This window comes from Cupriavidus sp. 05N39, from assembly GCF_056397325.1.
In genome coordinates this window covers 1-114019 of record NZ_JBFTNE010000014.1, presented here as the reverse complement: position 1 = coordinate 114019, position 114019 = coordinate 1, and the positions used below count along the sequence as shown (strand labels likewise).

The 114019-nt window shown below is 66.4% G+C and carries 100 protein-coding genes and 1 pseudogene (1 of these 101 cut by a window edge); 42 read left to right on the top strand and 59 right to left on the bottom strand.

Translation table 11 applies throughout. The features are described 5' to 3' along the window. From AC1DN0_RS09700 to AC1DN0_RS09690, 3 genes are all read right to left on the bottom strand, one after another. A protein-coding gene (locus AC1DN0_RS09700) for a T6SS immunity protein Tli4 family protein (RefSeq protein ID WP_441629751.1) crosses the window boundary here: on the bottom strand, positions 1-586 show its 5' portion. The gene continues 479 nt to the left of window position 1, outside the view; only the first 586 of its 1065 coding nucleotides appear in the window; it begins with the start codon at positions 584-586; its stop codon lies off the left edge, out of view. Beyond that, positions 583-2139: an esterase/lipase family protein gene (locus AC1DN0_RS09695; protein ID WP_477145680.1), complete on the bottom strand. Its 1557-nt coding sequence runs from the start codon at positions 2137-2139 to the stop codon at positions 583-585. The genes AC1DN0_RS09700 and AC1DN0_RS09695 overlap by 4 nt, the downstream gene beginning before the upstream one ends. A gap of 65 nt (positions 2140-2204) precedes the next feature. Further along, positions 2205-4676, bottom strand: a complete 2472-nt coding sequence (locus AC1DN0_RS09690) for a type VI secretion system Vgr family protein (protein WP_477145679.1) — start codon at positions 4674-4676, stop codon at positions 2205-2207. A 373-nt stretch (positions 4677-5049) separates the two neighbouring features. Here AC1DN0_RS09690 and AC1DN0_RS09685 point away from each other — a divergent pair, with 373 nt between their 5' ends. After that, positions 5050-5832 (top strand): DUF3592 domain-containing protein, encoded by a 783-nt coding sequence (locus AC1DN0_RS09685; RefSeq protein WP_441629748.1) that lies wholly within the window; start codon positions 5050-5052, stop codon positions 5830-5832. A 117-nt stretch (positions 5833-5949) separates the two neighbouring features. Here AC1DN0_RS09685 and AC1DN0_RS09680 read toward each other — a convergent pair whose 3' ends face one another. Then, positions 5950-7587, bottom strand: coding sequence for an acyl-CoA synthetase (locus AC1DN0_RS09680; RefSeq protein WP_441629747.1), 1638 nt, complete (start codon positions 7585-7587; stop codon positions 5950-5952). Between the two features lie 159 nt (positions 7588-7746). On the opposite strand from AC1DN0_RS09680, the gene AC1DN0_RS09675 reads away from it, so the two are divergent. From AC1DN0_RS09675 to AC1DN0_RS09665, 3 genes are all read left to right on the top strand, one after another. Continuing rightward, positions 7747-8511: a Crp/Fnr family transcriptional regulator gene (locus AC1DN0_RS09675; protein ID WP_441629746.1), complete on the top strand. Its 765-nt coding sequence runs from the start codon at positions 7747-7749 to the stop codon at positions 8509-8511. Between the two features lie 133 nt (positions 8512-8644). After that, a complete protein-coding gene (locus AC1DN0_RS09670; RefSeq protein WP_477145678.1) occupies positions 8645-9292 on the top strand; it encodes an AraC family transcriptional regulator in 648 nt (215 codons plus the stop codon). A 314-nt stretch (positions 9293-9606) separates the two neighbouring features. Beyond that, on the top strand, positions 9607-9852 hold the full coding sequence (locus AC1DN0_RS09665; protein ID WP_035871606.1) for a hypothetical protein: 246 nt from the start codon (positions 9607-9609) through the stop codon (positions 9850-9852). A gap of 199 nt (positions 9853-10051) precedes the next feature. Here AC1DN0_RS09665 and dmpG read toward each other — a convergent pair whose 3' ends face one another. From dmpG to AC1DN0_RS09630, 7 genes are read right to left on the bottom strand one after another with little or no spacing between them, the layout of a single operon-like run. Beyond that, a complete protein-coding gene (dmpG, locus tag AC1DN0_RS09660) occupies positions 10052-11116 on the bottom strand; it encodes a 4-hydroxy-2-oxovalerate aldolase (protein WP_441629744.1) in 1065 nt (354 codons plus the stop codon). Positions 11117-11143: 27 nt separating this feature from the next. After that, positions 11144-12094, bottom strand: a complete 951-nt coding sequence (locus AC1DN0_RS09655) for an acetaldehyde dehydrogenase (acetylating) (RefSeq protein WP_477145677.1) — start codon at positions 12092-12094, stop codon at positions 11144-11146. 26 nt (positions 12095-12120) lie between these two features. After that, on the bottom strand, positions 12121-13098 hold the full coding sequence (locus tag AC1DN0_RS09650) for a Bug family tripartite tricarboxylate transporter substrate binding protein (protein ID WP_441629742.1): 978 nt from the start codon (positions 13096-13098) through the stop codon (positions 12121-12123). Positions 13099-13149: 51 nt separating this feature from the next. After that, complete coding sequence (gene mhpD, locus AC1DN0_RS09645) at positions 13150-13941, bottom strand: 2-keto-4-pentenoate hydratase (protein WP_441629741.1); 792 nt, start codon at positions 13939-13941, stop codon at positions 13150-13152. Positions 13942-13958: 17 nt separating this feature from the next. Continuing rightward, a complete protein-coding gene (locus AC1DN0_RS09640) occupies positions 13959-14909 on the bottom strand; it encodes a 3-carboxyethylcatechol 2,3-dioxygenase (RefSeq protein ID WP_441629740.1) in 951 nt (316 codons plus the stop codon). 1 nt (position 14910) lies between these two features. Then, on the bottom strand, positions 14911-16776 hold the full coding sequence (locus tag AC1DN0_RS09635; RefSeq protein ID WP_441629739.1) for a bifunctional 3-(3-hydroxy-phenyl)propionate/3-hydroxycinnamic acid hydroxylase: 1866 nt from the start codon (positions 16774-16776) through the stop codon (positions 14911-14913). 35 nt (positions 16777-16811) lie between these two features. Further along, positions 16812-17747: an alpha/beta fold hydrolase gene (locus tag AC1DN0_RS09630; RefSeq protein WP_441629738.1), complete on the bottom strand. Its 936-nt coding sequence runs from the start codon at positions 17745-17747 to the stop codon at positions 16812-16814. A 133-nt stretch (positions 17748-17880) separates the two neighbouring features. Here AC1DN0_RS09630 and AC1DN0_RS09625 point away from each other — a divergent pair, with 133 nt between their 5' ends. After that, on the top strand, positions 17881-18702 hold the full coding sequence (locus tag AC1DN0_RS09625; protein ID WP_441629737.1) for a DNA-binding transcriptional regulator: 822 nt from the start codon (positions 17881-17883) through the stop codon (positions 18700-18702). A 7-nt stretch (positions 18703-18709) separates the two neighbouring features. On the opposite strand, the gene AC1DN0_RS09620 is transcribed toward AC1DN0_RS09625, so the two are convergent. From AC1DN0_RS09620 to AC1DN0_RS09585, 8 genes are all read right to left on the bottom strand, one after another. Then, a complete protein-coding gene (locus tag AC1DN0_RS09620) occupies positions 18710-19717 on the bottom strand; it encodes a Bug family tripartite tricarboxylate transporter substrate binding protein (RefSeq protein ID WP_441629736.1) in 1008 nt (335 codons plus the stop codon). Between the two features lie 265 nt (positions 19718-19982). Further along, positions 19983-20786 carry a 4-hydroxy-2-oxoheptanedioate aldolase gene (hpaI, locus tag AC1DN0_RS09615; RefSeq protein ID WP_441629735.1) on the bottom strand — a complete coding sequence of 268 codons (804 nt, stop codon included), beginning with the start codon at positions 20784-20786 and terminating at the stop codon, positions 19983-19985. A 13-nt stretch (positions 20787-20799) separates the two neighbouring features. Beyond that, on the bottom strand, positions 20800-21603 hold the full coding sequence (gene hpaH / locus AC1DN0_RS09610; RefSeq protein ID WP_441629734.1) for a 2-oxo-hept-4-ene-1,7-dioate hydratase: 804 nt from the start codon (positions 21601-21603) through the stop codon (positions 20800-20802). A gap of 45 nt (positions 21604-21648) precedes the next feature. Next, positions 21649-22038, bottom strand: coding sequence for a 5-carboxymethyl-2-hydroxymuconate Delta-isomerase (locus tag AC1DN0_RS09605; protein WP_441629733.1), 390 nt, complete (start codon positions 22036-22038; stop codon positions 21649-21651). 53 nt (positions 22039-22091) lie between these two features. Further along, complete coding sequence (gene hpaD, locus AC1DN0_RS09600; RefSeq protein ID WP_441629732.1) at positions 22092-22940, bottom strand: 3,4-dihydroxyphenylacetate 2,3-dioxygenase; 849 nt, start codon at positions 22938-22940, stop codon at positions 22092-22094. Positions 22941-23001: 61 nt separating this feature from the next. Continuing rightward, on the bottom strand, positions 23002-24462 hold the full coding sequence (gene hpaE, locus AC1DN0_RS09595; RefSeq protein WP_441629731.1) for a 5-carboxymethyl-2-hydroxymuconate semialdehyde dehydrogenase: 1461 nt from the start codon (positions 24460-24462) through the stop codon (positions 23002-23004). 28 nt (positions 24463-24490) lie between these two features. Further along, entirely contained in the window at positions 24491-25255 is a 765-nt protein-coding gene (locus AC1DN0_RS09590; protein ID WP_441629730.1) for a fumarylacetoacetate hydrolase family protein, read from the bottom strand. Next, entirely contained in the window at positions 25252-25917 is a 666-nt protein-coding gene (locus tag AC1DN0_RS09585) for a fumarylacetoacetate hydrolase family protein (RefSeq protein WP_441629785.1), read from the bottom strand. The genes AC1DN0_RS09590 and AC1DN0_RS09585 overlap by 4 nt, the downstream gene beginning before the upstream one ends. A gap of 447 nt (positions 25918-26364) precedes the next feature. Here AC1DN0_RS09585 and AC1DN0_RS09580 point away from each other — a divergent pair, with 447 nt between their 5' ends. The 10 genes from AC1DN0_RS09580 to AC1DN0_RS09535 all read left to right on the top strand — a co-directional run bounded on the left by AC1DN0_RS09580 (position 26365) and on the right by AC1DN0_RS09535 (position 39523). Next, the gene (locus AC1DN0_RS09580) at positions 26365-27429 is read left to right on the top strand and encodes a substrate-binding domain-containing protein (RefSeq protein WP_441629729.1); all 1065 of its coding nucleotides are present in this window, start codon (positions 26365-26367) and stop codon (positions 27427-27429) included. 53 nt (positions 27430-27482) lie between these two features. After that, positions 27483-28505 carry an ABC transporter substrate-binding protein gene (locus tag AC1DN0_RS09575; protein ID WP_441629728.1) on the top strand — a complete coding sequence of 341 codons (1023 nt, stop codon included), beginning with the start codon at positions 27483-27485 and terminating at the stop codon, positions 28503-28505. Between the two features lie 486 nt (positions 28506-28991). Beyond that, the gene (locus AC1DN0_RS09570; RefSeq protein WP_441628840.1) at positions 28992-29810 is read left to right on the top strand and encodes an ABC transporter permease; all 819 of its coding nucleotides are present in this window, start codon (positions 28992-28994) and stop codon (positions 29808-29810) included. Between the two features lie 8 nt (positions 29811-29818). After that, positions 29819-30703, top strand: coding sequence for an ABC transporter permease (locus AC1DN0_RS09565; RefSeq protein ID WP_441628838.1), 885 nt, complete (start codon positions 29819-29821; stop codon positions 30701-30703). Further along, positions 30696-31763 (top strand): ABC transporter ATP-binding protein, encoded by a 1068-nt coding sequence (locus tag AC1DN0_RS09560; protein WP_441628836.1) that lies wholly within the window; start codon positions 30696-30698, stop codon positions 31761-31763. Before AC1DN0_RS09565 ends, AC1DN0_RS09560 begins: the two co-directional genes overlap by 8 nt. Beyond that, on the top strand, positions 31760-32650 hold the full coding sequence (locus AC1DN0_RS09555) for a phosphodiesterase (protein ID WP_441628834.1): 891 nt from the start codon (positions 31760-31762) through the stop codon (positions 32648-32650). The genes AC1DN0_RS09560 and AC1DN0_RS09555 overlap by 4 nt, the downstream gene beginning before the upstream one ends. Before the next feature lie 401 nt (positions 32651-33051). Further along, complete coding sequence (locus AC1DN0_RS09550) at positions 33052-33717, top strand: response regulator transcription factor (protein WP_441628832.1); 666 nt, start codon at positions 33052-33054, stop codon at positions 33715-33717. A 3-nt stretch (positions 33718-33720) separates the two neighbouring features. After that, positions 33721-35544 (top strand): ATP-binding response regulator, encoded by a 1824-nt coding sequence (locus tag AC1DN0_RS09545; protein WP_441628830.1) that lies wholly within the window; start codon positions 33721-33723, stop codon positions 35542-35544. Positions 35545-35744: 200 nt separating this feature from the next. After that, the gene (locus AC1DN0_RS09540; RefSeq protein WP_441628828.1) at positions 35745-37196 is read left to right on the top strand and encodes an aldehyde dehydrogenase family protein; all 1452 of its coding nucleotides are present in this window, start codon (positions 35745-35747) and stop codon (positions 37194-37196) included. A gap of 140 nt (positions 37197-37336) precedes the next feature. Then, positions 37337-39523, top strand: a complete 2187-nt coding sequence (locus AC1DN0_RS09535) for a phosphocholine-specific phospholipase C (protein ID WP_477111218.1) — start codon at positions 37337-37339, stop codon at positions 39521-39523. 51 nt (positions 39524-39574) lie between these two features. On the opposite strand, the gene AC1DN0_RS09530 is transcribed toward AC1DN0_RS09535, so the two are convergent. Next, entirely contained in the window at positions 39575-40207 is a 633-nt protein-coding gene (locus AC1DN0_RS09530; protein ID WP_441628824.1) for a CDP-alcohol phosphatidyltransferase family protein, read from the bottom strand. A gap of 76 nt (positions 40208-40283) precedes the next feature. Next, the gene (locus tag AC1DN0_RS09525) at positions 40284-40907 is read right to left on the bottom strand and encodes an HAD family hydrolase (RefSeq protein ID WP_441628822.1); all 624 of its coding nucleotides are present in this window, start codon (positions 40905-40907) and stop codon (positions 40284-40286) included. Positions 40908-41114: 207 nt separating this feature from the next. Here AC1DN0_RS09525 and AC1DN0_RS09520 point away from each other — a divergent pair, with 207 nt between their 5' ends. Continuing rightward, a complete protein-coding gene (locus tag AC1DN0_RS09520; RefSeq protein ID WP_441628820.1) occupies positions 41115-43169 on the top strand; it encodes an ExeM/NucH family extracellular endonuclease in 2055 nt (684 codons plus the stop codon). Here the strand turns inward: AC1DN0_RS09520 and AC1DN0_RS09515 are convergent. Then, the gene (locus AC1DN0_RS09515) at positions 43161-43631 is read right to left on the bottom strand and encodes a DUF2127 domain-containing protein (protein ID WP_477145676.1); all 471 of its coding nucleotides are present in this window, start codon (positions 43629-43631) and stop codon (positions 43161-43163) included. The two genes, AC1DN0_RS09520 and AC1DN0_RS09515, sit on opposite strands and share 9 nt — an antisense overlap. A 153-nt stretch (positions 43632-43784) precedes the next feature. On the opposite strand from AC1DN0_RS09515, the gene AC1DN0_RS09510 reads away from it, so the two are divergent. Together AC1DN0_RS09510 and AC1DN0_RS09505 are read left to right on the top strand one after the other, a co-directional pair. After that, on the top strand, positions 43785-43997 hold the full coding sequence (locus AC1DN0_RS09510; RefSeq protein WP_441628816.1) for a DUF3820 family protein: 213 nt from the start codon (positions 43785-43787) through the stop codon (positions 43995-43997). 414 nt (positions 43998-44411) lie between these two features. Then, entirely contained in the window at positions 44412-45122 is a 711-nt protein-coding gene (locus AC1DN0_RS09505) for a GntR family transcriptional regulator (RefSeq protein ID WP_441628848.1), read from the top strand. On the opposite strand, the gene AC1DN0_RS09500 is transcribed toward AC1DN0_RS09505, so the two are convergent. The 3 genes from AC1DN0_RS09500 to AC1DN0_RS09490 form a co-directional block, all read right to left on the bottom strand. After that, positions 45119-46378, bottom strand: a complete 1260-nt coding sequence (locus tag AC1DN0_RS09500) for an MFS transporter (RefSeq protein ID WP_441628846.1) — start codon at positions 46376-46378, stop codon at positions 45119-45121. The genes AC1DN0_RS09505 and AC1DN0_RS09500 overlap by 4 nt on opposite strands. A 74-nt stretch (positions 46379-46452) precedes the next feature. Beyond that, positions 46453-47151, bottom strand: a complete 699-nt coding sequence (locus AC1DN0_RS09495; protein WP_441628814.1) for a hypothetical protein — start codon at positions 47149-47151, stop codon at positions 46453-46455. A gap of 153 nt (positions 47152-47304) precedes the next feature. After that, on the bottom strand, positions 47305-48216 hold the full coding sequence (locus AC1DN0_RS09490; protein ID WP_035859863.1) for a LysR family transcriptional regulator: 912 nt from the start codon (positions 48214-48216) through the stop codon (positions 47305-47307). A 474-nt stretch (positions 48217-48690) separates the two neighbouring features. Here AC1DN0_RS09490 and AC1DN0_RS09485 point away from each other — a divergent pair, with 474 nt between their 5' ends. The 4 genes from AC1DN0_RS09485 (at position 48691) to AC1DN0_RS09470 (ending at position 52529) form a co-directional block, all read left to right on the top strand. Beyond that, complete coding sequence (locus tag AC1DN0_RS09485; RefSeq protein ID WP_477145675.1) at positions 48691-49425, top strand: hypothetical protein; 735 nt, start codon at positions 48691-48693, stop codon at positions 49423-49425. Continuing rightward, complete coding sequence (locus tag AC1DN0_RS09480) at positions 49422-50573, top strand: hypothetical protein (RefSeq protein WP_441628810.1); 1152 nt, start codon at positions 49422-49424, stop codon at positions 50571-50573. Before AC1DN0_RS09485 ends, AC1DN0_RS09480 begins: the two co-directional genes overlap by 4 nt. A gap of 81 nt (positions 50574-50654) precedes the next feature. Then, on the top strand, positions 50655-51494 hold the full coding sequence (locus AC1DN0_RS09475; protein ID WP_441628808.1) for an AraC family transcriptional regulator: 840 nt from the start codon (positions 50655-50657) through the stop codon (positions 51492-51494). Between the two features lie 123 nt (positions 51495-51617). Beyond that, positions 51618-52529: an alpha/beta hydrolase gene (locus AC1DN0_RS09470; protein WP_441628806.1), complete on the top strand. Its 912-nt coding sequence runs from the start codon at positions 51618-51620 to the stop codon at positions 52527-52529. A 52-nt stretch (positions 52530-52581) separates the two neighbouring features. On the opposite strand, the gene AC1DN0_RS09465 is transcribed toward AC1DN0_RS09470, so the two are convergent. The 7 genes from AC1DN0_RS09465 to AC1DN0_RS09435 form a co-directional block, all read right to left on the bottom strand. Beyond that, the gene (locus tag AC1DN0_RS09465; protein WP_441628804.1) at positions 52582-53448 is read right to left on the bottom strand and encodes an NAD-dependent protein deacetylase; all 867 of its coding nucleotides are present in this window, start codon (positions 53446-53448) and stop codon (positions 52582-52584) included. Positions 53449-53507: 59 nt separating this feature from the next. Beyond that, positions 53508-53771 carry an oxidoreductase-like domain-containing protein gene (locus AC1DN0_RS09460; protein WP_441628802.1) on the bottom strand — a complete coding sequence of 88 codons (264 nt, stop codon included), beginning with the start codon at positions 53769-53771 and terminating at the stop codon, positions 53508-53510. Positions 53772-53848: 77 nt separating this feature from the next. Further along, the gene (locus AC1DN0_RS09455; protein ID WP_441628800.1) at positions 53849-54409 is read right to left on the bottom strand and encodes an SRPBCC family protein; all 561 of its coding nucleotides are present in this window, start codon (positions 54407-54409) and stop codon (positions 53849-53851) included. A gap of 173 nt (positions 54410-54582) precedes the next feature. Beyond that, positions 54583-56106 (bottom strand): efflux transporter outer membrane subunit, encoded by a 1524-nt coding sequence (locus AC1DN0_RS09450; RefSeq protein ID WP_441628798.1) that lies wholly within the window; start codon positions 56104-56106, stop codon positions 54583-54585. A gap of 35 nt (positions 56107-56141) precedes the next feature. Then, a complete protein-coding gene (locus AC1DN0_RS09445; RefSeq protein WP_477103511.1) occupies positions 56142-59333 on the bottom strand; it encodes an efflux RND transporter permease subunit in 3192 nt (1063 codons plus the stop codon). Between the two features lie 222 nt (positions 59334-59555). Next, positions 59556-60863 (bottom strand): efflux RND transporter periplasmic adaptor subunit, encoded by a 1308-nt coding sequence (locus AC1DN0_RS09440; RefSeq protein ID WP_477145674.1) that lies wholly within the window; start codon positions 60861-60863, stop codon positions 59556-59558. A 139-nt stretch (positions 60864-61002) separates the two neighbouring features. Next, positions 61003-61926 carry an alpha/beta hydrolase gene (locus AC1DN0_RS09435; RefSeq protein WP_441628792.1) on the bottom strand — a complete coding sequence of 308 codons (924 nt, stop codon included), beginning with the start codon at positions 61924-61926 and terminating at the stop codon, positions 61003-61005. Between the two features lie 340 nt (positions 61927-62266). Here AC1DN0_RS09435 and AC1DN0_RS09430 point away from each other — a divergent pair, with 340 nt between their 5' ends. Further along, positions 62267-63223: a LysR family transcriptional regulator gene (locus tag AC1DN0_RS09430; protein ID WP_441628790.1), complete on the top strand. Its 957-nt coding sequence runs from the start codon at positions 62267-62269 to the stop codon at positions 63221-63223. Positions 63224-63235: 12 nt separating this feature from the next. On the opposite strand, the gene AC1DN0_RS09425 is transcribed toward AC1DN0_RS09430, so the two are convergent. Then, positions 63236-63700 carry a RidA family protein gene (locus AC1DN0_RS09425; protein ID WP_477145673.1) on the bottom strand — a complete coding sequence of 155 codons (465 nt, stop codon included), beginning with the start codon at positions 63698-63700 and terminating at the stop codon, positions 63236-63238. A 117-nt stretch (positions 63701-63817) separates the two neighbouring features. Here AC1DN0_RS09425 and AC1DN0_RS09420 point away from each other — a divergent pair, with 117 nt between their 5' ends. Both AC1DN0_RS09420 and AC1DN0_RS09415 read left to right on the top strand, forming a co-directional pair. Next, complete coding sequence (locus tag AC1DN0_RS09420) at positions 63818-64477, top strand: helix-turn-helix transcriptional regulator (protein ID WP_441628786.1); 660 nt, start codon at positions 63818-63820, stop codon at positions 64475-64477. A 59-nt stretch (positions 64478-64536) separates the two neighbouring features. Then, complete coding sequence (locus AC1DN0_RS09415; protein ID WP_441628784.1) at positions 64537-65358, top strand: alpha/beta hydrolase; 822 nt, start codon at positions 64537-64539, stop codon at positions 65356-65358. Between the two features lie 145 nt (positions 65359-65503). Here the strand turns inward: AC1DN0_RS09415 and AC1DN0_RS09410 are convergent, their stop codons facing one another. Genes AC1DN0_RS09410 through AC1DN0_RS09400 form a run of 3 tightly spaced genes read right to left on the bottom strand, consistent with a single transcriptional unit; the run spans position 65504 to position 70418 of the window. Beyond that, positions 65504-66475, bottom strand: a complete 972-nt coding sequence (locus AC1DN0_RS09410) for a Bug family tripartite tricarboxylate transporter substrate binding protein (protein ID WP_441628782.1) — start codon at positions 66473-66475, stop codon at positions 65504-65506. Between the two features lie 53 nt (positions 66476-66528). After that, on the bottom strand, positions 66529-66765 hold the full coding sequence (locus AC1DN0_RS09405) for a pyroglutamyl-peptidase I family protein (protein WP_441628780.1): 237 nt from the start codon (positions 66763-66765) through the stop codon (positions 66529-66531). An 11-nt stretch (positions 66766-66776) separates the two neighbouring features. Next, positions 66777-70418: a hydantoinase B/oxoprolinase family protein gene (locus AC1DN0_RS09400; RefSeq protein ID WP_477111216.1), complete on the bottom strand. Its 3642-nt coding sequence runs from the start codon at positions 70416-70418 to the stop codon at positions 66777-66779. A gap of 755 nt (positions 70419-71173) precedes the next feature. On the opposite strand from AC1DN0_RS09400, the gene pstS reads away from it, so the two are divergent. Next, entirely contained in the window at positions 71174-72205 is a 1032-nt protein-coding gene (gene pstS / locus AC1DN0_RS09395; RefSeq protein WP_441628776.1) for a phosphate ABC transporter substrate-binding protein PstS, read from the top strand. 39 nt (positions 72206-72244) lie between these two features. Here the strand turns inward: pstS and AC1DN0_RS09390 are convergent, their stop codons facing one another. The 3 genes and pseudogenes from AC1DN0_RS09390 to AC1DN0_RS09380 form a co-directional block, all read right to left on the bottom strand. Then, on the bottom strand, positions 72245-72499 hold the full coding sequence (locus AC1DN0_RS09390; RefSeq protein WP_441628774.1) for a hypothetical protein: 255 nt from the start codon (positions 72497-72499) through the stop codon (positions 72245-72247). A gap of 111 nt (positions 72500-72610) precedes the next feature. Next, positions 72611-72898 carry a XapX domain-containing protein gene (locus AC1DN0_RS09385; protein ID WP_477144139.1) on the bottom strand — a complete coding sequence of 96 codons (288 nt, stop codon included), beginning with the start codon at positions 72896-72898 and terminating at the stop codon, positions 72611-72613. A 333-nt stretch (positions 72899-73231) separates the two neighbouring features. Continuing rightward, positions 73232-73321, bottom strand: a pseudogene (locus AC1DN0_RS09380) (hydrolase); the annotation flags it as partial. Positions 73322-73658: 337 nt separating this feature from the next. On the opposite strand from AC1DN0_RS09380, the gene AC1DN0_RS09375 reads away from it, so the two are divergent. Next, a complete protein-coding gene (locus tag AC1DN0_RS09375) occupies positions 73659-74201 on the top strand; it encodes a DUF2726 domain-containing protein (RefSeq protein WP_441628770.1) in 543 nt (180 codons plus the stop codon). A gap of 253 nt (positions 74202-74454) precedes the next feature. Beyond that, positions 74455-75210: an NYN domain-containing protein gene (locus tag AC1DN0_RS09370; RefSeq protein WP_441628768.1), complete on the top strand. Its 756-nt coding sequence runs from the start codon at positions 74455-74457 to the stop codon at positions 75208-75210. Positions 75211-75342: 132 nt separating this feature from the next. Here AC1DN0_RS09370 and AC1DN0_RS09365 read toward each other — a convergent pair whose 3' ends face one another. The 3 genes from AC1DN0_RS09365 to AC1DN0_RS09355 form a co-directional block, all read right to left on the bottom strand. Continuing rightward, positions 75343-76041, bottom strand: coding sequence for a hypothetical protein (locus AC1DN0_RS09365; protein ID WP_441628766.1), 699 nt, complete (start codon positions 76039-76041; stop codon positions 75343-75345). Between the two features lie 3 nt (positions 76042-76044). Continuing rightward, a complete protein-coding gene (locus tag AC1DN0_RS09360) occupies positions 76045-77112 on the bottom strand; it encodes a S1C family serine protease (protein ID WP_441628764.1) in 1068 nt (355 codons plus the stop codon). Between the two features lie 461 nt (positions 77113-77573). After that, positions 77574-78491, bottom strand: coding sequence for a LysR family transcriptional regulator (locus AC1DN0_RS09355; protein WP_441628762.1), 918 nt, complete (start codon positions 78489-78491; stop codon positions 77574-77576). Between the two features lie 198 nt (positions 78492-78689). Here AC1DN0_RS09355 and AC1DN0_RS09350 point away from each other — a divergent pair, with 198 nt between their 5' ends. The 3 genes from AC1DN0_RS09350 to AC1DN0_RS09340 all read left to right on the top strand — a co-directional run bounded on the left by AC1DN0_RS09350 (position 78690) and on the right by AC1DN0_RS09340 (position 80139). After that, positions 78690-79454 carry an SDR family oxidoreductase gene (locus tag AC1DN0_RS09350; RefSeq protein WP_477145672.1) on the top strand — a complete coding sequence of 255 codons (765 nt, stop codon included), beginning with the start codon at positions 78690-78692 and terminating at the stop codon, positions 79452-79454. A 71-nt stretch (positions 79455-79525) separates the two neighbouring features. Beyond that, positions 79526-79762 (top strand): type II toxin-antitoxin system Phd/YefM family antitoxin, encoded by a 237-nt coding sequence (locus tag AC1DN0_RS09345; protein ID WP_441628760.1) that lies wholly within the window; start codon positions 79526-79528, stop codon positions 79760-79762. Continuing rightward, positions 79762-80139, top strand: a complete 378-nt coding sequence (locus AC1DN0_RS09340; RefSeq protein ID WP_441628758.1) for a type II toxin-antitoxin system VapC family toxin — start codon at positions 79762-79764, stop codon at positions 80137-80139. The genes AC1DN0_RS09345 and AC1DN0_RS09340 overlap by 1 nt, the downstream gene beginning before the upstream one ends. Before the next feature lie 73 nt (positions 80140-80212). On the opposite strand, the gene AC1DN0_RS09335 is transcribed toward AC1DN0_RS09340, so the two are convergent. Both AC1DN0_RS09335 and AC1DN0_RS09330 read right to left on the bottom strand, forming a co-directional pair. Then, positions 80213-80503: a hypothetical protein gene (locus AC1DN0_RS09335; RefSeq protein WP_441628756.1), complete on the bottom strand. Its 291-nt coding sequence runs from the start codon at positions 80501-80503 to the stop codon at positions 80213-80215. A gap of 456 nt (positions 80504-80959) precedes the next feature. After that, entirely contained in the window at positions 80960-81202 is a 243-nt protein-coding gene (locus AC1DN0_RS09330) for a hypothetical protein (RefSeq protein ID WP_441628754.1), read from the bottom strand. Between the two features lie 191 nt (positions 81203-81393). On the opposite strand from AC1DN0_RS09330, the gene AC1DN0_RS09325 reads away from it, so the two are divergent. Further along, on the top strand, positions 81394-82032 hold the full coding sequence (locus AC1DN0_RS09325; protein WP_441628752.1) for a LysE family translocator: 639 nt from the start codon (positions 81394-81396) through the stop codon (positions 82030-82032). Positions 82033-82045: 13 nt separating this feature from the next. On the opposite strand, the gene AC1DN0_RS09320 is transcribed toward AC1DN0_RS09325, so the two are convergent. From AC1DN0_RS09320 to AC1DN0_RS09305, 4 genes are all read right to left on the bottom strand, one after another. Continuing rightward, positions 82046-82960, bottom strand: coding sequence for a glutaminase (locus AC1DN0_RS09320; RefSeq protein ID WP_035859907.1), 915 nt, complete (start codon positions 82958-82960; stop codon positions 82046-82048). Between the two features lie 107 nt (positions 82961-83067). After that, a complete protein-coding gene (locus AC1DN0_RS09315) occupies positions 83068-84225 on the bottom strand; it encodes an MFS transporter (RefSeq protein WP_477145671.1) in 1158 nt (385 codons plus the stop codon). 294 nt (positions 84226-84519) lie between these two features. Continuing rightward, positions 84520-85212 (bottom strand): LrgB family protein, encoded by a 693-nt coding sequence (locus AC1DN0_RS09310; RefSeq protein WP_441628747.1) that lies wholly within the window; start codon positions 85210-85212, stop codon positions 84520-84522. Next, on the bottom strand, positions 85205-85690 hold the full coding sequence (locus tag AC1DN0_RS09305) for a CidA/LrgA family protein (protein WP_441628745.1): 486 nt from the start codon (positions 85688-85690) through the stop codon (positions 85205-85207). Before AC1DN0_RS09305 ends, AC1DN0_RS09310 begins: the two co-directional genes overlap by 8 nt. A 148-nt stretch (positions 85691-85838) precedes the next feature. On the opposite strand from AC1DN0_RS09305, the gene AC1DN0_RS09300 reads away from it, so the two are divergent. After that, on the top strand, positions 85839-86732 hold the full coding sequence (locus tag AC1DN0_RS09300) for a LysR family transcriptional regulator (RefSeq protein WP_441628743.1): 894 nt from the start codon (positions 85839-85841) through the stop codon (positions 86730-86732). Positions 86733-86910: 178 nt separating this feature from the next. Here the strand turns inward: AC1DN0_RS09300 and AC1DN0_RS09295 are convergent, their stop codons facing one another. Then, entirely contained in the window at positions 86911-87783 is an 873-nt protein-coding gene (locus AC1DN0_RS09295) for a LysR family transcriptional regulator (protein ID WP_276289875.1), read from the bottom strand. Positions 87784-87976: 193 nt separating this feature from the next. Between AC1DN0_RS09295 and AC1DN0_RS09290 the strand changes: the two genes are divergently transcribed. Further along, a complete protein-coding gene (locus tag AC1DN0_RS09290) occupies positions 87977-88963 on the top strand; it encodes a zinc-binding dehydrogenase (RefSeq protein ID WP_477145670.1) in 987 nt (328 codons plus the stop codon). Between the two features lie 26 nt (positions 88964-88989). Further along, positions 88990-89487 (top strand): YybH family protein, encoded by a 498-nt coding sequence (locus AC1DN0_RS09285; protein WP_477145669.1) that lies wholly within the window; start codon positions 88990-88992, stop codon positions 89485-89487. 145 nt (positions 89488-89632) lie between these two features. On the opposite strand, the gene AC1DN0_RS09280 is transcribed toward AC1DN0_RS09285, so the two are convergent. Next, positions 89633-90886 carry a M20/M25/M40 family metallo-hydrolase gene (locus AC1DN0_RS09280; RefSeq protein ID WP_477103499.1) on the bottom strand — a complete coding sequence of 418 codons (1254 nt, stop codon included), beginning with the start codon at positions 90884-90886 and terminating at the stop codon, positions 89633-89635. Positions 90887-91001: 115 nt separating this feature from the next. Then, positions 91002-92261 (bottom strand): glutamate carboxypeptidase, encoded by a 1260-nt coding sequence (locus AC1DN0_RS09275; protein ID WP_441628735.1) that lies wholly within the window; start codon positions 92259-92261, stop codon positions 91002-91004. A 250-nt stretch (positions 92262-92511) separates the two neighbouring features. On the opposite strand from AC1DN0_RS09275, the gene AC1DN0_RS09270 reads away from it, so the two are divergent. After that, positions 92512-93522 carry a GlxA family transcriptional regulator gene (locus AC1DN0_RS09270; RefSeq protein ID WP_441628844.1) on the top strand — a complete coding sequence of 337 codons (1011 nt, stop codon included), beginning with the start codon at positions 92512-92514 and terminating at the stop codon, positions 93520-93522. A 78-nt stretch (positions 93523-93600) separates the two neighbouring features. On the opposite strand, the gene AC1DN0_RS09265 is transcribed toward AC1DN0_RS09270, so the two are convergent. Both AC1DN0_RS09265 and AC1DN0_RS09260 read right to left on the bottom strand, forming a co-directional pair. Further along, positions 93601-94332 carry a BON domain-containing protein gene (locus AC1DN0_RS09265; RefSeq protein ID WP_441628733.1) on the bottom strand — a complete coding sequence of 244 codons (732 nt, stop codon included), beginning with the start codon at positions 94330-94332 and terminating at the stop codon, positions 93601-93603. 188 nt (positions 94333-94520) lie between these two features. Continuing rightward, entirely contained in the window at positions 94521-94946 is a 426-nt protein-coding gene (locus tag AC1DN0_RS09260) for an OsmC family protein (RefSeq protein WP_441628731.1), read from the bottom strand. A gap of 426 nt (positions 94947-95372) precedes the next feature. Between AC1DN0_RS09260 and AC1DN0_RS09255 the strand changes: the two genes are divergently transcribed. From AC1DN0_RS09255 to AC1DN0_RS09240, 4 genes are all read left to right on the top strand, one after another. Continuing rightward, the gene (locus tag AC1DN0_RS09255) at positions 95373-96458 is read left to right on the top strand and encodes a calcium:cation antiporter (RefSeq protein WP_441628729.1); all 1086 of its coding nucleotides are present in this window, start codon (positions 95373-95375) and stop codon (positions 96456-96458) included. Positions 96459-96582: 124 nt separating this feature from the next. Further along, positions 96583-97506 carry a LysR family transcriptional regulator gene (locus AC1DN0_RS09250; protein ID WP_441628727.1) on the top strand — a complete coding sequence of 308 codons (924 nt, stop codon included), beginning with the start codon at positions 96583-96585 and terminating at the stop codon, positions 97504-97506. Between the two features lie 384 nt (positions 97507-97890). Further along, the gene (locus AC1DN0_RS09245; RefSeq protein WP_276286500.1) at positions 97891-98964 is read left to right on the top strand and encodes a porin; all 1074 of its coding nucleotides are present in this window, start codon (positions 97891-97893) and stop codon (positions 98962-98964) included. A gap of 207 nt (positions 98965-99171) precedes the next feature. Further along, a complete protein-coding gene (locus tag AC1DN0_RS09240; RefSeq protein ID WP_441628724.1) occupies positions 99172-99813 on the top strand; it encodes a uracil-DNA glycosylase family protein in 642 nt (213 codons plus the stop codon). A 214-nt stretch (positions 99814-100027) separates the two neighbouring features. Here AC1DN0_RS09240 and AC1DN0_RS09235 read toward each other — a convergent pair whose 3' ends face one another. The 4 genes from AC1DN0_RS09235 to wrbA all read right to left on the bottom strand — a co-directional run bounded on the left by AC1DN0_RS09235 (position 100028) and on the right by wrbA (position 110791). Then, entirely contained in the window at positions 100028-100543 is a 516-nt protein-coding gene (locus tag AC1DN0_RS09235; protein ID WP_045240143.1) for a phasin family protein, read from the bottom strand. A 162-nt stretch (positions 100544-100705) separates the two neighbouring features. Next, positions 100706-109249, bottom strand: a complete 8544-nt coding sequence (locus AC1DN0_RS09230; RefSeq protein ID WP_477145668.1) for a GH36-type glycosyl hydrolase domain-containing protein — start codon at positions 109247-109249, stop codon at positions 100706-100708. 132 nt (positions 109250-109381) lie between these two features. After that, on the bottom strand, positions 109382-109537 hold the full coding sequence (locus tag AC1DN0_RS09225) for a DUF3309 family protein (protein WP_441628720.1): 156 nt from the start codon (positions 109535-109537) through the stop codon (positions 109382-109384). A gap of 633 nt (positions 109538-110170) precedes the next feature. Next, complete coding sequence (gene wrbA / locus AC1DN0_RS09220) at positions 110171-110791, bottom strand: NAD(P)H:quinone oxidoreductase (protein ID WP_441628718.1); 621 nt, start codon at positions 110789-110791, stop codon at positions 110171-110173. A gap of 265 nt (positions 110792-111056) precedes the next feature. Here wrbA and AC1DN0_RS09215 point away from each other — a divergent pair, with 265 nt between their 5' ends. Continuing rightward, positions 111057-111317 carry a UBP-type zinc finger domain-containing protein gene (locus AC1DN0_RS09215; RefSeq protein WP_441628716.1) on the top strand — a complete coding sequence of 87 codons (261 nt, stop codon included), beginning with the start codon at positions 111057-111059 and terminating at the stop codon, positions 111315-111317. A 106-nt stretch (positions 111318-111423) separates the two neighbouring features. Further along, positions 111424-111957 carry a DsbA family protein gene (locus AC1DN0_RS09210; protein ID WP_477145667.1) on the top strand — a complete coding sequence of 178 codons (534 nt, stop codon included), beginning with the start codon at positions 111424-111426 and terminating at the stop codon, positions 111955-111957. Here the strand turns inward: AC1DN0_RS09210 and AC1DN0_RS09205 are convergent. Together AC1DN0_RS09205 and AC1DN0_RS09200 are read right to left on the bottom strand one after the other, a co-directional pair. Continuing rightward, positions 111954-112652 (bottom strand): GntR family transcriptional regulator, encoded by a 699-nt coding sequence (locus AC1DN0_RS09205; protein WP_477145683.1) that lies wholly within the window; start codon positions 112650-112652, stop codon positions 111954-111956. The genes AC1DN0_RS09210 and AC1DN0_RS09205 overlap by 4 nt on opposite strands. A gap of 57 nt (positions 112653-112709) precedes the next feature. Further along, positions 112710-113708, bottom strand: coding sequence for a 2Fe-2S iron-sulfur cluster-binding protein (locus AC1DN0_RS09200; RefSeq protein ID WP_441628712.1), 999 nt, complete (start codon positions 113706-113708; stop codon positions 112710-112712). Positions 113709-114019 lie beyond the last annotated feature (311 nt).

Below are 114019 nucleotides of genomic sequence, written 5' to 3'. Positions count from 1 at the left end.
CGGACGGAATCTCACTTTCCGGACGGCCACGCACACGTTTCAGCAGGTCGAATACGCGGGCGCGCAGTTCCGGAACGATGTTCTTGGGAGTGATTAGCTCGACAAGCGAGTCGTTGGTTTGATCCGGGTTGGTGTAATCCCACCCCTCCGTTCTCATCTTGATCTGAAAGCCCCGGTCCCACTTGTAAGCTTCGATGACCCGGCTGGCTGGATGAGCAAGAACATCGCCCCGATGAATGAAATATCTTGTAGCTGCACCCGACACCTCACCGCTTGCATACAGGAACGGGTAAGCATCGGCACTCCTGGTACCTTTCAACTCCGCTTCGCGTGAGGTGACCTCCCGCTGAAACTGATCCTCCGGCATTGCCATCGCCTCAAGAGGAATCTGGTCCACCGTGAGGTTTCCAAACACAAACACATCAGCCGGCATGTCAATCAGGTAGCGTCCCACGCAGCGCGGACCGAGATTGGCTGTTAGTTCGTTCATGGTTTTTCTCTCCTCTTGCGTCAATGGCTTGGGCGGATTGCAGGCTGTCAGACATAGCGCGAAACATGCGATGGCCACCACGGTTGCTTTCTTCATGACTTGTAGGCCATCGAGGTCTTCGCAACGCCACAGGCAATCTTGGTGATCGCCCAAAGGGCAAAAAGCTGTTGGGACCTGTTCTTGTATGCACCTTCGTGATCGACGCCCGGATATGGCACACAAGCCTTGACTCTTCGGCCTGGGGCGGCGCCGGATCGGATTGGTACCGTGCCATCTCCGTTCTCGCCGGCCCCCTTCAAAATGAAGCTTGTCGCCAACGGTCTGCCGCCAGTGTGCTGGTGCACTGTCTGTTCGCCCTTCCCCGGATCGTGCAAGACCTGTCCGGCCGCGAGATCGTCAACTTTGGGATACGCATCGAACAGCCGGAGAGCACTGGAGATTCTCCGCTCCCAGACCACGTCGCCCCATGTCTTATGACCTGAATCGTCTCCATAGAATGCGTAAGTGGTTGCGTGGTRCTTCCCACTGATCTCCGCTTGGAATACTTTGACTTGACGCTCAATAAGATCCACAAATCCGATCCAGTCCCGATCAATCGTCGCCTTCTTCGGATCCAGCGGATTGATCAGCTTGTCATCGCAAAGGCCCCACCACTTGCCGCGGACGGTATAGATCTCCTTGTACGGGTCTGCCTTGGGCAAGCCGACAGTACTCTTTCCGTCCTTGAGCTTGAGCCAACCCATCCCGTACTCCGGGCTGGGCAACAACTGCAGGGGCCCGGGTGATTGCGCGAACACAGCAGTCATCTCCGCGGCGTTGGCGCCCAAGACGATCCCTTCCGGCATCTCCGTGCCGGCCTTCACCCGTTTATAGGCTGTAGCCGAACCCGTGGCGGGCATTACGCCGTGCACGATCCCCAGCACGTTCTTGTTGCCACCCATCAGTTCGGAGTAGTAGCGAGATACCAGGCCGCCCATCGAATGCGTCACGATGATCACGTAGTCGCACATATAGCCCTTGCTCCGGTAGTACGCCATGAACTCCTGGATCTTCCCGTCCAATCGCTTTGCAGACTCTGCATTCGATTGGAGCCAGTTGTAACCTACGGCATGCAAGGGGAGCTGGTATTTATAGGAGAGTGCCACCTCATTGTGGGTTAGCAACTCGACGCCAGGTGCATTGGCCACAAGGGTCTTCATCAGGCGCGCGCGCTCGCCCGTCTTGCACTGATCGGCGTCGTTGAGCGCATTCTCGAGCCAGGGTAGAAACGTGCCATAGCTCATGAAGCCGACCTCACCCCACCCGCGGCGCTTCAGTTCGGCATCGTTCTGGCGCGTGCCTTGCGGGATGGCTCCATCGGCATAGACCTGGGTTTTTTTGGGATCAAGGATCCGCTTTCGTGTATCCGGACCTCTGTTCGCCCACGCCTTCGAGACACTCCCCTTCCCGTTTACGAGCCACACGTGTTTTCCGTCATCACCCATCAAGTTCGTGCCCATCACACCTGGCACAAAGATCACGGGTATGATCCTGTCGGGCACCATGTGACATACGGCAATGCTGTCGTCGGACGGCGACATGACGGACGAGTAGTGCACCGAGCCATCATCGGCTATGGAGGGTGGGATAACGCGTTCAACGGTGGCCATACGAAGTTGCTCCGGTTTGCTTCTGCGTGATTGTGGTTGTGAGGTGCACTGCGCGCCAACGCGACTCATTCCGGATCGATGCGCAGGCGCAGTCCATCCACGAAAAGACTCTTCTGCAGCCCCGTCTTTCCTTCGGCATCGGTGGTGCCACGGATCACACTGCCGTCTTCGCGAATGATGGAGAACGTGCGATTGCTGACGGGYTGACCATCGAAGGGCCATCTGAGCATGTATTGCTCATCAAAATTGGCGTGCTTCCACGTATTCATCGATTCGGCGAGCGAAGCCGGCCCCTGACGGCTGTACGCGGCCGCCTTGATGGTCCGGTCACCGCGCGTGCCGTCCTCAATGCCCGTCGACGACAGGCGAAGATAGGAGCCACCGCACTTGAGCAGCAGCTCCTCCCTGGCCTCGATCACGACGCACCCGTTTGCACTGCTGATCGTCATGTTCTTGTCCGACAGCAGGCGCATCTCATCGCTCTGCGCCTGAATCTCGACCTTGCCCTTAGCAGCAAACAGCTTGATGCCGAGTTTCTGCGCGAACACGGACACCAGTTCGCCCGCCGCAACCGTAAAGCGCTTGAGTACGCTGATGTCGGCATGACCGCCAGCGGTGGCGATCAGGTTTTGAGCGGCCGTCAGTTGCAAGTCGGCACCCGAGGCCAGCGCCAAGCCCGCCGGTGCGCTGACAAGTATCCCGGCCTTCTTCAGCGCCGTCAGCGTATCGTTGAGCAAGGCTTTCTGCCGGTTGTAGTCCGCGGCCACCGCTTGTGCCGCGTTGGCGGCCGAAGCCAATGCTTCGCTCTGCTGAAGGGCTTGCTGCAGCAGGCTCTGCGCTGCCTCCATATCGAGTTGCTGACCGCCGGCGTTCGGCTGGTCATCCGCCGAAACGAACAGCCCCTTGCCGCCGCGAATCGCGCCCCAGCCAGAAGTACGCAGCTCGAACCCTTCGCCGCGCTTCTTGCGTTCGCCGTTGACCATATGCCCCAGGGTCAACTGGCTCTTGCCCGAATGCTCGGTGGAAAGCTGTACGTGTTCCTCGTCCTCCCAGTCTTCCAGTTCGACCTTGTTGCCGCTCTGCGTATGGATGACATTGCGCGACTGCAAGCGGTCCTGGTTGGTGATCAGGTCGACATGCTGGCTGTTGTGATGGAAATGCGCGATATACGGCTTGTTCGGATTGCCGTCGTGGAACGCAATCGCCGCCTCGGTCCCATCCAGCGCCGGGAAGTGAAAGCCCGTCCGGTGAGCCCCGGCAAATGGCTTGGCCGAACGCAGCGGTACGCTCTCGCCGCCTTTTGGCCATTCATCGAAATCCAGGTCGAAGCGGACCGTGTAGTGGCCCACCTGCGTCAGGTAGGCGTACTTGTACTGGCCCGGCGAGGTGATGCGCGCGCTCAGCGTGCCGTGGATCCGCGCCCATTTTTCTTCATGCAGCGGCAGCCGGAAATGCCGGTCGGACGGGATCGCCTTGTAGGTGTTACGGTAGGCCTGGTCGCGCGCGCCGCTGTGCCTGACCTCGATGATCACCTGCCCGTTGGGCGCATCCGGCAGGACCTCGTCCATGCGCAGGATGCGCCCCGAGTGTAGAGCCCGCACATTGCTCGCGCCCTCGTAGACCACCTGCCAGGCGATTGCTGCCTCGTGGCGCAACTGGGCCTCCCATTTGGCGCCGTCCTTGTCCAGGTGATGGCTCCCAAAGACATAGGACTCGCCATAGGTCGTCTTGCCCTTGCGGGCGATGTTCGCCTCGGCATGGATACGCTCCCAGGACTGCTCGGGGTTGTAGTCCGCGACGCGGACCGATTCCGGCACCGTCTGCGCGCGGGTCTTGAGATCGGTCACAGCCTCGGCGCCAGACTCCAGCCCCGCGGTTTCGCGGAAAGGCACCCGCAACTCCGGCAGATAAATGTAGTGGTCGATGTCGTCGCCAAATACCACCATCTCGCCGAACTTTCCCAGGGCGAAGYAGCTGTAGAGCCCTTCCTGCTCCATCAACAGGCGGATGTAGGCCCAGTCGGACATCTGGTACTGGAGGCGGAACTTGTGCTGCGGATACTTGCGGCGCGTCTTGAAGGAAAACTGATGACCTTTCAGGTCATGTCGCCGCAGGATTGCCTCAATGATCTGCGGGGCGGTCTGGTGTTGATAGACGCGGCTCGCGCGGGTGAGTTTCAGCCGTGCGACGAGCGGCTCGACCACGATCTCGTAGCTGCTGAAGTCATGAGTCTGCTTGGTCTGGCTGAAGCGCATGATGCAGCCTGCAAACTTGCGCGGCTCCGTCCCGTCTCCGGGATCGATCAGGAACGTCGCGTCCTTGCCGAGATAGTCGGCCCGCTCAAGCGGCAAGGGGTGCGTCAGCTGGATGGTGACGGTATAGGGCTCGCCCATGCGCTCCACCGCTTCGAATGACACCACCGACAGCTCGGCGGCGCTGGCCGTGCCGGGCACCTCGAGGAAGTAAGCCTGGCACCCGGTCAATCCCTTGAACGGCGCACTGCCGTATGTCCTCCGTTGTTCATCCGGATCCGTCATGGTTTCCGCTCCGTTGTCGGCGTGATCGATGCTGACGCAGGACTTTAAACGTCTTTTTATATGCCATAAATACCTTATATTCCGTTTTTGAAATTTAACATTTATTTAACATGAATTCGTACTGGTCCTATATCCATCACATGGACCTCCATGCTATTAATTTCGGCGAACTACCTTACTGATCGCTAACGAAAAAATTGGAAAATTCTTGAAATCAGTTGTGTGATTCCGCGCAGCGCCAAGCAATCGCGGGCAGGGCCTTCCAGTACTCAGCCGAGGCCGACTAGAAAGGAATGCGGGCGACAATGGACATATTCACATTCGGCGCGTTTGTGCTACGGCGACGGGATATTTGCAGCGATCGGAAAATAGGATGCCAACCGATGAATCAGAAGACCTGCGCCTGATGAGGCCACCCAGTCTTATCGGACAAGTGAGGCGCACCCATAAAATGAACCCAATGAAAAACCTGAGTATCATCAAGTACACCTTCGCCGTCATAGGTATCGCGTTGCTGCTTGGTGCAGTCGCCATCGGTCAGCACACGCGTTCATTCCTGTCGAACGCGGTGCGTGCGGACGGCACCGTCGTTGCCCTCGATGCACTGCACGACCGCGGTTCGACGACCTACAGACCAATCATTCGTTTCCAGACGCCAAGCGGGACCGTCGAATTCCGTTCCTCGAGTGGCAGCAACCCACCTGGCTACACAGTCGGCGATACGATCCCGGTACTGTATTCGCCGGCAAAGCCGAATGAAGCGACGCCCGACGAATTCTTCCCCCTTTGGGGGGCGGCAACGATAGTCGGTGGCATCGGCCTCGTGTTCTTCGCCATTGGCGCCACGATGGTCGTGCTGGCACGGCGCTCATCGCGTCGAGAAGCCTACTTGCGCAGCCGGGGCGTACCGGTCCAAGCACGCATCCAGGGCATCGAAGAGAACGAAAGCATGCAAGTCAATGGACGCACGCCCTACCGGATCACGGCACAATGGCTGGACCCGGCGACATCGCGAATCCACATCTTCTACAGCGGCAACATCTGGTTCGATCCGACCGACTATGTGACGGGTGAGCACATCACCGTCCTTTTAGATCGGAATAATCCGAAGCACTATCACGTCGACATTTCGTTCCTGCCGCAACTGGCAACCTGACACGCAAGCCAGGTAGCTGAACCACCCCTCTCCCCCGGCGGGGAAAGGAACTGACAGCCATCGTCATTGCCGACTGCTTTGACATGCCGTCGGCTTCTGTCGAGGCACGTTGCGCCCCTAAACATCGATCGCCGTATCCGACTTCACCTTCTTGCGCAACTCGAACTTCTGGATCTTGCCCGTCGATGTCTTAGGCAACGGCCCGAAGTACACCGCCTTGGGCACCTTGAAGCCCGCCAGCAGGGTGCGGCAATGGGCGATCAGTTCCTCGGCCGTTGCGCTGGCGCCATCCTTCAGCTCCACGAACGCGCAGGGCGTCTCGCCCCATTTCACATCCGGCTGGGCCACCACCGCCACGGCCAGCACGGCGGGATGGCGATAGATCGCGTCTTCCACTTCCACGCTGGAGATATTCTCGCCACCGGAGATGATGATGTCCTTGCTGCGGTCCTTGATCTTGACGTAGCCGTCTGGCGTGCACACGCCCAGGTCGCCGGTATGGAACCAGCCGCCGGCAAATGCCTCGCGCGTGGCCTTCTCGTTCTTGAGGTAGCCCTTCATGCAGATGTTGCCGCGGAACATGATCTCGCCGATTTCCTCGCCGTCCGAGGCCACCGGTTGCATGGTGTCCGGGTCCAGCACGGCCACCTCCGTCTGCAGGTGGTAGCGCACGCCCTGCCTTGCCTTCTTGGTGGCGCGGTCCTCTTGCGACAGCCCGGCCCAATCGTCCTGCTCGGCGCACACCGCGGCCGGGCCGTAGGTCTCGGTCAGGCCATAGACATGGGTCAGCTCGAAGCCCATTTCCTCCATCTGCGCCAGCACCGCGGCCGGCGGCGGCGCACCCGCCACCATGCCGCGCACCGGGCCGCGCAGCCCTTCGCGCCAGGCCGGCGGCGCGTTGACCAGCGCGGTATGCACGATGGGCGCGGCGCAGTAGTGAGTCACGCCTTCGTCGCGCATCAGGTCGAATACCAGCTTGGGCTCGAACTTGCGCAGGCACACATTGACCCCGGCGCGCGCCGCGATGGTCCACGGGAAGCACCAGCCGTTGCAGTGGAACATCGGCAGCGTCCAGAGGTACACCGCGTGCTTGGGCAGGTCCCACTCAAGGATGTTGGAGATGGCGTTGATGGCCGCGCCACGATGGTGGTAGACCACGCCCTTGGGGTCCCCGGTGGTGCCCGAGGTGTAGTTGAGTGCGATCGCATCCCACTCGTCGGCGGGCATTTGCCAGGCGAATGCGGGATCGCCGGAGGCCAGCAGGCTTTCGTAGTCGGTCTCGCCGAAGGGCTGCGCGTCCTGCGGGCCCAGTGCGTCCACCACGGCGACTACCTTCAGCCCCGGGATCTCGTTGGCGATCTGCCGCGCCAGGTCGGCAAACTCGGTGTCGGCCAGCAGCACCCTGGCCTCGCCATGGCGCAACATGAAAATCAGGTTGGCAGCATCCAGCCGGATATTCAGCGCATTGAGCACCGCCCCGGCCATCGGCACCCCGAAATGCGCCTCCACCATGGCGGGCGTGTTGGGCAGCAGGGCTGCTACGGTATCGCCCTTGCCCACGCCCAGGTTCGCCAGCGCGCTGGCCAGGCGCCGCGCGCGTGCATAGGTCTCGCGCCAGTTCTGGCGCACCGGGCCGTGCACGATGGCCAGGCGATCGCCATAGACCTCGGCGGCGCGCGCCAGGTAGTCGATCGGTGTCAGGGGAACGTGGTTGGCCGGGTTCTTGCCCAGGCCGGTATCGAAATCGCTTGGCATTGCTGTAGTCTCCGCATGCGCCGGCAGGGCCGGTTCCTTTCCACAGGATGAACCAAGCGCGGCCGGTCGCTGTTACTTTTCGCTGTGCAAGGCTATCATCGCACACGACGAAGCTCTGTCGTCCGGATGACAATGCCCGCGCCGGGCCAAGCCGAAATCATGTCCAGCCCGCCATCAGCCACACCCCAAGCGCTCACGCCCCCCTCTGCAGCCGCCACACAGCCGCCAGCATCCTCGCCGTGCACCGGGCATGCCGCCCTGCTCTCGGAACATGAATGGTTCGCCGCGCTCGCGCCCGGCCATCAGGCACTGGCGGCGCGGCAACTGGTCGTGCAGGACTTTGCCGCGGGCGCCTTCGTGGCGCATCGCGGCGAGCCTTCGCGCTACTGGATCGGGGTGGAGCGTGGCCTGATCAAGCTCGCGGTCTACACGCCGGACGGGCGCGGCTGCACCTTCTCGGGCGTGCCGGCGGGCGGCTGGTGCGAAGAAGGCAGCGTGATCAAGCGCGAAGCACGGAGATACGATGTGATCGCCATCCGCGACTCGCGCGTGGCGCTGGTGCCGGACACCGTATTCCACACCTTGCTGGCCGAGAGCCTGCCTTTTGCCAGCTTCGTGGTGCGCCAGCTCAATGAACGCATGGGCCAGTTCATCGCCACCGTGCAAAACGAGCGCCTGCTGAGCGTCGATGCGCGCGTGGCGCAAGCGGTGGCCCAGTTGTTCCATCCCGCGCTGTATCCGCGTACCAGCGAGGTGCTGGAGCTATCCCAGGAGGAGATTGGCCTGCTGACCGGACTTTCCCGCCAGCGGGTCAACCAGGCGCTGCGGCGGCTGGCGTCGGAGGGCATGGTGGACCTGTCGTACCAGAGCATCCGGGTGACGGATCTTGAGCGCCTGCGTCACTTTGGCTTGTCCGAACTGTAGCCAATGTAGCCAACGCGGCCGATGAAACCTTCCTTCGCCATCCCGGAAGCCACTGGCCTTGCGAACCCGTACAATGCGAGTTCGGCTTCGCGCCCCGCGCGTCGCCTGCCAGCCGGACCCTCCTGAACTTCGCATGGCCCTCGTCAGCAGAACCGATCTGCGCCTGTCCCGCTTGCGCTTTCCCTTCGCGGTGCGCGTCGACGCCCTGCGAGGCAGCGCGCGCCTGCGCGACGCCAACGCGCRGCGCGAGGTGTGGCCGGGGAATCCGTTCGTGGTCCCTGCCTTTTCATATTTCGATTGCGATTTGCTGCCGGCGCCCGGGCGCAGCGCGGTGATCACGCTGCGCGCGGTGCCGGACGACGCCTGTCCGCGCATGACGCTGGCCGCCACGCCGGGCGGCACATACCCCAGCCAGAAATACTGGTCGCGCGCCCTCGCCGGCGAGATGTTCGAACACCCCCGGCTGGCCTGGAATGCGGCACTGGTGGCCGAGCGCTGGCAGGCCACGCCGCGCCTGGTACGCGCACGCCTGTTCGCGGAAGGCGAATCGCTGCGCACCCTGCTGCGCGAGCAGCGGGTAGCGCATACGATCCACCTGCTTGCGATGGACAAGGACGCACCCCCCGAGTGGCTGGCCAGGCAAGTGGGACTGGCGGGCGTCGCTGCGTTAAGGGCCGCCTGCGCCAACACGCTAGGCCCCTCTGCCCTGAGCTTGCTGGCGGACAGAAACAGCCAGGCTGCCCCCGCCGGACTGCGTCCGGCATTCACGCTGGCGGCCTGAAGCACCGCGTCCGGCTTCACTGCATTGCGGCCTTCACGGCGCTTGTAAAAAACCTGCGGCGTTTGTAAAAAGCACTGGCCTGCCTGCGGTCCATAGTGCCCGGCATGTGCGGGGCCGTGAACATCGTGCCCTTGCCCGACTAGTGGCGGCAAAAGAAAAGCAAGGCCAGGGAGACGCGCAAACCGTTGCCAGCCGGTCCAATGCGGGGCGCACGCGATCTCGGGTGACCGGCAGGTGGCATGGATACCCGCAGCGTGGCACGCGCCTTGCACCCCTCCATTAACGCGGCATTCCGCCGCGCCATGGAGAGCACAATGGGACAGCAACAGCAACCCGGCCAAGGCCAGCAAGACCAAAGCAAGCAACAGCAGCAATCCGGTCAGCAAGGCGGCCAGTCCGGCAGCCAGGACCAGAAGGGCGGCCAGCAACAGCAGCAGGACCGTGGCCAAGGCCAGCAAGGCGGCCAGCACGACAAGCAAGGACAACAGGGCCAAAAGGCCGACCAGGCTGGGCAGCAAAACCAGCAAGGCCAGAAAAGCGGCCAGCAAGGCCAGCGTTAATCACTTTGCCGGCATAACGAATTGGCTTGCGGCGGCAATCAAGGCCGCCGCCCGGCGCCGCCTCCGCGTGCTTGCGTGGAGGCGGCTTTTTGTTTGAGCTGGATTGAGGAATGGCCGGGCGACGCCATGGATCATGCTGACGCCTTACCTGCGGCGGCGGTTTACCTTGCTGCCGCAAACCGGCGCCGGATGGCCCTTGTCAGGCGGCATCCCGGGCAACGGCCTTCGCACCTTTTTCCTCGCTGGCCTTGCGCGCCTCCAGCAAATCCAGCGCCACGTCGACGATCATGTCTTCCTGCCCGCCCACCATGCGCCGGCGCCCGAGTTCRACCAGCACGTCGACCGTCTTCAAGCCATATTTGCTCGCCGCGGCCTCGCTGTGGCGCAGGAAACTGGAATACACGCCCGCATATCCCAGCGCCAGCGTTTCGCGGTCGACCCGCACCGGCCGGTCCTGCAGCGGACGCACGATGTCGTCGGCGGCATCCATCAGCTTGTAGAGGTCGCAGCCGTGGTTCCATCCCATGCGCTCCGCCGCCGCGATAAAGACTTCCAGCGGCGCATTGCCGGCGCCGGCCCCCATGCCGGCAAGGCTGGCGTCGACGCGGTCGCAGCCCTCCTCCACCGCCACGATGCTGTTGGCCACGCCCAGGCTCAGGTTGTGGTGGGCGTGCATGCCGGTCCGGGTTTCCGGCTTCAGCACGTCCTTGAAGGCGCGGAAGCGGTCGCGGACATCGTTCATGGTCAGCGCGCCGCCCGAGTCCACCACGTAGCAGCAGGTGGCGCCGTAGCTCTCCATCAGCTTTGCCTGCGCCGCGAGGTGCTGGGGCGTGGTCATGTGGCTCATCATCAGGAAGCCGACCGCCTCCATGCCCAGGTGGCGGGCGTACTCGATATGCTGCCGCGAGACGTCCGCCTCGGTGCAATGCGTGGCCACGCGGACGATGCGCGCGCCGGCGCCATAGGCGGCCTTGAGATCATGGACGGTGCCGATGCCGGGCAGCAGCAAGGTGGCGACCTTGGCATGGCTGACCACGCTGGCCACCGCTTCGATCCATTCCAGGTCCGTATGGGCGCCGAAGCCATAGTTGAAGCTGGACCCCTGCAGGCCATCGCCATGCGCCACTTCGATGGAGTCGACCCTGGCCTCATCGAGGGCCCTGGCGATCCGGACGGCTTGTTCGATGCTGTACTGGTGACGGACGGCGTGGCTGCCGTCGCGCAGCGTCACGTCGGAGATATAGAGTTTCTTCTGGTCTTGCATGACAGTCTTTCCTGATGAGCGGCCGCGTCAGGCGGCAGCGCGTTGGGCAAGCATGGCGCCGGCCATGCGCCTGGCGATGGTCAGCGCGGCGCTGGTCATGATGTCGAGGTTCCCGGCATAGGCGGGAAGATAGTGGGCAGCGCCCTCCACCTCCAGGAACACCGAAGTCTTGAGCCCGCTCACCCGCCCCACGCCCGGCACCACCAGCGGCGCATTGGCCGGGATCGTCTCGAACTGCACCTTCTGCTTGAGGCGGTACCCCGGCACATACTGCTGCACCTCGGCGGCCATGGCTTCGATCGACGCGGCGACCGCATCCTGCTCCGCCATCTCGCTCAGGCAGTAAACCGTGTCGCGCATGATGAGCGGCGRCTCGGCGGGATTGAGCACGATGATGGCCTTGCCCTTCCAGGCCCCGCCGATCGCTTCGATCGCCTTCGAGGTGGTCTCGGTGAATTCGTCGATATTGGCGCGCGTGCCGGGGCCCGCGCTCTTGCTGGAAATGCTCGCGACGATCTCGGCGTACAGCACGGGCGCCACGCGGGAGACAGCGGCCACCATGGGAATGGTGGCCTGTCCGCCGCAGGTGACCATGTTGACGTTGTGTGCGTCGAGATGGGCGTCGCCGTTGACCACCGGGATGCAGTACGGGCCGATGGCCGCCGGCGTCAGGTCGATCATGCGCAGCGACGGGCGCAGGCCGCGCAGGAACGCATCGTTCTTCACGTGCGCGCCGGCGCTGGTGGCATCGAACACGATGTCGATGTCGCCGAACACGGGCATGCGCGTCAATCCTTCCACGCCCTCGTGGGTGGTCGCCACGCCGAGGCGCGCGGCGCGTGCCAGGCCGTCCGATGCCGGGTCGATGCCGACCATCGCGCCCATCTCGATCTGCTCGCCGTGGCGCATGATCTTGATCATCAGGTCCGTGCCGATATTGCCGGAACCGATGATGGCTGCTTTCAGCTTGCGGGTCATGTCGTTCTCCTGTTGCTTGTTTCGCGTCATTCCACGCTGGCGCCGCTGGCCTTGACCAGCGGGGCCCAGCGCGTGCTTTCGCTGTTGAGGAAGGCGCCGAACTGTTGCGGCGTCATGGGCAGCGCTTCCAGGCCCTGGTCGGCAAACCGCCTGGTCACCTCGGGTGCCTTGAGCGCCTTGACCGCCGCCTCATTGAGACGCGCGACGATGGCATCAGGCGTGCCGGTCTTGACCACCATGCCGAACCAGACGCCGGCATCCAGCCCGCCAATGCCGAGCTCGGAGAGCGTGCGCACGTCCGGCAGCGAAGGCGAGCGGCGAGGCGCCGCGATGGCCAGCGGCTTGACCTTGCCGCCCTTGATCAGCGGCGAGGTGGTGATCACCGGGTCGAACATCATGTCGACCTGCCCCGCCATCACATCCTGCAAGGCCGGGGCCGAGCCCTTGTAGGCCACGTGGGTCATATGGCCGCCGGACTTGTCGGCGAACAGGCCGCCCAGCAGGTGCCCGATCGAGCCGATGCCCTGCGAGGCATAGTTCACGCCGTCTGGCTTGCTCCTGGATAGCGCCACCAGTTCCTTGACGGAATTGACCGGGCTGCCCTGCGGCACCACCAGCACGAGCGGCGACGAAGCCAGTGCCGTCACCGGCTTGAAATCCTTGAGCGGGTCGTACGAGAAATTGCGGTACAGACCAGGATTGATCGCGAACATTTCGGTGGCGGCCACAAACAGGGTGTAGCCATCCGCATCGGCACGCTTGACCGATTGCGCGGCGATCTGGCCGCCACCGCCGGGCCGGTTCTCGACCACGACCGGCTTGCCGAGACCGGTTTGCATCTGCTGCGCCATCTGGCGCGCAATCATGTCGGTCACGCCGCCGGCGGGGAACGGCACGACGATGGTCAGCGGCCGGCTGGGAAAGGTGTCGGCCATGGCGGGGGCGTTGGCGGCCAGGCCGACGGTCGCGAGCAGTGCTGCCAGGATGGGTTTTGCGTATTTCATGTTGTCTCCTTGTGTATTTCTAATGGGGTAAATCGCTTGATACGCGGCGCGCTAGCCCTGTGCGAACCGTGCCCGCACACTGCCGATGCCGCTAATGCGGGCCTCGAAGCACTGCCCCGGTCCGGCGGCGGCCATCGGGCCGAGCGCACCGGTCAGGATCAGGTCGCCGGCGCGCAGCGGGTCGCCCAGCGAGGCCAGCTTCCGGGCCAGCCAGACCGCGGCGTTGAGCGGATGGCCAAGGCAATCCGCACCCGAACCCATGGAGACGCGCTCGTCGTCCCGCAGCATTTCCATCTTCACGGTCTTCAGGTCCAGGCCGGCCAGCGGCACGGGCACAGCGCCGAGCACCACCAGGCCGCTGGAGGCGTTGTCGGCCACGGTATCCACGTACGAGATATCCCAGTCGCGGATACGGCTGCCGACCACTTCAATCGCGGGCAGCACGTAGGCGATGGCGTTGATCAGGTCCACCAGCGTGGCGTCCTCCTCCGGCACATCGCGGCAGAGCACCAGCGCGACCTCGGCTTCCGCCTTCGGCTGCAGGGTGCGCGCTACCGGAATCGGCTCGTCGTCGCCGAAGACCATGTCGGCGAACAACGTACCGAAGTCGGGCTGGTCCACGCCAAGCTGGCGCTGCACCGCTGGCGAAGTCAGGCCGATCTTGCGGCCCACCACGCGGCGGCCCTGAGCCCGCCACGCGTCGACGTTGGCGCGCTGGATGGCATAGGCCATCGCGGCATCGCCGGGCGGGATTTCGCCGCGCAGCGGTTCGACCGGCGTGCGCGTCTGCTCTGCCTCGCGCAGCCGCTTGGCAAGCGCGAGCGTCATTTCCTGGTTTGACATGGTTGATCCTGGTTGGGTTATGCGTGCCCGGTGGCAGGCCGTGCCTGCATCACGCCGAAGCCTGCGATCCATTCGTCGATGGGCCGGTAGTACTCGACCGATGCCTGGTAAGGCCCGGCGGCGGCCAGCGCGCCAAATGCGGCGATCCAGGTGCGGATCTCGTGCGCCGACTTGCCGGCGTCGCGCGTGATGTCGTCGTTGCGCATCGCATCCACCCCGCCCAGGTTGCCGCTGGCGAGCAGTTCCAGGAAAGCCCTGTCCCATGCCGGATTGAGCGGATGCAGGGGGCTGTCGCCCTTGGTGAAGGCTTGCGCGGCGGCCACGGTACGCGCCTGGCGGGCAGCACGCGACTCGGGCGACGGGTTGCGCCCCGCAATCAGGCGCTCGGCGACCTCCGCGTTGGCCGAAGCGATTTCCGGCACGGGCGGCTCATGTGAAATGCCGCCCGACCCCACCACCAGCACGCGCTTGCCCAGGCCTTGCAGGAAGCCACCGATGGCCTCGCCCAGCAGCCGCGCACGGCGGCACGTCGCCATGGGCGGCGCCACCGAGTTGATGAAGACGGGAATCACCGGGCACTGGCCGAGCCCGCCCAGCAGCACTTCCAGCGCCTGCGCGCAGCCGTGGTCCACCTGCATGCGGTACGACACGGCCACGTCCACGTCGCTGGCCAGCACGGCCTGCGCCATCGCAATGGCAGTGCCGCGCGGCACATCGAGCGGGCCGGCGAGACTCTTGAAGTCGCCGATGGCGCTGGCTTCGACGCCGATACAGAACTGCGGCATCACGTCATAAAAGAATCCATTGAAATGATCCGGAGCGAAGACCACCACCAGTTCCGGCGCAAAGGCCTGTACCCGGGCACGCGCCGCGGCCTGCACGCGCTCCACTTCGGCCACGATCTCCGGTGCGGGATCGTAATAGCCGTGCAGCGGCGTATGGGACAGGCATTCGAGATGCATCGGCATGTCAGGCTCCCCGCGCAAAGGCGATCGCGCGGCCGGGCACCGGCGCCGCGTCCGGCTGGGCAGGCAGTACGCCCGAGGCAGCAGATGCCGCCGGCGACACGTCGGCCAGGGCAAGCTTCCCGGCCAGCGCCTGGATGGCCTCCGACACCTGCTGCGGCGAGCACATGCCGGCCACGAAGCGGTCGGGACGCAGCAGCACCACGGAGTCCGGCACCTTGCCGAACCATTCCTTGAGGCGCCCGGCGGCATCGCCGATGGCAATCACGCCGTCCGGCACATCGTCGCGATAGGCGAGCTGCGTATCGGGCTTGGCCATCACGAAACAGGCGCCCAGCTTTTCCCAGACGGCACGCGCTTGCGGCGTCAGGCCGAAGGTCGGGTCGGCACCCCAGGCAACGATGGCAAAGCGATTGCCGATCACGTCGTCGAGGCGCACCGTATGGCCTGCCTCGGTCCGCACCATCGGCTGGATGAACATGCGCCCGACCGGCGACCCGCCGGCCGGATCGCGGCCGTGGACAAGCCTTCCCACCAGCGAATCCCGTTTCTCGCTCATCAGCCCCAGCATGCGTCCCAGCGGCGAGTTGCCGGAGCGCTCCAGCAAGCGCGCGAGGAAGCCGTCGTCCCGCTGGCGCCCGGGCAACAGCACCACCCCGGATTCGTAGCGCGGCATGGGCTTGAAGCGCATCTCCACGAAGTACTGCTTTACCGGGGGAAACACGTTCAGCACCCGCGTCAGGCCGTCGCGCACCGACGCACCGAAGCGGCTGGCGGGCGCGAAGATGTCGCCCGCCACCTCCGACAGGTGGATCATCGAGCGCGCATGGGCGCGGCGTTCCACGCCATAGGTGTCGAGCAGGCGGTCCTGCGCCACGCCCTTGACCACCATCGCCAGCTTCCAGCCCAGGTTGCTCGCATCGCGGATGCCGCTGTTGTAGCCCTGCCCCTGCCAGACCGGCATGATGTGCGCGGCGTCGCCCGCCAGCAGCACGCGGTGGACGCGGAACGTGCGCGCCAGCCGCGCGTTGTGCGTATAGACGCGCTTGCGGATGTAGTCGACCTTGTCCGGCTCGGCCACCACCTTGCGGATCAGCGCGGCGAGGTTTTCCGGCCGGGACAATTCCTCTTCCGTCTCGCCGGGCATGACCATGAATTCGAAGCGGCGGATCCCGTGCGGCAGCGCGGCCGAGACATAGGGGCGGGTCGCGTCGCAATGCATGTAGATATGCGGCGTGCCGATCGGGTCGTTGCGCACGTCGACCACAATCCACTGGTTTGGCTTGGTGCGCCCTTCGAACGGCACATCGAGCGTGCGCCGCACGATGCTGTTGCCGCCATCGCAGCCCACCATATAGGCAGCGCGGATCGAAGTGACCCGCCCCTGCGCGTCTTCCGCGCTGAGGGTCACGCCAAGTTCGTCCTGTGTGAAGGCCGCGATGCCGTGGCCCAGCAGGACCCTCACATGCGCAAAGCGCTGCAGGCCGTCATACAGGACGCGGTCGGCCAGCGGCTGGATGAAGGCGTTGCGGCGGGACCAGCCAAACTCGTCGGTGCGCGGCTCGATCGATGCAAAGCAGCGGCCGGTATGCGTGACGAAGCGCATCCAGTGGTGCGGCGTGGTATGCGGCAGCAGCGCATCGGCCAGGCCGACCGACTGGAACACGCGCAGTGCCTCGTCGTCGAGCCCGATGGCGCGGGGGTAATCGATGATCTGGTCCAGCTTCTCGACCAGCACGACGCGCACGCCCTGCAGGCCAAGTATGTTGGCGATCATCAGGCCAACCGGCCCGGCGCCGATGATGGCGACGTCGGTGGCAAGATCCTGCGGACGAGCGTCTCCGCCCGCCATCTCGATGGCGTTGTTCATGTCTCCTCTCCTGCTGTTTCGCGGATCTGGCGGGCTTAAACCGCAGTCGCTTCCGGCACGGCGTTGCCGAGCAGGAAGTTCAGGTGAATGCGGTTGAAGGTGGCGGCATCCTCGAACTGCGGCCAGTGGCCACAGCCATCCATCACCGTGAACAGCGCGCCGGGAATCATGGTGGCGATGCGGCGGCCTTCCGAGACATCGGCGGTGGGGTCATCCGAGGTCCACAGCACCAGCGTCGGGGCCTTGATGCGGCCATAGTGCTCGGCGCGCAGGATGTTGCGCTGGCGCGTTTCCATGTCCTGCAGCACCATGTTGCCGCGCTGGGCCTCGACCATGCCCGCTTGCGCGTAGATGGCCTGGCGCGTGGCGATCAGGTCGTCGAAGGCCTTGGCCTTGTCGGCCATCAGCCATTCCACGCGGGCCTTGATGAAGTCCCAGCCCGGTTCTTCCACGGCGCGCATCGACAGCGTCTTGAGGCGCTCCATCACCACCGGGTCCGCCTGCGATCCGCCGGCCGTGTTCAGTACCAGCCGCTCCACCCGCTCGGGATGGTCGATGGCCAGTCGCGAGGCCACCCAGCCGCCCAGCGACTCACCGCTGAACGAGGCGCGCTCGATGCCCAGGGAATCCATCACGCGGATCACATGGTCGACGTAATCGGGAATCTCGCGCCCGCCTGCCGGCTTGTCGGTCCAGCCGTGGCCGATCATGTCGATGGCCCATACGTCGAAATGCTCGGCATGCGATTGCAGGTTGCGTACATAAGCCTCGGCGTGGCCGCCGACACCATGCAGCAGAATCAGTGCTGGCTTGTCGCTGCTGCCGGCATGCAGGTAACGGGTGCGGATGCCTTTGGCATCGAGCCAGCCCTGGCTGAAGGAAACGCCGCGCAACTCACCCCAGATGCTCTGGAACGGCTGGCTGGCCTGGCTGGACTGGACGGGCTTGAGGCTGGTGGCGGCGCTGGGCATCGTGTCTCCTTCGTTCGTGAATGTCTAAGTAGTACAGCGGAGTGTAGAGACCCGATTGCATCCCGACAAAAAAACGAACAGAATGTGCAAGGAGTGCACAACGTTGATTTAAAAGGGTTTTTTAGGGTAATTTATGCCGCATAGCCGAACCTCCCCGTATGCCAGCGTGCGCGGGCTTAGCCGTGGACTGGACGTGCTGAAGGCGCTGAACCGGATGGAAAGCGGGCGCGGGACCGCCCTGCAACTGAGCGAACTGACCGGGCTGCACCGCACCACGGTCAGGCGCCTGCTGGAGACGCTGATCGCGGAAGGCTACGTGCGCCGCAGCGAGTCGGACGACAGCTATCGCCTGACGCTGCAGGTACGGGCCCTGAGTGAAGGCTTCAATGACGACGAGTGGATCTCCACCATCGCCGCGCCGCTGATGGGAGAACTTTTGCAGCGCGTGCTGTGGCCGTCCGACCTGACCACGCCCGACGGCGACGCCATGATCATTCGCGAAACCACCCATCGCTTCAGCCCGCTGTCCTTTCACCGTGCGATGGTGGGACGGCGCCTGCCGATGCTCTCGACGGCAGCCGGGCGGGCCTATTTTGCGTATTGCGGCGACGCCGAACGGGACGATATCCTCAACCTGCTCCGTTCGGGGGCGGGGGGCGAAGAACAAGCGGCGCTGGCCAATAACGCAGCCTATGTCCGCAAGCTGGTGGAGCGCGTGCGCGCGGATGGCTTTGGCTCCAATCGCGGCGACTGGCTCGAGCAGCGCAAGATCGGCGCCGTCGCCGTGCCGATCCGGTATCAGGACCGCGTGCGCGGCAGCCTGAACGTGGTGTATCTCGCGCGCGCCCTGAGCGAGGAAGAAGCGATCAAGCGGTTCGTTGCGCCGCTGCAGGACATCGCAAATCGTGTCCAGGAAGGCATGGCCGCGCCCGTGCCAGCACGGCAGACCACCTAGGCGCGGCTCAGTCCAGCGCGATCTTGTGCGCGCGGATCAAGGCTCCCCACTTCACGCGCTCACGCTCCACGAACTCGGCAAATCCTGCCCGCGTGTCGCCCATGGGTTCAAGGCCAAGCTCCTGCATCTGCCTGACCACAGCCGGATCCTTCAGCGCGGCCGTGATCGCCGCGTTGAGTTTGTCGACTGAAGCGGCCGGCGTGCCGGCCGGCACTACCACGCCCTGCCAGGCAAAGGCCGTGAACCCCGGCAAGCCGGCTTGCGCAAAGGTCGGAACATCCGGCAGTACCGCCGATCGTTGTTCAGCGGGCAGCGCAATCGCTCGCAGGCGGCCGGCGCGGATCAGCGGCACCGCTGCCGACAGGTCAGCCATCATGAAATCGACCTGTCCGCCCGCCACGTCTTGCAGCGCCGGCAGGGTGCCCTTGTAGGGCGCATGCACCGCGCTGGCCTGCACGCGGTCCAGCATCAGTTCGGCACTCAGATGATGCGGGCTGCCGGCGCCCACCGAGGCATAGGTCGCCTTGCCCTGCCCGGCCTTTATCCAGGCGATGAACTCGGGCAGCGTATTCATCGGCAGAGCCGGGTTGGTCACCAGCACCACCGGCAGCTTCACCAGCGAGGTGACCAGCGTGAAGTCCCTGCCGACGTCGTAAGGCAGCTTACGGTACAGCGCGGGATTGAGCACCAGCATGCCCTGYCCGGCGGTCAGCAGCGTGGCGCCGTCGGCGCGGGCCTTGGCCACGTCCTGCGCGGCCAGGATGGTGGCGCCACCGGGCTTGTTGTCGACCACGATGTTCCGGTGCATGACCGGCGCGATCGTCTGCGCGACGATGCGCGTGGCGAGGTCACTGCCGCCGCCCGCGGTAGAGGGCACCACCCAGCGTGCGGGGGGATCGGCGGCCAGGGCCTGGGTAACGCCGCAGAGCGATGCCGTCAGCAGGACCGCAGCACGGAATGTTTGCCGCGCGATAGAGAGCGAGCGCGCGCATGGCGGGCAGGCTGATGTTTGCATATTGTGACTCCTCGCTTCCTCTCTTGTTTTTCGTGCTGCCAGGATGGGACCTGCCTCGGATACGCTGATCTGCTCCTCTCTCCCGCTTGCGGAAAAAGGGGGCGGGGGAAAGGGCCGGCGCTGGTTACGCCTTCGTGCCGGAAAAAACCATTGGCTCCGCTTCCAGTGGTTCCTGGCCAAACCGCGCCAACCCTCTCCCCATGAGGGGAGAAGGAGTAACAGCCGTCGTCATTGCAGACGGTTTTGGCGCACCGGCCGGCTCCGGCTAGTACGTCTTGTCCCCGCCGGCCCCGGCACCGCCCCGCCCCTTGAACTGCGCAGCCAGGCTTTCCGCCGCACGGGCCAGCATCGTGGCATCCACGCCAACCGCGGTAAACGTCGTCCCGAGGGCCATGTACTTGCGGGACTGCGCCACATCGGCGCTGAGAATGCCCGCCCCCTTGCCGGCGCGGCGGATGCGCGCGATAGCGCCGGCGATGGCGCTCTGTACCTCTGCATGGCCCGGATTGCCAAGGTGCCCCATATCGGCAGCCAGGTCCGCCGGGCCGATGAATACGCCGTCCACGCCTTCGGTGGCCGCGATCTCGTCCAGATGTTCAAGCCCGGCGCGCGTCTCTACCTGCACCAGCACGCACATCTCGCTGTTGGCGCGGCCCAGGTAGCCATCGACGCGGTTCCAGCGCGAGGCGCGCGCCATCGCGCTGCCCACGCCGCGCACGCCTTCCGGCGGATAGCGCGTCGCCGCTACGGCGGCGGCGGCCTCGACGGCGTCCTGCACCATGGGCACCAGCAGCGTCTGCACACCAAGGTCGAGCAGTTGCTTGATCTGCACGGTGTCGTTCCAGGACGCGCGCACCACCGGTTGCACCGGATAGGCGGCCAGCGCCTGCAACTGCGCCAGGATGGACGGCACCGTGTTGGGCGCGTGCTCGCCGTCGATCAGCAGCCAGTCGAAGCCGGCGCCGGCGAGCACCTCGGCCGCGTACGGGCTGGCCAGCCCGAGCCAGAGCCCGACCTGCTGCTCGCCCGCGGCGAGCGCGCGCTTGAAGGTATTGAGGGGAAATTCCATGATGGCCTCGGATTCATGCGAAATGGCAAGCCACGGCGCCCAGCGCGCCGTAATCCACCTGGAATGTATCACCCGGGCTGGCGGCCACCGGCCGGGTGAAGGAGCCGCCAAGGATCACCTCGCCCGCTTCCAGGCTCACGCCGAACGGATGCAGCTTGTTCGCCAGCCAGGCCACGCCGTTTGCCGGATGGTTGAGCACGCCGGCGGCCACGCCGGTTTCCTCGATCACGCCATTGCGCGACATGATGGCCGAGACCCAGCGCAGGTCCACATCGAAGGGCCTCACCGGCCGGCCGCCCATGACCACGCCGGCATTGGCGGCATTGTCGGCGATGGTGTCGAACACCTTGCGCGGGCGCTTGCTGTCGGGGTCGATCGAATGGCTGCGCGCATCGATGATCTCCAGCGCGGGGATCACGTAGGCGGTGGCGTCGTAGACGTCGAACAGCGTGCAGTGCGGCCCCTTGAGCGGCTTGCCAAGCACGAAGGCCAGTTCCACCTCCACGCGCGGCACGATGAACCGGCCGGGGGGAATCGTTGCGCCGTCCTGGAAGAACATGTCGTCGAGCAAAGTGCCGTAGTCGGGCTCGTCGATTTGCGAGGACAGTTGCATGGCGCGCGAGGTCAGGCCGATCTTGTGGCCCTTGACGGTGCGGCCCCCGGCCAGCTTGTGCGCGATCCATTCCCGCTGGATGGCGTAGGCGTCTTCGATGGTGATGTCGGGATGGTCCAGCGAGATCTGCCGGATCTGCTTGCACGATTGTTCCGCATCGTGCAGGCGATGGGCAAGCTGGCGAATCAGCTCAGGGCTGAGCATGGGGTCTCCGTGGGTAGCGTTGAGATTGAGTGGGCGTGGCGCCGGTCAGGCTTTCTTGAAGCGGGCATGGACGTTGTTGTGCTTGTAGCTGCCGCCCTCGTTGAACTCAACCAGCTCCATCGACAGCGCCAGGTAGCGCCGCGCGTACAGCTCGGCAAAGTGCGCCTTGACGGCCTCGAACAGCGCGTCGCAAGCCGTCTTCTTTACCGCCTCGGCGCGCCCGGCGCCGATCTTCAGCGTGATATGGACGAAGGCATAGTCCTCCTCGCCGTCCGCCATGCGGTAGTCGGTCAGTGCCAGCGCGCGCGAGCGGATGCCGCCGGTGGGAAACACCCCGTCCTGCGCGATCAGCACGTCGTTGATGGTCTTGAGCAGGGCCGGCACGCGCGCCTCGGCCCGGATGTTATCGGTGTACTCGACGATGATGTGGGGCATTGGCGGCCTCGTTGGTGAGTCGTGATCCAGTGATCCAGCGATCCAGTGATCCGTCAGCGCACCGGGAAGACCGCATTGATCTGGCCCGTGCCGGAACTGGTGAAATAGTCTGTGACGATATCGACAGGCTGGTCGTACTTGTCCCAGCCCAGCAAGCCAAGCAGCATGGCCGTATCGTGCATGCCGCCCTCGCCGATGCAGTGCTCGTTGTACTCGGGCAGCATGCGGCAGAAGGTGGCCCAGTCGCCCTGCTTCCACAGTTCCACCACGCGCAGGTCCACCTGTTTGAAGAACTCGCGGCTGATCTGGTGGATGCTTTCCTCGGGGCTGTTGTTGTCGTTGAAACGGTGCGACAGCGAGCCGCTGGCGAGAAAGGCCACATTGGCGTCGCTGGCCTCGATGGACTCGCGCAGCGCGGCGCCGAAGCGGCGGCTCTCGTCGAGCTGGTGCCAGGCGCACCAGGCCGCGACCGACACCACCTTGAAGTGGCGGTCGGCGTTCATGTAGCGCATCGGCACCAGCGTGCCGTATTCCAGTTCCAGGCTGGCGATCTCATGGGCGCGCGTCATCACGCCACGTTCAGTCGCGGTGCTGGCGATCAGGCGGCCCAGTTCGGGGTTGCCGTCGTAGGCATAGGCCATGTCCTTGATGAAGTGCGGCAGCTCGTTGCTGGTGTAGATGCCTTCGAAATGCGCGTTGCAGTTGACGTGGTAGCCGGCGTTGACCAGCCAGTGCACATCGGCCACTACGATGGTGTCGACCCCAAGCTCGCGGCAGCGCCGGCCGATCTCGCGGTGGCCGGCGATTGCCGCTTCGCGGCAACCGTGGTGCTTGCCGGGTAGCTCCGACAGGTACATCGACGGTACGTGCGTGATCTTGGCGGCGAGTGAAAGCTTGCCCATTGCGGTGTCTCCTGTTTTGTCATGGCGCCGGTTCGCAGCCCACCCGGCGCGCCGGGTGCTCTCAAACGCCCCAGCGCGGAATGTGATGCCCGCCCATCGAGATACAAACGTTCTTCACCTCCGCAAACACCTCGAAGCTGAACTCGCCCCCTTCGCGCCCGGTGCCGGACGCCTTGGTGCCACCAAAAGGCTGCCGCAGGTCCCGCACGTTCTGGCTGTTGACGAACACCATGCCAGCCTCGATGCCGCGCGCCAGCCGGTGCACCTTGCCCACGTCCTGCGTCCAGATATACGAGGCCAGGCCGTAGGCGGTGTCATTGGCCATGGCCAGGCCGTCATCCTCGCCCTTGAAGGGGATCAGGCAGGCCACCGGGCCAAAGATTTCCTCCTGCGCCACGCGCATGTGGTTTTCCACATTCGCCAGCACGGTAGGCTGCACGAAGTTGCCGTTGCGCAGGTGCGCCGGCAGATCGGACGGACGTTCCGCGCCGCCGGCCAGGATGGTGGCGCCCTCCTGCTCGCCCAGGCGGATATAGCCCGTGACCTTCTCCCAGTGCTGCTGGGTGATCATGGCGCCCACATGCGTCTGCTCGCTGGTCGGGTCCCCCACGCGCAAACGCCTGGCGCGCTCGGCGAACTTGCGCGCGAAGTCGTCATAGACGGTGTCCTGCACGAAGATGCGCGAGCCGGCGGTGCAGCGCTCGCCGTTGATCGAGAAGATGGTGAATAGCGCGGCATCCAGCGCGCGCTCCAGGTCGGCGTCGTCGAACACCAGCACCGGCGACTTCCCGCCCAGCTCCATCGAGAACTTCTTCAGGCCGGCGCGTTCGATGATGCGCTTGCCGGTGGCGGTGCCGCCGGTGAACGACACCGCGCGTACATCCGGATGGCGCACCAGCGCGTCGCCCGCGCTGGCGCCGTAGCCCTGCACCACGTTGAGCACACCGGCCGGGACGCCGGCTTCCAGCGCCAGCATGCCGAGCTGGTCCGCCGTCAGCGGCGACAGCTCCGACATCTTCAGCACCGCGGTATTGCCCAGCGCCAGACACGGCGCGACCTTCCAGGTGGCGGTCATGAAGGGCACGTTCCACGGCGAGATCAGCGCGCACACACCCACCGGCTGGTAGAGCGTGTAGTTCAGCATCTGATCGTCGACCGGATAGGTGCGGCCGTTCATCTGCACGCACACCTCGGCGAAGAAATTGAAGTTCTCGGCGGCCCGCGGAATCAGCTGCTTGCCGGTCTGCGCGATCGGCAGGCCGGTGTCCTGGGTTTCCAGCGCGGCCAGGTGCGGCACGTGCTCGGTAATCAGGTCCGCCAGCCTGCGCATGATGCGCGCGCGCTCCTTGGCGGGCGTATTGGCCCACTTCGGAAAAGCCGCCTTGGCCGCCGCCACCGCGGCGTTGACCTCGGCCTCGCCGCCCGCGGCCACGGTGGCGATCTCCTCGCCGGTGGCGGGGTTCCAGGTCACGAAGGTGTCCTTGCTGTCGACCTGCTTGCCGTTGATCCAGTGCTTGATCATGTCTTCCTCCTTGTTGGCGCGTGGCGTATCAGCGCACGCTGCCGTATCCGGTGGCGCAGGCGATGGTGTTGACCAGCCGCCCCACGCCTTCGATTTCCGTGACGATTTCATCGCCCGGCTGTGTATCGGCCAGCCCTTCCGGGGTGCCGGTGAGGATCACGTCGCCCGCCTCCAGCGTCATGAAACTGCTGAAGTATTCGATGAGCCACGGAATGCCGAAGATCATGTCGCGCGTGTTGCCCTGCTGGGTCAGCTTGCCGTTGACGGTGGTGCGCAACGCCAGGTTCATCGGGTCCGGCACGTCGTCGCGATCGACCAGCCAGGGTCCGAGCGGGGTGCAGGTGTCGCGGTTCTTCACCCGCAGGTTGGGGCGGTAGTAGTTTTCCAGGTAGTCGCGGATGGCGTAGTCATTCGCCACTGTGTAGCCGCGCACGTAGTCGTAGGCTTGCGCCGCCTTGACGCCGCGTGCGGTGCTGCCGATCACCACCGCCAGCTCGCACTCGTAGTGCATGTACTTCACGCCTTCGGGCCGGATGGTGTGGGCGCGGTGGCCGATGAACGCGCCCGGCCCCTTGAGGAAGACCAGCGGTTCTTCCGGCGCCTTGAAGGCGAGTTCGCGTGCATGGTCGGCATAGTTCAGGCCGAGCGCGAACGTGGTGCGCGGCGCCAGCGGAGGCAGCCACGTCACCGCGTCCTCGCTGACCACACGGCCATCGTCGAGGCGCAGTGCGCCCTCGCCCACCGGTTGCGCGCTATGGATCAGGCCATCGAAGGCCACGCGTGCGGTTCTCATGCGGTCTCCCCAATGGCTGCCACGACCCTGTGCCGCAGGCACCCTACGCCTTCGATCTCGATCTCCACGGTGTCGCCGGCACGCGCCAGCGGCGCGCCTTCCGGCACGCCCGCCAGCAGCACATCGCCGGCTTCGAGCGACATGAAGGCGGTGACATCGGCCAGCAATTGCGCCACCGGGCGCAGCAGGTTGCCGGTGTGATTGCGCTGGCGTTCCTCGCCGTTGATGCGCACTACCATCATGAGCGTATCGGGGTTCCCCGCTTGCTCGCGCGCGGTCACCCACGGGCCGATCGGGCAATAGCCGTCGCGGCACTTGTGGCGCACCGCCGGGCGGTAGTAGCTGGCATGCGGCACGCTGACGTCCGACACCACCGTGTAGCCGGCGATATAGTCCGCGGCCCGCGCCGCATCGACGCGCGTGGCGCGGCAGCCGATCACGATGCCCAGCGCGGCGCCGATCTCCAGCGTGTCCTGCCCCGGCGGCAGCGCTACGTCGCTGCCGTGGGCGGCCAGTGTATTGGCGGGCTTGATGTAGAGGATGGGTCCGGCCGGAGGCGCCTGGTACGGCGCAGCGTTGACGCTGTCGCCCAGGGCCGCGAGCGCGCCCTTGAAATTCAGCAGCGTGCCGTAGACCGTGCCGGTGATGGCGGGCTGCCACATGAACTCGTCTTCACGCAGGGCGCGCGCCCCGTCCCACGGCAGCAAGGTGGCTTCGTCCACCGGCATTGCCCGCACCGGCCGGCCGCCGGCAGCGATTCTGGCTTGTCGCATCGTGCTCCTGTCTGGTTGCGCCCGCTCTGCGCCCGGCCATTGCATTGCCCGGCTTGCGGATCGTCGTGGCGGATCGCCCGTTGGCGCCGCCTGTACTTAACATGTTAATAAGATTGCGCGGGAGTTTCAAGTGCTTTGTGCCGTCCGGCTTCTCGCACATTCTGCGGCCGCTGGCAGGTTTCGCCCTGTACCGGGTCAGGCCTTGCTGCAGCGCAAATTTACTAATGCGCCGCAGCAGCAAAAGAGCTTGCTACCCGATTTTTTTGCAGCTTGAATGAAAACGTTTTCATTTCTGCCGCCATGCCTTCTTCGCTAACCGAGACCGGAACGACACACGTGAAGCGCAACCAGGACCGATCGCCCACCCTGCCCGACGCCGCCACCCTGGCTGACGTGGCGCAGACGGCCGGCGTCTCGCTGGCCACCGCGTCCCGCGCGTTCAACAGCCCGGCGCTGGTGCGCGAAGGCACGGTGCAGCGCGTGCTGGACGCAGCGCGGAAACTCAGCTTCCGCCCCAACCTGCTTGGCAGCAAACTGCGCGCGCAGCAAAGCCGCATGATTGGCGTGATGCTGCCGACACTGGAGAACGCCGTGTTCGCCGAATGCTGGCGCGGTATCGAAGACGCAGCGCTGGCCGCCGGCTACTCGCTGATGCTGGTGACCAGCGCCTACGACCCGGCGCGCGAGCGCGAACGCATCGAATACCTGCTGCGCCACCGCGTGGACGGCATGGTGCTGACCGTGGCCGATGCCGCCCGCAGCGCCGTGCTCGACCAGCTCGACGCGGAAGGTGTGCCCTACGTGCTGACCTACAACCAGGCTGCCGCCCGCAGCCAGCGCCATTCCGTCTCGGTAGACAACCGCGCCAGCGCCCGCGAAGGCGTGGAAGCGCTGATCGCCGCCGGGCACCGCCGCATCCGCGTGGTATCCGGCGCCTTCATCGCATCCGACCGTGCCCGCCAGCGCTTCGACGGCTACCGCGACGCCATGCGGGCGCACGGCCTGGAACCCGCGCCACCGGCATGCCTGCCCACCCACACGGCCAGCAACGCCGAACAGATCCGCGCGCTGGCCGTGGGGCCGGACGCGCCGACCGCCTTCTTCTGCACCAATGACCTGCTCGCGATCGGCGTGATCTCGGACCTGAAACGGCTCGGCCTGCGCGTGCCGCGCGACATCTCCGTGCTCGGCTACGACGGCATTGCGCTCGGCGCGCTGGTGGAGCCGGCACTGGCATCGGTGGTCCAACCCAATACCGAAATCGGCGAGCGCGCCGTCGCGCGTCTGCTTGCGCGCTTCGCGCCGTCCGGCACCGGCAAGCAGGACGGCGCCAGGCCCGGACGCATCACCCTGTTGCCACACACCCTGCGCCTGGGCGGCACCGTCGCCGCGCCGGCATGAACCGTCTTCCACCCGCTTTTCCCAGCCCCAGTCCGCTACTCAAGGAGTTCACCATGCAAGCAAGCCGTACCTGGCCCAAGCCGCTACGCTGGATCGCCATCGCACTCGGCGCCGCCGCCTTCAGCCAGGGCGTGGCAGCGCAAACCGCGATCTGCTACAACTGCCCGCCCGAATGGGCCGACTGGGCCTCGCAGATCCGCGCCATCAAGGAAAAGACCGGCGTCACGGTGCCGCACGACAACAAGAACTCCGGCCAGTCGCTCGCGCAACTCGTCGCGGAGAAAGGCAGCCCGGTCGCCGACGTGGTCTATTACGGCGTGACCTTTGGCATCCAGGCCAAGAAAGACGGCGTCACCGCCGCCTACAAGCCGGCCCACTGGAACGACATCCCCGACGGCCTGAAAGACCCGCAAGGCAACTGGTTCGCCATCCACTCGGGCACGCTCGGCTTCATGGTCAACGTCGACGCCCTGCGCGGCAAGCCCGTGCCGCAATCCTGGGCCGACCTGCTCAAACCCGAATACAAAGGCCTGATCGGCTACCTCGACCCCGCCAGCGCCTTCGTCGGCTACGTCGGCGCCGTCGCCATCAACCAGGCCCTGGGCGGCTCGATGGACAACTTCGGCCCCGCCTTCAAATACTTCCGCGACCTGCAGAAGAACCAGCCCATCGTGCCCAAGCAGACCGCCTATGCCCGCGTGCTCTCCGGCGAGATCCCGATCCTGCTCGATTACGACTTCAATGCCTATCGCGCACGCTACAAGGACAAATCCAACGTGGCCTTCGTGATCCCCAAGGAAGGCACGGTAGTGGTGCCCTACGTGATGAGCCTGGTGAACAAGGCCCCGCACGAAGCCGAAGGCAAGAAGGTGCTTGATTTCGTCCTGTCCGATGCCGGACAGGCGCTATGGGCCAACGCCTATCTGCGGCCGGTGCGCAGCGCCGCGATACCCAGCGAAGTGCAAGCCAGGTTCCTGCCCGCGGCGGACTATGCGCGCGCCAAGCCCGTGGATTTCGGCAAGATGGCGGAAGCGCAGAAAGGGTTTAGCGACCAGTATTTGAAGGAGGTCCGATGAGCGGATGGCTGCTCGCGCGATGGCCCTACGATGCTTGATGAGGCAGGCTGAGTTGGTTGCATCGCCATCGCTTTGCCTGCGCCCGCCCTCTCCCGCAAGCGGGAGAGGGGAGCAAGTCGATTCAAACCTCGCAGGGTGTAGCCGTGTGGAGCGCCCCCAAGGGCGGTCCACACCTCAACGCGATGCGAAGCGAGCCGTCAAGGTGTACCAGGCCGTATGGGGCGCCTCGGGATCCGGCGAAAAGAGCGGAAAAGAGGGACCCATGTTTGAGTATCGCCTTAAGGCGATGCGAGTTTGGGCCCCGGCCGCTCTTTTCGTCGGATCCCGAGGGGGTGTCGCCCCATCCGGCGCGCCTTCTTTGCCTACTTTCTTGGCAAGACAAGAAAGTAGGTCGCCCCCCGCAGGGGGGTGAAACCGCCTTTGACTTTAAGGTTTTAAGCCTTGGAAGTTGAAGTTGATTTTCAAACCCCGGGAGCATCCCCAACCATGCCCAAACAAAGCCCCCCCCTCCTCCTCTTCGCCCTCCCGGCCCTAATCCTCTTCACCGCCTTCTTCTGCCTCCCAATGGCAAAACTCCTGGCCATCAGCATCACCGGAGAAAAAGGCGCAAGCGTCTACTGGACCGTAATCTCAAGCCAACGCTATCTTCACAGCCTGATGGTAACGGTACTGCTCTCGGCAACCGTAACCCTGGCAACCCTGATCATCGCCGGCATCACCGGCACCTTCCTCCAACGCAACGCCGTCCCCGGCAAAGCGCTGCTGGTAGCCATGCTGACCTTCCCGCTAGCCTTCCCCGGCGTAGTCATCGGCTTCATGGTCATCATGCTGGGCGGCCGCAACGGCCTGCTGGCCATGGCAGGCGACTGGCTAGCCGGCGACCGCTGGACCTTCGCCTACGGCCTCACCGGCCTGTTCGTCGGCTACCTGTACTTCTCCATCCCCCGCGTCATCCTGACCGTGATGGCCGCGGTAGCCAAGCTCGACGCCTCCCTGGAAGAAGCCGCGCGCTCGCTCGGCGCAGGCCGCTGGCGCGTGGTGCGCGACGTCATGCTGCCCGCCCTGATGCCCGCCATGATCTCCAGCGGCGCGATCTGCTTCGCCACAAGCATGGGCGCTTTCGGCACCGCCTTCACGCTGGCGACGCAGCTCGATGTACTGCCGCTCACCATCTACAACGAGTTCACCAACTACGCCAACTTCGGCATGGCCGCAGCCCTGTCCGTACTGCTCGGCACGGTCACCTGGGCCTTGCTGGCGCTGGCGCGCTGGTTCTCGGGCGACGCCGTCGCCGCCACCGCATGAGGATTGCCATGACTACGACTTCCCGCCGCGGCAACGCTTACTGGCTGCAACTCGCGCTCACGCTCCTGGTTTGCCTCTTCATGGTGGTCCCGGTGGTGATGTCGGTGCTGGCCGGCCTGACCAACAATATCTTCATTGGCATAGCCAGCGGCCTGACCACGCGCTGGCTGGCGGAGGTATGGTCGCTCTACCGCAATACCATCTTCCTGTCGCTGGGCATCGCACTGGCCTGCCTTGCCTGCACGCTGGTGCTGGGCGTGCCGGCGGCCTACTACATGGCGCTGCGGCGCGGCCGCATCACGCGCCTGATCGAAGAGCTGCTGATGCTGCCGGTGGCAGTGCCGGGCCTGGCTACCGCCCTCGGCCTGATCCTGCTCTATGGCGGCTGGCAGGCGTTCCGCACCAGCTGGGTATTCATCCTGGTGGGCCACGTCCTGTTCACGCTGCCGTTCATGGTGCGCTCGGTGCTGGCCATCATGTCGGCCATCGATATCCGCACGCTGGAAGACGCCGCCGCCAGCCTGGGCGCGAGCCGGCTGCAGCGCTTCTTTACGGTGGTGCTGCCCAACTGCCGCCAGGGCATCCTGGCCGGAGCGCTGATGGTGGTAACGCTCTCGGTGGGTGAGTTCAACCTGACCTGGATGCTGCATACGCCCACCACGCAGACATTGCCCGTGGGTCTGGCCGATAGCTATGCATCGATGCGGCTGGAGATCGGCTCGGCCTACACCATCGTGTTCTTCTTCATGATCATTCCGCTGCTGGTGCTGATGCAGGGCCTCTCCGCGCTCGGCGCGCGCGCCCGCAAGCACCAGCCGCTTGCCGACAGCGGCGGCGCCGGGGCGATCTCCGGCACCGATCCGCTTTCCCCATCCGAGGCCCGCCATGCATGAACCGACCCCCATCACCCTGCGCCACTGCGGCAAGACCTTCGCCGACGGTACGCTGGCGCTGCAACCCCTCGACCTCGACATCGGCGCCGGCGAAACCGCGGTCCTGCTTGGTCCTTCCGGCTGCGGCAAGACCACCACGCTGCGCATCATCGCCGGGCTGGAATTCCCCGATCCCGGCGGCGTGGTCATGTTTGGCGATAGCGATGTGACGCCCCTGCCGATCGAGCAGCGCGGCGTGGGCATGGTGTTCCAGAGCTATGCGCTGTTTCCCAACATGACCGTGGCGGAGAACATTGCCTATGGCCTGCGCGTGCGCCGGACCGATCCCGCCGCGCGCCGCCGCCGGGTGGACGAGATGCTGTCCATGATGCAGCTCGGGCCCTTCGCCGAGCGCCGCATCGACCAGCTCTCCGGCGGCCAGCGCCAGCGCGTGGCGCTGGCCCGCGCCATCGCGGTACAGCCGCGCGTGCTGCTGCTCGACGAACCGCTGACCGCGCTGGATGCCAAGCTGCGCGATGCGCTGCGCGCCGACATCAACCAGTTGCTGCGCAGCCTGCATATCACCGCCGTCTATGTCACCCACGACCAGGCCGAGGCGATGGCGCTTGGCGACCGCATCATCGTGATGGACCGCGGCCGCATTGCCCAGACCGGCACGCCGCAGCAGATCTACCGGGCGCCGGCCAATGCCTTCGTGGCGGATTTCATCGGCACCATGAACCGCTTGCCGGCGGTGCCGGAAGCCGGTGCCTGGCGTGTGCCGGGTGGTCTGGTGCCGCGCCAGGACAACGCAGCGGGCGCCGCGCAGCCGGCCCGCGCCGAACTCTTGTTCCGCCCCGAGGACGTGGCGCTGGCCCGGGCCGAGGAGGCGCACCTGGGCGGCTCGGTCGTCACCGCGCTGTTCCTGGGCAACTACACGCGCTTGCTGGTCGACGTTGGCGCACCGGCGCCGCTGGTCGTCGACACCACCCGGCGCGATGCCTGGCATGCGGGCGACCGCGTCGGCCTGCGCCTTGATACCGGCCACCTGATCACGCTTTCCGAAGCGCTCGCAGCATGAACTCCCTGACCAGCACTCCGGGCAATCCGGGCAACCCCGGCGATCCGGCCGGCACCTACCTGCTCGCCCACATCACCGACCTGCACATCAAGGCCGGCGGCAAGCTGTCCTACCGCATGGTGGACACCGCCGGCGCGCTGCAGCGCTGCATCGACACGTTGCTGGACGCGCCACAGCGGCCGGATTCGGTCGTCATCACCGGGGATCTCGTCGACTTCGGCACCGAGGCGGAATACCGCTTCCTGCGTGGCATCCTGCAAGGCCTGCCGATGCCGGTACGGCTGCTGCCGGGCAACCATGACCACCGGGCTACCTTGCGCCGTGTCTTCGCGGATCACGATTACCTGTTCGCCGCCGGCGATGGCGATGCGCCCATCCACTACAGCGTGGAAGCCGGCCCGTTGCGCCTGGTTGCCTTCGACTGCACGGTGCCGGGCAAGCCTGGCGGCCGGGTCGATCCCGCCGCGCTGCCATGGCTCGAAGCCACGCTGGCGGCCGAGCCGGACCGGCCCACGCTGTTGATGCTCCATCATCCGCCCTTCCACACCGGCATCGGCCACATGGATCAGCAGGGCCTGGCCGGCGCCGGACTGCTGGAGGCGGTGGTGCGCCGGCATCCGCAGGTGGAGCGTGTGCTGTGCGGCCATTTGCACCGGCACATCACGTGCCGCTTCGGCGGCACGGTGGCCATGACGGCGCCGGGGCCCGCGCATCAGGTCACGCTGGACCTCGACCCGCAGGCCGCTTCGCGCTTTCGCATGGAGCCGCCCGGCTACCTGCTGCACTGGTGGCATTCCTTGCATGGGCTGGTGAGCCATGCGGCGGTCATCGGCGCATTCGGTGCCGACCACCCCTTCTTCGATGCCGCCGGCAAACTGATCGACTGAGCGGCGGCCGGACAAAAAAAACCCACAGCCGGGTGGATGTGGGTAATAAAGTGGTATGGGCAAGTCGCGGAAATCGCCCACGTCCGTATGGTGACACCCCGCGGCCGCGAGTGAAATAATCTTTCCGGACTAGAAGGCCGCCATGCGTCGCGCAGGCAGTCCCCAGTGTGCCTTCCGGCCACATCCCGGAAACCGCGTGGGCGCGCACGGCGCGGCACGGCCGCCCCGGAACACAAGCCGGGCTCTGCATTGCGTATCCCCTCTTTAGTGGRGAAATGGACAACACTGCAATAATCTAGTCCAATTCGCCCTTGACGATCGCTTTGAACCGGCGCTCCTTTCGCATTACCGTGGTTCCAGCGGCCGCTGCCGGCGCGCCGGCCGCCGTCCAACTTCCTACCATGCTCAACGCCCACCTGCTGCTGATCGACGACCACACACTGTTCCGCACCGGCCTGCGCTTGGTGCTGGCTGACAGCCCAAGCGTGGCAAGCATCATCGAGGCGGGTTCCGTCATGGGCGCGGTGGAGACGCATCGCGGCGCCACCGTGGATATCATCCTGCTCGACATCCAGATGCCCGGCCTCAACGGCATCGAAGGCGTCAAGGTGTTGCGCCGCCATTTTCCCGTTGCGCGCATCCTGATCGTTTCCGGCACCTCCGGGCTGGAGACCATCCCGGCCGAGGTACGCAAGGAGATTGCCGGCTTCCTGCCGAAATCCGCGGACAGCGTCCAGATCGAGATAGCCATCGCCGCCTGCCAGCAGGGCGACACCTACTTCATTCCGGACCCGACCGGCGAGAGCCACGACAATCCGGACGGCACGCCAAACGGCACGGCCAACGGCATCGCATACCAGTCCAGCTCGCTCACGCCGCGCCAGCTTGAAGTGCTGGAGCAACTCAGCCAGGGCCGCTCGAACAAGATCATTGCCCACCATCTGGGCCTCTCCGAGAACACCGTCCGGGTTCACGTGGCGGCCATTCTCGATCACCTCGGCGTAGTCAGCCGGGTGGAGGCGGTGCTCGAGGCGCAGCGCCGCGGCCTGGTGCAGACAGGCAGGTAGGTCATGGCCTTGCTCATCCCCCGCTTCGACGAACCGCGCCTGCTGGCCGCGGAAATGGAACTGATCGACCAGAGCTTCGGCATCGCCATGTTGGGCTGTGCGCTGGCGGCCTTCATCCTGGCCCTCGGGCTGGCGCTGGGCGGCGGGCATCCCGGCGCCTTCCCGTGGGCCCTCGCCATGGGCCTGGCCTGCGCCGCCGGGCACTTTGGGCGGCGCAGGCTGCCCGAGCGCACGAGCCAAGCCAAAGCGGGTCTTTACGCCCGTGCCATGACGGCCTTGCTGACACTGATCGGCGCGCTCTGGGGGCTGGCGGCATGGCTATACATGGATGTGAAGTCGCCCGCGACGGTGATCTGCATCCTGTCGCTGATCGCCGGCATGAGCGCGGCCGCGCTGGCGGTGTTCTCCGCCTGCCTGCCGGTCGCCGTGGGCTTCTTCGTGCCGGCCATCGTGCCGGTCTGGGCGGTCTTCATCGCCACCGGCGATGCCGCCTATCTGGCCATGTTCCTCGGCACGCCGCTCTATCTCGTTGTGCTCATGATCTTCGCGCGCAACTACGCGCGCGTGGCGCGCCACGGCATCGCGCTGCGCTTTGCCAACGTGGAACTGATCTCGCAATTGCGCGAGCAGACCGCCCGCGCGGAAAACGCACAGCGCGAGGCAGAGGAAGCCAACCGCGCCAAATCCGTATTCCTGGCCTCGGCCAGCCATGACCTGCGCCAACCGCTGCACGCGCTCGGCCTGTTCGTGGTCACGCTGGGCCGGTCCGATCTCACCGACAAGCAGCGCCAGTTGCTTACGCACATCGAGGCCGCCTCCTGTGCCGCGCGCGAGATGCTCAACACGCTGCTGGATTTTTCCAAGGTGGACGCCGGCGTGATCACCGCCCGGCCGCGCGCGTTCCTCCTGCAGCCGTTGCTGTACAAGCTGGAGAACGAGTTTGCGCCGCAGGCCGACGGGCGCGGCCTGTTCTACCGCACCCGGGATACCACCGCCACCGTGTTTGCAGATCCGACGCTGGTCGAGCTGATCCTGCGCAACCTGATCGCCAACGCCATCCGCTACACCAGCCAGGGCGGCGTGCTGGTGGCATGCCGCCGCCGGGGCAAGAGCATGGTGCTCGAGGTCTGGGACACCGGCGCCGGCATCCCCGCGTCCCAGCATCGCGCCATCTTCAAGGAGTTCCACCAGTTGGGCAACCCGGAGCGTGACCAGCGCAAAGGCCTGGGGCTCGGCCTGGCCATCGTGGAAGGACTGGCCCGCACCATGTCTACCCGGATCCTGCTGAATTCGCGGCCCGGCCGCGGCTCGGTGTTCCGCTTCGCCCTGCCCGTGACCGAAGACCGTGCCGAGACACCCGCCGCCAGCTTGCACCAAAGGCCCGGTCTGCGCGGGCTGCGCGTGCTGGTGATCGACGACGACCAGGAGATCCGCATCGCCATGAGGGCGCTGCTGGAGAGTTGGCAAGCCGTTTGCCTGGCGCTGGAATCCGAGGAAGAAGCGCTGGCGGCGCTTGACACCTTCAGACCCGACCTGTTGCTGGCGGACTACCGCCTGCGCGGCGAGCGCACTGGCCAGGAAGCGATGATGGCGATCCGCGAGCGGCTGGGCCACGCCCTGCCCACCGTCATCATTACCGGCGATACCGCCCCGGATCGCCTGCGCAGCGTGCATGCCGGCGGCGCCGCACTGCTGCACAAGCCCGTAGTGGCGCAACAGTTGCATACCGCCATGACCGCCCTGCTGCGCGATGCGGGCTGGCGCCAGGATATCCCCCGCTCCGCCGCCGGCAATGGCGCGGACCGCATGGCGCGTGCCGGGCGCTGAGGGGCCTGAGCGGCTCGCCAGCGCCCCTCGCCCCCTCATTCATGCGATTTTCGTATTAATTGATCCGTCCTATTAATTGGACTTAGAGCCAGTGCCCACCCAAACTGCATCGTGACAGTCGGCACGGGCGCCATCAGCAAGCCGCATCGCTTTCTCGCCAACGTGCCGCCAGGTTTCACCGATCCTAGCGAGGAGCCACCATGAGCACGCAGCCCGAACTGCCAAGACACGACTTGCTGATCGACGGCAAGCGCCTGCCACCCGGCACCGGAGAGTATTCCACCGATATCAACCCTGCCACGGAGCAGCCGATCGCCCTGGTCGCCCAGGGCAGCGCCGCCGACGTGGACTTGGCGGTGACCGCCGCGCGCGCCGCGCTCAAGGTCTGGAACGGCCTGCGCGCAGCCGAGCGCGGCCGCATCCTGTACCGCTTTGCCGAACTACTCGAAGCCCATCAGGAGGAACTGATCGCGCTCGAGAGCCTGGATGCCGGCAAACCGCTGGCCGCCGTGCGGCGCCAGGACATGCCGGCGGTGATCGATACCGTGCGCTACTACGCCGGCTGGGCCGACAAGATCAACGGCCAGGTGGTACCGACCCGCCCCGGCGCGCTGACCTACACCGTGCGCGAGCCGGTCGGCGTGGTCGCCGCCATCGTGCCGTGGAACTTCCCGCTGATGATCGGCATGTGGAAAATCGCGCCGGCGCTGGCCTGCGGCTGCACCCTCATTGTCAAACCCGCCGAGATCACGCCGCTGACCGCGCTGCGCGTCGGCGAACTGGCGCTGGAAGCCGGCCTGCCGCCCGGCGTGCTCAATATCGTCACCGGCAAGGGCAGCGTGGTAGGCAATGCGCTGGTGGCGCATCCCGGCATCGACAAGGTGACCTTCACCGGCTCGCCCGGCGTGGGGCGCGGCATCATGCAGGGCGCCGCCGCCAACTTCAAGCGCGTCACGCTGGAACTGGGCGGCAAGTCCGCCAACCTGATCTTTGCCGATGCCAACGTGGACGCCGCCGTGCGCGCGGCCGCCTCCGGCATCTTCTTCAATGCCGGCCAGGTGTGCTCGGCCGGCTCGCGCATCCTGGCGCAGCGCGAGGTCTACGACGAGGTGGTGGAGAAGCTCGCCGCCCGCGCCGCCTCGATCCGCGTGGGCGATCCGGCCGCGCCGGAGACCACCATGGGACCGCTGGTCTCATCCGCGCAGATGAAGACCGTGCTGGACTACGTGGAGATCGGCAAGCGCGAGGGTGCCATCGCGGTGACTGGCGGCGAGCGCGTGGGCGGCAAAGGCTATTTCGTGCAGCCCACCGTGTTCGCCAACGTCGAGCACGAAATGCGCGTCTCGCAGGAGGAGATCTTCGGCCCGGTCGCCAGCGTGATCCGCTTCGAGGACGAAGCCGACGCCGTGCGCATCGCCAATGGCACCGCATTCAGCCTGGCAGCGGGCGTGTGGAGCGCCGACATCGGCCGGGTGCACCAGGTAGCCGCAGACCTGAAGGCCGGCACCGTGTGGATCAACACCTATGGCCCCACCGACGTACGGCTGCCCTGGGGCGGCGCCGGCGACTCCGGACTGGGCCGTGAACACGGAGACGCCGCCATCGACAACTTCACCGAGCCCAAGGCGATCTGGTTGTCGCTGCGGCAGTAGGCGAACGAGGGGAGGCACGGCGGCGCCTCCCCGCCCGACGCCAGGAGGGTTAAGATCGCGGATGCGCCGGCATTGCCGGATTTGCCGGTGTTGTTCTTGGCATTGCGCGCCACACGATCCGTTCATTACGTCCCTCCTCCATGCCTGACAGACGCAAGTTCCTGCGCGCGGCGGCCGGCACCGTTGCCGGTGCGGGCGCGCTTTCCCTCTTGCCGCCCGCCGTCCGCAAGGCGCTCGCCATTCCCGCCAACCATCGCACCGGCAGCCTGCGCGACGTCGAGCACATCGTGGTGCTGATGCAGGAAGACCGGGCCTTCGACCATTACTTCGGGGCAATGCGGGGCGTGCGTGGCTTTGCCGACCGCTTCCCGATACCGGTGGCCGACGGCCCGGGCCTCGCCGGCAAGACTGTCTGGTACCAGCGCGACGTGAGCGACCCGGCCGCACCCGCAACGCTCGCGCCGTTCCATCTCGATACGGAGCACGTGTTCGAACTCATGCGCGTCACCGGCACGCCGCACACCTGGTCGAATACGCAGGACGCCTGGGGCCAAGGCTGCATGCAGCAATGGCCCACCTTCAAGAAGCGTCACGCCATGGGCTACTTCAAGGAGGGCGACGTGCCCTTCCAGTACGCGCTGGCCAATGCCTTTACGGTGGCGGATGCCTACCACGCATCGTTTCTCGGCGGCACCAATACCAACCGCTGCTTCCTGTGGAGCGGCACCAACGACCCGCTGGGCAAGGGCAACGGCCCGGCCATCGGCAACGCCTACAACAAGCTCGGCGGCGGCAAGCCCGATGGCGGCTATGCCTGGACCACCTATCCCGAAAGGCTCGAAGCCGCCGGCGTCAGCTGGCAGATCTACCAGGACATGGCCGACAACTACGCGCTCAATGCCACCGTCGGGTTCAAGACCTACCGGGATGCCTATCGCGGCGTGCCGGGTGCGCAGGCCGCGCTCAGGGACAAGGCACTGGGCACGCGCAACCTGGACCTGCTGCGCCAGGACGTGCTGGAAGGCCGCCTGCCGCAAGTGTCGTGGATCTGCCCCACGCGGCAGGGCTCCGAGCATCCCTCCCCGTCCAGCCCGGCGCAGGGCGCGGCCTATGTGTCCGCCGTGCTCGACGCGCTGACGGCCGACCCGGCGGTCTGGAGCAAGACCGTGCTGCTGCTGATGTACGACGAGAACGATGGCTTCTTCGACCATATGCCGCCGCCGGCGGTGCCGTCGTACCTCGCGTGGCACGCGGACCCGGCACAGGCCACGCTGGCCGGCGCCTCCACCGCCGACACCCGCGGCGAATACCACGAGCTGATCACCGGCGTGGAAGCCGACGACCTGCCGCGCTACCTGCATCGCCCGTACGGCCTCGGCATGCGCGTGCCGATGATCGCCATCTCGCCGTGGAGCAAGGGCGGCTGGGTCAACTCCGAGGTGTTCGACCACACATCGGTGATTCGTTTCATCGAAGCCCGCTTCGGCGTGCACGAGCCCAATATCACGCCGTGGCGCCGCGCGGTCTGCGGGGATCTCACCTCGCTGTTCGATTTCGCCGCGCCGGACCAATCCGACGCCGTGGCGTCGCTGCCAGCCACCGCGCCACGCGCGGCGCGAGCGCGGGCGCTGAAGGGCACGCGCATACCGGTCATCCCCGCGCTACCCGAGTTGCCCGTGCAAGCCGGCGGCACGCGCCCCTCGCGGGCGCTCCCCTATGCGCTGCACGCGCAGGCCCTGGCAGATGCCGGCAGTGCCGCGCTGCACCTGAGCTTTACCAATAGCGGCCGGGCCGGGGCCGTGTTTCATGTCTACGACCGGCTGCACCTGGAGCGCCTGCCGCGCCGCTATACGGTCGAAGCCGGCAAGCGCCTGGCGGGCAACTGGGACACGCGCGCCGACGGCGGCCGCTATGACCTGTGGGTGCTCGGCCCCAACGGCTGGCACCGGCATTTCACCGGGACCGCGGGCGCAGTGCCCGCACCGGAGATCGGGATCGTCTACGACATCTCCGCGCAAAGCCTGCGCATCACCTTGCGCAACGATGCGGACCAGCCCTGCACGTTCATGCTGGCTGCCAACGCCTACGTTAGCGGCGCGGCCCGCAGCACTACCGTGGCAGCCCGCACCAGAAGCACCCTGGCATGGCCAGTGGACGCATCGGGCGGCTGGTACGACTTCACCGTGACCGTAGCCGCCCTGCCCGGCTACGCGCGGCGCTGTGCCGGGCGCATGGAAACCGGCGCGCCCTCGGTGAGCGACCCCGCCATGAGTGGCCGTGCCATCGGGGAGCAATGGCAGCCGGCGGGATCCTCGGCGCCTGCGTGAAGCGCTTTCCCCAGTCTTGCAAATTCGTGCCGGCCAAACTCCGTGCAGCCCCTAGATCTTCGGGATGCGCAAGGTCTTGCTGATCATCAGCGAGCCAGACAGCACGAACAGCAGCGCGAGCGGATGCAGGTCCGCCGGCCCGATGGCCCACACGCCGCCGTAGAGCGCATCGCCCACCCGGCCCTGCCATGCGCAGAAGGCCAGCACGCCGGTCAGCAGTACGCTGGTGGGAATTGGCGTGCCCTCGAAGTACGCCACCTTGTCGCTGCCCTCGGACAAGATCTCGGCGGTCACGTTGAAACGTGCCAGGCGGCTCACGCCGCAGCAGACGAAATACACCAGCGCCGCCATGTCCCAGCCACCGCGCATGCCGGCGGCAAACGCCAGCGTTGCCGGGCCGACCCCGAACGAGATGATGTCCGCGAGCGAATCCAGCTCGCGGCCCAGCGCGGAGTGCTGGTGCCGCCAGCGCGCGATGCGGCCGTCGAGCACGTCGAAGATAAAGGCCGCCGGCGCCAGCGCTGCCGCCGCCATGAAATGGGCGGACGACTGCGTGGCGACGTAGAACATGGCGAAGAACACCGATGCCATGCCGCAGGCCGCGTTGCCGAGTGTGAACAGGTCGGCGAGATGCAGCTCGCGGACCATGGAAAAATGCTTGGGACGTTCTGGTGTGGATGCCATGGGGCGAACTCCTGAATCCTCTGGCGCATGAAAACTCCCGGCTCGCCAACAAGAAACGAACCAGGCGGCGGCGTGACTAGAAACGCAATCCCGCGTCGCGCAACGCGCTGGCGGTTTCACCTGCGCCGACGTGATGCACGGCCTGCCAGCCCAGGGACCGTGCCGCCGCCACATTGGCGGCGCTGTCATCGATGAACAGCAGCTCCCGCGCCGCGATTCCCGGCATGTGCGCACCGATGCGCGCCTCCATCAACCGGTAGATGGCCGGGTCGGGCTTGGCGATGCCAACCTCGCCGGACACCAGGATATCGCGGAACAATGACAGGAAATCGCCACTGCGCAAGGCGTGCGGATAGGTCTCGCTGGACCAGTTGGTCAGGCCGAACAGCGGCACCCGCGCGACGTGCAGGCGCCGCAGCAACGCCACGCCGTCGGCCAGCGGCCCGCGCAGCATCTGCGGCCAGCGGTCATAGAAGGCGCGGATCAGGCCGGCCTGCGCCGGATGCTCGGCCACCAGCGACTCGGTGGCCTCGCGCAGCGGCCTGCCCGCGTCCTGGCGGATATTCCAGGCGGGCGAGCAGACTTCCGACAGGAAGCGGGCGCGCTCTTGCGGGTCCGGGATCAACTCGCGATAGAGGTACTCCGGGCTCCAGTCGAACAGCACGCCACCAAAATCGAACACTACGGCACGGACGGTCACGGTATCTCGTTGGCTCGGTTGAAGACAAGACAGCATTCTCGCAGAGTCTGCCGGCCGTCAATATGAGATTTCTCTCAACATGCGGGCACGGCATTCCCCCTAAGCTTGCCGTTACCGGTCCATGCGCCCCGTGGGCGCCCCGGTCACGCAAGCGCCACGCCCCGACAGCGGCTGGCGCCGTGCCACGCAATCCGCCGAGCCCATGCCATGTCCCCGCCAAACCCCTTCCTTCCGCGCCTCATGCCAGCCTGCCTGGCATGGCTATGCATCGCGATGTCCGCCCACGCCGACGTGGGCCATGCCGAATCGCCGCGAACGCTGCCTGCCGCCGTCTCGCCGCAATGCGGCGCGCCGGCCACGCTGATCGCCAGTCTCCGCGACGCCAGCGAAGGCACGCCGTCCGTCGGCCGCAGGGTGGCGGTGGAGGCCGTGGTCACGGCGGACTACTCGGGCACCGGCGGCTTCAGCGGCTACTTCGTGCAGCAGGCCGACACCCGGCGCCAGAACCGCCCCGGCGTGTCGGAAGGCCTGTTCGTGCACGCGCCGCGCGCGGCGGCGCGTACCGGCGACCTGGTCCGCGTGCTCGGCACCGTCGAGGAGCGGTCCGGCCAGATGCAACTGAGGCAGTCCGGCCAGGCAACGGTCTGTGCATCGGCCCAGGCCGTCACCCCCGCCGTGGTCACGCTGCCCGTGCCCGACACGGGCGCGCTGGCGGCCTATGAAGGCATGCTGGTGCGGTTGCCGCAGACCCTTACCGTCAGCGAAACCTTCGAACTGGGCCGGTACGGCAGCGTGGTGCTCAGCCATGGCCGTCTGCCGCTGCCCACCAACGTGGCATTGCCGGGCGCAGCCGCCGCCGCCCAGGCCGCCGCCAATGCCTTGAACCGCCTGACCCTGGACGACGGCTCCAGCCGGCAAAACCCGCCGCTCGTCATCCATCCCGCACCGGGTCTCGGCGCCTCGAATACGCTGCGCGGCGGCGATACCGTCGCCGACGTGCAGGGCGTGCTGGAGCGGCGCCATGGCAGCTGGCGCGTGCAGCCCGTTCCGGGCGCACCGCCACCGGTGTTCCGGCCCGCCAACCCGCGCACGGGTGCACCGGTACGCACCGCCCGCACCGACCTGCGCGTTGCCGCATTCAACGTGGAAAACTATTTCAACGGCGACGGCCGGGGCGCGGGTTTCGATGACCCCGACAACCGCGGCGCCCGGACCCCGGCCGAGTTTGCCCGGCAGGAAGCCAAGATCCTGAGCGCGCTGCATGGGCTGAACGCCGACGTGATCGGCCTGATGGAGATCGAGAACAACGGCTATGGCGCGCTGAGCGCCATCCGCCGGCTGACGGACAAGCTCGGGCCCGACTGGCGCTTTATCGACCCCGGCGTGGAGCAACTCGGCCGCGATGTCATCAAGGTCGCCCTGGTCTACAACGCCCGCACCGTGGAACCGGCAGGCAAGCCGGCCACGCTCGAGCTGGGCCAGCGGACCCGCCAGCCCCTGGCCGCCACCTTCCGCCTGCGCGGCCTTCCGCGCAAGCTCACGGTAGTGGTGAACCATTTCAAGTCCAAGCGCTGCAACGATGCCCGCGGCGCCAATGCGGACCAGCGCGACGGCCAGAGTTGCTGGAACCCCACGCGGGTGGCGGCAGCCGCGCGGATCGCGGACTGGCTCGGCACCGCGCCCACCGGCGTGCCGGACGATGGCCGGCTGGTGATCGGCGACCTCAACAGCTACGCGCAGGAAGACCCGATCCGCCTGCTGGCCGAGCGCGGCTATGCCGACATGATCGCCCGCTTCGCCAGTGCGGGCGGCGGCGCCTACAGCTACGTCTACGGAGGCGAGGCCGGCTATATCGACCACGCGCTTGCCGATGCCGGTGCGGCCAGCCGCATTCTCGCGGCGCGCCACTGGCATATCAATGCCGACGAGCCGATCGCGCTGGCCTATCCGCTGGCCCACAAGAGCGAGGCCCAGCAACAATCCTTCTATGCGCCCGATGCCTATCGCTCATCCGACCACGACCCGCTGGTGGTGGACGTCGCCCTGCGCGACGATGCCGCCGCGCACGGCAACAGCACCGAGCCGGGCGGCAGCGCGGAAAGCGCCAACGCGGGGAACAGCGGCGCTGGCAATGGGGCGGAAACCGGCGGCGGGGGCGGTGGCGGCGTGGTGGATCCCTGGGTGATGGTGGCCCTGGCCCTGGCCGGCACCGTGGCGATAGCCGCGTGGCATCGCTTTGCCGGCCGCTCCCCGCTACGCTGATGCCCCCGCCGGATCGCGCCTGATGCTGTTGGCCMGATAGGCCACGATCAGCGCATTGGCGATGGCCAGCCCGATATGCAGCGCGCTGGGGTGAACCACTGCCTCATACATTTCAACCGGGATATAGATCGCACCCGACCATACCCCGAGCCACTTCGCCCAGGCCCGCTGGCACCACAAGCCGTAGGCCTCCGTGAAGCGCATGGCCGAGTACGTCGCGGCGGAGCCGCCGATGGCCCAAAGCCGCGCATTGCTCGGGTCGGACATCAGCGACAGGAAGATAGTCGGGTAGCGGCTTCCCGGGTTCAGGTGCAGGCGGGCAACGATCGCCTCGGCCAGCGCCTGCGCATCACGGTGCAGCAACGCTATGAGCCCCAGTCCGGCAAGGATCACCACCGCACCCTTGGCGGCCTCGAACAGCGCGATTCCCTTCAGGCCAGTGCCTGAACCGTGCTTTGCCATCTTGCCTATCCTCGTCAACGGTAAGGTGGCGATCGTACCCCGGCGCGGCGGCCAGCGGCAAACCCGGCGCCCCCGCCCAGGCGCTCAAGGCGCCGGGGCACACTGGTAACATTCCCCGGCCGGCGCCATCCGATGCCGGGCCGAGGCCGTCACATGAATCCCGAACACCTGCCCCTCCTGCTCACCCGCACCATGCCCTACGGCAAGTACAAGGGCCGCGTTATCGCGGACCTGCCCGGCAATTACCTGAACTGGTTCGCGCGCGAGGGCTTCCCGCCCGGCGAGATCGGCAAGCTGCTGGCGCTGATGCATGAACTCGACCACAACGGACTGGCCAGCCTGCTGGACCCGCTGCGTGGCCGTTAGCGCATCCGCRGCCTGCCGGCTCAACCCGCGGCAATCCTGTGAATGGACCGCCCCTGCGCCGTGCAGGGACTCGTCGCTTTCGCCAGTGCCAACCCGGGCAAGGTGACGCCGGTGTCCTATAAAGCGCCGGTCCGGCACTGACCGAAGTGATGGGCGGGCAGGTCGATGGCATGTTCAACCAGACCAACGCGGCCCTGCCCCAGGTCAAGGGCGGCAAGGTCGTCGCCATCGCCCAGACGGCAAAGCAGCGCGTGCCACAGTTCCCCAGCCACGGGCGCCGGCATCCACATGGAAAGACGTCTTCGGCACCGCCAGGCACCGTGAGCGTAAGGCCAGGCGTTCGCGCCGGCTTTTGGTAGTACGATATCGCCCTTGCACGCATCGCCGTGTTGTCGGGAGAGAGTTTTGCCATCAGTGGATCGCCGTAGCGCCGGCTCATCGCGCGCCCGGACCAGGACTGAAGAACCATCGCAGAATGAGCGGGCCTACACCGGCCTGCGGGAGCGGCTGACCACGCTGGTCTACCGTCCCGGCGAGCATCTCAATATCTCCACCCTGGTGGACGATCTCGACATTGGCCGCACGCCGATCAACCAGGCGCTGCACCGGCTCGCCAACGAAGGGCTGGTGCAGATCCTGCCGCGCAAGGGCGTGGTGGTCGCACCGCTTTCCATCGACGACGCCCTGCACCTGATCGACGTACGGCTGGCCAACGAAACGCTGTGCGCCAGGCTGGCCGCCGAGCGCATCACCCCCGCCGGTTTGCAGAAACTCGAGGCCATCCTGCGCCAGGTCGACGATGCCGTGGCGCAGCGCGACCTGCCGCAGGTGACCCACCTGGACCGGTTGTTCCATGAACAGATCGCGGAAATTTCGGGTAACCCGATCCTGATCGAGATCCTCAAGGTGCTGCACGCGCGCTCGCAACGCTTCTGGGCCATCTCGCTGTCGTCCGAAGGGCACCTGGGCGAAGTCGGCGCCGAGCACCGCGCCATCCTGCAGGCGCTGCGCGACGGCGATGCCGCGGCGGCGGCCAGCTCGGTCACGGCACATGTGCTTTCTTTTCGCCAGTCCTTGCTGCAAGGCCGCCGCGAAACCGTCTTCGCGGCGGCGGACCAGGCTTAGCGCTCCAGCGGCTTGTTCGCCGTTTCCCGGGCGGCCAGCAAAGCCACCAGCGTCAACGCCAGGGCGGCACTGACATACAGCGAGATTGCCAGCGTCGAGCCATACGACTTGTACAGGCTGGCGATGATCAGCGGCGCGAAACCGCCCCCCACGATGCCGGCCAGCGTATAGGCCAGCGACGACCCGGCATAGCGCACCCGCGTGGGGAACTGCTCGGTCACGAAGGCCGCCTGCGGGCCGTACATCATGGCGTGGATGATCAGCCCGACCACCACTGCCGCGCAGATCTGCAGCGGCTGCGCGCTGTCCATCAGCCGGAAGAAGACGAAGGCCCACACCACCGCCAGCAAGGCGCCGGCGATATACACTGGCCTGCGCCCGAGCCGGTCCGACAGGCTGCCGAACAAAGGCACCGCAATGGCGTTGCACGCCGCCCCGATCATGGTCGCGGTCAGCGCCAGCGGCCGGGACAGGTGCAGCACGCTGGTCACGTAGGTCAGCGTGAATACCACCACCAGCGCATAGAGCACGTCGGAGCCAATGCGCACGCCGCCGGCCAGCAGCAGGCGCCGCCAGTGATCCACGAACACTTCCTTGATCGGGGTCTTGGCCGTGCTCTTGCGCGCCTCCATCTCCCTGAACATCGGCGTTTCCTCAACGCCCTTGCGCAGCCACAACCCAAAGACGACCAGCAGCACGCTCGACAGGAACGGAATGCGCCAGCCCCAGGCCTGGAAGTCCTCCGGGCTCAGCCACAGCGAAACCACGGCGATAAAGCCAGTGCCCAGCAGCGTGCCGCACGACGGCCCCACCTGGGTAAAGGAAGCATTGCGCCCGCGCTGGTGCTGCTCGCCGTGTTCCATCGACAGCAGGACCGCGCCCGCCCATTCGCCGCCGATGGCCGCCCCTTGCAGGAAGCGCAGCGCCACCAGCAGGATCGGGCTCCAGATGCCCCACGACATGTAGGTGGGCAGCAGACCCATCAGGCCCGTGGCCACGCCCATCAGGACCAGCGTGGCGACCAGCACGAAGCGCCGGCCGAGCTTGTCGCCAAGGTGCCCGAACAACACGCCGCCAAGCGGGCGCGAGACATAGCCCACCGCGTAGGTGGAGAACGCCAGGATCGTGCCGGTGAGCGGATCGAACGAAGGGAAGAAAACCGCGTTGAACACCAGCGCGGCCATCAGGTTATAGACGGTGAAGTCGTACCATTCCAGCGTGGTGCCGATGGTGCTGGCCGCGGCCAGGCGGCCCATCTTCGGCGCGGCGGTGCCGGTAGCGGCGGCACCGGATGCGCCCGGCGCGGCGGAAATCGTGTTGGCGTTGTGCATCACACCACCTCCCGCGCGAAGAGCTTCCACTTGAGTGCGTAGCGGGCAGCCTGCTGCAGCGAGGCGCCCAGCCGTTCAGCGGCTTCTTGCAATGCCAGTTCGCTCGCGGCTGCGGCGCTGCTCTCGATCACCAGGATGGGCAGCAACTGCCGGTCCGCCAGGCATTCCTTCGGCAAGGGCTGGCTCAGCTCCGCGTCCGGCATCAGCAGGTAGGACTGGACGAAACCGGCCCGCGCGGAGAGTTGCCCGCCCACCTCGCCAGCGAGATCGACCAGCGCCAGCGCGTCCTCCGGCTGCGCCAGCGGCAATACGGCGAGCCAGCTGCCGCTGCCCTGCCCGACCGTGGCGGTGACTTCGCTCACGCGGCGCATCGGCTGGCGCATGCGCGCCAGGTTGGCCACGGACCACGGCGTCTGGCGGCGGAACGCCGCCTGGTAGGCCGCGGACGTGAATGCCGCAAGCGACTCGGTGCGATACAGGCCGAGATACTTCGGGCCGCCCTGCACGGCCTCATAGCGCGCCGCGGAGATAAAGCCTTCGATACGGGCGCGCTCCTCGACATGCTCGCGGTCGTACCACTGATTGAAATCTGCCTCATCGGCCGCGTCCACATTGGACGCGACGAACAACATGCCCTGCGGGGCGATCCCCGCCAGGCGTTCCATCGCCAAACTCTCGGTCGCAAACATCTCGCTCATCAAACTCTCCGGTTGCCACGCTGATTCCAAAGCGGTGAGTTGATGATCGGCGCGATCACCGCGCGCGACAAACGGGTTTTTCTTCGTGTTTCCGATCAGTTTTTCTGTTCGACCCGGCCGCGTTCGCGCACCAGCGTAGCGCACTGCGGAGCTTCACTCCGGCGCGAACGGTGCGGGCAGCGAGCGCACGAAGCGATCCGATTCGCGGCACGCAAGCTCCGCGACCAGCCGGATCGCCTCCGACGCGGCGTGATCGAGATGGCTTACCACCAGACGCTGATGCGGCAGCGGCACGTCGCACGCAATCACGCGCAGCTCGCCGCGCTCGACTTCTTCGCGCACGGGCGCCAGCGGCATCAGCGCATTGCCAAAGCCGGCTTTCACCAGGCGCACGATGGCCGCGATGGAACTGACGCAGTGCACTTTGCCGACCGGCAACCCCGCCTTGCGGTACAGCTCCTTGAGCGCCAGGTGCGGCTGCGAACCGGGACTCATGGTGATGGTCGGGTGCTGCAGCAGCGAGGCCAGCTTTCCTTCACCCGGCTGTGCCGTCCCGGCCGGCCCGATCCACCCTATCGCCATCGGCAGGCACGGCGTGCTGGTGATGCCCTCGCCCACCGCGGGATCGGTCTGCAAGGCGATATCGATGCCGCCGGCACGCAAGGTCTTGTGCAGGCCTTCGGTGGTTTCCGAAGTGATCTGCACCTCGATACCGGGATAGGACGATTGCAGATGCCGCAGGAAATCCACCAGCCAGGTATGCACCACGCTCTCGATGGCGCCGATGCGCACCAGCCCCAGCAACTCATGGCCCGAGCGGCCCAGCACCATGATCTCCCGCTGCAGTTCCAGCAGCCGTTCGCCGTAACCCAGCAGGCGCAGGCCCACTGGCGTGAGCCGCAGGTCGCGCGCCTCGCGCTCGAACACGCGCGCGCCGATTTCCTGCTCCAGCGAGGCAATGCGATTGGACATCGCGGCCTGGGTGATATGCAGCTTCTCGGCCGCCGCGCGAAAGCTGCCGAGGCGGGCCACCCACATGAAGGCTTCGACGAAGCGCGTGTTCATGGCGCGGCACCCCGGCCCGGCCGCGCCCCACAGTGGTGCGCCCCTTCCGTCAAACCTGCTCCCGACCAGGTTGGTCCGGTTCCGGCAAATGCATGTTTATCGCCTTGTGAAATTTCACAGAATTAACAGGGAGATTGTATGCAATATCCGCGCCAGTGCTGTAGTGGCATTCCCTAGCTTGCCCTGGCGCCATCGGTGTCATGTGCAGCACAACAAACATCCCCTCTGACGTGGGGTGGTGCCCGCAGGAGCCCAGTGGGCGTAAGCCGGGGCGCGGCAAGGACCGGATAAGCGCCGCCGCGTGCGCTTTTTCCTCGCGCGCAAGCGCTACAATGCGCGTCCGCTCTGCCGGCAGGCAAGGGATGCGGCCTGCGACGGGCAGGCAAAACAGAGCCAGCGCTGAAAAAACAACAAGAGCAACAACCATAGAAAGGTCCAGTCTTGTCTTCGGAGCACTTTCCCAGGATCAAGGCGTTGTGGAACACTCGGGAGACGCTCTCGCGCGATGCGTGGGAAGAGTTCTATCAACGCGTGATGGCTGTTCTGGCTAACTACCGCCCGCGCGAGGCCGCGTCGCTCGACGACGCCTYGCCCGATCTGCGCCATCAGTTCTTCATCGAGCGCGTGATGCCCGGCGAGGGGCGCAACGGCCCCGCGCACGCGGACGACCTGCGCCTTTACTTCCGCCGCTTCCTGCTCGACCTGCAGCGCAGCGGCATGCCAGACATGCCGCCCTTCGCGAACCCGCCCTGCGAGCCGGGCGCCGGGCAGATCCATCGCGCCAGCCTCGACGCGTATGGCGTCAGCCCCGAATCCGCCGAAGCCGGCGCCAGGGCTTTCCTGGCTGGCTTGCCCGAGGCCTCGCGTTTGCTGTTGCGCGCCTGCGGTTGCGGCGGCACGGTGAGCGGCAGCCTGGCCGCACGTATTGCCGCCGGGCACTTTGGCGCCGGTTCGCTCGGGCTGGTGCATCGTCGTGGCGGCGATCGCCTTTCCACGGCGCGCCAGAACCTGGCGCCGGCGCACAGCCAGACCCTGCTGAGCCGCTGGCTTACGCAGACGCTGTGCAGCGGCACGCGAACCACCCCCCTCGATCCCGCCAACCGCGGCGACACCGAGGCCGCGCAAGCCCTGCTGGACATTCTCTGCACGATTGCATTGACAGAGCAGGCAAGGCAGGCGGACCCCGCCGCCAGCCAGCGCACGGCATGAGCACCCTCCACCCCTGCCTGAGCGTTGTCGCCGCGCGGCTCGAAGCCGGCAATGCCGCCAAGGTCGCCGACGAGGGCCCGCTGCCCGCCCTCCAGGCGGACGGCGCTACCGCCGCGGCCGGCACCGACTGGACAGCGCTGCCCATCCCGCCCGCGCTCGCCGCGGCCTTCGAGCGCTCGGCCCAGGCCCGTAGCCTGCGCGCCCTGGCGCTGGCGCCCGGCCAGTTCCGCGCGCTGCGCCACGCCCCCGCCTTCGGCGCGGTCCTGCTCGACCGCTGGAGCCCCGCTGGACAATGCTGGCAAGGCTGGCTCGCCACGCCCGACCCTGCCTATGCCGGCTCCATGGACATGGTGCTGGAGCAAGGCGACGATCCGCTCGATCCGCGCCTCGGCATGGTGTGCTGTGCCATGCGGGTGCAGGCGCGTGCCGACCAGCTTGGCGCCTGCCTCGGTGTACTCGCGGCCGAGCGCATGGCGATGGTGCGCTGGCTCGGCGAATGGGATCGCGGTGCCGCTGCCGGCAACCTGGCACGGCCAGGCGTGGTCGCCCGCGCCGAGGTACCGGGCGGCTATGCGCTGACCGGCTCGCCGCTGGCCGGGCCCGATGATCCTCGCCATGCCTACCGTGGATTGCTGGCGCGCGGCATTGCCAGCTTTGGCCTTGAGGTGGCGCTGCCGGTGCCGCAACCGGTAACCCAACCGGCGGCGCGCGGCGGGCGGCCGGACTGTGCGCAAGACACAATGGCAAGCACGGCCGGCAGCAGCGAGGGCAGGAAAGAAAGGCCCATGCCGCATCCACCAGCCGCCCCGGCTGGCCCCGCCAGCGGTGGCCGCTGGGTCAGGCCCTTTGCAGCCCTTGCCGCCGCCCTGGCCATCCTGCAATCCGGCCTGCTGCTGTGGCGCTACAACAGCGACAGCGCAACGCCGGCGGCGGCGCCCCGGGCCCCTGGCACCGGCGGCAACGACATCCGCGCGCAGTTCCGCCCGGAAGCCACCGAGGCCGAGATCCGTTCCTGGCTGCTGCGGCAAGGCCTGCAGATCGTCGGCGGACCCGACGCGGCGGGCAGCTTCACGCTGCACGCGGACGATGCGCGGCAAGCACTGCCAGCACCCGGTCCCGGCAATCCGCTCGCCCGGCCCAATCCCTGAGCACGGCGCGCTGCGTACAATCCGGATTTCGCTGGCGGCAATGGCATCGCTCTTGCAMCAGCGCCATCCTCGTCCTACGCCATGCCTCCTCCGCGCAAAGACGCAGCCTCCGGACCGCGCGCTGCCGCCAACCCGCCAAAGAGCACCAATCCGCTCGACTACCAGCATGGCGCGCGCCCGGCCGCGGTCATGCCCAAGGAATTCCCCGACGGCGTCGTGGTTGCGGCCCATCGGCACGAGCGCGCGCAACTGATCTATGCGGTTGCCGGGGTGGTCGAGGTCACGGCCGGCCAGTCATTGTGGCTGGTCCCGCCGCAGCGCGCGCTATGGATGCCGGCAGGCGTGCAGCACGGCATGCGCGCCCGCGGCATGGTATCGCTGCGCACGCTCTATATCCGCCCCGAAGCGTGCCCGGCGGCCACGCCGGCGCTGCCGCAACTGGTCAATGTCTCGCCCCTGCTGCGCGAACTGATGCTGCGCGCCGCCGCGCTACCGCTCGGTCCCGCCGGCACCGCACGCGAAGACCGCCTGCTCGGCGTGCTGCTGGATGAACTCGCATGGTCGCCGGAGCAGCCGCTGTGCCTGCCCGCCAGCCAGGACCGCCGCCTTGCGCGCATCTGCGGCGCGCTGCGCGAGAATCCCGCCGATGCGCGCACGCTGGCAGAGTGGGCGCGGGAGGTGGGCGCATCGAGCCGTACGCTGGCGCGGCTGTTCGTGGCCGGGACAGGCATCTCCTTCGTGCACTGGCGCCAGCAGGCGCGCCTCTTGTACGCCCTGCCACGCCTCGCGGCGGGTGAGCCGGTCGCCACCATCGCCGCCGACCTGGGCTACGACACGGCCGGCGCCTTCGCCACCATGTTCCGGCGCTATACGGGCACCACGCCCAGCCAATACGCCAGGATGTCCGATCCGGCGCAGTGATTGACCTGGGCCGCGCAGAGGCCGGGCCGCTCCAGGCGTATCGTGACAGGCATGCGCTCCCGCGAGCGGGATGCGGGGAACGGGGAACCGCCACGGCAACAGGAACAGGATCAGGAACAGGACATGGCACGTACGGATATCGAATTCGTCTCCGAGGGCGTCACCCTGCGCGGGTGGCTCTACGAAGCCCGGCATGAAGCCAATGAAACGCCGGCGGACGCCTGCCCCGCCATCGTCATGGCGCACGGCTTTTCCGCTGTCAAGGAGCAGTACCTGGACCGTTACGCCGAAGTCTTCGCCGCCGCCGGCTTTGCGGTGCTGGTCTACGACCACCGCAACTTCGGCGCCAGCGAAGGCGCGCCCCGGCAGGAGGTGGACCCGGCGCTGCAAAAACGCGGCTATCGCGATGCCATCAGCTACCTGTGCGGCCTGCCCGGCATTGCGCATGACCGCATTGGCATCTGGGGCAGCAGCTACAGCGGCGGCCACGTGCTCGAGGTGGCGGCGCTGGACCGGCGCGTCGGATGCGTGGTATCGCAGGTGCCGCAGATCAGCGGCTACCTGTCGGCGTTGCGCCGCACGCGCGCCGACCTGGTGCCGGCAGCCCTGGCGTCCTTCGAAGCCGACCGGCTGGCGCGCTTTCGCGGCGAAGCCCCGGCCATGCTGGCGGCCGTCAGCGCGGATCCCGCCACGCCGTGCGCCATGGCCGGGGCCGACAGCTATCAGTTCTTCACCGGTACCGCCGCCTTCGCGCCCAACTGGCGCAACGAGGTCACGCTGCGCAGCGCGGAGATGGCACGGGAAAACGAACCGGGCATCCACATAGCCCGCATCAGCCCGACACCACTGCTGATGATCGTCGCCGACAGGGATGTGCTGACCGCCACCGACCTGTGCCTGGCCGCCTATGAACAAGCCCTGCAGCCCAAGCAATTGCTGATGATTCCCGGCGGCCACTTCACGCCATACCTGGAGCACTTCGAGACGACCAGCCAGGCCGCGCGCGAATGGTTCGCCAGGCATCTGAAGGCCTGACCACGACAAAGGCCGCGGCAGCGCCCCGCCGCAGCCTTTGCACAGGGGCCCCTCAGTAGCCGGCGGCGCCTGCGGGCAGGTCCAGCCGCGCTACCAGGTCCGTCAGCGCCGCCGCGCAAGACACATCCACCTTCAGCGCGAGCAGCGCATCCGCACGGGTCTGGCCGAGGTTGATCGCGGCGACAGGCTTGCCCAGCTTGCCGGCGGCGAGGCAGAAGCGGTAGCCCGAGAACACCGTCAGCGACGAACCGATCACCAGCAGTGCATCGGCCTGCGCCAGCGCCAGCATGCTGGCATCCACGCGTTCCCTCGGCACGGATTCCCCGAAGAACACCACGTCGGGTTTCAGCACGCCGCCGCAATGTCCGCAGGCGGGAATGCGTACCGCCTCGAAGCTGGCCAGTTCAAGATGGGCGTCGCCATCGGAGGCGGGCAAGGCGCGCAACGCCGCCAGGTCGGGGTTCTCGGCTTCCAGCTGCGATTGCAGCGAGGCCCGTGTCCGGCGCGTGCCGCAAGCCAGGCAGATCACGCTGCCAACATGGCCGTGCAGTTCGATCACGCCGGTACTGCCGGCGCGCTGGTGCAGGCCGTCCACGTTCTGCGTCACCAGCTGGCGCAGGAAGCCGGCGGTTTGCAATTGCGCCAGCGCGAAGTGCGCGGCGTTCGGCTGCGCATTGGCAAGCACCGGCCAGCCCAGCATGCTGCGCGCCCAATAGCGCTGGCGCACCGCGTGCGAGCGGAAGAAGTCCTGCGCCTGCACGGGCGGCGTGCGCTGCCAGTTGCCCTGCGCGTCGCGGTAGCCGGGGATGCCGGAATCGGTGCTGATGCCGGCCCCGGTCAGTACGAGCAGGCGGGGATGGCCCCGCACGAACGCATGGAGATCGGCCAGGACAGGCTGGTCGGTAACGGGCACGGGCACGGGGGGGCTCCTTGTGCGTTGCGTGTGGCGTATTCGCCAGGCGAACCGGCGCCGGCGGCTCAGAAAACGGGGCCACCCGCGCTGGTGTCCGCCGTCTGGCCGGCGAGCGCCAGCCACGCCTTGAGTTCGGCGCGATAGCGCTCCATCGCCTCGGCGTGCAGGTCGAAAATGCAGGGCTCGCAGCCATTGCCGCAGCAATCGTTGATATCCGGCGTCGGCGGGGCAACAGGCCTGGGCGGCAATGCCGCCGCTGCCGGCTCCGGCGCGTTCACTGGTTCTGGGTTGCGTCCTGCCTTGGACGCCGGGTTTTCTTCCGACACCATCTGCTCCGATTGATTTGCCCGATCAGTATACGGTACGCCCCGGACCGGCAATCCCGGCGGCAAAGGCGGCGCACTGGTCAGCCGCCCGTCCCGGCCGCGGGCTTGCGGGCTTCCAGCACCGCGCGCAGCCGGGTGACCGCCTCGGTGGATTCGGCCTCGATGCGCTTGCGCAGCAGCAGGCGGTTGGTCAGCGCGAAAAGAAGGTTCGGCGCCGCGTAGCTGAAGTCGCGCCGGAAGCGCGTGCCCTGCGGCGTCGGGGCGAGCGTGTAGCGCACCGTTCCCGCCTCGCGCCCGTCGATGGTGCCCTGGATCATCCAGACGGAGGGGCGGCTGCGCTCGACCACGGTCCACACCACCTTGCCACGCCGCCCGGCCACCAGGAAGGTCTCGGTAACCTGCTCGCCAGGCACCAGCGGATGATCCGCCGCGCCGGCCACCGCCAGGGATGACGGATGCCAGTCGGGCCAGCTGGCGGGCGTGGAGACGTAATCGAAGACCACCGCGTCGGGTTGCGCGATCGTCACCTCGTTGACGATATGCGTAACGTCGCGCCAGGCGCGGGGCACAGGCAGCAGCAGGATGGCGGCCGCGCCCACCAGGATGAGCAGCGCAGCAAAAAGGGTTCGGTGCGGTCTCATGGCGAGCAACGTGAAAGGATGGCGCGCAGGACAACTGCGGCAATGCCAGCGGCCCTTCCGGCGCGTGTGGCCGCGATGCTTCCAGTTTAGTCAGCTTTGCCGGCCGCGTCGGGCCGGCATCGGATGAAGCGCGGCAACCGCGCGAGGGCGGTTGCCGCGGCTTGCAGACGCGCTTAGTGGCTCGCGGCCAGCGGGCCGGGGCCTGCCTGTGCCATCTCGGGCGTGGCCTCGGGCAAGGGCCCCCAACCGCCACCCAGCCTGCGCACCAGCGCCACCGTCGCGGAAGCGCGCAGCCCGGCCACCTGGTTGGCCTCGCGCTGCGACTGCAGCACCGTGCGGTCGGCGTCGATCACCGTCAGGTAATCCACCGCGCCGGCCTCATACCGGCTGCGCGAGATCCTGGCCGCGCGCCGGGCGCCGCCCAGCGCGCCGTCCAGCGCACCGGCCTGCTGGCTCAGCCAGCGCACATCGGCCAGGCTGTCTTCCACCTCGCGCAGCGCCGTCAGCACGCTCTGGCGATAGCCCGCCACCGCTTCCTCGTGCTGCGCGCGCGCCGCCGCCAGGTTGGCCTTGTTGCGGCCGCCGTCCAGGATCGGCTGCGCAATCGTGCTGCCTATCAGCGGCCCCAGCATCCAGGCACGCGACGACCACTTGAACAGGTTCGACAAGTCGTTCGATTCGAATCCGAACAAGCCGGTCAGCGTGATGCGCGGGAAGAACGCCGACTTGGCCACACCGATGCGCGCGTTGGCCGCCGCCATCAGGCGCTCGGCCTGCGCGATATCGGGACGGCGCTCCAGCAGGTCCGAAGGCAGTCCTGCCGGCACCGTGATCAGCGCGGCGTCGAGCGGCCGCGCAGCCAGCGTAAAGGCGCCCGGCGGCGCGCCGGTCAGCACCGCCAGCGCGTGCTCCTGGTTGGCGCGGCGGCGCTCGATGCCGGCCAGGTCCGCCCGTGCCGTGCCCAGCTCGGCTTCGGCGCGGGCGGGATCGAGATCGGTGGTCTCGCCTTCGTCGAAACGACGCTTGAGCAGCTTGAGCGCATCCTCGCGCAGCGTGATGGTGGCGTTGAGCAGGTCGCGCTCGCTGTCCAGCGTGCGCAGCGCAAAGTAGGCCTGCGCCACGTCGGCTTGCAGCGCGAGCTGCACCGAGCGGTACAGGTCTTCAGCGGCTTCGCCCTCCGCCCGCGCCGCCTTGACGTTGTCGGCCACGCGGCCGAACAGGTCGACCTCGTAGCCGGCGATGGCGCGCGCCCGCAATACCGTCTGCGGCGATACGCGCGTGCCGTCGGGCAGCCCTTGCGAGGCTGCCGAAAGCTGCGTGCGGGTCGGGTCCAGGCCCACGCTGAGCTGCGGGTACTGGTCTGCCTCGGCCACGCCGGTGAAGGCGCGCGCCTGCTTGACGCGGGCCGCGGCAATGGCGAGATCCTGGTTGGACTCGGTCGCCGCGGCAATCAGGCGGTCGAGATCGGCATCGCCGAAGATCTTCCACCATTCGCCGCGCTGCGCGCCTTCGGACGGGGTTGCCACCTTCCACTGGGCGCCTTCCGCCTGCGCGGCCTCGGCTTCCTTGTAGGCGGGCGTGGCGGCGGTGGCGCTCTCCGGCACCTTGTAGGTCGGTGCCAGCGAGCAGCCCGCCAGGACCAGGGCCACGGCCAGCGTGGCCAGGCGCGGCAGCGCCGCGGGCAGTAGCGATGTCATCCTGGATGTCATGGTTGCGTTCATTTCGATCATCCTTATTCAGCGGAGGCGATAGCCTTGTGGCTCGCCGACGGTGCGTCCGACACCTTGCGGCGCTCGCCGCGTGTCGCCAGCATGCGCAGCGCCACGTAGAACACCGGCGTCAGGAACAGCCCGAAGAACGTCACCCCCAGCATCCCCGCGAACACCGCCACGCCCATCGCGTGACGCATCTCCGCGCCGGCGCCGGTGGACACCACCAGCGGCACCACACCCATGATGAACGCGAACGACGTCATCAGGATCGGGCGCAGACGCAGGCGGCTGGCTTCGATCGCCGCAGCCACGATGGAGCGGCCTTCATGCTCCAGCTCCCGCGCAAACTCCACGATCAGGATCGCGTTCTTCGCCGACAGCCCCACCAGGACGATGAAACCGATCTGCGTGAAGATGTTGTTGTCGCCACGGGTCAGCCACACGCCCGTCATGGCGGCCAGCAGGCTGAGCGGCACGATCAGGATCACGGCCAGCGGCAGCGTCAGGCTTTCGTACTGCGCGGCCAGCACCAGGAACACCAGCAGCACGCACAGCGGGAAGATCCACACGCCCGCATTGCCGGCGAGGATGTCCTGGTAGGTCAGGTCGGTCCACTCGAACTTGATGCCCTTGGGCAGCGTCTCGGCGGCGATGCGCTCGGCCGCGGCTTGCGCCTGGCCCGAGGAGAAGCCCGGCGCCGGGCCGCCGTTCATGTCGGCGGCGGTGAAGCCGTTGTAGCGCACCACGCTATCGGGGCCGAACCCCTGCTTGACGGTGAGCAGCGACGACAGCGGCACCATCTCGCCGGCGGTGTTGCGCGTCTTCAGTTGCAGGATGTCCTCCGCGTGCGCGCGGAACTGCGCATCCGCCTGCACCTTGACCTGGTAGGTCCGGCCGAACTTGTTGAAGTCGTTGACATAGGCCGAGCCGAGGTAAGTCTGCAGTGTATCGAACACGTCCGTCACCGGCACGCCCAGCTGCTTGGCCTTGACGCGGTCCAGCTTCACGTCGAGCTGCGGCACGTTGACCTGGTAGTTGGTGAAGATACCTGCCAGCTCCGGCGTGGCGCGCGCCTTGTTGGTGAAGGCGTTGGTGGCGTCGAACAGCGCGTCGTAGCCCAGCGCGGCACGGTCCTCGATCATCAGCTTGAAGCCACCGATGGTGCCCAGGCCCTGGACCGGCGGCGGCGGGAACACGGCGATGAAAGCGTCCTGGATCGAAGCGTACTTGCCGTTGAGCTGCTGCGCGATGGCATTGCCCGACAGCTCCTTGGTCTTGCGTTCTTCAAACGGCTTGAGCGAGACGAACACGATGCCGGCGCTCGGGCTATTGGTGAAGCCGTTGATCGACAGGCCCGGGAAGGCAATCGCCGATTCCACGCCGGGCTGCTTGAGCGCGATGTCGGACATCTGGCGAATCACGTCCTCGGTGCGATCCAGCGTGGCGCCGTCAGGCAGCTTGGCGAAGCTCACCAGGTACTGCTTGTCCTGCGCCGGCACGAAGCCCTTGGGCACCAGCTGGAACACGCCCCAGGTCAGCGCCAGCATCACCGCGTACACGCCGAACACCGCGGTCTTGCGCGAGATCACGCCCTTCACGCCCTTGCCGTAACGGTCGGCACTGGCGCCGAAGAAGCGGTTGAAGCGGGCAAAGAAGCCGCCCAGCACCCGATCCATGGCGCGCGACAGCCAGTCCTTCGGCGCATCGTGGCCGCGCAGCAGCAGCGCGGACAATGCCGGCGACAGCGTCAGCGAGTTGAAGGCCGAGATGATGGTCGAGATGGCGATGGTCAGCGCGAACTGCTTGTAGAACTGGCCGGTCAGGCCCGTCATGAAGGCCAGCGGCACGAACACGGCGATCAGCGTCAGCGCGATGGCGATGATCGGGCCGCTGACTTCGCGCATGGCCTTGTACGTCGCCTCCTTCGGAGACAGCCCCTCGGCAATATTCCGCTCGACGTTCTCCACCACCACGATCGCATCATCCACCACGATACCGATCGCCAGCACCAGCCCGAAGAGTGACAACGCGTTGATGGAGAAGCCAAACGCGTGCATCAGCCCGAACGTACCCACGATGGACACCGGCACCGCCAGCAGCGGAATCACCGAAGCGCGCCACGTCTGCAGGAACAGGATCACCACCAGCACCACCAGCGCGATGGCTTCGAACAGCGTGTGGGTGACGGCCTCGATACTATGGCGCACGAACTGGGTCGGGTCATAGACGATGCTGTAGTCCACGCCATCGGGGAAGTTCTGCTTGAGTTCCTCCATGGTCTTGCGGACCTCATCCGAGATCTGGATGGCGTTGGAACCCGGTGCCTGGAAGATGGGAATGGCCACCGCGGACTTGTTGTCCAGCAGCGAGCGCAGCGCGTATTCCGATGCGCCCAGCTCGATACGGGCGACGTCCTTCAGGTACGTCACGCCGCCATCGGGCGAAGTCGCCACGATGATGTCGCCGAAGGCCTCGACCGTTTCCAGCCGGCCCTGCGCGTTCACGGAAAGCTGCAGGTCGGCGCCCGGCAGCGACGGCGAGGCGCCGATCACGCCGGCGGCCACCTGCACGTTTTGCTCGCGGATGGCCTTGACCACGTCGGCGGCGGCCAGCTTGCGCTCGGCCATCTTCTCCGGGTTCAGCCACACGCGCATGGAGTAGTCGCCCGAGCCGAACAACTGCACCTGGCCCACGCCCTGGATCCGCGCCAGGCGGTCCTTGACGTTGATCACCGCGTAGTTGCGCAGGTAGGTCATGTCGTAGCGGTCGTTCGGCGAGACCAGGTGGACCACCATGGTCAGGTCGGGCGAGCTCTTGACGGTGGTGATGCCGAGGCGGCGCACGTCCTCCGGCAAGCGCGGTTCGGCCTGCGCCACCCGGTTCTGCACGAGTTGCTGTGCCTTGTCCGGATCGGTGCCGAGCTTGAAGGTCACGGTCAGCGTCAGCAGGCCATCGCTATTGGATTGCGACGACATGTAGAGCATGTCTTCGACGCCGTTGATCTGCTCCTCCAGCGGAGACGCCACGGTAGCGGCGATCACCTTGGGGTTGGCGCCGGGATACTGCGCGCGCACCACCACGGACGGCGGCACCACCTCGGGATACTCCGAGATCGGCAGCTTGAACATCGAGATGGCGCCGATCAGGAAGATCAGCACCGATAGCACGCCGGCAAAGATAGGCCGGTCGATAAAGAATTTCGAGAGATTCATCTCAGTCTCGGCAGTCTTGGCGAAAAGGCTCCCCCTGGCGGCCTGGCATGCAGGCGCCATGTGGAGCGGGGAAGCTAAATATGGTTTGGCCTCGGGGAGAGGTGGTTTCAATGCCGGCGCACTGTGGATGCGCCCGCCCTCTCCCCCGGTTGCTCTCCCGCCATGCGGGAGAGCGAGCAAACCCTTGGCAGATTCAGCTCATGCGGCTCTTGCAGGATCGGCTCAGGTCACTGGTTTTCCATCGGCTGCCTTGTCCGTGGTTTTCTCCGTGGCCGCCTGCTTGCGGTCTGCCGATTCGGCACGTTGCTCCAGCTCGCGTTTGAACGCCATCTCGACCGGCTTGGGTGCGACCGTGACGCCGGGACGCACGCGCTGCAGCCCGTTGACCACGATCTTCTCGTCGGCCTTCAAACCCTGGCGGATTACGCGCAGCCCTTCGTACGACGGCCCGAGCGTGACTTCGCGGTAGGCCAGCTTGTTCGCGCTATCCAGTACCAGCACGAACTTCTTGCCCTGGTCGGTGCCGATGGCGCGGTCGTTGATCAGCACCACCGGGTGCGGCGAGCCGCCACCGAGCTTGATGCGCGCATACAGGCCCGGCAGCAGGCGGCCGTCSGSGTTGTCGAACACSGCSCGCACGCGGATGGTGCCGCTCTTGGTGTCGAGCCGGTTGTCCACCGACTGGATGCGGCCCTCGCGCGGATAATCCTCCTCGTTGGCCAGGCCCAGGAACACCGGCAACCTGGACTGCCCGCCTTGCGCGCCGGGCGCGCCACCGGCTGTATCCGCCTTATCTGACTTATCCGCTGTATTCGCCGTATTCGCCGTATAGCGCAGGTAGGTCTGCTCATCGAGTTCAAAGCTGGCGTACACCGGCGACACCGACACCACCGTGGTCAGCACCGGCGTGCCGGCACCGGCCGCCACCAGGTTGCCTACGGTGATCTCGGCACGCGATACGCGCCCGCTGACCGGGGCGGTGATCCGCGTATAGGCCAGGTTCAGCCGCGCCACCTCCAGCGAGGCCTGCGCGGCGCGCACATTGGCTACCGCTTCGCGGGCGCCGTTGTCGCGCTCGTCGAACTCGCGGCGCGATACCGCGTTGTCCTGCACCAGCCGCTGCGCGCGGGCCTGCTCAGTCTGCGCGTGGCTGGCACGCACTTGCGCGGCGGCCAGCGCGGCCTCGGCGCGCGCCACTTCGGCGGCGTAAGGGCGCGGGTCGATGGTGAAGAGCGGATCGCCCTTCTTCACCAGCGCGCCTTCGCGGAAGTGCACGGCGTCGATGGTGCCGCCGACCCTGGCGCGAATCTCCACACGGTCCACGGCTTCGAGACGGCCGGAGAACTCATCCCATTCGGTGATGGTCTTGCCCAGCGCGCTTGCCACGTCCACCGTGGCGGGCGCCGCCGGCGCGGGCACGGCCTGCGCCTCGCCGGCGTGCCAGGGCTTGAAGATCGAGGTGGCCAGGCCGGCGCCGAGCACAGCGACGATGGCCAGGGCAATCATGGTGCGTCGATATTGCTGATTCATTTTCTTGACTCCGTATTCCGTCTGCGGTTTTCTTCAACTGGAAAGCAAAAAATGGGACGAACGCCCCCGCCGGCGCGCGCAAAGGATCGCGCCCGGTACGCCTGCTATGCGCAGGCCGGCTTGGCTTTGTAATTCGGGATCAGCCGGGCGGGCTGGCTCCTGTCTGGCGTTCGGCCTTGGGCGAGGCGTCGTCGTCGCCGGCAAGATAGCCTTGCAGGTAGCGCGCGCCTTCGTTTATCCACACCTGACATCGGTCGTGGGATTCTTCCACGCCGGCGCCACAGGCACCGGCCATGATTCGGGCTTCGGACGGCACGCCGGCCGTCAGCAGGCGGCCGGCGAAGGCTTCGCCTTCGGCACGCAGCGCATCTTCCTCGGCCACCTGGATCAGTGTGGGCGGCAGGCCGGCCAGCCGCGAGGCAAGGGCCGGGGCCGCGTAGGGGTGCACGCTGGCGGCCGGGGTAGGCAGGTAATCGCGGTAGTACCCGGCCAGCCGCTGCAGCATTTCCAGCGGCACGCTGCGCCCGCCTTGCCCCACCGCGCACGATGCGTGCTGCAGGCAGGGATCGGTAACCGGGCGGATCAGCCACTGCGCGCGCGGCTCCGGCAAGCCGCGGTCGCGCAGCATCTGCGACAGCGCGATCGCCAGGTTGCCGCCCGCCTCCTCACCCACCACGGCAAAGCGCAGCTTGTCCACCTTGAGGCGGCGCGCATGGCGCAACACCCACTCTGCGGTATGGAACGCATCTTCCGGCGCCGCCGGGAACGGGAAATCGGGGGCCAGCGAGTATGCCGGCGTCACCACCACCGCGGGTACCGTGCCGGCCAGCGAGCGTGCCAGGCGCTGGGACTTCTCCAGGCTGGCGTCGACAAAGCCACCGGCGTGCAGGTAGATCAGCCAGGGCAGCAGCGGCGCCGCCTTGCCCGCCGGATAGCCCGGCGGGTAGCTCAGGCGCACCGCGATCGTGCGGCCGCTGCTTTCCACCGTATGCTCGGTCGTATGCCCCTCGGCCAGTTCGGCTGCGGAGGCTGCTGCTGCGGATTTCGGTTGCGTGGGCGACATGGCGGTGACTTGTTGCGCGCTAACGGGTGCACTAGCGGGTGCACTAACGGGTACGTTAACGGCGCCTCCATTGCATATTGCGATGCAGCGAATTATGGTGGTTGATAAAGGTGGGATAAAGCGAGGCTTTGCCAATGCACTGTTTCTCAGGTGGAATAATGGCGGTTTCCACGATCGGGAAACCCTTCGCTGTGCAAGGTCATCCGTTTTGTGATCCACTCCCGCACTTCCGCATCCGCGCCACACGCGCAACCCGTCATGCGCCTGGCCGGGGCGCACCCTATTCGGGTGCCTGCCCTGCCGGCCAGACCTGCCTGTTTCCTTATCCGGGGGAGTGAACATGGATCGTCTCGTATCAATGCAGGCATTTACCCGCGTGGTGGATGTAGGCAGCTTTGCGCGGGCGGCCGAGTCGCTGGACCTGCCCAAGGCCACGCTCACGCGCCTGATCCAGAACCTGGAAACGCACCTGGGCGTCAAGCTGCTGCACCGGACCACCCGGCGCATCAGCGTCACCACCGACGGCGCCGCCTATTACGAACGCTGCGTGCGGATCCTGGCGGACGTGGAAGAGGCCGAGCAATCGCTCACCCACCAGAACAACACGCCACGCGGCACGCTGTGCGTTGACACCACCGCCGGGCTGGCGCAACTGGTACTGATCCCCAGGCTGCATGAGTTCTTCGCCGCGTATCCCGAGCTGAAGATGGAGCTGACCATCAACGGCAAACCCATCGACCTGCTCAAGGAGGGCGTGGACGTGGTGCTGCGCGTGGGCGATCCGGTGGACGACACCATGGTGGCGCGCCGCATCGGGCAACTCCGGCTGGGCTTCTACGCCTCGCCGCTTTATCTCAAGAGCCACGGCACGCCCACCCAGCCCAGCGACCTGGTGCAGCACAAGGCCGTGAATTACCTGTCCAATCGCACCGGCCGCGAGATGCCGTGGCCGATGGGAGCGGGCGAGCAACGCACGGAAATGCTGCTGCCCTCGGCCATTTCCACCAACGACGCCGACGTCTACCTGGCCTGCGCGCTGGAAGGCCACGGGATTGCGCGCATCTCGCGCGTGATGGCGCTGCCGTATGTGGAAAGCGGCCGGCTGGTGGAGGTGCTCGCCGACTGGCCCACCGACTCGCTGCCGATCGCCGCCATGTATCCGCAGAACCGCCACCTGTCGGCCAAGGTGCGCGTCTTCGTCAACTGGGCAGCCGAGCTGTTCGCGCGCCATCCGCATTTCGGGGAAACACAGGCTGGGCCGGCCCGGCAGCCCCAGCCGCCCAAACTGGCGGCCTGAACGCGCCACGGGCTAGGTCGCGCKGGCCTTGGCGGATACGTTGGACGCATCCGCCACGGCCAGCGCTTCCACCTCGAACARCATSCCGTCSAGCGCCAGCCGCGGCACCGGGATCAGCGTGCAGGCCGGCTTGGGCGCATCGCCCCAGGCCCGCGCCAGCACCTCCGCCAGCACGCGCAGGCGCGCCTCATCGTGATCCACCACCAGTACGGTCAGCCTGGCAACCTGGTGCAAGTGCGAGCCGGCGGCGGCCAGCGCCACGCGCAGGTTGTCCAGCGCCTGCCGCACCTGCGCCTCGAAACTCTCCGGCAAGCTGCCGTCCGCCCGCTCGCCGCCCTGCCCGGCCACGCAGATCAGGCTTGCGCCGGGCGCCACCAGCGCCACATGGGAATATCCGTTGGCGCTCGGATCGTAGAGACCGAGGGGATTGAGCATGGTGAGCTGGCGCTTGGCGGGATGCGTTAGTGAGGCCGACATGGATGCAGTTTCCTTTTTCGGTGGCAATGCGCTGCTTGGCCGGATGCGGGACAGGCTCGACAAGGCTGCCCGCCTGCCCTAATATCCAAGAACGTTTTTGGATATTAGGCGCGCCGCATGAATTACACAACAGAAAGCTTGGATAACCCTACTGGTTCTCCGGGTGATCGCATCCTGTTCCTGCTGAAGACCAAGGGCGCGGCCTCGACCACGCAGATCGCGCAGGCGCTCGGCGGTACCGCGGAAGCCGCGCGCCAGCAGGTGCAGAAGCTGCTCGCCGCCGGACTGATCGAAGGCCGCCAGCAAAGCGCCAGCGGTGCCGGACGGCCGCGCCAGGACTGGACCCTGACTGCCAGCGGCCACGGGCGCTTTCCCGATACCCATGCGCAGCTCACCATCCAGTTGATCGGCTCGGTGCGGCAGTTGTTCGGGGAGGAAGGGCTGGACAAGCTGATCGGCCAGCGCGAAGCGGAAACCCGCCAGCAATACCTTGCCGCCGTCGCCGGCCAGGAGCAGCTCGCGCAGCGGCTGGCGACCCTTGCCGCGCTACGCCAGGCCGAAGGCTATATGGCACGCCTGGAGCAGGACGGGGCGGACTGGCTGCTGATCGAAGACCATTGCCCGATCTGCGCCGCGGCGCGGACCTGCCAGGGATTCTGCCGGGCCGAGCTGCGGATCTTCCAGGAAGTCGCCGGCAGCGAGGCGACGGTCACGCGCGAGGAACACCTGCTCAGCGATGCGCGCCGCTGCGTGTACCGGGTCAGGGCCGCGGCATAGGTTGCCGGGGGACAAACAGCAAGCAAACGGAAAGCAAACAGAAACCGGAGACCCAGCCCATGCCCCGCCGCCACGCAAACATGCCGATGGGATTGCTGCGTCAAGCCGCATTCTGCGCCACCCTGCTGCTCTGCGCGCTGGTGGCGCGGGCACAGCCGGCGCCGGCACAGGTCGTCGATATCCCGACCCGTCCCGGCGTGACGCAGCGCTTCCTCTACCTCGCGCCCGCGCAGCCCAAGGCCGCCGTGATCCTCTACGCGGGCGGCCACGGCGGCCTGCAGATTTATCCCAATGGCAGCCTGGGCTGGGGTGCCGGCAACTTCCTGGTGCGCGCACGCCAGCTCTTCGTCGACAACGGGCTGGCAGTTGCGGTCATCGACGCACCCAGCGACCACCTGACCTCCCCCTTCCTGAACGGCTTCCGCCAGTCCGCCGAGCATGCCGAGGACGCCAGGGCCGTGATCGCCTGGATGCGCGGCCATACCAGCCTGCCCGTATGGCTGGCCGGCACCAGCCGCGGTACGCAGTCGGTGGCCGCCATCGCCATCCGGCTCGCGGACGGCGGCGGCCCCGACGGCATCGTGCTGACCTCCACCATCCTTCGCGAGGAACGCGGCCGCCCGGTGCCGGCGATGGACCTCGGCAAGATCAAGGTGCCCGTGCTGGTCGTGCACCACGAGCAGGACGGCTGCAAGCTCTGCCCGTTCAGCGACGTACAGGGACTGATGGACAAGCTCGCCAAGACGCCCAAGGCCGGCCTGATCCAGTTCGATGGCGGCAACAACGTGGGCGACCCTTGCGAAGCCATGGCGTATCACGGCTTCAACGGCATCGAGCCGCAGGTAGTGCAGGCGGTGGCGAGGTGGATCGGGGAGCGGTAGGCGCGAGGTTGGGGCTGCACCCGCCAGGATAGGCAAGTGACATTGCCGGCGGAGCACGCGCCGGCGCGTTACCCGTTACCCGTTACCCGTTACCCGTTAATTTCCCGGGGCCGCGCGCAGTGCCGCGCCCGCCCCCGGCGTGCTGTCACTCGGCCTGGATGCCAGCCGCCTGCACGATGCGGCGGTACTTATCCGTTTCCGCGGAGATGAACTCGGCAAACGATGCGGGGCTGCCGCCGACGATCCGGTAGCCGGCCTCGGTCAGGCGCGCCTGCACATCGGGCTGGCGCAGCACCTGGCCGACTTCGCGGTTCAGCAGATCGACCACTTCCGGCGGCGTCTTTGCCGGCGCCAACAGGCCCGACCAGACGCCCATGTCGACCGATTCCAGCCCGCGCGTTTCGCTGACCGTGGGCACCTGCGGCATCGCAGCGGCGCGGCGCTTTTCACTGAGCGCGATGGCGCGCATGCCGCCGGACTTCACATGGGCCTGGGCGCCGGACAAGGTCACCACCGCCAGGTCCAGTTGCTTGCCCAGCAGATCGTTGATGATGGGAGCCGCGCCCTTGTAGGGCACGTGGAACAGTTTCACCTTGGCATCGAGATTGATCAGTTCGCCCATCAGGTGCTGGGGCGTGCCGACGCCGGCAGTGCCGTAGTTCAGCTTGCCGGGGTTGGCCCGGGCCAGCGCCAGCACCTCGTCCATGGTGCGCGCGGACAGACTGTTGCTGCCGACCAGGACCAGGGGCTGGGTGCCGACCAGCGCCACCGGCGCAAGGTCGCGCTGGCCGTCGTAGCGGATCTTCGGATTGGTCAGGCGTGCGATCGACACTTCGCTGCCGGAGCCCAGCAGCAGCGTATAGCCATCCGGCGCGGCTGCCACCACCTTGGCGGCGCCAATGGTGCCGCTGGCGCCGCCGACGTTCTCCACCACCACCGGCTGCTTCAACCGCGTCGACAGCTTCGCGGCAACGGTGCGGGCGACGAAATCGGCGGCGCCACCGGCCGCGTAAGGCACCACGATCACCACCGGCTTGGTGGGGAAATCGGCAGCGAGCGCGGGCGCGCACAAGGTCGCGAACGCGGCACACGCGGCCAGCCATTGCTTCACAAACATGGGGATATCTCCTGAAAAAAGCGCCGCGTACGGCAAAGGGCACGACTATAGATTCAATGAAGGGCGCCGTAACCGATAGCGGCGTGCGATCCCGGAGGCAGCGCGGCGGCCATCCGCTCGATCGGCAGGGTGGAAAAGCCGGTCGATGGGCTAGTGGCCGCATTGTCGGGAATGCGCGCAACCGAGCGCGCATTCCCGATGCACACCCCGTCCAGGGCCCGCGCCACTTCCCACGATGCGTTGATGCTGTCGGCACCGAAGGGTTGGAAGCCGGTTACAAGCACGCTCATCGCTCGCCCCCTCAGGCAGCGCCGCCGCCAAAGCCGCCGCCGCCCGGGGTGTGGATCTCGAACACATCCCCCGGCTGCATCTCCGCCTGGCCGATATGGTCCAGCGGCTCGATGCGGCCATCGGCCCGCACCACCCGGTTGATACCCGGCGCGCCGGCCTGCCCCCCGGCCATGCCGAAGGCACCATGGTGGCGACCGTTGGACAGGATGCTGGCGGTCATCGGCTCCAGGAAACGCACCCGGCGCACGCCGCCGTTGCCGCCCTTCCAGCGGCCGGCGCCGCCCGAACCCTCGCGGATGCGGTAGCCCTCCAGCCGGACCGGGAAGCGGAACTCCAGCACTTCCGGGTCGGTCAGGCGCGAGTTGGTCATATGGGTCTGCACCACGCTGCTGCCGTGGAAGCCGCCCGCCAGCTGGCCGGTCTCGTCATGGAACCCGCCCGCGCCGCTGCCGCCCGAGATGGTCTCGTAGTACTGGTAGCGCGCGTTGCCGAACGTGAAATTGTTCATCGTGCACTGCCCCGCCGCCATCAGCCCCAGCGCGCCGTACAGCGCATTGGTGATACAGGTGGAGGTTTCCACATTGCCCGCCACCACCGAAGCCGGCGGATTGGGATTGAGCATCGAGCCCGGCGGAATGACCACCTGCAGGGGTTTCAGGCAGCCGGCGTTGAGCGGGATATCGTCCTGCACCAGCGTACGGAAGACATAAAGCACGGCCGCCATGCACACCGCGCGCGGCGCATTGAAGTTATTGGCCTGCTGGGCACTGGTGCCGGTGAAGTCGATCACGGCGCTGCGCGCGGCGGCATCCACCCGCACCGACACGCGGATCTGCGCGCCGTTGTCCAGCGGCAGCGTAAACTCGCCGTCGCGCAGCCGCGTGATGACCCGCCGCACCGATTCCTCGGCGTTGTCCTGCACATGGCGCATATAGGCCTGCACCACGTCGAGCCCGAACTCGTCCACCATGCGGCGCAGTTCCTGCGCCCCCTTCTCGTTGGCCGCCACCTGCGCGCGCAGGTCGGCCATGTTCTGCTGCGGATTGCGCGACGGATATTCGCCGCTGCGCAGCAGGGCCAGCATCTCGCCCTCGCGAAGCCGGCCTGCCTCGACCAGCTTGAAGTTCTGGATCTGCACGCCCTCCTCTTCGATGCGCGTCGAGAACGGCGGCATCGAGCCCGGCGTGGTGCCGCCGATATCGGCGTGGTGCCCGCGCGATCCCACATAGAAGGTGGGCTCGGCGCCTTCGCCCACGTACACCGGCGTGATGACGGTGATGTCGGGCAGGTGCGTGCCACCGTGGTAGGGGTCGTTCAGCACGTAGACATCGCCCGGGCGCATGCGCCCGGCGTTGCCGTCGATCACCGCCTTGATGCTCTCGCCCATCGAACCCAGGTGCACCGGCATATGCGGCGCATTCGCAATCAGGTTGCCGGCGGCGTCGAACAGGGCGCAGCTGAAATCCAGCCGCTCCTTGATGTTGACCGAGTAGGCGGTGTTCTGCAGTTGCAGCCCCATCTGCTCGGCGATATTCATGAAGAGGTTGTTGAACACCTCCAGCAGCACCGGGTCCACCGTGGTGCCGGCRGCGGTCAGCGCCGGCCGCGCCATCGTGCGTTCGAGCATCAGGTGGTCCAGCGCCGTCAGGCTGGCCTGCCAGCCGGGCTCGACCACGGTGGTGGCGTTCTTCTCGGCGATGATGGCCGGGCCGGCCAGTACATCGCCCGGCCGCATGTCCTCGCGCACCACCAGCGCGGCGTCCTGCCACGCCGGCGCGCCGTCGGTGCCCGCGGTGAACATCGGCACGGTGCCGCGCCGTGGCACCTCGCGCACCGGATGCAGCGGGTGTGCGCGCTCGGCCGGCGCATCGCCCGGCACCACGGCCTCGACCGACACCGCCTCCACCACCAGGCCCTTGCCCTGCATCAGGAAGGCGAAGCGCTGGCGGTAAGCCGACTCGAAACCCCGCACGATCTGGTCCAGATCGCCGTGTGGCACTACCAGGGCCGCATCGCTGCCTTCGTAGCGCACGTGCACGCGCCGGTGCACCGCGACCGGTGCATCCCCCGCCGCCTGGCGCCGCAACTCGGTCTGCGCGGCCTCGGCCAGTTGCCCCAGGGCCGCGTCGATCGCGGGCAACGCCGCCGCGTCTAGGCGGGTTTCCACCGCCTGCTCGCGGATCACGTTCTGGTCGGCCAGGCCCATGCCATAGGCCGACAGCACGCCCGCCAGCGGGTGCACGAACACGCGCGTCATGCCCAGCGCATCGGCCACCAGGCAGGCATGCTGGCCGCCCGCGCCGCCGAAGCACTGCAGCGTGTAGCGCGTCACGTCATAGCCGCGCGCCACCGAGATCTTCTTGATGGCGTTCGCCATCTGCTGCACCGCGATCTGGATAAAGCCGTGCGCCACCTCCTCGGCCTGGCGGCCGCTCTCGCGCGCCAGCGTGCCGAAACGCTCGCGCACCACCTCCGCGTCGAGCGGCTGGTCGGCGCCGTGGCCGAACACGTGCGGGAACCAGGCCGGCTGGATCTTGCCCAGCATCACGTTGGCATCGGTGACCGCCAGCGGCCCACCGCGCCGATAGCTGGCCGGGCCGGGGTTGGCCCCCGCGCTTTCCGGCCCCACGCGAAAGCGCGCGCCGTCGAAGGTCAGGAGCGAACCGCCGCCGGCCGCCACGGTATGGATGCTCATCATCGGCGCGCGCATGCGCACGCCCGCCACCTGCGTCTCGAACTCGCGCTCAAATTCTCCCGCGTAGTGGCTGACATCGGTCGAGGTACCGCCCATGTCGAAGCCGATCACGCGCGCCTGGTCCGCCAGCCCCGCGGTGCGCGCCATGCCGACGATGCCGCCAGCCGGGCCGGACAAGATGGCGTCCTTGCCCTGGAACGCCTGCGCATCGGTCAGGCCGCCGGAGGACTGCATGAACAGCAGCCGCACGCCTGGCATCTCGCCGGCCACCTGGTCCACGTAGCGGCGCAGGATCGGCGACAGGTAAGCATCGACCACGGTGGTATCGCCACGGCTGACGAACTTCATCATCGGGCTGGTCTCGTGCGAGGTGCTGACCTGGGTGAAGCCGACCTCGCGTGCCAGGCGCGCCGCGGCCTGCTCGTGGGCGGCATAGCGGTAGCCGTGCATGAAGACGATGGCCGCGCTGCGCAGCCCTGCATCGTAGGCGGCCCACAGCCGCTCGCGCAGGTGGTCCTGGTCCAGCGGCTCGACGACATCGCCGTGCGCGCCGATGCGCTCCTGGGCCTCGATCACCCGGCTGTAGAGCAGTTCCGGCAGCACGATATGGCGATCGAACAGCCGCGGCCGGTTCTGGTAGGCGATGCGCAGCCCGTCGCGGAAGCCGCGCGTGGTGATCAGCAGCGTCGGTTCGCCCTTGCGTTCCAGCAAGGCATTGGTGGCCACCGTGGTGCCCATCTTCACGCATTCGACCAGGTCCGCCGTCACCGGCTTGCCCGACGCCAGGCCCAGCAGGTGGCGGATGCCGGCCACCGCCGCGTCGCGGTACTGCTCCGGGTTTTCCGACAGCAGCTTGTGCGTGACGAGGGTACCGTCGGGACGGCGCCCCACCACATCGGTGAAGGTACCTCCACGGTCGATCCAGAACTGCCAGCGGGGAAGGATTGCGTTTGCCATGATGTGTGCCAGTACGAGTGGAAATGCCCGTGCAGTATATCCACGATTTGTCGATAAATTGGCAACGTTTTGCACCATTTGAACCGGGGGATTTCCCTAGGTACCGGATGCGGGCCGGGCAGGCGGCGATTTCCGACGCGCCCTGCAGATCGGAGGGAATGCGCAGCCAAGCCAGCCTGCCCGTCTGGCTGGCCGGCACCGGCCGCGGTACGCAGCCGGTGGCCGCCATCGCCATCCGGCTCTCGGACGGCGGCAAGGTCAAGGTGCCCGCGCTGGTCGTGCATCACAATGCAGGACGGCTGCAAGCGCGGCCCGTTCAGCGAAGTACAGGGACTGATGGACCAGCTCGCCAAGACGCCGGAGGCCGACCCGCAACAACTTGGGCGGCCCTTGCGAAGCCTAGGCGTATCGCGGCTTTATGCGGTTTCATGCGGCAGGTGGTGCAGGCGGCGGCGAGATGGATCGGGGAGCGCGCCGCGCGAGCTTGCCGGTGCATCAGGTTTGATCCGATGCGCGAACACCTTTGCACGATTTTTTCGCTATGCGTCCAATGCGCGCACAACAGCAAGAATTCGAACACGGTGCATGACATTTTCGTGACAGCGCCGCGCGAATTCGAAAAAACGCCTTGCCGGCCGCGCGGGACCAGGTGCTAGGATAAGCAAGTGACCTCCTCGGCGGAGCATGCACCGGCGCATTCCCCGTTCTCCGTTACTCGTTACCCACTCCCGATCCGCCGGCATGGAGGTTGCGATATGACTGGATCCCTGTTCTTTCGGAACACGTGGCGTCAAGCCACCCTCGCATGCGCGCTCGCGGGCTTTGCACTCGCTGCGCACGCTGGCGACATCACCGGCGCAGGTTCCACCTTCGTCTACCCCTTGCTGGTCAAATGGGCGGCCACGTATCACACCAAGACAGGCCAGGAGGTGAACTACCAGCCCACGGGTTCGGGCAACGGCATCCGGCAGATCAAGGCAGCCAATGTCACCTTCGGTGCCTCGGACATGCCCCTCAAGCCGGATGAATTGCGCGCTGCCGGGCTGGCGCAGTTTCCGCTGGTGATCGGCGGCGTGGTGCCGATTGTGAACCTGGATGGCGTCGCGGCGGGCCAGATTCGCTTTACCGGCCAGTTGCTGGCGGATATCTACCTCGGCAAGATCGCCAACTGGAACGACCCCGCCATCAGCGCAATCAACCCCGGCATTCACTTCCCCGACCAAAAGATCCTGGTCGTGCATCGCAGTGACAGTTCGGGAACGACGTTCAACTGGGCCGACTATCTGTCCAAGGTCAGCGGCGAATGGAAGAACGCCGTGGGTGCCGGCACGGTGGTCAAATGGCCCACCGGCGTCGGGGCCAACGGCAACGACGGTGTGGCCACTTATATCAAGAATGTCAAAGGGGCGATTGGCTATGTCGAACTGACTTACGCCCTGCAACGCAAACTGCCTTACGCAGTAATGCAAAACAGAGACGGCGCGTACGTCAGCCCTTCACGTGAGAGTTTCAGCGCGGCGGTGGCATCCGTGAACTGGACCCAGCAAACGGATTTCTACCAGGTCATCACGGACGCGCCCGGCACGCAGGCGTGGCCCATTGCCGGCGCCGTGTTCGTGATCATGCCAAAAGTCCCCAAGGATCAGGCAAGCGCACAGGGTGCGCTTGCCTTCTTCAAATGGGCACTCAACGACGGGCAGGCCGACGCCGCTGCCGAGCACTATGTGGCGCTGCCACCCGGACTGGTCAAGCAGATCGAAACCTACTGGCGCGACAACTTCAAGTAAGCCTGGCAAGTCACGCAAGCGGGCAAGGGGATGCGCCGGTCAATGCTCGGTACTGCCGGCCCTGGAGCTCCAGTCGGTGTGATCGGACAGATAGTGCCTGTAGGCGTACTCGACCTCGGCATCGGCGTCCTCATGCGCCTGCAGCGGATTGTCCCAGCATTTCGCGCAGGTGTGCCGCGAGGAGGCCGCCGGCTGTACGCCCGCCGTGAATGTCACAAAGCCCCGGTAACGCCCCCATGGCAGTTCCTCGACAGAAGTGACGATAAAAAGATCGCCGCGCTGGTATGTCGCCATGACTGCGCTCCTGCATGCTGAAAAGGGAAATTCATTCTAGCAGCGGCGCATGGGATCACAACCCCGGCATTGTTCTTCGCTGATGCAAATCAAAATGCCGCGTCGCCCGGATCACGTGCCGTCCTTCTCTCCCGCGGTGGGCGCCGCCGCAGTCACTGCTTTCGGAGACTCAGGGGGCGCACCGCTGATCTTCGGGATGCACTCGGGACGGAACCACGCCACGGTGATCGGTTCCCCGGCCATGATGCGCCTGGCGGTCGGCACGACCTGCTCCCCGATCAGCATGCCAAGCAAGCCGACCAGGGCAATGGCGGGCGGAGCTGGCGAGCGGACCTGCAACAGCGCATAGATGATGCCAACCAGGATTCCCGCGCCCAGCGAAACCAGATAGAGCTTCATGACTTTCCTCCTTGGTAGTGTTGCGTGCCACACCGCCAGTCATGTCAGGCGGCGCACCGCCGGCGTAGCGAAACGAGTGGGCAACGCAACGATGGCCCTCGCTCAGAACGCCCGGCAGGGGCAGCCGAACGCGCCGCGCCGCGGCTGGTAGCCGCCTAATGCGCGCACCGGCGCCCAGTCCGGCATGGCCGGCGGTTCCTGGGCTTCTGCATGAAAAGGTTGTAGGCCAGCCGGATGGTCAGCAGGCCCTCGGCATGCGGGGACTCGAGTGTCGTGAACCGCCCGTTCATCAGGATCAGTTCGGGCCTGGAAGGCTGATGCATGGCAACGCTCCTGCACCCCGAATGCCATCTGCGGCAGGTGATCGATGAAGATCAGCTGGCAGTTCTGTGGGGTCAGTACTTCGAGCCTGGGATTCGTCATGATGTTCTCCGGGGACAGCAGGTTTCAGGCGAGGCAGCCTCGCCGGGATCAGTGTTCCGGATTGCGCGCCATGTGCGCTCGCGGGAAGCGGGGTGAAGTTCGCCTCGCGCGCGGAGCCTAACTAATATAGGAAGTCTTTTCGGGCGGACCAGTTTTTCTTGTCTTCGCCGCATTGCGGGACGGGAGAGCCGGGACGGCCGGGGTAACGGTCTAGTTCAGGGATCGGTCCGACGGCTGAGTTCGGGCAGGAGCGGGCCTCCGCTTGCACCCAGGCCATAGCGGCATTGCCAGCTTCCTGAGTTAATATCTCCCGAATAAGAAAAAATCCGGGGGTCAAATGAAAGCGCTGTTCGCTGTTGCCGTGCTGTTCGCGGTCGGGCTGTTTCTTCTCGCACTACTCAAGGTGAAGCGGGGTGGTGCCCCTGCCACAGCAACTTCGGGATATCTGTTTGCCCGAAGAGCGCCATTCATGCGTAATGATGAGATTGAGTTATATGACAGGCTCGTTATGGCGCTGAGAAACGCACATGTCTTTCCCCAGGTGTCCATGTCGGCCTTTGTTCAGCATAAGGGCAAGGCGCAGGCTGCACGGAATATGTTTTCGCAAAAGTACGTGGACTATCTTGTCTGCGAACGTAAGACAATGCGGCCGCTGTATGTCATTGAGCTTGATGGGGCTTCTCATGGGTCGGCCAAGGCGCGCAAGCGTGATGCGCAGAAGGATCAGGTGCTGGCGTCGGCGGGGATTCCTATCAAGCGGTATACATCCAAGGACGTGGATTTCACGGTCATTCTTGGGGACTATGTTTCGGTGACTAGCCTCGCACTGCCTCCAGATACTGTCGCTGTGACTCCTGGCGGTATCGCTCAACAGCGCTAGGCGCAACCTTGCGCAAGGCACCAGAAAGGACGCCCAACACCAATTCTCAGATATTGTCCTTGGCACCCCGCTTTGGAGCCGCCGCTGAGCGGAGCCTGGCGACCGAAAATCCTATTCCTGCTGCCATGGGTGCGGAAATTACCAGGCCGAAGACCGGCTTTCGGCCAAAACATGCTCCCTTCCGCCCAGGAAAAAACATGCTGCTTCCGCCTTCAGGCTGGCTGGTGAGCGAGACGAAAAGTGAGAGAGATAAATGGCGAATCAAGTAACCACGGGGGAAGTGCGTGTCGCGGTGCTGGTGGATTGCGACAATACGACGCCTGAGATTCTCGAACATGCCCTGCGCGTAGTCGCGCAGTTTGGCCGCGTAGTGCTGCGCAGGGGCTATGGCAACCACGCCACGCTGGCAAACAAATGGCAGGATGCGCTCGTGCGTCTGGCCTTCACGCCTTGCCTGCAATACCAGTATGCAGCCGGGAAGAATACAGCCGACATTGCCTTGGCACTCGACGCGATGGAAGCCATGTTCGATTCCCGCGCCGATACTTTCTGCCTGGTCACCAGCGATTCGGACTTTGCATACCTGTGCCGGAAGCTGAGGGAGCGTGGTGCTACGGTGCATATCGTGGGAGAAGCAAAGACACCCGACGCGCTTCGCAATGCCAGCGACCAGTTTTTCGAATGGGTTCCGCCCGAGCCGGCAGGCGAACCGGTAGATCCTGCCAAGCCGAAGATTGCTGTTGCGCCTAAACCATCTGTAAAGCGCCGTCCGAAGGCCGTGATCAATGCGGTCGCACTACTGGCCGGGGGCACGCCTGATGGACGGGTTGGACTGGGGGCGTTGGGACAGTATCTTAAACGGACTGATCCTGCATTTTCACCCAAGGCATTTGGGCATGCGGCATTGTCGGATATGGTGCGGACGTATCCTGATCTCCTTATGGATCAGCCAAATGGGACCGGAATTTGGGTTAGTTTTAGGCCGAAGGGGGATGGAGGGGAAATTTGAATTGAATAGGCGTGCGCACAGGGAATATGACCGCAACCGGCTGCGGATTCAACCGGTCGATGCAACGGTTGAAGAAATCGTTCGGCGGGGGGTTTCATAGTTCAGGGTTTTCCGCTGAAGCCGCACCACGCCTTACTGTTTAGGCAACAAGTCCTGCAAGTCACGCAAGCTGGGAGCCGCGTTTGGTGCTTGCGAAGAGTACACCGGCGCGGCCGGCAGGCCGGGAGCGCCCGACCCAGGCTTGGGGACGGCGGCGGGGTCCAGCCGGCCATTCTGGCCAAGCGTGATCTGGCTGCAGCCGGGCAGAATGCCGTCTTTTTTCAGGCTGTTGGTGATATCTATGGCCAGCACCGCCCCCCGCTCTTCAATAGCGATCGCGGTACCGCCACGGCTGAAGGAGAAATTTCCCCGCCACACGGCCCGGCTCTGTTTGACGTCCCTGAGCGTGGCGCCATAGCTGGCAGAAAGGCGCGCGCCGCCTTGACCGCTGACGACGCCGCCGCCATGGCTGATCGTCAGGATGGTGTCGGCACCGAACGCATTGGCCCTGGCTAATGGTCCGTTCTGGTCCAGTTCCAGGCCAGAGACCTCTTCGAAGCTGGTATTTGTCCCGCACTGCCTGGCAATCTGCTGGAACTTGGAACGAAACGCACCGGAGAACTCCGGGCCCCAGCCCATGCCAGCGCTGGAAATCACATATAGACGGACCGGCCGCCCCTGGTAGTCCATCGCGCGATTGGTGACCGCGACGGTAGGAGCCGCGCAGGCGCTGACAACCAGCGTGGCGAAAAACAGGATAGAGACAAGCGAACCACGGGATGTGCCACGCATTGATCAGGATCCCTGCATCGAATAGGTGAAGAAATAGCTGCCGGAAACCGAGCGCATGGTATAGGTCTGCCCGTACCTGACGAGCTGATAGCAATGTTGCATTCCAATGAATCTGGGGTTGCCCATGTCGAAACAGACTTCGTTGCTCTCCGGCATAATGCGCCAGCGGCCATCGGAATAGCCCCGCGTCTGCATGTTGGTTACGCCGAAAGCCCCGTTCTGCTTGAATTCAAGCTCGAGCGGTGTGCCATTTGGCGAGATGGCGACGATGCGCGTCAGATTCGCAAAATGGCTGCTCAGATCATCCCCGGACAACCGCTGGCCCGGCTCGGCCGCGGGTCTTGCTGTGCCCCTGGGGCTGCTGGCCGCCACGATCGGCGCAGGAGGGGCAGCGCTCTCGGCGCGGAACTTCGCCAGGGCCACTTTAGCTCGCGCTGGCACCTCGGCGATCCACTCCGCCGGAATGGCGAAGTTAAGATTCTGCGCCTCGCGAATCGTGAGGTAAGGTATGCCGAGCAAGCGACCTTCGGTATCGAACAGCCCTCCACCGCTAGATCCGCCGGAAATCGGGGCACTGATCTGGATGCGCGACAGCTTGTCATCCCTGTCCCGATTCAGCGCTGCCACCAAGCCGTCGCTCAGTGTCAACTCCATCCCACTCGGCGCGCCGATGGCAAATACCCGCTGACCGACCTTCAGCGTCGAAGCCGGCGCAATCTTGACCGCCGGGGCAACCAGGCCCTTGGCTCGGAGGATGCACAGATCCCGCTCCACGTCGGCATGCACAAGACGTGCCTCGTGCAGCGTGTTCTCATGCTTGATGGAGATGGCCTTTCCCTGCGCCAGCACGTGGCAATTGGTGACCAGCTCTTCCTGCCCGATCACCACCGAGCTGCCCAACTTGATGCGCTGGCCTTGCGCGTTGTAGACGCTGACCAGCCAGATGCTGGGTGAGCGTTTTTCGTAGAGCTCGCCGGCGTCCATCGCCAGGCACGACGCGGCGGACAGGAACCCGCCCATTAGCAACGCAATATGCCAGTGCAGCTTCCTGATCTTGAAATGGATTCCCATACTTGCCGTATTTCTACGCGTCGCTGCGTTTGTTTACCCGCCCCGCCTATTCGGCTTCTGCCAGCCCAATTGGCGAGCGGCCTCGCTTCTTTTCAGGCAGCGCCAATAATAAGCTAAAGCATGACTCGCACGCCAGCCTCCCGCTGGTGGGATTATTGTCTCTAGCCAAATTCATTTAAACGCGCCTTGACATGTATTAACAAGTCATCAGCCGTGGGATTTTTCGTCAGGGTCGTTCTTGCGAATGCATCAAATTTTCGACTTGGTGTGTCAACCAAACTACGGCAATCCTCACTCCATGCACTCAGGGCCAATGCCAATGACGACACTGACTTCATCCTGAATATCCATGCAGCCTTCCCCGGAAATCGGCGATGAACCTTTTTACGAGCCGCAGCGCGGGTAGACACGGTGCAAAGTCACGCCACCGCCTGGCACGAATGCTATCGCGCCGCAAGCGGTCATTCCGCTGGACGGCCCGCTGCATCCCAGTACGGCGGGTCGCCGATAGCCTCCCGTATGCATTGCACAAAGGCGCGCAGCTTGGCCGAAGCACGCTGGCCCTCGGGGTGCGCCACGTAGATGGATTCCGCCGCCGCCTGAACGCCCGCGTCGATCACCTGCAGCGCACCGGAACGGATCGATGCGCCGACGATAAACGTTGGGAGCAACGCGATGCCCAGGCCCGCCAGGGCGGCGTCGTGCATCATGTCGCCGTTATTGACGCGCAACGCAACGTGCGTGCGAACCGACAGCGCGCCATCCGGGCCCGCGAGGCGCCAGTCGGCCACGCCCCGGTTGACGTAGAAGATGCCACGGTGCTGCTGCAGGTCCTCGATGGCGCGAGGCGTGCCCTGCCGTGCCAGATAGGCCGGCGACGCAACCAGGACACGCCGGCTCGGGGCAAGCTGCCACGCCACCAGCCGCGAATCCTCCAGCGCGCCGTGCCTGACCACGGCATCGTAGCCCTCGGCGGCCGCGTCCACGCGGCGGTCATCCAGGTCCAGCGTCAGTTCCAGCTTCGGGTGCCTGGCAAGAAAGGGATAGAGCGCGGGGCCGAGATGCATGCGGCCAAACGTCACCGGCGCGGAGATCCGCAAGGGGCCGGCCAGGCTGCCGCGCCGCTCGGCCATGTCGGAGGTGGCCTCCTCGACCTCACGCATGATGCGTGCCGCCCGCGCCAGGAATGCCAGGCCGTCTTCGGTCAGGCTGAGCTTGCGGGTAGTCCGGTGCACCAGGGTGGTGCCCAGCTGCCGCTCGATATCGGCCAACCGCTCGCTGACAACGGATTTCGACAATTGCAGGCGGCGCGCCGCTTCGCTGATCGACCCGGACTCCGCGATGGCCACGAAGCTGGCGACGCCCTCAAGTTTCAACATTGTCCGGTTTTCCCGAAAAGCAGTTCCGTGATTCGCACTCTACCGCGAACAGCCACGGCGAACCATACTGGGTACCGAAAGCGAAAGGTGATCCGGCGTTGCCGCGACTCACTATGCTGATTATTCGAAACGCAAAACCCCTATGTATCAATGCGCCCCCATGCGACGTTGTCGCCAGGCGCAAACCAGGAGATCGAAATGGGACGCTTGTCCGGAAAAACCGCCATTGTCACCGGAGCCAGTTCCGGCATCGGCCGCGCCACGGCGCTGTTGTTCGCCGCCGAGGGCGCCAGGGTTGTGGTTGGCGCGCGCCGCGCGAGCGAACTGGACCAACTGGTCTCGGAAATCCACGCGGCCGGAGGCGAAGCGGCGGCGCTGGCCGGCGACRTACGCTCGGAGGACTATGCCCGGGCGCTGGTAGCGCTGGCCGTCGAGCGCTACGGGCGGCTGGATATCGCCTTCAACAATGCAGGCACTCTGGGCGAAGGCGGCCCCAGCACCGAAGTGTCCGAGACGGGCTGGAGCGACGCCATTGCCATCAACCTGACCGGCGCCTTCCTGGGTGCCAAGCACCAGATCGCGCAGATGCTCAGGAATGGTGGCGGCTCGGTAATCTTCACATCCACCTTCGTCGGCTACACCTTCGCCTTTCCGGGGGTGGCCGCCTACGCAGCCAGCAAGTCCGGCCTGATCGGGCTGACGCAGGCGCTGGCGGCCGAGTTCGGCCCGCAAGGGGTGCGCGTCAATGCGATCCTGCCGGGCGCGGTGGATACGGAAATGTACCGCACGATGAACGACACCGCGGAATCGCAGAGCTTCATCACCAACCTCCACGCGCTCAAGCGCGTGGCAAAGCCCGAGGAACTGGCACGGTCGGTGTTGTACCTGGCGTCGGATGACTCGGCCTTCGTGACCGGCACGGCTTCGCTGGTCGATGGGGGTGCGTCGATTACGCGGACTTGACGTTCCGGCCGGCCAGTATTGACGACCTTGTCCTAGTGGACTAATATGGGCTTAGTCCACTAGGAGCACTTATGCAGGTCGTTAATATCCACGATGCCAAGACGAACTTCTCCCGGCTAGTCGATGCCGCTGCCGGGGGCGAAGAGATTATTATCGCCAAGGCCGGRAAGCCCGCAGCCCGGCTGGTCCCGATGGAGCGCGTTAAACCAACGCGCCGCTTCGGTACGTTGAAAGGAAAGGTTCATATCGCGGACGACTTCGACGCGCCGCTGCCCGATGACGTGATCGCTGCATTCGAGGGGCGTTGATGCGCCTTCTGCTCGATACGCACATCTACCTGTGGGTCGTGACAGATGACCGCAGACTCCCGAAGACTGCTCGCGAGATGATTGCAAATGCCGAGCACGTCTTCGTAAGCAGTGCGAGCATCTGGGAGGCATCAATCAAAGTCGGTTTAGGCAAGCTGGACGCCGACGTGAATCAGTTGGTGTCAGCCATAGAAACAAGCGGTTTCTCGGAGCTGCCGGTGCGGGCTGTGCATGGCGCAGCGGTGCGCGATCTTCCCGATATTCACCGCGACCCGTTCGATCGGCTTTTGGTTGCCCAAGCAATGAGTGAGCCCCTCCGGCTGGTGACTTCTGACGGTCGCCTCGCCGGCTACACCGAACTTGTTGTGACCGTCTAGGAAAATACGCTAGCGGATTGCTACTACGGCTACCTCGACTGCTCCTCGCCAGCAGATCCGCAGCACGCTGGCATCACCCCTCGCCACCCTCCCCCTGCTCATCCAACGCGGCCAGTTCGCTCAGCACCAGCGTCTCGTGCGCGAGCACGGTCGCCAGCGAGAGCAAATGGCCCTGCGTTTCTTCAGTCAGGTTGCAAAGGGTGCCGCCGGCAGCGTTCTCGATGGCTACGGACAACAGCGCGTTGAGTTGCGCGGTCTTCTCGGCGGCGAGGCTTAGCGGGCTTTCGGATGGGGCATGCGCGGTCAGGAACGTGTCGCGACCTGCGCGTTGGGCGGTGATGTTGTAGCGCGGGTAGTCATACATCGTGCGCCCTCCGTTGGGACGCGCTCGGGCGCTGGCAGATGACGGGAGCGTTGGGACAGGCGAGTTGCCCGGAATGGGCGAGCGAAGACTGGGGCATGGGAGTGCCTCCTTCTTAAGCGATTTCAACCCCGTTCCCCGCTGTCAATCGGGGTGGGCGGGCGCAAGGCGAGGTTGACAGACCGGAAAGAAGGAACCGGCGAGCCCGAAGGCTCCCCCGCCCAGGCCCACCCATAGGGGCGTGCAAAGGCGCGACGGACATAAAAATGCCGCCTGGTGGCGGCTGTCCGCCTTCTTTTCGGGCTGTCAAACCCGGCCGCTGTGGTTGCAGCGACGTGCGAAGTATAGCGTGGGGTGGCGCAGCCCAAACTGGCCGCAACAAAAAGTCACACCCCTGCCTTGATCAACCGCCACATGCATCAGAACGATGCCGATGCCGTAAAGCCGTTCAACCGCAACCTACAGCAGCCGCTTGGCCAACTCCGCGCCATGGGCAAAGCCAGCCGTCTCGGCCGCCTCCGCCGTCGGGAACAGGTCCGTCACCTTCGATGACTCCAGCAAGGTCCCTGCAGCCCGGATATTCGTGCCGGGGCGGCAGACCCGGACCGTGTACTCCCAGACGTTGGGCGTTCTGGGCCGCACCTGCACCTGTACCTCATGTGTCTCAAAAACCCGCTTCTTCCATGCAATCTCTTTGATCATCGCTGTCTCCGATTCTTATTGGAGAATCGCAACGTCGCCAAGGGCACGCCATTCGTTGAATCGTGCCCGTCACAAGCGCCATGACGCCTGCGGGCTATCGTTGGAATCTATCCGCCATCGTATCAAAAGTTGGTATGTCTGCTCTATGATGCCAGGCAATGTCACCGCCCTGCCGCACGCCAGATCAGACCATGACACTCGCCACCCTGCTCCTGTTTCTCTTTGCTTCCGCCGTGACCATCGCCACGCCCGGCCCCACCGTCCTGCTCGCCCTGAATAACGGCTCGCGGCATGGCGTGCGCAAGGCAGCGTGGGGCATGGCGGGCGCGATCGCTGCAGATATCATCCTGATCGCCACCGTTGCGGCCGGGCTTGGCGCAGTAATCGCAGCATCCGAGATAGCCTTCGCGTTGATCAAATGGTTTGGCGCGGCCTACCTGGCCTATGTGGGATGGAAACTGCTGCGCTCCGGCAATGTACCGGCCACGGCACCGGCGGAATTCGCGGCGGCCGTGGATAGCGGCCGGGCACATGTGTTGTTTTCACGCAGCTTCCTGGTAGCCGTCACCAACCCGAAGGCGTTGCTGTTTATTTCGGCGTTCCTGCCGCAGTTCATCGACACCAGCGCGTCCTTGCTCCCACAGTACGCCGTTTTGACGATCGCGCAATGCTTGCTGAACCTGCTGGCCATGCTGGTGTACGCGGCCCTTGGCGCCAGGATCGTGCACGCCTTCCACGGCGACGGCATGCGCTGGCTGAATCGCGTATCCGGCGGCACGCTGATGGCGCTGGCGGGCGGACTGGCGCTGTTCCGCCGCGCACAGGACTGAGGCCCCGCCGGGCTCAGAAAATCGAATGCCCGCTTAGCGTAGTCAGCCACTCCAGCGCCTGCACACCCGCCAGCGAGTTGCCGCTGTGGTCCAGCCCCGGCGACCACACGCACACCGCCCAGCGCCCCGGCAGCACCGCCACGATGCCGCCGCCCACGCCGCTCTTGGCCGGCAAACCCACCCGGTAGACAAAATCGCCCGCGGCATCGTAGGTGCCGCAGGTGAGCATCAGGGCCGAAAGCCGCTTGGCAGGGCTGGCGCCGAGCACGCGCTCGCCGCTCCAGGGCACCACGCCGCCGTGCGCAAGGAACAGCGCCGCGCGCGCCAGGTCTTCGCAGGTCATGGCAATGGCGCACTGGCGGCAATAGGCGTCAATGACTTTGTCCACCGGCATATCCAGCCGGCCAAAATCCTTCATGAAGTAAGCCATGGCGCGATTGCGGTCCGCGTGCTCGCGCTCGGACTGCGCCACCTTCGGGTCGTAGTCGATGGCCGGGTTATTGCTGAGCCGGCGGATGAACTGCACCAGCGCGGTCTCCGCCTGGACGAAGCGGCTGCACAGTACGTCCGTCACCACCAGCGCGCCGGCGTTGATAAAGGGGTTGCGCGGCTTGCCTTGCTCGTACTCCAGCTGCACCAGCGAGTTAAAGGCATTGCCCGAAGGCTCTCGCCCTACCCGCTGCCACAGGTCCTCCCCCAGCAACTGGAAAGCCAGCGTGCAGGCGAACAGCTTGGAAATGCTCTGGATCGAAAACGGCACCGCGGCGTCGCCCACGCAATGGCTGCGGCCATCGGCAAACACCAGCGCCATGCCGAAACGCGTGGCGGGCACCTTGCTCAGTTCGGGGATGTAGTCCGCCACCCGCCCTTGGCCCAGCAGGGGCGCGATGTCGCGGTGGATGCGTTGGAGGATGTGTGCGTAGTCCATGCCGGGGTCGCCGAGCCGCTCTGTTCCGGGCCGCCGCGGGCCGGACAACATCCGGGCCGCCAGCGGGTTCCGCGTATCGTACAACGAGACATGGCCTTGCAGCGGCCTTACGCCGCCACCCGCCGGCCCCGGTCCAGCGAGGCCGACACGCCAACCGCCAGCAATGCCAGCGCGGCCACCGCCGCACCCAGCCAGGGCAGTTGTGTCAGCGGCAGGCCCGCGCTGATCATCAACCCGCCCAGCCACGCGCCGGTGGCGTTGCCCAGGTTGAAGGCGCCCTGGTTCAGCGTGGAAGCCAGGTTGGGCGCGCCCTTGGCCTTGTCGAGCACGCGCACCTGCGTGGCGGGCACCACCGCAAAGCTCACCATGCCCCAGACAAACAGCGTGAACAGCGTCGGCACCGGAAAATGGCTGGTCCACGAGAACACCAGTTGCACCACCGCCACCGCTGCCAGCAGGCTGGCAAGCGCCGGCATCAGCTTCCAGTCGGCCAGCTTGCCGCCGGCCAGGCCGCCCACGGTGATGCCTGCGCCGAACAGCAGCAGCACCATGCTCTCCTGCTGCGCGRTGAAGCCGGTCACGTCGCGCAGGATGTAGGCGATATACGTAAACACCGTGAACATGCTGACCGAAGCCAGCGTGCTGATCAGCAACGCAAGCTGGACCTGGGCCGCGCCGATCGAGCGGAATTCGCGCAGGATGCTGCCGGCCTGCATCGGAATGGCCTTTGGCAGCCATGCCACCAGCGCCGTGGCGGCGGCCACGCCGATCACGGTGACAGCCCAGAACGTGGAGCGCCAGCCCATCAGGTGGCCGAAGGCGGTGCCAAACGGCACGCCCAGCACATTGGCCACCGTCAGGCCGGTGAACATCAGCGCGACAGCCTGCGCGCGCTTCTCGCGCGGGACCAGCTCGGCGGCCACCACCGCACCAATGCCGAAAAAGGCGGCATGGCAGAACGCCGTGACCACGCGCGCGGCCATCAGCAGTGCATAGTTGGGCGCCAGCGCGCACAACGCATTGCCGAGGATGAACAAGCCCATCAACCCGACCAGCGCGGTCTTGCGCGGCCACCTGGCGGTGAGGATGGCGAGGATAGGCGCGCCCACGGCCACGCCGATGGCATAGCCGGAAACCAGCATGCCGGCAGCCGGCGCGGAGACGCCTAGATCGGCGGCGACATCGGGCAACAGCCCCATGATGACGAATTCGGTGGTGCCAATGCCAAAGGCCGCGGCAGCCAGCGCGAGTAGCGGTAATCGCATGATGTTGTTATTGAAGGACGAGAGAGATCGGCGAAGCTTGCGCGCCCGGCGGAGATGGACGTTGCGCACGCCGCGGCGAAAAGGACAGCACGCCGCGTGCATGTGAAAAGCGCTTTGCGGCGCGCCGGCACGATTGCGCAAGTCCGGCATTCTGCGCCAATTTCGCGCGGGACGTTGGCCGCCCCGCTAAAAACCTTGTGCCCGAAGCGGTCACAAGGCGACTGGCTACGCAGTACTACTCAGCGGTTTCGCCCGTGCATTTCCGTCGACCGCGCAGTACTACGCAAAGCCGCCTCAAAAGAACACGCTGCGGATCAGCGGTGCCGCCAACACGCTGACCAGCCCGGCGATCATCATCACCAGCGATGCCACCACGCCTTGCACTTCGCCAAGCTGGCGCGCCTTGGCCGTACCGGCGCCGTGCGCGGCGGCGCCAAAGATGGCGCCCTGCGCCAGCCGGCTGCGTACCGAAGGCAGGCAGGCCAGCACGGCCTCGCCGATGGCCATGCCCGTCAGCCCGGTGATCACGACAAAGATCGCGGCTAGATCAGGCGGCCCGCCCAGCGCGCGCACCGCATCCACGGCGAACGGCGTCGTCACCGAACGCACCGCCAGGCCCTTCTGCAGCATCACCGACAAGCCGAAACCGCGCGCCAGCCAGACCGAACTGACCACCGAGGTCAGCACCGCAGCCAGCACGCCGAGCGAAATCGACAGCCAGTGCTGGCGCACCAGCTTGCGGTGATCGTAGATCGGCAACGCGAAAGCGATGGTGGCCGGGCCGAGCAGCCACATCAGCCAGCGCGTGTCCGCGATGTAGTCGCGATAGGGAATATGGGCAGCCAGCACCAGCGCGATCAGCACCACGGGTGTAGCCAGCAGCGGCATCAGCCACAGGCGGGCGCGGCGCGCATAGAGGCGCTTGTTGAAGTAATAGAAGGCAACGGTAGCCACCAGGCTCAGCGCCGCCAGCGCGGTGTCATGCATGACGCTGCTGCCCGTTGCGGGTGGCGTTGCTCGCGCGGCGCGCCAGCCTTAGCTCCAGCCGGTACACCTGCTCCACCACCAGTGCCGTCACCACCATCACCGCCAGCGTGCTCAGGGCGATCACCGCGCAGATGCGCCAACCCTGGTGCCTGACCAGCTCCCGATACTGCACCACCGCCAGCACCGCCGGGATAAAGAACAGCAGCATCTCGCCCAGCAGCCAGTCCGCGCCGCGCCGCACCCAGCCGCCGCGCACCGCGCCACTGAACAGCAGCGCCGCCAGCGCCAGCAGCCCGAGCAGACCGGCCGGTAACGGCAGCCCGAGGCGCACGCGCAGCCAGTCGGCCAGCAACCACAGCGCCGACAGCGCCGCCACCTGGGTGAGCCCGATCGCGCCCGCACGCAGGCGGCCGAAGGCCGGCATCGGCGGCGGTACGGATGAGGCGGCGGCCGGGGTGGAGGGGACAGCGCTTTGCATGGTTCGAGTCAGTCTATTGCGCCAGGGACGAAGTGGCAGTGACGCTAGTGTACGGAGAGCCATTCGATATATAAAATGAATATAAATTATTGAATTGATGCCAGATCGGAATGGCAAATCCGGCATCGCACATTCCATCGGAGGCACCATGGATATCCGGGCCCTGCGTTACTTCGTGGAAGTCGTCCGCCAGAACGGCTTCACCCGCGCCGCCGAAACCCTGCACGTTACCCAGCCCACCATCAGCAAGATGGTCAAGAGCCTGGAAGACGAACTGGGCGGCCCGCTGCTGCTGCGCGAAGGCCGCACGGTGCGGTTGACCGACGCCGGCGAGGTTGTGTTCGCGCGCAGCCAGGCGGTGCTGGCCGAAGTGGCGCGGCTGCGCCAGGAGGTGGCCGAGGTGGACGGCATGGCGCGCGGCGAACTGAAGGTAGGCATTCCCCCCATGGCCGGGCGTTACCTTGCCCCGGTAATCGGTGCCTATCGCCGCCAGTACCCCGGCGTGAAGCTGCGGCTGGGCGAGCAAGGCGGGCGCGCACTGGAAGAAGGCGTGGCCGCGGGCGAACTGGACCTGGGGGTGACGGTGCTGCCCGCCGCCGTGGCGGGCCTGGCCAGCCTGACCGTGACACGCCAGGCGCTGGTCGCGGTGTTTCCCGGCGAGCGCGCGCCGCGCAAGGGCGGCCCGGTCCGGCTGGCGGATCTGGCTGGTCTGCCCTTTGTGATGTATGAAGATGACTTTGTGCTCTACCGGGTCATCCTGAACGCATGCGAGGCTGCTGGTTTTACGCCGCAGATTGCGGGGCAGAGCCGGCATTGGGACTTTATCGGGGAACTGGTGGCGGCCGATGTGGGCGTGGCAATCTTGCCGGCGCCGATAGCAGGCCAGCTGGATCCGGCACGCGTGGCGATCCGGCCGTTGGTTGCGCCGCAGTTGACGTGGGAGTTGGGGCTGGTCTGGCGGGAAGGCTATTTGTCGCGCGCCGCGCGGGCCTGGCTGGCTTGTTGCGAGCAGGCCTTCGGCACTGCCCGCAGATCCGTCTGACCTGATGCGCGGCCAATTTGCGTCCGGCCAGCTTGCGCGGCGCAAGCGAAGGAGGCGATGCCCTGGTCGCGGTCACATCGACCAATGGTGGTCGACCCAGATTGGACAACCGGGCTACGCAACAGCATTTTGTTCGTCCTGCCGACTGGTACTCCGTGGGACGTGCCGATGCCTGAACCTAGAGGAAGGATGGCAACTGCGCCTGGCAAAAGTCCAGATAGGACCTGACGATTGCGGACGGATGACGATGCGAGGGATATAGCAAATTGAGTTCCTGCACAGGCAAGGGGTGTTCTGGCAGCAGGGTCACAAGGTTCTTCTCCCGAATGGCGCTGGCAGCCATGAACGGGGGCAGTTCTGTGACGACCTCACCGGCAAGCGCCCGGCTGCGCAGGTGCGCATAGTCATTTGCGGACAGTACCGCCGCGGGGCTATGTTCGGACGAACCCAGGCGCCAGACAGTTGGAGCATTCGAGCCCTGGTTCCATACCGCGCAGGGAAAGCGATGCAAAGCCTCGGGCGTCTCCGGCATGCCAAGACGCTCGACGAGGGCCGGACTTGCGACCAGGACATGACGATAGGACAGGACGCGCCGCGCGACCATGGTCTCGTGTGCAATTGTCCCAACGCGCAGCGCAACGTCGATGCCATCCTCGACGAGATCGACGCGCCGGTCGGTCGTGAAAATATGCAGGCGGATATCGGGACACTGGCGTTGAAATGCCGCAAGCAGGTCCCACCAGGGTTCGAATGACGGCGGTAGCGATAACCTCAGCCGTCCCTTGAGGCGTGTCTGGTCGCTCATGACGGCCTGCTCCGCCTCCAGCAGGGCCTCGATGCCACGACTGGCGTGCTCATAGAGGCGCGCCCCGGCGTCCGTGAGCCTGGTTCCACGCACTGAACGCTCCAACAACTGCACGTTCAATTGCCGCTCCAGTTCCCGAAGCCGGCGGCTTAGTGTTGGCAGCGGTACGCCCATGCGACTTGCAGCGGCGGAGAGACTCCCCGCCTGCACCACTTCCACAAACATCTCCACGGCATTGAGGTCCATTCTTTACCTCTCAAAAATGAGAGGAATGTTACCAAAATCAACGGTTTTCTTCCGACATTGAATAGGCGAAAGTTGCTTCCAGGCGCTGGCCCCTGGCCAGCATCTTCAACTGAATCAGGAGTTACGCACATGTCAAAGATCCGGCATTCCCGTCTTGCCAGCCCTTCACCCCGCCACTGAAGAGAGACCAGCCATGAAAGCCTATGTCATCGAACAAGCAGGCGGCCCCGAAGTCCTGCAAATGCGTGAGATTGCATCCCCGGAGCCAGCGGCGGACGAAGTTTTGATCCGCGTGCGCGCATTTGGTTTGAATCGCGCCGAAGCCTATCTGCGGGCCGGGAAAATGGGGCCGATCACCGCGCCACGCGTGCCAGGCATCGAAGCCGTCGGCGAGATCGTCGACGATCCCGCGGGCGTGTTTCGCACCGGTCAGCGCGTCGCCACGGCCATGGGCGGCATGCAATTCACGCGAGGTGGCAGCTACGCCGAACAGATAGCCGTGTTGCGCAGCAATGTCATTGCCCTGGACAACATCTCCCTGACATGGGAGGAGCTTGCAGCCCTACCCGAAGCCTATCTGACCGCATGGGGTGCGCTGGAGAAGAGCCTTGCTGTCGAACGTGGTCAAACGTTGCTGATACGCGGCGCCACGTCGTCCGTCGGCCTTGCAGCGCTCACCTACGCCAAGGCGCTCGGCCTGAATGTCATTGCCACCACCCGCTCGCAGACGAATGCAGGGCGCCTGCGGGAAGCCGGCGCTGACAAGGTGGTCGTCGACACCGGCGAAATCGCAGCCGATGTCCRCCAGATCGCACCGGAAGGCGTGGATGCGGCGCTGGAAGTCGTCGGCGCCACGACGCTGCGCGATACGGTCAAGACCCTGCGGCCGTTCGGGGCGGTCAGTGTTATCGGCTTGTTAGGGGGGCCGCCTGCCCTGGAGTCGTTTCACCTGATGCAAGACCTTCCCGCCGCGGTGCGCCTCAACTTTTTCCCGAGCGGCCTGCTGGGCACTGCCGCTTTGCCGCTGTCGGAATCGCCGCTGCCATGGATTGCGCAGGATCTCGCCAAAGGTCTCATTCCATCGACGCATGCCAGGACGTTCGATTTCGATGAAGTCCGCCAGGCCCACAGCCTGATGGAGAGCAACCGGGCCCTCGGCAAGCTCGTCGTGCGACTTTAGTCGCGACCGATTCCGAGGACAGCATCATGCGTAACATACTTCGTGTCCCGTTGGCTGCGGTTGCAGCGTCCATGCTGTTGCAGYCTGCTGCCCAGGGAGCCACGCCGGCATCGGAAGCCGCAGTGAGTACGGCCATATCCGGACAGCTCGCTCGTTACGAGCAGGCGCTGAACAGTGCCGACATCGAGCGGATCATGTCGCTCTATGCCCGCGACCCGGTATTCATGCCGCAAAACGGTTCGCCGGCCGTGGGCCGCGAGGCGGTCCGACGCGCTTATGGGCATGTCTTCGACTCGATCAAGCTCAATGTGCGCTTCGAGATCGATGAGATCCGCCTGCTATCGGATGAGTGGGCCTATGCTCGTACCCGCTCACGCGGCACGGTGACGCGGCTGGGCAATGCAGTCCCGCCTGGGCCCGAAGCCAACCAGGAATTGTTCCTGCTGCGTCGCGAAGCCGATGGTCAGTGGCGATTCGCCCGCTACATCTTCTCGACCACCAACCCGCCGGCCCGACCGGACTGAGCGACCATGGCCACCTGCGCCCGACCCGGCGGATGGTGGCGTTGCGACGGCCCCGTCCTAACGAAAGAGATCCTGCCCTGCGGGCAGGCTGCAGGCAGGACTTCCACCCTGCCTGCAAACCCGCCGAACGCCCTGCGGGACGGGATCAGTTGCGCCCGATCTCCTGAAGGATGCGCGTCAGCAGGTACAACCGCGGCACGATCGAATCGATCTCGATGTATTCGTCGCGCGCGTGGTAGCCGAAGCCCGCGAGGCCAAAGCTCTCCACCACCACGGCCTTGCCGGAACGCCCGGCGAAGCCCGCGTCGGTGCCGCCGCCGGTGCCTTCGGCCAGCGCCAGCTGGCGGCCGTCGAGTTCGGCGTAGATGGCTTGCGCGCGCTGCGCCAGTTCGCGGCCGCGTGCGTTGGCGACAAACGGCGGGCGGCCGGCTTCCATGGTCACCGTGGTCTGCGTGTCGGGGACGAGCTTGCCCTCCTCGACCTTCTTCTGCAGCGCGGCTTGCAGCTTCTCCGGGCCGTCCTTGACCGTCATGCGCACGTCGCCGATGGCGGTGGCACGCTCGGGGATCTGGTTGCGTACCTCGCCGGACTGGGCGGTGGTCCAGTTGAGCTGGGTGCCCGGCACCGATTTGGCCACGTCCCGCGTCTGCTGCAACTGGTAGGCCAGCTCGATCAGCGCATTGCGGCCCAGTTCCGGCGCGGCGCCGGCATGCGAGGCGCGGCCCTTCACCTCCATGGTGGCGGTGGCGGTGCCGCTGGCGCCCATCAACAGGGCTTCGGCCTTGACCACCGCCTTGGCGGCGGTCGGCTCGAACGACAGCACTACGTCATGCTGGTCGGCCAGGCTGGCGATGGTCTCGCCGGAACCGACCGAGCCCACTTCCTCGTCCGGGTTGAACAGGACGGTCAGTTGCGCGTAGTCCTGCCAGCCGGCCGCCTTGAGGATGGCCAGCGAATGCAGGATCACCGCGATGCCGCCCTTGTCGTCGGCGATGCCGGGGCCGTAAAGGCGGTTGCCTTCCTGCCTGATCGGCTGCGTCGCCAGCGTATTGGCCGGATAAACCGTGTCCATGTGGGCGATCAGCATGATGCGGCGCTTGCCCGTGCCGGTGAGCGTGCCCTTGACCATGGTGCCGGGGCCTTTTGTCACGGCGATGCGTTCGGTGCCGGCGCCGAGCGCCTTCAGGCGGCCTTCGGTATAGCTGGCCATCTGCGCCAGTCCCGCCGCGTTGGCGCTGCCGGACTCGATCGACACCATCTCCTTGAGCGACTGGATCACCGACGGCTCCGCGGTGCGCGCCGCGTCCAGCAACCGGGCATCCGCGGCGCAGGCGCTGCCGGTGGCGAGGGCAAGGACGGCCATGGCGGCATGCGTAAGCCGGCGCAAGGATGAATGCATGAAATCTCCCGTTGAGGATGTTTGTACTTGTGGATTCGTTCTTGCCAGTTTGCGCTGGCGGCGGCAACGCAAACGCGCCGCCGCCAATCATCGGCAGGTACGCGTCGGGCGCGCGTCAGTTGCGCCCGATCTCCTGCAGGATGCGCGACATCAGGTAGAGCCGCGGCACGATCGAATCGATTTCGATGTACTCGTCGCGCGCGTGGTAGCCGAAGCCCGCCAGGCCGAAGCTCTCCAGCACCGTGGGCTTGCCCGAGCGCGCGGCGTAGCCCGCGTCGGTGCCGCCGCCGGTCTGCGGCACCAGCGTCAGGTCACGGTCGATCTCCTTGTAGATGGCCTGCGCCCGCGCTGCCAGCGCGCGGCTGCGCTGGTCGGCCACGTACGGCGGATGGCCGGGCGTGAGGTTGAGCGTGGTTTCGGTGTCGGGAACCAGCTTGCTGGAGCCAAGCTTGGCCTGGAGCGCCGTCTGCAGTTTCTCCAGCGCGCCGGGCTGGGTCAGTCGGACATCGCCCACGGCTTCGGCCTTCTCGGTGATCTGGTTCAGCGGGCCGTTGGCGCTCGCGCGGGTCCAGACCAGCGCCGCGCCCGGCACGTCCTTGGCCACGTCGCGCGTCTGGAGCATCTGGTATGACAGTTCGTAAAGCGCATTGCGGCCCAGCTCCGGCGCGGCGCCGGCATGTGCCGCACGGCCTTTGACATCGAGCGTGGCGGTGGCGACGCCGGCGGAAGCCAGCAGCAGGGGTTGGCCTTTCATCACCACAGAGCCGGCCGAGGGCTCGCAGGAGAGCACCACGTCATACTGTTCGGCCAGCCTGGCGATGGTGTCGCCGGAACCGGGCGAGCCCACTTCCTCATCCGGGTTCAACAGCACCGTCAGCTCGGCGTAGTCCTTCCAGCCGGCCGCCTTGAGAATCGCCAGCGAATGCAGGATCACGGCGATGCCGCCCTTGTCATCGGCGATGCCGGGACCGTACAGGCGGTTGCCATCCAGCCTGATGGGCTGCGTCGCCAGCGTGTTCGGCCCGTAAACCGTATCCATGTGGGCGATCAGCATGATGCGGCGCTTGCCCGTGCCGGTGAACGTGCCCTTGACCATGGTGCCCGGGCCTTTGGTGACGGGGATGCGCTCGGTGCTGGCGCCCAGCGCCTTGAGCCGGCCTTCGGTGAAGCTGGCCATCTGCGCCAGGCCCGCCGCGTTGGCGCTGCCGGACTCGATCGACACCATGTCCTTGAGCGACTGGATCAGCGCGGGCTCGGCCGCGCGGGCCGCGTCCAGCAGTTGCGCATCGGCGGCGCGGGCGCTGCCGGCGGCACCGAGGGCCAGCGTGAGCGCGGCGACAGCGGTCTGGGTAAGTCGGCGCAGGGATGGCTGCATGAAGTCTCCTGTTGCTTGCATCGTTATTGTGGTCAGGCGGTTGCCCGCCGAGCGACGATGCTAGCCCTTGCGCGCGCGGCAAGGTAGGATCAATCCCGCCAATTGGAATGCCGATCCCGCCATGCCCGACGCTGACTCCTCCGCCCTCCCGGCGCCGCCCGCCGGATCCGACAACCCCGACAATCCCGCCACCAGCGGCGCGAGCCGCCCCGTGCCGCTGCACGTGCGCCTGCTATGGCTGCCGGAGGCCATGCCGGGGATGCTGTTCGGGGCGCTGGACGTGCTGCGCGCGGCGGCCGGGGTGGCCAGGCTGCAACGCCCGGATGCGGACCGCGACCTGAGCTGGAGCGTGATCGGCCCGTCGGGCCGCGCGCTCGCCCTGCCTGCCCTGGGCCTGGAGCCCGCGCGGCGGCGCCGGCGCGCCGCGGCCGATGGCAATGCGCTGGTCGTCATACCGGGCCTGCTGGCGCGCAATGCCCCGCATCTGGGCGAAATCGTCAGCGGCGCGACCCAGGCGCTGCGCTTGCTGGAGCGCCACGCGCAGGCGGGCGGCTGGCTTGCCGCCGGGGCAAGCGGTATCGCCTTCGCCGCCGAACTTGGCCTGCTCGATGGCGCGCGCATGGGCGCGCCCTGGACCTTCCAGAGCTGGATGGCCAAGCGCTATCCCCGCTGCGATTTCTCCGCCAGTGAACCGATGAGCGTGCATCAGCGCGTGTTCGGCTGCGTCGCGCCGGCGCTGCAAACGGAGTTCATGTTGCGCGTGCTGGGCCACCTGCATGACCCGGACCTCGCGCAGACTTGTTCGCGCATGCTGCTGTACCAGGCCGAGCGCCAGCAGCTCACGCCGGAACTGGTGTCGCAACGCTGGCTCAGCAAGACAGCCGACAGCCCGGTCTATCGCGCCATGCGCTGGCTGCAGGCCAACGTCGATGCGCCGTACCGGCTGGCCCTGGTGGCGCAGGCGGCCGCCACCAGCGAGCGCACCTTGCTGCGGCATTTCCGGCAAGTCAGCGGCATGACGCCGCTGGAGTATCTGCACGGGCTGCGCGTGGAGCGCGCCAAGACCTTGCTGGAGGTGACGCTGCACGGCTCGCAAGCCGTGGCGGAAGCCTGCGGCTACAGCGATGCGGCGGCGTTCCGCCGGCTGTTCCAGCGGGCTACGGGGATGTCGCTGTCGAGCTATCGGGCGCGCTTCGCGCTGCGCTCGCAGCGGCGCTACTGGCGCGTGGAGGACATGCCGCGCACGGCCGGCAGCGCATGAGCGCATCGGGCGCACCAGAGCGGGGGCCGCCAGCCTTGCGCGGCCCCACCGTCCGGGCTTCAGGTTGCAAACGTCTGTTCAACTACTCAGCACGATGCGATTGACGACATCCTCCACGCCATGCACGTACCAGGCATCCCGCTCGGCCTGGCGTTTCGCGGCTTCGGTGGTGGCGTAGCCTTCAAGCGTGACCACCCGGTTCTCCGTACGTACCTGGATGCGGTCGGCATCGACGAACTGGTCTGTCTCCAGGACCAGCTTGAGCGCTTCCGTGACTTCGTCGTCGCGGTCGGCTTCCGCCGGGGCCACCACCAGTTCGTTGACCACGCAGCGGCAGCCACGCGACCACCAGGCCAGCACGCCGGCCAGCCGCATGTGCGACAGGCTGATCACGTGCCCCCGCAGCGTCACGACGCCGTCGACGACTTCGATCTCGATCTCGCCGCTGGACTCGCCAACGGCCTCGCGCACCGGTTCGATGCGCCCCTTGGTGTGCGCGCAGATCCGGCAATTGCGGAAATCGATCGCCTGCAGCAGGCGCACGCAGATCGCATTGCGCAGTTCGCCGTCGCCAACCGCCGCACCGCCGTCGGTCACGCGCAGGTGGTCGATTACCGCCGACACACCGTCGACACGGCGCACCGAGGCGGCAACGCGGCTCTTGTCGACAATATCGGGCACTTCGCCTTCGAGAATCAGCGCGCCGTCGCTCAGGCGCAGGTGGATGGTGGGATGGATGGCATGGCTGTGAAAGGGCACGTGGGCGATGGCCGCCCGAGCCTGGGTCAGGACTGCTTCACTGCTATACATGATGTCTGCCTTATCTTTGAAGGTCTGGATATAGGAGACGGCGTTCCGTCCGGCGAACGCCCTCGCGGCGCCACGCCGATACTACGGCGCGAAGCGGCGAATCTTCATTATAGGTAGCCAGGCTGGCTACGCCCGACCTGTTGCCAGGGCGGAGTGACGGACGCAAGCCAGCCCGCGCGAACCGCCGCTCAGGTCTCTACCGTGGCGTCCATGGTGATCTCGGCCTTGAGCAGCTTCGAGACCGGGCAGCCCGCCTTGGCCGTTTGCAGTGCCTTCTCGACCGCGGCCTTGTCGGCACCGGGGACGCGCACCTTCACGTCCAGGTGCACGGCCGTGATGGTGAAGCCAGAATCATCCTTGTCCAGGGTGACGGTGGCCTTGGTCGCGATGCTCTCGGCGACCATCTTGGCTTCGCCCAGGAACAGCGACAGCGCCATGGAGAAACAGCCGGCATGGGCCGCCCCGATGAGTTCCTCGGGATTGGTGCCCGGCCCTCCCTCGAAGCGGGCCTTGAAGCCGTATGGCGCGTCCTTGAGCACTCCGCTCTCCGCCGAGATGCTGCCCAGGCCGTCCTTGATGCCGCCCTGCCATTTAGCCGATCCGTACTTTTGCATGAGTGTTCTCCATGGTCGAAAAGCAATGTGGCGCAACCTTCGCCGCGCCGGGGGTGAGGCGGCAAGTGCCCGTCCGCATACTTCGGTGCAGCGTTGGTGCCGCAGGCATGGTCACCTGAGCTCACTGCCGCCGGCCGGGAATAATCTTCCACCAGAAGGCAAACTTCCTGAATCAACAGCTAATTCCATCAAATGAATGGACAATTTCTCTCAATTTATCGCAATAATCGGGAACCGAACCCTCCTTCCGCTGCCTTACTTCCGCCGCGCAACATCGGCGGATTGCTACCGGGCCAAGCTGAATCACAATAGGACGCAATCCGGAAAACGGCCAGCAGCCTCGCTGCGAGCCGCCTGGCGGTCCGCAGCGAACGCGCAGCACCCATCACAATTGACCACCATCCAATCACAACAAAGGGAGAACGGATGTCATTGACTTCCAATAAATTGCCTGCCTGGACCTTGTGGCTGCCACTGGCAGCCTGGGCCATCCTCGGGGCGGGCATGGCGGCGCCTGGCCAGGCGCTGCTGCTGGTGCTGGCCGGCCTGGCCCTCGCGGGCTCGGTATTCGCGGCCGTCCACCATGCCGAGGTGGTAGCGCACAAAGTGGGCGAGCCGTTCGGCACGCTGGTGCTGGCGATTGCGGTGACCGTGATCGAGGTGGCGCTGATCGTCTCGGTGATGCTGTCCTCCGGCCCCGAAAAAGCCGGGCTGGCGCGCGATACCGTGTTCGCCGCGGCCATGCTGGTATGCAACGGCATCGTGGGGATCTGTCTTCTGGTCGGCGGGCTGCGCCATCGCGAACAGGCTTTCCAGGCACCGGGCGCCACCGCCGCGCTGGCGGTGCTGGCCGCGCTGGCGGTGCTCACGATGGTGCTGCCGAACTACACCAGCGCCATCCCCGGACCCATGCTGTCGCAGTCGCAACTGGCCTTCGCGGGCATCGCCTCGCTGGTCCTCTACGGCAGCTTTGTGTTCGTGCAGACGGTGCGCCATCGGGACTACTTCCTTGTCGACGGCACCTCGGACGAGAGCGTGCACGCGCCGCCGCCGCCCGCGAAGATCGCGCTTGCCAGCGGCGGCATGCTGCTGGTTTGCCTGGTGGCGGTGGTCGGCCTGGCCAAGCTGCTCTCGCCCACGGTGGAAGCCGCGGTGGCCAGCGCCGGCGCGCCGCCGGCCGTGGTCGGCATCGTGATTGCCGCGCTGGTGCTGTTGCCGGAAGGCCTGGCCGCCTTGCGCGCCGCGCGCGCCGACCGGTTGCAGACCAGCATGAACCTGGCGCTGGGCTCCGCGCTGGCCAGCATCGGACTGACCATCCCGACCGTGGCCATGGTTTTCATCGTGGTCGGCAAGCCGCTGATGCTGGGCCTGGGCCCGACCGAAACCGTGCTGCTCGCGCTGACCTTACTGGTCAGCACGCTCACGCTGCATTCCGGCCGCACCACCATGCTGCAAGGCGTAGTGCACCTGGTCATCCTGGCGGCCTACCTGTTCCTGTCCGTCGTGCCCTGAGCGCCGCTGACTGTGGCCCGCCAGCGGGCCACCTGCCTCGCGACGCGAAGCGAGCCGTCCCGCCTGCGCACGATCCTTGCTAGTGAGAGCGGATCGATCTCACTAGCGCCCGAGCGCAATCACCATGCTCCACCCCCCTCGCCTCTATCTCTACCTGGATGCCGTGGCCCGCCACGGCTCGATCCGCAAGGCCGCCGAGCAGCTCCACGTCGCCTCCACCGCGCTGAACCGGAAAATCCTGGAGGTGGAGCAACAGGTCGGCACCCCGCTGTTCGAGCGCCTGCCGCGCGGGGTGCGGCTGACCGCCGCCGGCGAAGTGCTGATCGCCACCGTGCGCCGCAGCCTGGCCGACCTGGACTCCGCCGCCGCGCAGATGGAGCAGCTGCGCGGGCTCGTGCGCGGCATGGTGCGCATTGCGACGGTCGAGTCAGTCGCTACGGATTTCCTGCCCGGTGTCATCGGCCACTACCAGTCCACCTATCGCGGCGTCCAGTTTCGCGTGTCGGTGGGCAACACCGGCGACCTGCTGGCCGCGCTCAGGGAGGACGAGGCCGACCTGCTGCTGGCGCACGATCCCCCTCCCACCGCCTTCCTGCATGAACTGACGGTATCCGCGCAACCCTTCTGCGCAATGATGCGCCCGGACCATCCGCTGGCTGGCCGGCGCTCGCTGCGGCTGTCCGACTGCCAGCCCTATCCGGTCGCGCTCGGGCCCGAGAGCTTCGGCAGCCGGCGGCTGATCGAGGCGATCTGCGCGCGCAACCGGCTGTCGCTACGGGTCATGCTGGAGGCGACCACTGTGGAGATGCTGATGAGCTTTGCGCGCCAGACCGGCGCGATCTGCTTCCAGTTCCAGGCCGGCACGCTGCGCGAGGCGCGCCAGGGCACGCTGGTCGCCGTGCCGCTGTCCGACCCCGAACTGTGCGGCGGCCGGCTGGTGCTGGGTGCCCGCAAGGGCCGCAACCTGCCCCCGCCGGCGGCGGCTTTTGCCGAGCACCTGAAGGCAGCGCTGACGGGCCTGCACCAGCCGTTGGCCGAGGCGGCCTGATGTGCGGCCTGACCGGCGCCGCGGCCCGCCACGCGCGCCGGCGAGTGCACACAATTTGCGTGCGCCATGAGAAGAAATAAGTGCTGGTTGCATGCAATCGAATTGCCGCAAACTGCATCCATCGCACATTCAATGCAGTCAAGCCAGGCGCCACCGGCCCGGCCCGGACACCTACGAAAGCAACGACAGCAACCACAGCAAGATGAGAATCCCGCAACAAGCATGAGCCAGCGCCGTTAGCCACCGGCGCATTCCCGCGCCAGCCATTTCCAGATCACGCACTTTTTAAATAGCCGGGGCCTGTCCCCGCGGGGGCGTTGTCGTGCCCGGAGAATTCGACAGAGCCAGCAACGAAAGAGAACGGGGTCAACCATGGAGGTCTTTATGCAACACAAGTTCAAGCCGGTCATGAAACTGGCGGTCATGGCCGCAGCCTTGCTCTGCGGCCATGCGATGGCGCAATCCAGCGTCACGCTTTACGGGATGGTTGACGCCTACGTGGGCGCCACCAAGGCAGGCGGCGCGGACCGCGCCTGGGGCGTCAACAGCGGCGGCATGCAAACCTCGTACTGGGGCATCAAGGGTACCGAGGATCTCGGCACCGGCCTCAAGGCGATCTTCGACCTCAACGGCTTCCTGCGCCCAGACACCGGCAAGCAGGGCCGCTTCGACGGCGATGCGCTGTTCACCCGCAATGCTTACGTCGGCCTGCAGAGCGCCACGCTGGGCACGGTCAAGATGGGGCGTAATACCACGCCCTACTTCCTCTCGACCATCCTCTTCAACCCGCTGGTCGACTCCTATGTGTTCTCGCCGGCGATCTTCCATACGTACTTCTCGGCCAGCAACGGCCGCGTGTACGACCCGGGCATCATCGGCGACTCGGGCTGGAGCAACTCGCTGGTGTACTCCACGCCGAACTTCGGCGGCCTCACCGCCAATGCCATCTACGCCTTCGGCGAGCAGGCGGGTAGCGTCGGCAAGAACAAGTGGGGCGGCAATGTGCTCTACTTCAACGGCAACTTCGGCGCCACGGTGGCCTTCCAGCAGGTCAAGTTCAACAGCGTGCCGGGCGACGTGACCTCGCCCGCGGCACTGTCCGGGTTCGACAAGCAGAACGCCGTGCAGGTGGGCGTGAGCTACGACTTCAAGGTGGTCAAGCTGTTCGCACAGGGCCAGTACATCAAGAGCAGCGTCAACAACGCCACCGGCGACATCAAGCACACCAACGGCCAGGTCGGCGCCTCGGTGCCGCTGGGYAACGGCAACGTGCTGGTCTCGTACGCCTACGACAAGACCAGGAACGATGTCGCGGACTTCAAGCGCAATACGGTTGGGCTGGCTTACGACTACAACCTGTCCAAGCGCACCGATGTCTATGCTGCCTACTTCTACGACAAGCTGAGCGACCAGTCGCATGCCGACAGCTTTGGGGTGGGTGTGCGGCACCGGTTCTGATCCGGCGCAAGGCGCACGGCGCGTGCGTGCGCATACATGACGGCCGGTCATTGCTGACCGGCCGTTTCCTTTCATAGCGACGAACGCCACTGCGCGCTTGCCGGACGCCATCCGGCATGCCTCTTTCCAGGCGCGAAGGCAGATGGCCGATCGCAGCGCGCGCTATGCTATGGTCTGGCGTCCCCCCGTAATGGGCCGTAGCAAAGCATGAAGCCCCTTTCCCACATCCACGCAATGGTTCCGCAAGCCGCCAGCCTGCCGGACCTCGATGCCCTGCTGGCGCGCGTGCGCGCCTGCCGCAGCTGCGAAGCGCACTTGCCGCTTGGCCCCCGCCCCGTAGTACAAGCCGCCACCCCGGCCCGCATCCTGATCGTCGGCCAGGCGCCCGGCACGCGCGTGCATGCCAGCGGCATCCCCTGGGACGATCCCAGCGGCGACCGCCTGCGCGAGTGGATGGGGATTGATAAGGAAGTTTTCTACGATCCCGCGCGCATCGCCATCATCCCGATGGGCCTGTGCTATCCGGGCCGCGGCGCCAGCGGCGACCTGCCGCCGCGCAAGGAGTGCGCACCGCTGTGGATGGACGCGTTGCTGGCGTGCCTGCCGGATATTGAACTGACACTGCTGGTCGGGCAATATGCGCAGCGGCGGTTTCTTGGCGCCGCTGCGCGCGGTGGCGTGACGCCGACGGTGGCGGGCTTTGCCGCGCATGGGCCGCGCTATCTGCCGTTGCCGCACCCGTCACCACGCAACCAGGGGTGGTTCAAGCGCAATGACTGGTTCGCCAGGGAGTTGCTGCCGGTACTGCGCCAGCAGGTTGCCACCGTCCTGGCGTGTCGGCGCGACTAGCCTGGGTTCTCAGGCGTCCTCCAGATGCGACTCCCCCCACTGCCGATGCCGCGAAGAACACGACACCCTGACATCGGTAGCTGTCTGGCCCTTCTTAATTCCTGGCGCTCACGCAGTTCGGCGATGAACCAAAAAAAATGCGCCACTCGGGCGCAGATTCTTCCAGCAACAGCCTTGTACCGCGCAGCGGCCGGGCAGTGCCCGGCGCGCCGCCTTACTTCGTAGCCGAAGCGGTGACGGATTCCATGGCCTCGCGCATCGGCTTGAGTGCCGTCTCGTAGGCTGCGACCCAACCCTGAGCACCGGCGCCAGGGAACGAACCGTTCGTGTTCGACATGAAATTCTGGCCAAGCGATGCCAGTGCTTCCTGGGTCTGCGCAACGTAGGCGCTCATCTGGCGCTGGGCTACCTGGGCGAACTCGGTGCCGGTGGCGGTGATGATTTCGTTCATGTGCCCGGCGTAGGCGCTCAACTTCTGGCCAAACGCATTGGTCAGTTCCGGCTTGAAGCCAGACACGCCGCCAACGGATTGCTGACTGGCTTCGCGCACGTATTCCGCGCCGTCCGCCAGGCTTGCCTTGGCCGCCTGCATGTTCAATTCGGTGATTTTTTCGGCGCCGCGGGCCAGGGGACCGACCAGCGCGACAAACAGGTCCAGGTTAGCTTGCTGGAAACCGAAGAACTGAGCTTGGGCCTGGGCTTGGGATTGGGCTTGCGAGGGTTGTGCCATGTAATAACTCCTGAGGATGATCCAACGCTTTCGAAGAGTTTTCCGTGGGCGGCATCACCTTTGCTGCGTTGCAGCAATTGGACACATCATAGGCTCATTGGACCAGGAGTCAAGCGAATTCAAAAAGACGTTTCCGGCCGCGCGATATGCCACGTATGCGCCCTACTCCACCGCCGGCCGGATGCATAGCAGGAGCCTGTGCCTGCCGTCATCCAGCGGCACGCGCACCGTGCCTTCGCCACAGCGGATCGCCAGCCCGTCAAGGACCGCATGCCCGCCGCCAGCACCGGGCGCGAGCGTCTCCACGCGGATTTCGTAGTGGCAGGCACCCAGGCTGATGGCAGCGTCAAACCCCGGCCACGCCGCCGGAATGCTCGGCTGGACGACCAGCCAGGCCCCTTCGCGGCGAATACCCAGGATGCCCTCCACCCCGGCGCGATACATCCATCCGGCCGCGCCGGTGTACCAGGTCCATCCGCCGCGTCCGGTGTGGGGTGCGACGGAATAGACGTCGGCCGCGACCACATAGGGTTCGACCTTGTAGCGCTCGACGCCAGCGGGCGTGCTTGCGTGGTGGATCGGGTTGAGCATGGAGAACAGTTCGACGGCTTTTGCGCCTTCGCCCAGCCTGGCGAAGGCGAGAACCGACCACATCGCGGCATGACTGTACTGCCCGCCGTTCTCACGCACGCCGGGCGGATAGGCTGCGATGTAGCCGGGATCGGGCGACGCGCCCTCGAATGGCGGCGAGAACAGCAACGCCAGCCCCTCATCGCGGCGCACCAGGTATTGCGCCATCGACGCCATGGCCGTCGCCGCGCGCGCGGGATCGCCCACGCCCGACAGCACGGCCCACGACTGGGTAAGGGCGTCGATCCGGCAAGCCGCGCTTGCCTTCGAGCCCAGCCAGGTGCCGTCGTCGAAGGTGGCGCGGCGATACCAGCCGCCGTCCCAGCCATGGCGCTCCAGCGCCTCGCCCAGCGCTGCCGCGTGTGCGCGCCAGCTTGCGGCGCGAGCGGCATCACGTGTATCGGCCAGCGGCGCAAAGAGCGCGAGGGTGCGTGCCAGCAGCCAGCCAAGCCAGACGCTCTCGCCCTTGCCGCCGGCCCCGACCCGGTTCATGCCATCGTTCCAGTCGCCGCCGCCGATCAGCGGCAGGCCGTGTTCCCCGGTCAAGGCAAGGCATCGCTCGATGCCTCGGGCGCAGTGCTCGAACAGCGAGGCCGAATCCTGCGCGGTCATTGGCTGGAAGAAGGTGTCATGTTCGTCGGCGCCAAGTRCCGGCCCGTCGAGGAAAGGCACCGGCTCATCCAGCACCGCCGCATCGCCCGAGCAGGAAATGTAGGTCGCCRTGGCGAAAGCCAGCCAGACGCAATCGTCGGTAATCCGGGTACGCACGCCCTGCCCGGTATGCGCCAGCCACCAGTGCTGGACGTCGCCCTCGGCAAACTGCCTCGCCGCTGCCCGCAGCAGATGCTGTCGCGTGGCCGCCGGCCTGGCAAAGGTGAGCGCCATGTTGTCCTGCAGCTGATCGCGAAAGCCATAGGCGCCGCTCGCCTGATAGAACGCCGAGCGCGCCCAGATGCGGCAGGCAAGGGTCTGGTACAGCAGCCAGCCATTGAGCATGATGTCCATCGCGCGGTCCGGCGTCCTGACCTGGACCGCGCCAAGCAGTGTGTCCCAGTGTCCCGTCACGGCATCGAGCACCGCGTCGAGATCGGCGGCGCGATAGCGCAGCACCAGTGCCCTCGCCTCAGCGACGGAGGCGCACTCTCCGAGCAAGGCAACGACTTCGAGCGTCTCGCCCGGAGCGAGCTCCACGAAGCACTGCAAGGCCGCGCAGGGGTCGTAGCCCGCGCCCACCGCCCCGGACAATGGCGTGGCGCCAAGCAGCGCCGCGGGCGCTTCGGTGCCGCCGTTGCGGCCCAGGAACTCGGTGCGGTCGGCGGTCCAGGCCGTCTGCCTGCCGCTGAGATCGGCAAAGGCGACGCGGCCGGAGAAGGCGGTGCTCCAGGGATTGCGCGCCAGCAACGCATGGGTGGCTTCGTCGATCCCGGTCACGATGAACGGGCCCGAGGCGCCGCGGGCGGTACCAAGCACCCACTCCACGTAAGCGGTGACGGAAAGCCGGCGGCGCCCGGCGGACAGGTTGCTCAAGGTCAGGCGTGAGATCTTGACCGGGTCTTCGAGCGGCACGAACTGCAGCAGGTCAAGCGCAATGCCGTTGGCCTGGTGCGCAAAGCGGCTGTAGCCATGTCCATGGCGGGCCGTGTAGGCGCCGCCGTCGCGGATAGGCCGCGCGGTCGGGCTCCAGACCTGGAGGCTGTCTTCGTCGCGGACGTAGATCGCCTCGCCGGCCGGATCCAGCACCGGGTCGTTGGACCAGGGCGTGAGCTGGTTCTCGCGGCTGTTCTCCGCCCAGGTGTAGCCGCTGCCCTGCGCCGAGGCCTGGAAGCCAAAGCCGGGATTGGCGACCACATTGATCCACGGCGCGGGTGTCGAGGCCGCGCCATCGAGCACGATGACATACTCGCGCCCGTCCTTGTCGAAGCCGCCAAGCCCGTTGAAGAACTCAAGGTCCGGCGCGGCCCGCGGCGGCATTGGCGACGGACGCGGAGCCTGGCCGCGCGCGGGAGCGGCGCGCTGCGGCGGCTGCGGCAAGTGGGCTAGCTRCTCGGCGATGGAGCCCCGGCGTGCGGCCAGCACGACGCGGGCGACCGACAGGAGCAAGGCCCGCGCCTCGACGCGCATCAGGTCCGCGCGCAGCGTATAGACCGAGCCTTGCGCCAGTTCGTCACCGAAGCGTGGCCGCGACTGGCTGCTACGCACCGCCGTCTCGATGGCGATCTGCAGGTCCTGGATATAGGAAGAGGCACGTTCATTGACGATGACCAGGTCGACGGCCAGCCGCTTCATGCGCCAGTACTCGTGTGCGCGCAGCAGCTGGCGAACCTGCGCCATATCGTCGATCTCGTCGATGCGCAACAGAACGATCGGCAGGTCGCCGGAGATGGCATGCGGCCAGAGCCCGGACTGCGGCCCCGCCCCTTGCGCAATCGCCTCCGACGGAACGCGGAAACGGGAATCGGCATAGAGGATCGGCGCCGCCAGGCGCTGGAAATCCGCCGCCTCGTCCGCCTTGACGTCGAGATGGCGCAACTGGACCTGGGCCTGGGTCCAGGCCAGGGTCTTGGCCCGCTCGAACGCGCTGCGGTCATGATGCTTGTCGATCAGGTCCAGCAGTGCGGCGCGCGACGGCGCCACCAGCGTCCAGAAGGCAATCCGGGCAACCCGGCCCGGCGCGACGCGCACGCGCTGCCGGAGCGAGAAGATCGCGTCGAGCACCGTGCCGACCGTGTCCGAGAGGGGGTCGCCATCCCGGATGCCATCGGCGATCCTGCCAGCACGCCCCTGTCCGAGGAAATTCGCCCGGTCGGTCTCGTACTGGGGATCCGCAACCACCTCGCCTTCGACCACCGTGAAATGCGCGGCCCAGATCTCGGGCTCCGCGGGTGAGCGCGGACGGCGCGTGGCAACGAGCGCACCGAACTCGGCCAGGTATTCGGTCTGGACAAACAGCTTGGAAAAGGCCGGATGCGCGACGTCGGCGGCCTGCACAGCCAGGACCAGTTCCGCATAGGAAGTCAGCTCGATCTCGCGCGCACGGCGCCCGCTGTTTGCCAGCGAGACACGCCGGACTTCCCCGTCGTCCTCTCCGGAGACCAGGATGGAGAGCGTGGTGGTCAGGCTGCCATCCCGCCGGATGAACTCCGCGTGATCTTCCGCGAAGACCACTTCACTGCCCTGCCCGCTCTCTTCAGCGTCACCGCCGGCGAATTGCGCGCCGGCCGGCCAGACGCTGCGGCTCTGCGTATCGCGCAGGAAGATAAAGCTGCCAGCGTCATCGCGGGTTGCGTCCTCGCGCCAGCGCGTCACGGCAAGATCGCGCCAGCGGCTGTAGCCCGCGCCGGCCGCGGTCAGCATCACCGCGTAGCGCCCGTTCGACAGCAGATGCGTGACCGGCGCGCCGGCCGGCGCCCCCGAGACCCTGCGCACCGTGGCATCTTCGTTGCCGGCCTCCACCGCGGAAGCCTTTACCTCTTCGGCGCGTGGATGCGCAATGGCGACATTGCGCGGTATGCGCTCCTGCAACAGCAGTTCGGTGGCCTGGATCATCGGCTCGCGATGGAAGCGCTCCCGCATCTGCCCGCCGTGCAGGCTATTGGCGATGGCGACGATGGTCATGCCCTGGTGATGGGCCATGTAGCTGCGGATGATGGCGAACTCCTCGTCTTCCGGCAGCCGGGAGCGGGTGAAATCCAGGGCCTCGTAGAAGCCGTAACGTCCTTTTGCCCCGATCTGCGCGAGACGGGCGTAGTTCTGCTGCGCGCCCTGCGGGTCCACCATGGTCGCGAGACCGGTCGCATACGGAGCGATCACGACGTTGTCGGAAAGCCCGCGCTTCAGGCCCAGCCCCGGCACGCCGAAGTTGGAGTACTGGTACGTAAACTCCATATCGCGGGCGTTGTATGCCGATTCGGACACGCCCCACGGCACGCCCAGCGAGCGGCCGTAGGCCTGCTGGCGTTCCACCACCAGCCGGTTGGTCTGCTCGAGCAGGCTGCCTGCCGGCGCGCGCATGATCAGCGAGGGCATCAGGTACTCGAACATGGACCCGGACCAGGAAATCAATGCCGATCCATTGCCCAGCGGCGTGGCGGTCCGGCCAAGTCGGAACCAGTGGCGCGTGGACACATCGCCCTTGGCGATGGCAAACAGGCTGGCGAGCCGCGCTTCCGACGCCAGCAGGTCATAGCAACTGACGTCGAGGCGGTTTTCGTCCTGCGAATAGCCGATCGACAGCAGCTTGCGCTCCTCGTCGATGAGAAACGCGAAGTCCATCCCCAGCGCCATCTCGCGCGCCAGCCCGGCCAGCGCGTTCAGGCGCGTGCGGAGCAAGTCCGGCGCGTCGATCCGCTGTACCCGGTCTTGCTCATGTTCGGCCACGGTCTTGCGCAGGGCCTCCATCCAGAACGCCAGGTCGGCGAGGCTGTCATCGCCCGTCGCGGGCAGGATGTCGTGGGCGATGCCCGCGCATTTCTCGGTGAGCCGCTTGAGCGCGGGCATCAGCATGGCCATGGCCTGCGTGCCATCGAGCTGGGTTTCGACCTGCTCAAGCAGTTCATTGAGTTTGCCGGCGCGCTCGCTGCCGGCTATGGCCAGTCCGGCTATGGCCTCGCGCGCCAGCCTGACGGTGTCCATCATGCCAAGCCGGAACTCCGGCGCCGCCGCGCCATCGGTCCATTCTTCGCAGGCGTTGGCCAGCGCGATCAGGTGGCCGGCCAGGTTGCCGCTGTCCACCGATGAGACATAGGCAGGCGTCAGCGCGCGCAGATCCAGCGTCCCGTACCAGTTGTAGAAATGGCCATGGGAACGCGGCAGCTTGCGCATGGCGGAGAACGCCGCTTCCAGCCGCTCGACCGTCGCCGCCGTTCCACTCCAGCCAAAGTCGCGCGCGGCAATGGCGGAGAGCAGGTACAGGCCGATATTGGTGGGGGAGGTCCGGTGCGCGACGACCGGTCTTGGCTGCTCCTGGAAATTGTCGGGCGGAAGCATATTGTCCGCCGGCGTCACCATGGTCTCGAAGTAGCGCCAGGTGCGGCGCGCGGTCAGGCGCAGCTCGCGCGCGTCCGTGTCCGACACTACCAGCCGCCTGCCGACCTTCGGCGCCCGGCTTGCCCACAGCGCAAGCACCGGCGCCGTCAGCCAGAGCAATCCAAGGGGAAGCACAAGCGGCCAGGAAACGGGGGCGAAGCCAAGCGTGCCGGCCATCGCCGCCAGCGTCAGCGATACCCCGCCCGCCATCTGCCGGTAAGAGCCGCCCAGGTCGAGCCGTGGACTGGTCATCGACTGGGCGGCCGTGGTCCATTCCAGCAGGTGGCGGCGCGTGAATCGCAGCCGCGCCGCCGTCCTGGCGATGGCATCGGCCATCCGCCAGGCCACGTCGGGCAGGAACGCGAGCGTCAGCAGGACCTGCGTGGCGGCGCCGCGCAGGTCGCCGGCCAGCATCCCGACGTGATTGCGCAGCCGGATGCCGGCGCGGTGGGGAATCACGGAAAACATACCGGGAAAGAAAACAGGAATGACCATGGCCGCAAGCAAGAGCAGCGTGCCGCGCAAGGCGGCGCCCGGCGGCAGCAGCCAGCACGCGGCAAAGCCCAGCAGCAGCGAAGGCGCGAGCAGCGAGCGCCGCAGGTTATCCAGCATCTTCCAGCGGCCCAGCATCGGTACCGCCGCGCTGCCCGCGCGGCCGCGGAAAATCCAGTCGACAAGTTGCCAGTCACCGCGCGTCCAGCGATGCTGGCGCTTGGCCGCGACGTCATAGCGCGCAGGGAAATCCTCGATGACTTCGATATCCGAGGCCAGGCCGGCCCGGGCGAACGTGCCTTCGAAAAGATCATGGCTGAGCACCGCATTCTCCGGAACGCGGCCGCGCAGCGCGGCCTCGAAGGCGTCGACATCATAGATGCCCTTGCCGGTGTACGAACCTTCTCCGAAGATGTCCTGGTAGACGTCCGATGCGGCTGCCGCATAAGGATCGATGCCGCCCGGTGCCGAGAATATGCGCTGGTACAGCGAACCTTCGCTGCCAACCGGCAGCGAAGGCGTGACGCGCGGCTGCAGGATGGCGTAGCCGCCGGTGACGCGCTGCAGCTGTTCGTCAAACCGTGGCCGGTTCAGCGGGTGGGCCATCTTGCCGATCAGCCGGAGCGCCGCGTCGCGCGGCAGGCGCGTGTCGGCATCGAGGGTGATCACGTAGCGCACGCCGGGCGGTACCTGGGGCGGCTGGCCGTCAAGGGGGACAAAGCTCGTGTCCGTGGCGCCGCGCAGCAGCCGGTTGAGTTCATGGAGCTTGCCGCGCTTGCGCTCCCAGCCCATCCACACGCCTTCACCCGCGTTGAAGACGCGGCGCCGGTGCAGCAGCAGGAAGCGGTTGCCGGCGGGGCCAGGCCAGTAGCGGCGATTCAGCTCGCCGATCGCCTCGACGGCCACGGCCAGCAGCGCGGCGTCGCCCGGCATGGTCTCGTCGTCGGCATCGGTCCCATCGGTCAGCAGCGCGAAGGTCAGGTCGCCGCCGGCGCCGGCGAGGTGGTGGACTTCAAGACGCTCGATCTGCTCGCGCAGGCTGGCTTCGCTCGACAACAGCGTGGGGACCGCCACCAGCGTGCGCAGCGAACTCGGCACGCCTTCGGTCAGTTCAAGCCCCGGCAGGATGGATGCCCCAAAGGTCCAGCCGATCCCGCGATTGACCAGTGCCGTCGCCACCTCGCTGGCTGGCACAAGGCCTAGCAGGCCCACCAGCGCAAGCCAGCCGCCGGAGAGCGCGGGAACCGCCACCGCGGCGAGCAACCAGAGCGAAGCGGTGAGCAAGCCGATGGTGACGAGCAGGATCGCGCCCGCATAGCCGCCGATCCCAAGCGCGATATTGATACGGCTAAACCGCAGCCGTGCAGGGGGACGGAATCCGATCAACGCCTCGAAGGCACGCCTGCCCTCGGCGATCAGGTGATATCCCGGATCCCCGATGCGCTCCGCCTGTGCCACATCTGCGCTGCCGGCGGACGCGGCGCGCGCGGTGGCCAGCGCAAGATCGGCGATCTCGAGCTCCGAAGCCGGCGAGCCCCGGGCGAGTTGCTCGATGGCGCTGCGGTACAGATTGCGGGTGGCGAAATCCATCGCGGCATAGCCGCTGCCCACGCGCAACCGCTCGTCGACCAGGCTCACGCTCTCAAACAGCTCAGCCCAGTCGATGTCGGAAATCAAGCGCATGCTGGTGATGACATTGCGCACGGTGACGTTCGATGCGCCCTGGCGCTGCTGGGCGTGCCGCACCACGTCGTTGATCGATGCGCCCTGCAGCCCGAGCCGCTCCTCCAGCCAGCCGAGCGTTGGCGTGGTTCGGGGGTCCTGGTCCCTGAGCCGCTTGGCCAGTTGCGCGGCGAACAGTTCCGACAAAGGCGCCAACGGGCGCGAGGCGATATCCGTATCGAGCGCCGAGCGGGCRCAACCCGATTTGAGAAGCCGCTTCGACAAGGCGTCCGCGTCCGCGCGTGCGATGCGCCCGGCAGTGATCTGCTCCGCCAGCCGCCGCAGGTTTTCGATCAGGACAATGCGCAGCGTGATGGCCACCGCCCACAGTTCGCCGATGGTCAGGGGCTGCACGCGCTGGTAGGCGGTAATGAACCGCCGCAGGGTGTCAGGATCGACATGGCTGTCGGTATGCGCGACGAAGGCCCAGGCAAGGCCAAAGACGCGCGGGTAGCCGGCGAAGGGCCCCTCGCCAAGCTTGGGCAACTGGCGATAGTAACCAGGGGGCAGGTCGTCGCGTATCTCGCGGATCTGCGCCTCCACCAGGTGATAGTTGTCGAGCAGCCATTCGGCGGCGGGCACAACCGCCCTGCCGCTTTCCAGCTCCGCCGCGCCGGCCCGGTAGGCCGCCAGCAAGACCGCGGCATTGTCATTGAGGCGGCTGCGCAGGGACCGGACACGCGGCGGCTTTGCCGTGACGGGCTGGGCGGCGGCAAGGCTTTGCGCATGCTGCTCCAGCCGCTCGATGCCGAACAGTTCCTCCCGTACGGGTGCCTTGTCGTCCCACGGCGAAGGCGAGCGGGAATACTCGAACGTACGGCCTAGAGCTGAATACATGCGCGCCTTGGTTGTCAACGTGGATCGGGAAACGGACTCGCCTCCTTGAAAACGGCTGGCCGGCAAGCTCCGCGCTTGCCGGCCATCATGCGATCGCTTCGCGGACTGTTGCGCTCACGAGAACGTTGTCGCCTATAAGCGACCCATAAGTAACAACACAACCACCACTAGCAGCAGCACGCCTAGCACGCCGCTAGGCATATAGCCCCAGGAACGGCTATGCGGCCAGGTCGGCATGACGCCGAACAAGACCAATACAAGCACGACCAGCAATACGGTTCCTAACATGTAACGCTCCCTTTCCGACTCCGCGTTTCGGCCAGGCCTCCACAGCTATCTCGCCAGGGGGGCCGGAATCTTCGAGCCCGAGGCAAAGGTAGCCGCGCCACTTCGCGTCACTTGGCACGGGCCTGACCGCTAACGTCACCCTGCCATTGATTGGGTATGTTGTCGGTACGATGACGGACAGTGCGGACAGTGTGGCGCCGCCGGGCCGCCGGGACTGTGTGACAAGCGGGAATCAAATCCAGCGCCCGGAAACCGTCCGGGAAGAAGATGACCTGCCGTGTATGGTCACGCAGCGCTGCGGATCCGCAGCGGATTCGTTGCGGGAAGAGACGCAGCGATGAGAATGGCATGACAACCATCGGCAGCCCAGGGCCCAGGTGATGGCAGCATGCTTCGGGGAGGCACTGGAACCGAGAGCCCTGGCGGAAAGGAGCGGGGCGCGACTGAGGACCCGGTACCGACACAGCCTGGCGCGCACATTTGGCGCGCCGCTGTGCCTTCATCTTCGCATACTCTGCCCCTRTTGCCCGCCTTATATTTTTGCGGGAACGTTTCCTGATTCCGGCTACGCGGGCGCGTGGCTTTGGCGCCGCCTGACGAGTGCCGGTTCGGGCCGGGCTCCGGCAGCCGCGCTTAGCGCGCCATCAGTTTCGCGGCAATGCCCGCGACATGCCGTCCCTGGTAACGGGCGATCGCCAATTCGTTCTCGCTGGGTTGGCGCGAGCCATCGGCCGCGGTCAGGGTAGACGCGCCATAAGGCGAACCGCCGGTGATCTGGCTCATGTCGAGCAGACGCGCCTCGGTGTACGGCACGCCCACGATCACCATCCCCTGGTGCAACAGCGTGGTGTGGAAGCTGGTGATGGTGGTTTCCTGTCCTCCATGCTGGGTCGCCGTGCTGGTAAAGACACTCCCGACCTTGCCAACCAGCCCGCCGCTCATCCACAGCCCGCCAGTCTGGTCGAGAAAGTTGCGCATCTGCGCGCACATATTGCCAAAGCGCGTGGGCGTGCCGAACAGGATGGCATCGGCGTCGGCCAGTTTCTCCGGCACGGCCATCGGCACATGGGCGAAGGCCGCGCGGGCGGCCTTCGCCCCACTCTTTTCCAGCACGGCGTCGGGCACCAGTTCCGGCACTTGCAGCAGCGCCACCTCGGCGCCGTCAACTTCGCGCGCGCCTGCCGCCACGGCTTCGGCCATCTTGTAGACGTGTCCGTACATGCTGTAGAAGACCACCTGAATCTTGCAGGTCATGACAAGGCTCCTGTGTGTAGGAAGGGGCAGGCGCCCGGAGGACGTCCGCAACAGAAGTAGCCGGCACTGATCATCGCCGGCGCGGGGCGCGCACATACGGTATGCAGTGCCGCCCATCTGCTTGAGTCTAGGCGACGACAGCGCGCCGCGCGACGGCGGCCACCCTTCCCTTCGCATCCGCGCCGCCTACAATGAAATACCCTGGGATGTGCCCGTGCCGCGCGGCACGGGCCTGCCGGGCCCGCGTCAACGAGGGAGATTCGCGATGACAACGGCATGTCCGCATCTCGCGCTGAGCCACCCTGTCACACCGAGCGCAAGCGGTTGCGAGGAATGCATGCGCAGCGGCGACGAATGGGTGCACTTGCGCCTGTGCCTGTGCTGCGGCCACGTCGGCTGCTGCGACGATTCCCCCAACCGGCATGCCACCCGGCATTTCCTCGCCACCGAGCATCCGGTGATCCAGTCGTTCGAGCCGGGCGAATCCTGGCGATGGTGCTATATCGACAAGCTGTTCATCCCTTGAAGGGCGTCCAGCCAATGCCCGGCAACACCGCCAAAGCCCCTAAAGGCGCTGAAGCCGCTGAAGCCGCAAGCCAGTCCAGACACGCCAATCCCGCAAGGAGAATGCCATGCTGTCGACTCCCATTGACCAGACCGATCACGTGCTGGGGCGCGCAGCGGCCCACGTCACCGTGGTCGAGTACGGTGACTTCGAATGCCAGTATTGCCACCTGGCCTATGGCGGCGTGAAGATCCTGCTCAGCCGTTACCACGACCGCGTGTGCTTTGTGTACCGCCATTTCCCGCTGACCGCCTGGCACCAGCTGGCCRAGGGCGCCGCCGAAGCGGCCGAGGCGGCCGGAGCCCAGCACAAGTTCTGGCCGATGCACCAGCAAATGTTCGAGCGGCATCACGGACTCAAGCCCGCGGCCTTGCGGCAGTACGCCGCCGCGCTGGAACTGGATCTTGAGCGCTATGACTACGACATGAAGTCCCACTCCTACCTCCAGCGTGTGCGCGAGCACCAGCAGAGCGGCATCGCCAGCCATGTGCGCGGCACGCCGGCCTTCTTCGTCAACGGGGTGATACAGGATGTGACCTTCGGCATGGAGCATCTCGACCACGCCATCGCCGCAGCGCTGCACCGCTGGGGGGCTGGCTAGCCGCCGGCGGGCGTTGCCGCCTCCGCGGCGCTATAGACGTGCCGCGTGGCCAGCAGCGATGCAAGATCGGCATCGCCGGCAATCACCGCCTTCAGGATCTGCGCGTGCTCGTCCCAGTTCTGCTGGGCGCGCAGGTGGTGAGCCGGCGCGAATACCAGCCCGGTGCGCTCACGCAGCGAGCGCATCATGTCTTGCAGCACGCTGTTGGCGGCGATGGTGCCCAGCACCTCATGAAAACGGAAGTTGAGCGCGAGCAGGCACTCGGCCTCGTCCTCGCGGGCGGCCGCGCTGCCCTGGCGCAGGACCTCCTGCAACTCGGCGACCAGCCGCGGGTCGCGCCGCTGCGCGGCCAGCCTGGCATTGAGGCCCTCCAGGGTGGCGCGCACTTCGACCATTTCCCTGGCGACATGCTCCGACAGGCAAGCCACCGAGGCGCCGCGGCGCGGCTCGATGCTGACCAACCCTTCGGCCGCCAGCGCGCGCAGCGCTTCGCGCACCGGCACGCGCGACACGCCCAGCTCGGCCGACAGTGTGTGTTCCACCAGCCGGTCGCCCTGGCGGTAGGCGCCGCCGACGATGCGCTGGCGCAGCGTGTCGGTCACCAGCGCGAACAGCGGCGAATGGYGCGTGCCGAGGTTATCGCCGGAAAGCGCCGCCTTGGCGCCGGGTGGAACACTGCCGGATTGGTCGGACATGTTCGTCATGTGGTCGCGCGACATGGCGAGCGCCTGGCCCGCCACGTGCGCGTGGGTTCAGCTGCGTTGGAAGGTGAAGCTGTCCGCGTAGATATGCGCGCCGCTGGCACCGAGCGCGAGGAACGTCTCGCGCGCGTCGCGGATCATGTCCGGCGAGCCGCACAGGTAGATCGCATGTTCGGACAGGTCCGGCAGGTCGGCGGCGACGGCGTGCTGCACATGACCGCGCCGGCCGCTCCATGCCTCGTCCGCGCGCGACAGCACCGGTACGTACTGGAAATCGTAGAGACGCGCGCCCCACGCCTGGATCTGCTCGTGCATGTAGAGATCCGCCGCGGTGCGCATGCCCCAGTACAGCGAGACCGGCGGGCAGTCCGGATCGTCCATCAGCGATTCAAGGATGCTCTTGATCGGGGCGAGGCCGGTGCCGGTGGCCACCATCACCAGCGGACGATAGTCGTCCTTGCGGAAATAGAAGCCGCCCAGAGGCAGCTCCACGTCGAGCCGGTCGTCCGAGCGCAAGCTGGCCAGCAGGCGTTCGGTAAAGTAGCCGCCGGGAATGCGGCGCACGTGCAGGTCCACCGTGCGGTCTCTCGGCACCGACGCCATCGAGAAGCTGCGCGCGATGCCGTCGCCGGTGAAGATCTTCAGGTACTGGCCGGGGCGGTAGTCGAGCGTTTCCGCCTGCGGCAGTTCCAGCGTCAGGTGCACCACGTCGGCGCTGAGCGGCGCGATATTGCGGATCACGGCGGTGTGCCGCGCGGGTTCGGCGCATGGCTCGCCCGGCCGCGCGGTGCTGATCACCAGGTCGCTGGTGGGCCGGGCCTGGCATGCCAGCGCAAAGCCTTCGGCCTCTTCTTCCGGGGTCAGGCCCATGGGGTACTCGTCATAGGCCACCGCGCCTTCGACCAGCCTGACGCGGCACGTGGCGCAGCCGCCGAAGCGGCAGTCGTGCGCCATCTGCACGTTGGCGCGCAGGGCACCGTCCAGCACCGTTTCGCCGGCGCCGGCTTCGAATGATTGCTGGGATTCGAGGAGATGGATGCGGTAGGACATGGCTGACTCGGAATGCGTGGGGATATGGGCTTTGAAACCTAAAACCTAAAACCTAAAACCTAAAACCTAAAATCTAAAACCTAAAGTCAAAGGCGGTTTCACCCCCCTGCGGGGGGCGACCTACTTTCTTGTCTCGCCAAGAAAGTAGGCAAAGAAGGCGCGCCGGATGGGGCGACACCCCCTCGGGATCCGGCGAAAAGAGCGGCCGGGACCCAAACTCGCATCGCCTTAAGGCGATACTCAAACATGGGTCCCTCTTTTCCGCTCTTTTCGCCGGATCCCGAGGCGCCCCATACGGCCTGGTACACCTT

What these genes read in the sequence shown, in the direction of transcription:
- AC1DN0_RS09410 (WP_441628782.1), bottom strand. Translation starts at nt 66,475, where the DNA reads ATGTTTGTGAAGCAATGGCTGGCCGCGTGTGCCGCGTTCGCGACCTTG.
- AC1DN0_RS09370 (WP_441628768.1), top strand. Translation starts at nt 74,455, where the DNA reads ATGGCGAATCAAGTAACCACGGGGGAAGTGCGTGTCGCGGTGCTGGTG.
- AC1DN0_RS09260 (WP_441628731.1), bottom strand. Translation starts at nt 94,946, where the DNA reads ATGCAAAAGTACGGATCGGCTAAATGGCAGGGCGGCATCAAGGACGGC.
- AC1DN0_RS09675 (WP_441629746.1), top strand. Translation starts at nt 7,747, where the DNA reads ATGTCCAGCCCGCCATCAGCCACACCCCAAGCGCTCACGCCCCCCTCT.
- AC1DN0_RS09310 (WP_441628747.1), bottom strand. Translation starts at nt 85,212, where the DNA reads ATGCATGACACCGCGCTGGCGGCGCTGAGCCTGGTGGCTACCGTTGCC.
- AC1DN0_RS09540 (WP_441628828.1), top strand. Translation starts at nt 35,745, where the DNA reads ATGAGCACGCAGCCCGAACTGCCAAGACACGACTTGCTGATCGACGGC.
- AC1DN0_RS09520 (WP_441628820.1), top strand. Translation starts at nt 41,115, where the DNA reads ATGTCCCCGCCAAACCCCTTCCTTCCGCGCCTCATGCCAGCCTGCCTG.
- AC1DN0_RS09455 (WP_441628800.1), bottom strand. Translation starts at nt 54,409, where the DNA reads ATGAGACCGCACCGAACCCTTTTTGCTGCGCTGCTCATCCTGGTGGGC.
- AC1DN0_RS09430 (WP_441628790.1), top strand. Translation starts at nt 62,267, where the DNA reads ATGGATCGTCTCGTATCAATGCAGGCATTTACCCGCGTGGTGGATGTA.
- hpaD (WP_441629732.1), bottom strand. Translation starts at nt 22,940, where the DNA reads ATGGGCAAGCTTTCACTCGCCGCCAAGATCACGCACGTACCGTCGATG.
- hpaH (WP_441629734.1), bottom strand. Translation starts at nt 21,603, where the DNA reads ATGCTCAGCCCTGAGCTGATTCGCCAGCTTGCCCATCGCCTGCACGAT.
- AC1DN0_RS09365 (WP_441628766.1), bottom strand. Translation starts at nt 76,041, where the DNA reads ATGCGTGGCACATCCCGTGGTTCGCTTGTCTCTATCCTGTTTTTCGCC.
- AC1DN0_RS09300 (WP_441628743.1), top strand. Translation starts at nt 85,839, where the DNA reads ATGGATATCCGGGCCCTGCGTTACTTCGTGGAAGTCGTCCGCCAGAAC.
- AC1DN0_RS09475 (WP_441628808.1), top strand. Translation starts at nt 50,655, where the DNA reads ATGCCTCCTCCGCGCAAAGACGCAGCCTCCGGACCGCGCGCTGCCGCC.
- AC1DN0_RS09265 (WP_441628733.1), bottom strand. Translation starts at nt 94,332, where the DNA reads ATGTATAGCAGTGAAGCAGTCCTGACCCAGGCTCGGGCGGCCATCGCC.
- AC1DN0_RS09225 (WP_441628720.1), bottom strand. Translation starts at nt 109,537, where the DNA reads ATGTTAGGAACCGTATTGCTGGTCGTGCTTGTATTGGTCTTGTTCGGC.
- AC1DN0_RS09305 (WP_441628745.1), bottom strand. Translation starts at nt 85,690, where the DNA reads ATGCAAAGCGCTGTCCCCTCCACCCCGGCCGCCGCCTCATCCGTACCG.
- AC1DN0_RS09680 (WP_441629747.1), bottom strand. Translation starts at nt 7,587, where the DNA reads ATGCCAAGCGATTTCGATACCGGCCTGGGCAAGAACCCGGCCAACCAC.
- AC1DN0_RS09555 (WP_441628834.1), top strand. Translation starts at nt 31,760, where the DNA reads ATGAACTCCCTGACCAGCACTCCGGGCAATCCGGGCAACCCCGGCGAT.
- AC1DN0_RS09530 (WP_441628824.1), bottom strand. Translation starts at nt 40,207, where the DNA reads ATGGCATCCACACCAGAACGTCCCAAGCATTTTTCCATGGTCCGCGAG.
- AC1DN0_RS09665 (WP_035871606.1), top strand. Translation starts at nt 9,607, where the DNA reads ATGGGACAGCAACAGCAACCCGGCCAAGGCCAGCAAGACCAAAGCAAG.
- AC1DN0_RS09470 (WP_441628806.1), top strand. Translation starts at nt 51,618, where the DNA reads ATGGCACGTACGGATATCGAATTCGTCTCCGAGGGCGTCACCCTGCGC.
- AC1DN0_RS09445 (WP_477103511.1), bottom strand. Translation starts at nt 59,333, where the DNA reads ATGAATCTCTCGAAATTCTTTATCGACCGGCCTATCTTTGCCGGCGTG.
- AC1DN0_RS09240 (WP_441628724.1), top strand. Translation starts at nt 99,172, where the DNA reads ATGAAGCCCCTTTCCCACATCCACGCAATGGTTCCGCAAGCCGCCAGC.
- AC1DN0_RS09560 (WP_441628836.1), top strand. Translation starts at nt 30,696, where the DNA reads ATGCATGAACCGACCCCCATCACCCTGCGCCACTGCGGCAAGACCTTC.
- AC1DN0_RS09390 (WP_441628774.1), bottom strand. Translation starts at nt 72,499, where the DNA reads ATGGCGACATACCAGCGCGGCGATCTTTTTATCGTCACTTCTGTCGAG.
- AC1DN0_RS09605 (WP_441629733.1), bottom strand. Translation starts at nt 22,038, where the DNA reads ATGCCCCACATCATCGTCGAGTACACCGATAACATCCGGGCCGAGGCG.
- AC1DN0_RS09630 (WP_441629738.1), bottom strand. Translation starts at nt 17,747, where the DNA reads ATGCCCAGCGCCGCCACCAGCCTCAAGCCCGTCCAGTCCAGCCAGGCC.
- AC1DN0_RS09320 (WP_035859907.1), bottom strand. Translation starts at nt 82,960, where the DNA reads ATGGACTACGCACACATCCTCCAACGCATCCACCGCGACATCGCGCCC.
- hpaI (WP_441629735.1), bottom strand. Translation starts at nt 20,786, where the DNA reads ATGGAATTTCCCCTCAATACCTTCAAGCGCGCGCTCGCCGCGGGCGAG.
- AC1DN0_RS09405 (WP_441628780.1), bottom strand. Translation starts at nt 66,765, where the DNA reads ATGAGCGTGCTTGTAACCGGCTTCCAACCCTTCGGTGCCGACAGCATC.
- AC1DN0_RS09570 (WP_441628840.1), top strand. Translation starts at nt 28,992, where the DNA reads ATGCCCAAACAAAGCCCCCCCCTCCTCCTCTTCGCCCTCCCGGCCCTA.
- AC1DN0_RS09625 (WP_441629737.1), top strand. Translation starts at nt 17,881, where the DNA reads ATGCCGCATAGCCGAACCTCCCCGTATGCCAGCGTGCGCGGGCTTAGC.
- AC1DN0_RS09325 (WP_441628752.1), top strand. Translation starts at nt 81,394, where the DNA reads ATGACACTCGCCACCCTGCTCCTGTTTCTCTTTGCTTCCGCCGTGACC.
- AC1DN0_RS09375 (WP_441628770.1), top strand. Translation starts at nt 73,659, where the DNA reads ATGAAAGCGCTGTTCGCTGTTGCCGTGCTGTTCGCGGTCGGGCTGTTT.
- AC1DN0_RS09510 (WP_441628816.1), top strand. Translation starts at nt 43,785, where the DNA reads ATGAATCCCGAACACCTGCCCCTCCTGCTCACCCGCACCATGCCCTAC.
- AC1DN0_RS09460 (WP_441628802.1), bottom strand. Translation starts at nt 53,771, where the DNA reads ATGGTGTCGGAAGAAAACCCGGCGTCCAAGGCAGGACGCAACCCAGAA.
- AC1DN0_RS09585 (WP_441629785.1), bottom strand. Translation starts at nt 25,917, where the DNA reads ATGTGGCAGCCCGCCATCACCGGCACGGTCTACGGCACGCTGCTGAAT.
- AC1DN0_RS09415 (WP_441628784.1), top strand. Translation starts at nt 64,537, where the DNA reads ATGCCCCGCCGCCACGCAAACATGCCGATGGGATTGCTGCGTCAAGCC.
- AC1DN0_RS09270 (WP_441628844.1), top strand. Translation starts at nt 92,512, where the DNA reads ATGCCGGGGATGCTGTTCGGGGCGCTGGACGTGCTGCGCGCGGCGGCC.
- AC1DN0_RS09500 (WP_441628846.1), bottom strand. Translation starts at nt 46,378, where the DNA reads ATGGGCCGCCTGGCCGCGGCCAGCACCATCGGCACCACGCTGGAATGG.
- AC1DN0_RS09385 (WP_477144139.1), bottom strand. Translation starts at nt 72,898, where the DNA reads ATGAAGCTCTATCTGGTTTCGCTGGGCGCGGGAATCCTGGTTGGCATC.
- AC1DN0_RS09550 (WP_441628832.1), top strand. Translation starts at nt 33,052, where the DNA reads ATGCTCAACGCCCACCTGCTGCTGATCGACGACCACACACTGTTCCGC.
- mhpD (WP_441629741.1), bottom strand. Translation starts at nt 13,941, where the DNA reads ATGTCAAACCAGGAAATGACGCTCGCGCTTGCCAAGCGGCTGCGCGAG.
- AC1DN0_RS09275 (WP_441628735.1), bottom strand. Translation starts at nt 92,261, where the DNA reads ATGCAGCCATCCCTGCGCCGACTTACCCAGACCGCTGTCGCCGCGCTC.
- AC1DN0_RS09335 (WP_441628756.1), bottom strand. Translation starts at nt 80,503, where the DNA reads ATGTATGACTACCCGCGCTACAACATCACCGCCCAACGCGCAGGTCGC.
- AC1DN0_RS09495 (WP_441628814.1), bottom strand. Translation starts at nt 47,151, where the DNA reads ATGAGCGAGATGTTTGCGACCGAGAGTTTGGCGATGGAACGCCTGGCG.
- AC1DN0_RS09330 (WP_441628754.1), bottom strand. Translation starts at nt 81,202, where the DNA reads ATGATCAAAGAGATTGCATGGAAGAAGCGGGTTTTTGAGACACATGAG.
- AC1DN0_RS09535 (WP_477111218.1), top strand. Translation starts at nt 37,337, where the DNA reads ATGCCTGACAGACGCAAGTTCCTGCGCGCGGCGGCCGGCACCGTTGCC.
- AC1DN0_RS09280 (WP_477103499.1), bottom strand. Translation starts at nt 90,886, where the DNA reads ATGCATTCATCCTTGCGCCGGCTTACGCATGCCGCCATGGCCGTCCTT.
- AC1DN0_RS09420 (WP_441628786.1), top strand. Translation starts at nt 63,818, where the DNA reads ATGAATTACACAACAGAAAGCTTGGATAACCCTACTGGTTCTCCGGGT.
- AC1DN0_RS09215 (WP_441628716.1), top strand. Translation starts at nt 111,057, where the DNA reads ATGACAACGGCATGTCCGCATCTCGCGCTGAGCCACCCTGTCACACCG.
- AC1DN0_RS09480 (WP_441628810.1), top strand. Translation starts at nt 49,422, where the DNA reads ATGAGCACCCTCCACCCCTGCCTGAGCGTTGTCGCCGCGCGGCTCGAA.
- pstS (WP_441628776.1), top strand. Translation starts at nt 71,174, where the DNA reads ATGACTGGATCCCTGTTCTTTCGGAACACGTGGCGTCAAGCCACCCTC.
- AC1DN0_RS09450 (WP_441628798.1), bottom strand. Translation starts at nt 56,106, where the DNA reads ATGACATCGCTACTGCCCGCGGCGCTGCCGCGCCTGGCCACGCTGGCC.
- AC1DN0_RS09340 (WP_441628758.1), top strand. Translation starts at nt 79,762, where the DNA reads ATGCGCCTTCTGCTCGATACGCACATCTACCTGTGGGTCGTGACAGAT.
- AC1DN0_RS09250 (WP_441628727.1), top strand. Translation starts at nt 96,583, where the DNA reads ATGCTCCACCCCCCTCGCCTCTATCTCTACCTGGATGCCGTGGCCCGC.
- AC1DN0_RS09255 (WP_441628729.1), top strand. Translation starts at nt 95,373, where the DNA reads ATGTCATTGACTTCCAATAAATTGCCTGCCTGGACCTTGTGGCTGCCA.
- AC1DN0_RS09685 (WP_441629748.1), top strand. Translation starts at nt 5,050, where the DNA reads ATGCCAACCGATGAATCAGAAGACCTGCGCCTGATGAGGCCACCCAGT.
- wrbA (WP_441628718.1), bottom strand. Translation starts at nt 110,791, where the DNA reads ATGACCTGCAAGATTCAGGTGGTCTTCTACAGCATGTACGGACACGTC.
- AC1DN0_RS09590 (WP_441629730.1), bottom strand. Translation starts at nt 25,255, where the DNA reads ATGAGAACCGCACGCGTGGCCTTCGATGGCCTGATCCATAGCGCGCAA.
- AC1DN0_RS09360 (WP_441628764.1), bottom strand. Translation starts at nt 77,112, where the DNA reads ATGGGAATCCATTTCAAGATCAGGAAGCTGCACTGGCATATTGCGTTG.
- AC1DN0_RS09565 (WP_441628838.1), top strand. Translation starts at nt 29,819, where the DNA reads ATGACTACGACTTCCCGCCGCGGCAACGCTTACTGGCTGCAACTCGCG.
- hpaE (WP_441629731.1), bottom strand. Translation starts at nt 24,462, where the DNA reads ATGATCAAGCACTGGATCAACGGCAAGCAGGTCGACAGCAAGGACACC.
- AC1DN0_RS09235 (WP_045240143.1), bottom strand. Translation starts at nt 100,543, where the DNA reads ATGGCACAACCCTCGCAAGCCCAATCCCAAGCCCAGGCCCAAGCTCAG.
- AC1DN0_RS09435 (WP_441628792.1), bottom strand. Translation starts at nt 61,926, where the DNA reads ATGTCGCCCACGCAACCGAAATCCGCAGCAGCAGCCTCCGCAGCCGAA.
- AC1DN0_RS09295 (WP_276289875.1), bottom strand. Translation starts at nt 87,783, where the DNA reads ATGGACCTCAATGCCGTGGAGATGTTTGTGGAAGTGGTGCAGGCGGGG.
- AC1DN0_RS09490 (WP_035859863.1), bottom strand. Translation starts at nt 48,216, where the DNA reads ATGAACACGCGCTTCGTCGAAGCCTTCATGTGGGTGGCCCGCCTCGGC.
- AC1DN0_RS09355 (WP_441628762.1), bottom strand. Translation starts at nt 78,491, where the DNA reads ATGTTGAAACTTGAGGGCGTCGCCAGCTTCGTGGCCATCGCGGAGTCC.
- AC1DN0_RS09200 (WP_441628712.1), bottom strand. Translation starts at nt 113,708, where the DNA reads ATGTCCTACCGCATCCATCTCCTCGAATCCCAGCAATCATTCGAAGCC.
- AC1DN0_RS09650 (WP_441629742.1), bottom strand. Translation starts at nt 13,098, where the DNA reads ATGAAATACGCAAAACCCATCCTGGCAGCACTGCTCGCGACCGTCGGC.
- AC1DN0_RS09575 (WP_441629728.1), top strand. Translation starts at nt 27,483, where the DNA reads ATGCAAGCAAGCCGTACCTGGCCCAAGCCGCTACGCTGGATCGCCATC.
- AC1DN0_RS09635 (WP_441629739.1), bottom strand. Translation starts at nt 16,776, where the DNA reads ATGAACAACGCCATCGAGATGGCGGGCGGAGACGCTCGTCCGCAGGAT.
- AC1DN0_RS09545 (WP_441628830.1), top strand. Translation starts at nt 33,721, where the DNA reads ATGGCCTTGCTCATCCCCCGCTTCGACGAACCGCGCCTGCTGGCCGCG.
- AC1DN0_RS09640 (WP_441629740.1), bottom strand. Translation starts at nt 14,909, where the DNA reads ATGCCGATGCATCTCGAATGCCTGTCCCATACGCCGCTGCACGGCTAT.